Origin of the sequence: Mesorhizobium sp. M0159, assembly GCF_040322295.1 — a bacterium.
Classification (GTDB): domain Bacteria; phylum Pseudomonadota; class Alphaproteobacteria; order Rhizobiales; family Rhizobiaceae; genus Mesorhizobium.
Window position 1 is genome coordinate 1 of sequence record NZ_JAMYTF010000006.1, and the last position, 113,716, is coordinate 113,716.

Here is a 113,716-nt window from a genome sequence, read left to right on the forward strand (position 1 = left end):
CCTGCTCCAGGAGATGTGTGGCGAAGGAATGCCTCAGGGTGTGCGGCGTTACCCGCTTTTTGATCTCGGCGGCCTCCGCCGCGGCATGAACGGCGCGGTTCATCTGCCGCGTGGAGAGCGGCGTGATCGGGCTGCGACCCGGAAATAGCCAGCCTTGCGGCAGCATCACGCCGCGGCGTTTGCCCTCGCGCCACCAGGCGCGCAGAAGCCCGAGCAGCTGCGGCGACAGCATGGCGTGGCGGTCCTTGCGGCCCTTGCCCTGCTCGACGCGGATCAGCATGCGCGTCGAATCGATGTCGCTCACCTTGAGCGCCACGATCTCCGACACCCGCAACCCCGCCCCGTAGCCCGTGCCAAGCGCCGCCTTGTACTTCGGTCCCGGTGCGGCTTCGAGCAGCCGCGCCACCTCCTCGACGCTCAGCACCAGCGGCAGCTTGCGTGGCTGGCGGATGACGGTGAGACGGCGCGAGAGATCGGGCCGGTCGAGCGTCACGGTGAAGAAGAAGCGCAGCGCCGAGACCGCGCTGTTGATCCCCGGCGGCCGCATGCCGCTCTCGGTCTGGTGTAATTGGAAACGCCGCAGATCCTCAGCCGTCGCGGTATCAGGCGAGCGCCCGATGAAGGCTGCAAACGCCTTCACGCAACGGATATAGTCTCGGCGCGTATCCTCGGTGAAGCCGCGCATGGACATGTCTTCGATCATGCGCTCGCGAAGTGCGCTGCCGGATGGATGCGTAGGGACGGTCATCGGATGCTCCTCTCAAGCTGAAGGTTGACACTTCATGCTCGGAGGCCGATGGCCGTCCGTCACCCCTGATCGATTAAAGCCTCACCGACGCTGCCAACAAAGCTCACGCCTCAAACCCCGCGCCCCTCCCGCGAGCGGGTTCGTTCCCTGACACAGAAGCAGTCATCGAAAAGGAGCCAAACTCGCAGGCTGAACTGGCCAAGAATTCTCGTGGATAGCCGAGGTTTTTCTCGAGCCTAGGCCATGTCTTGGTCGTCAATGGGTAGGACAGGGTTGTCCAGTTATCCCCCGGCAAGACGCGGCAGCAGGAAAATCTCCGCCCCTTCCGGCAGCTCCTTCGACCACGTATCGCGATAGATCGTCCCGTCGATGGCGACGGCGATGCCGCGATCGATGTAGGGCTCGAGGCCGGGATACTGTTCAGCCAGTTTCCTGAACAGCTCCCTTATGTCCTTCGCCTCGATCTCGACCTTGCTCTTGCCTCCGGCGATCGCGCCGAGCGATCCCCAGAGCGTTACTTCGACCATCAGCCTTCCCGTTCTGCCTCGAGCGCCGCCAGGATGCGCGGCGGCGACATCGGGATGTGCGTCATGCGCACGCCCGCGGCGTTCGACACCGCATTGGCGATCGCCGCCAGCGGCGGCACGATCGAGGTCTCGCCGACGCCGCGCACCCCGTAGGGATGGTTGGGATTGGGGATCTCGAGGATCTGCGTGTCGATCATCGGCAGGTCCGAGCAGACCGGGATGCGGTAATCGAGGAAGCCAGGGTTCTGCAGCCGCCCGTCCTTGCCGTAGATATACTCCTCGTTAAGCGCCCAGCCGATGCCTTGCGCGGCACCGCCCTGGTACTGCCCCTCGACATAAGTCGGATGCACCGCCTTGCCGGCGTCCTGAACGACGGTGTAGCGCAGCACCCTGGTCGAGCCTGTCTCGGGATCCACCTCGATATCGCAGATATGGGTGGCGAAGGAGACGCCGGCGCCGTCGGCGACGAGCTCACTGTGCCCTGCAATGGGTCCGCCCGTCTTTCCGGAAGCGGCCGCGATCTCCTTCATCGACAGCGGCGAAAGGTTGCCGTGCGTCGCGCCTTTGGCAATCGCGTGACCCTCTTCCCAGACCACGTCGTCGACGGGTATGTCCCACATCTGCGCGGCGCGCTGCCTGAGGACCTTGATGGCGTTGCGAGCGGCGGAGATCGTCGCCATCGAAGACGAGAAGGTGCCGCGGCTGCCGTCCGTCATATCGTTATAGCCGAGGCTGGAGGTATCGGCGACCACCGCCTTGATTTGCTCATAGGGGATACCGAGCTCCTCCGCCGCCACCAGCGACAGCGAGGCGCGGGAACCACCCACGTCGACAGTGCCGACGGCAAGCGAGACCGAACCGTCCATGCCGATGTTGAGGTCGGTGCAGGTCTGGCCACCGAAATTGAACCAGAAGCCGCAGGCCATTCCGCGGCCCTGATTCTTGCCGAGCGGCGCCTTCATATGCGGGTGGTTCTTCACCGCCTCCAGCGTCGGCCCGATGCCGATCGGGCCGTATACCGGGCCGTAGGAGGATCTGGTGCCTTCCTGCGCCGCGTTCCTGATCCGGAACTCGACCGGGTCCATGCCGATCTCCTTGGCCAGCTCGTCGACCGCGCTTTCCACCGCAAACGCCGCCATCGGAGCCGACGGCGCGCGATAGGCCGCGGTCTTGGGCCGGTTGACCAGCACTTCGTAGCCGACCGTCTTGACGTTCTCGAGCTTGTAGCAGGCAAAGGCCGTCATGGCGCCGATCTCGGCCCACATGCCGGCATAGGGGCCGCAGGAATAGCGCAGCGTCGCCTCGGCCGCCGTGATCGTGCCGTCCTTGCGGGCGCCGATCCTGACGTCGATCGAGGTGGCGCTGGTCGGGCCAGACGCGCGGAACACCTCGTCGCGCGTCATGACCAGCTTGACCGGCCGGCCGGCCTTGCGCGACAGCGCCAGCGCCACCGGCTCGGCCCAGACATGGGTCTTGCCACCGAAACCGCCGCCGATCTCCGACGAGGTGACGCGCAGCTTCGAGGCTTCCATGCCAAGCAGCTGGGCGCAGTGTTGGCGGTAGACAAAATGGCCTTGCGTACAGACCCACAGGTCGGCGGTGCCGTCGGAGCTGACATTGGCCACGCAGGCATGCGGCTCGATATAGCCCTGGTGCGTCTGCTCGGTCTTGAAGGAGCGTTCGACGACGAAATCGGCCTGGCCGAAACCTTCATGGATGTCGCCATGGCCGTACTGGGTGCGCTTGGTGACGTTTGAAGGCTTGACGGGCTTTTGCTCGATGCCCTCGGTGAAGATGGCGTCGTTGATCAGGGGTGCGGAGTGCTTCATCGCCTCGTCGACGTCGGTGACATGCGGCAGCACCTCGTAGTCGACCTCGATCAGCTTCAGTGCCTGCCTCGCCGTGCGAGCATCGACCGCCGCGACCGCGGCCACGGCATGGCCGTCGTAGAGCGCTTTCTTGCGCGCCATGCAGTTGTCGAGGATGTCGTACATGGCGGAATCGCCGTCGGTAAGGTCGGGCAGGTCGGCCGCGGTGATCACGGCCTTGACGCCGGCGAGCTTCTCCGCCTTCGACGTGTCGATCTTCCTGATCGTGGCATGCGCATGGGGGCTTCTGAGAACGCGCCCGACCAGTTGCCCGGCCATGTTGAAGTCGGCGCCATAGCGTGCGCGGCCCGTCACCTTGTCGACGCCGTCGGGACGGATGGGACGCGTGCCGACAGCGGTGAAATTGCGTCCGGAGTAACGCGGATCGAAATTCATCGTCATGCTCCCTTCATCACGCTGGCGGCGTCCTGAACGGCACGCACGATCTTGTCATAGCCGGTGCAGCGGCAGAGGTTCCCGGCGAGGCCGAAGCGGATCTCCTCCTCGGTCGGATCGGGATTCTTGGCCAAAAGGTCCTTAGCAGCCATGAGGAAGCCCGGCGTGCAGACGCCGCATTGGAGTGCGGCGTGTTCCAGAAATTTCTGCTGCAGCGGATGCAGCCTGTCGCCATGCGCCATGCCCTCGATGGTCTCGACGTGCCGGCCCTCGGCCTCCGCGCCGAGCACCAGGCACGAGCACACCAGCCGATCGTCGAGGATGATGCTGCAGGCCCCGCAGTCGCCGGTGCCGCAGCCTTCCTTGGCGCCCGTCAGCCCCAGGCGATCGCGCAGGACATCAAGCAGCGTCTCGTCCGGCTGGCAAAGGAACTCGACATTGTCGCCGTTGATTGTCGTTGATACTGCCACACCAGCCATCATTTGCCTCCTGCGCGTGCATAGGCGGTCGTGGCGGCCCGCTTGGCCAGCACACCCGCGACTTTCCGTCTGAATTCGATAGTGCCGCGCTTGTCGTCGATCGGACGGCAGGCGCCCGAGCAGACCTTGGCGAGCCTCTCCAGCGTGGCTTCGTCCAGCTTGGAGCCGATGAGAACCTCGGCGGCCTCCTCGACCAGAATCACCGTCGGCGCCACGGCGCCCAATGCCAGACGGGCGGATTTGACGCGACCTTGCTCATCGAGCATCAAGTTCACGCCGGCGCTTACCACCGCGATGTCCATCTCCGTGCGCGGAATGAAACGCAGATAGGCATCGCTCGAATGCGGCAGACGTTGGTCGAGCAGGATTGCCTCGACGATCTCGCCCTTGGCCAGCGACGTCTTGCCCGGCCCGGTCGGCACCGCTTCGACGGCAATCGTGCGCCTGGTTCCCGGGCCGACGACCACCGCCTTGGCGCCAGCAGCCACCAGCGCCGGCACGCTGTCAGCGGCCGGCGAGGCGTTGCACAGATTGCCGACGATGGTGCAGCGTCCCTGCACCTGCTTCGAGCCGATCAGCTTGGCCGCTTCGACGACGCCAGGCCATGCCTTCTGCAGGGCCGTGTTCTCGCCCAGCAATGCGCAGGAGACCGCCGCGCCGATGCTGAAGCCCTCGGCTGTTTCCCTGATCTCGCCAAGCCCGTCGATCGCCTTGATGTCGACGATCAGGTCGGGTTCGATAAACCCGCCTTTCATTCGCACCAAGAGGTCGCTGCCTCCGGCGAGGATGGCGGCCGTGCCGACTGATCCGGCCAACTGGCCAACGGCATCTTCCATTGAAAGCGGACGTATGTAGCGCATCGTCTCCCCTTAGTGGTCATAGTCACATCAACTGATATAACCGTCTCTTCACAATGGCCATCCTGTTCGTGCATTCGCGGATTAGGCCAGGCGCCGCAATTTCATTTTGCTCGTCCACTGGACGCACCGCCAGCCACTAATGCTCGATCGGTCCCTTCGGCATGACCAGCGCCGTGCCAGCAGTCGTCGGGCGCTCGATCATGCGGCGGACGCGCGCGCAGTCCAGCACCGCGCCGACCCATCCGTAAGTCATCCGTAAGTGCGCTCCCTCTATGTCCTGTTTCGAACCAGGCGACATGTCTGCGCCGTACAGAGAGGGAAACGAACATGAGCACGCTCCTTGCACCAATTGTGATTGGCCCCGTATCGGTCTTGAGTACCTCGGTCCGTATCGATGGGCCGCTTCCCGGCTCGAGCATTTCCCTCCTGGTAAATGGCGTACCCGTCCCTGCGGTAAATGCCGGCGCCACAACCAGTACCTTTGTGCCGGTCGCCGCAGGCTCCCTCAACGTGGGGGATGCATTGACCGCACGCTGGACGCTCGGCGCCGAAACCAGTGATCCAAGCCCGGTCCCGATCGTCGTGCTCGGGTATCCCTCGACGCTAAGCCCATTGGTGTATTTGAGTCAGGTGCACGAGTGCGTCGACTGGGTGCTGATAGGCGCAGCCTATCCTGGCGCCACGGTCGAGATTTTCAACGGCGGCGCATTGATTGGCAGCGATACTGCACGCGGAAATGTCGTACCAGTGCGCATTCGCGGGGCGATCCAGGCCAACGATGTGCTTAGCGCAGTGCAGTCCGTTCAGACGCCTGCCGGACAGGTGAAGAGCAGTCAGACCCCGAGCTTGCCCGCCGAACAGACGCCGTATCGGGAAAATACCATGCCGGCACCAGCAGTCGGCCCGGTTCCTGGGTGCGCGCAAGCAGTACCCGTCAGGGGGTTGGCTCAAGGCGCCACCACGAAGGTCCACTTCAATGGCGACGTGCTGGAATATCCTTTCGTCGGTGCCAACCTCCTGGCGCTGCTTGGCCGTGCCGCGCACAATCCGGATGTCTTCAGCGCCACGCAGCACTTCGAGCGCTGCAATGCATCAAGTCCGTCATCTGCCCCTCCGGTGATCGTCGACGAAACCTTGCCGGTTAGAAAGCCCGTAATCGACGCCTCACAGTACTCCTGCCCGGCAGCCCGTGCTTTGCCTATCTCCAATCTCGAGCCCGGCGCGACATTGACGATCCAACTTGTCGATCCGACTTCGGGTGCAGCTACCGTGCTCGGGAGAATCGGAGTCGGCGAGGATGTGAGTTCCGGCCAATACTGGATTCCCGACGTGTCGGCCCTGATCCCGGCCTCGCCGCCGTTTCCATCGCTCGTCGTCATCCAGGAGCTATGCGGCAAGACAGCCACATCGGATAAGTTGCTGGTGGTAGGGTCTTACCAGGGCAGCGTATTTCCGCCGACCGTCATGGAGCCTGCATTTGAATGTGCAAGCGGCGCTTTCGTCAACAGCGTCGACAACGCGGTCGTACGTTTGTACTCGGATGCGCCAGATTCTCCTGTAATCAGCAAGCCCGTATTCAGTTTTGGCGGCCTCGTCTGGGTCGAGACATTTCGGCCGTTGCGCGCCGGCGAGCACATTCACGCCGAGCTGGAGCTTACTTGTCAGCCCCTCGCGCTTCGGGTCGGGGGTCCGATCAAAGTGTCCGACCTGACCCCACTCAAGACCCCGGATATTCAACAGCCCGTCCGGGTCTTCCAGCGGTTAATTTACGTATCAGGCGTGATTCCCGGGGCGCGCGTGCATGTATTCGTGAACGGGAAGTGGCGCGCCAGCGATACGCCACTTGGTTGGACGACGCTCTTCTTCGGGATTTACGTGGGCGAGCTCAAGGTAGAAGACCAAATTACGGTGATGCAGACATTGTGCACGAAGATGTCTCCGCTCACCAGAGTTCCCGTCAATGTCACCCTCGGGGAAATGCTGCTCTCCGCGGCTCCCCCGTCCCTGATAGCGGGCCAGCCGGCGACGATAACCATCAAAGCAGTCGACGCCGATAACAAGTCCCAATCGGTTGGAGGGACCATATCGCAAGGGGGCGCGGTGGTCGGGGCCACCAACACAGCGTTCACGCTATCTCCGCCGACCGGCCAAGCATCGGTCAGCTTGCAAGTTGCAGCCGTTGGCTACAAGACCGAGACCATCAGTATTCCCCTTACTGCGGCGCCGGTCGTCAAGCCGGCGATGCTGACGATAGCAACGGGTCTCTGGTTCAACGCCACCAAGAAAGAAATCACTGAAATCACCTGGCACCTGCAGGGGCCATCCGGCAGCTTTTCAAAGACCGAAAAGCCGAACGCAGAGCCGGCGTTGGTTCAGTTCGCGTTGCCCAAGCCGGCCGGCGGCGGGTTCACGCCGTTCACTCTCAGCTGCGAGGTCACATTCCAGTTCCAGGATTTCAATTTCATCTCAGGCGTATCTGGGACGAGGTCGAGTGACTTTATCGAGGGAGGCCTCATAAAGCCGTCTCCATCAACCGTCGAGATGTATTGGAGCGGTACCGACCTGACGATCAACTTCCTGGTAAAGTGGATACAGCAGGGCGATTATTTCGTCATAGAGCTCATGTAGTCGAATCGCCAGCGGAAGGGCGTCAGGGTGGCTGGAGCGGTTCATCGTTTCACGGAAACGGCGAACCGCTCTGTCTCTTCCGGACGGAAAACCGTTTCACACTTTTCCTGAAATTGCGCTGGAGCGGGATGCGTTCAAATTGAACGGTGCATCCCGCTTTATCTATTTGTTTTAACCACATTTCTGCGACGTCAAGTGATTCCCTTGGCTGCAAAATGCTTTAATGCTCGATCGGTCCCTTCGGCATGACCAGCGCCGTGCCGGCAGTCGTCGGGCGCTCGATCATGCGGCGGACGCGCGGTGGCTCGTTGCCGCTGTGCAGCGCCCTTATACGCTCGCCGATGACCGCGTCGGCGTAGGTGGCGCGCCGATTGTGGCGGATATATTCTACCCAGGTCGGCGTGTGGTAGTGCTCGATCCATATCGACGGATTTTCGAGATCGCGCGCCAATGTCCAGTTGCGGGCGCCGTCACGGCGGCGGACGCGGCCGCGCTCGGCCATGGTGGCGAGGAATTCCGGTACGTCCTCGTTGCGGATGACATATTCGATCATGATGGCGATGGGACCGCTGCGCGGCTTGAGATCAAGCGCCAGATGCGGCTCCTGAAAACGGTTGAGCGGGTCGAGGTTGAGCACCGCCTGCTGCGGCAGCGGCAGCAGCAGGCCGATTGCGCCTCCCGCCAGCATGGCGACGCTGGCCGCCATCAGGGCGACTTCGGCGCCATGCGCGTCGGCAACGACACCCCAGACCCAGCTGCCGAGCGCGATGCCGCCGAAGGTCGCGGTCTGATAGACCGAAAGCACGCGGCCGACCACCCAGCGCGGCGTCGACATCTGCACGGTGACGTTGAAGTGCGAAAGCGCCGTCACCCAGCAGGCGCCGCCGAGCAGCAGGCCGAGCGACGTCTGCCAGGCATGATTGCTGACGGCGGCGTTGAAGGCGCAGACGGCGAAGCCGGCGAATGCCATGCGCACCATGGTTTCGCTGGACAGCAGCTGCCGCAGCCTGACGCTGATCAGCGCGCCGCCGACGGCCCCGATGCCGAAGGCGCCGAGCATGATGCCGTAGCTCAAGGCATCACCCTTGACGACGTCGCGCGCGACCAGCGGCAGCAATGCCAGGACCGCGCCGGCGCTGAAGCCGAAAGCCGAGCTCCTGACCAGCACCTTGCCGATGTTGGGCGACATGGCGACGTAGCGCAGGCCGGCGCCCATTGCGGCGCCCAGCGTCTCGCGCGGCAAGGTCGATGCCGGCAGTTCCGGCTTCCAGCGGGCCAGCACGACGATGAGGCCGACATAGCTCAGCGTGTTGACGGCGAAGGCCGCGGCGGCACCTGCTGCGGCAACGATGATGCCACCGATCGCCGGGCCGACGCTGCGCGTCAGGTTGAAGCCCATCGAGTTGAGCGCGATCGCCGCCGGCACCTTGGTGCGAGGCACCATGTCGCCGACCGAAGCCTGCCAGGACGGGCTGTTGAGCGCGGTGCCGCTGTCGATCAGGAAGGTGAAGGCGAGCAGCGTCCACGGTGTCATCAGGTCGAGATAGGTGAAGACGGTGAGAAGAGCCGAAACAACCAGCATGAAGATCTGCGCGATCAGCATGATTTTGCGCCGGTTGAAGCTGTCGGCGATGGCGCCGGCCAGCAGCGCGAAGAGCATGATTGGCAAGGTGGTCGAGGCCTGGACCAATGCCACCTGGTAGGACGAGGTGGCGATCGTCGTCATCATCCAGGCGGCGCCAACGCCCTGGATGAGGCCACCGAAATTGGAGACGAGGCTGGCGGACCACACCGCCCGGAAGATGCCGTGCCGGAACGGCGCCAGCGCCGAGGCGCTTTCGCTTTCCGGTGTGTCGTCGTTCATAAATGCTTTCCCGGGCTCAAATGCGTTTGTTCTTCCGATCCATCGGCCCCGCAAGCCGTGGGTTCAAAAAATAGAACATCATTTCGCAAAGGGCGAACGCATTCTGGAAAAACATCATGGTCCAACAACAAGATAGCGATCGCGGAGCCGGTCAGCGCACGCCACTGCGTGCGCCGATTCAGATGCTGGCATGAAGGTAATTCGGCCCTTCAGGCTCCACAGCTCGGACTTGACTGCGGTCCGTACGTAGGAAAATTGCCAGAAGGAAATTACCGAGGGACTGAAATGAAAGCGCGAGCTCTCAAGGTGATGTCGATTGCCATTCTCATAGTGGCTATACCTCACGTATTTTTTAGACCGCTTGCGAGCATGAGCGACCTGGCTTTAATACAAATATTTACATGTGCTATTTTGTACACATATCTTGTGTTGAACATACTTGGTGACAAATTGTACGAAAAGAACGTAGTATTGTATATTATCGCTTGTCTAATAACTACATTTTACCCATATGAGAACGTATTTTTGATAGCCGGCAGCATATATGGATTTATTGTCCTATTTATTTTTCCTATATCTCTCCTTTTTATACTGAGATCCGTCCGAATCGAACTACGATGATGGTGCACTTTTTGCTGCCCAACCGACAGGCTCTGCGTTCGGATTGATCGCATGCCTCGCCTTGCCCGCATTGTCGTTCGCCGTCTGCCGCACCACGTCACGCAACGGGGTTACGGGCGCACCAAGGTGTTTTCGCGTACGAAGACTACGCACTCTGCAAGAGCCTGCTGGTGGAGCATTGCCCACTAGCCGATCTGATTCCGGAATAGTGGCGGACCATCAAGCTTTGGTGATTGCCGCGCCCCCCAAGGAACGGCTGATTCGGCTACAATCCAACTGCAGACGAATCTGACATCAACGCGATTTGACGGAAACGAATTCAATGAATTGGCGGTGAGCGATGGGCTTTACGGCCGCGAAACCGGGTCGGATCGCAACTGTGCCGTATCGGCGGCTCGCCGATTGCGATAAGCTCCCGGTGCCGGGACGGATGGGCGTCCGCCGGTTTGGGGTGACGCCGGTTGCTTGCCACTGCGCGGCAGAGCGCGGATTTCGCGAGACTGGTTTCGGGGGATGGGGAAATAGTGAGCGATTCATTTCAGGAAGTGACGTCCGTCTCGTGGTTCGGGCGGATCAAACGCGCGGTCGGCGGGGTCGTCTTCGGGCTGCTCCTGATCGTGCTGATGGTGATCGGCCTGTTCTGGAACGAGGGCCGGGCCGTGCAGACGGCGCGCTCGCTGGCCGAGGGATCGGGCGCGGTGGTCTCGGTCGGCGCCGACAGCGTCGATGCCGCCAATGACGGCAAGCTCGTCCATGTCACCGGGGCGGTGACGGCGAGCAGCGGCCTTGCCGATCCGGACTTCGGTATTTCGGCGCAGGGGTTGCGGCTGTCGCGCGGCGCCGAGATGTACCAGTGGAAAGAAGAGGAGAAATCCGAGACGACGAAGAAGCTGGGCGGCGGCGAGGAGACGGTGACGACCTACAGCTATTCGAAGGTGTGGGACGACAGCCAGATCAATTCGTCGGAGTTCAAGAAGCCGGACGGCCACGAGAATCCGCCGATGGAGATCCACAGCAAGCAATTCCAGATTCCGGACGGCAAGCTCGGTGCTTTCACGCTCGACCGGCCCGTGCTGGACCTGATCGGCGGCGACAAGATGTTCTCACTGTCTGCCGATCAGTCGGCCGCCATAGACGCCGCCTATACCGGCACCAAGCGGGTCAACATCGTCGACGGAAAAATCTATCTCGGTTTCAACACCACGTCGCCGGCGCTGGGCGACTACCGCATCGGCTACGAACTGGCGCCGCTCGGCGTGGTCAGCGTCGTCGCGCGCCAGACGGGGGGCGGCTTCGAGCCATACCAGACAATCGCCGGCGACCAGTTGCTGATGGTCGACACCGGCAATGTTCCGGCGGAAAAGATGTTCGCCGAAGCGGTCAGCGCGAACACGCTGATCACCTGACTGCTGCGCGCCGCCGGCGTGCTGCTCCTGGCCATCGGCTTTGCCCTGCTGCTCGGGCCGATCGGCGTCATCCTCGACGTCATTCCTTTGCTCGGCAGCATGGCGCGGATGGGTACCGGCATCATCGCGTTCTTCCTGGCGATCCTGGTCGGGGCGACGACGATGGCCATCGCCTGGTTCTGGTACCGGCCGGTGCTGGCGGCGGGCATCCTGGCAGCGGGCGTCATCGCAGCGGCGGCGGTCTATTACCTCGGCCGCTCGCGCAGGCCGGCTCCGCCGGTTGCGGCGCCGAGCGCGGCCACATGAGTTGCAGGCGCCGGCGGTTCTAGCGGTTCATCGTTTCACGGAAACGACGAACCGCCCTGTTTCCTGGAATTGCTTCTAGCGGTCTTCGAAGCCGGTCAGCACGCCGACGGCGTTGATGCCGATCTCCTCGACGGCGTAGCCGCCTTCCATGACGAACAGCGTCGGCAGGCCGAGCCTGGCGATGCGGCGGCCGATCCGGGGATAGTCGGGGGTCTTCAGCTTGAACTGGCTGATCGGGTCCTTCTCGAAAGTGTCGACGCCGAGTGAAACCACGACGACGTCAGGAGCATAAGCCGAAAGCCTCGTGCAAGCGTCCTCGAGTGAGGCGTTCCACACGTCCCAGCCGGTGCCGAAGGGCATCGGGTAATTGTCGTTGAAGCCTTCGCCGTCGCCCTCGCCGCGTTCGTCGGCATGGCCGAGGAAAAAGGGATATTCGGTCATCGGATCGCCATGCAGGTTCAGCACCTGAACGTCACCGCGGCGATAGAATATCTCCTGGGTGCCGTTGCCGTGGTGATAATCGATGTCGAGGATCGAAACGCGCCCGGCGCCATGGTCGCGGAACCATTGCGCGGCGACGGCGGCGTTGTTGATGAAGCAATAGCCGCCCATGAAGGCCGCCCCTGCATGGTGCCCTGGCGGGCGGCAGAGGGCGAAGGCGGAAGGCTCACCGGCCTTGACCAGCGCCGCGGCGGTCAGCGCGACGTCATAGGACGACTTGATCGCATCCCATGTGCCTTTGACGAACGTCGCGCCACCGTCGAAGGAGTAGAAGCCGAGCAGCGCATCGATGCCTTTCGGGCGCACGTCGCCGCGAAGGCCGCGCGTCGGCCAGGTGAAGGGAATGGCCGAACCGCTGCGGCCCGACGCTTCCCAGAGCGGCCACACGGTCGGCAGGAAATCGATGTAGTCGCTGGCATGCACCTTCCTGGCGGCGGCAAGGTCGTGGCTTTCCGGCGGCAGGATCGGACCGAGCTTCTCGCTCTCCACCCGCGCCCTGATGAACTCGGCGCGCGAAGGCGTTTCAAAAGCCGGCACGATGGCGCCGGCGATCAATTCGACATTGCCGGAATGGCCGGCATGGAAAGGCGAAAAAACAGTCTTCATGAAATTGTTCCGTGGTGAGACGCGGCGACCCTAACCGTCCTGCACTGCCTTTCACAAGGCGCTGGGCCAACCAGCCATGGCTTGCTGGCCCGGCAGCCGGTCGTCTAGCCTGCCGGCAGCGCAACCGAACTGCGGGTAATCATGAGTTCAAATGCCGACCTGATCGTCACCAATGCCCGTGTGCTGACCATGGACGAAGGCAATCCGACGGCCGAGGCGGTGGCGATAAAGGACGGCAACATCATGGCGGTTGGCGATCGCCGGACGATCGAGGCGCTGAAAGGGCCGGCCACGAAGATCATCGATGCGCAAGGCGGTTCGGTGGTGCCGGGCTTCATCGAAGCGCACATGCATCTTTTCGGCGGCGCGGCCGAACTCGACAATCTGCATCTTCAGGGCGTGCATGGCTTCGATGCGCTGAGCGACGCGATCCGCGCCTACGCTGCGGCACGGCCGAACGCCAAATTGCTGCTTGGGGCCGGCGTCGACTACACCATCCTTTCCAAGGAAGAGCCGGTCACCCGCCATCATCTCGACCGCATCATCGCCGACCGGCCGTTCGCCATGTCTGCTTCCGATCACCACACGATGTGGGCCAACACCAAGGCGCTGGAACTGGCAGGCATCCTGCACGGCAAGCAACTCGGCCCCGGCAACGAGATCGTCATGGGCGCCGACGGCCTTGCGGCGGGCGAATTGCGCGAGGGCGAGGCGTTCGGGCCGATCCTCGAGCTTTCCGGGCAGAATCGCGTTCGGCTCGGCCTCGCGACAGGCGGTGAGCCCGACCCATACCCTTCCGCCGCTGAAATCGCGGCCGACCGCGACCTGATGCATCGCGGGCTGGAATGGTGCGCCCGCCACGGCATCACCTCAATCCAGAACATGGACGGCAATCTCTACCAGCTCGAACTGCTTGCCGGGTTGGAGCAGGAAGGCCGGCTGCTCTGCCGCACCAAGATACCGTTCCACTTCAAAAATTTCATGTCGCTCGACAGGCTGGAAAAGGCATCGAGCATGGCCAGCTCCTACCAATCGGAATGGCTGTCGTCCGGCATGGTCAAGGTGTTTTATGACGGCGTGCTGGAAGGCTGGACCGCGGTCATGGTCGACGACTATGCCGACCGGCCGGGCTGGCGCGGTGAGCCGCTGTTTACGCCGGAGCATCTCGCCGAGGTGGCGGTGGAGGCCGACCGGCGCGGGCTGCAGGTCGCCGTGCATTCGATCGGCGACGGCGCGGTGCGCGCGGTTCTGGACGGTTACGAGGCGGCGCAGCGGAAGAACGGCAAACGCGACAGCCGGCACCGGGTCGAGCACATCGAGGTCACCACTGCCGCCGACGTGCCGCGCTTCGCCGAACTCGGCGTCGTCGCCTCGATGCAGCCGCCGCACCCGCCCGGCGCCATGGACTTCCCGCTGGAGCCGACGCTCTCGCGCATCGGCCGCGAAAGATGGCCGCTCAGCTATGCCTGGCGGACGCTGAAGCAGGCGGGTGCGCATGTCGTCTTCGCTTCCGACTGGCCGGTGTCGCGGATCGAGCCGATCCTGGGCATTCAGGCGGCGATGCTGCGCAAACCTTGGGCAGACGGCGTTCCCGACCAGAGCTTCTCGCTGTTGGAAGCGCTTGCGGGCTATACAGTCGAAGGCGCTTATGCCGAATTCATGGAGCACCGCAAGGGCCGGCTGAAAACCGGCTATCTGGCCGATCTGGTGGTGCTGTCGGCCGATATCGAGACAACTGAACCGGGTTTGTTACACAAGGTGCATCCGGTGACTACCATCTGCGGCGGCAAGATCAGTCATCAGGTTGATGATGGGGCTGACGATGGCACGGAGCTTGCGTTCTGAACCGAGATTCAGATGCATGGTTGCCAAGCCGACCGGCATATGCTGACAATCGAATGGGAACTGGATCCGCCAACAAGAGCGGACATGAAAATGGGGAAGTGCGTGCCGGATCAGCCGGGTAAGAGTGCAATCGAAGTCCGCGGCGTCCGCAAGGTGTTCGGTACCGGGGACGCACAAGTCGCCGCTCTCGACACGGTTTCGGTGTCGATCCGCGAGAACGAGTTCTTCACGCTGCTGGGGCCGTCGGGCTGCGGAAAGACGACGCTGCTGCGGCTGATCGCCGGCTTCGACTTCCCCAGCGAAGGCGAAATCCTGCTGCACGGCCACGACATCGCGCCGCTGCCGCCGTTCAAGCGGCCGGTCAACACCGTCTTCCAGTCCTATGCGCTGTTCCCGCACATGACGGTCGCCGAGAATATCGGCTTCGGGCTGGAGATGCTGGGCAAGCCGAAAGCCGAAATCAAGGCGCGCGTTGCCGAGATGCTGAAGCTGGTCAAAATGGAGGCGCTCAGCGGCCGCCGCACCAGCCAGATCTCCGGCGGCCAGCAGCAGCGCGTGGCACTGGCCCGCGCGCTGGCGCCGCAGCCAAAAGTGCTGTTGCTCGACGAGCCGTTGTCGGCGCTCGACTACAAGCTGCGCAAGGAGATGCAGATCGAACTGAAACGGCTGCAGCACCAGACCGGCATCACCTTCATCTTCGTCACCCACGACCAGGAGGAAGCGCTGACCATGTCGGACCGCATCGCTGTGATGTCGGCCGGTAAGATCCTGCAGGTCGGCACGCCTTGGGACATCTACGACAAGCCGGCGGAGCGCTTCGTTGCCGACTTCATCGGCGAAACCAATTTCCTGACCGCAGCCATCACCGACATCGGCAACGGCAAGGCTCGCGCGACCCTCAAATCCGGCGCAACGATCGACGCGACCGTGGCTGAAGGCTTCCAGCCGAAGGATAATGCTACCGTGGTGGTCAGGCCGGAACACGCCAAGCTGACCAGCGGCAAGGGCGACCTTTCGGGAACCATCGAAAACATCGTCTATTTCGGTACCGACACGCATATTCATGTCCAACTGGACAGTGGCGAAGCCTTCACCGTGCGCCAGCAGAACACGCGCAGCGCAGGCTGCGGTTTCGAGCGAGGCGACAAGGTCGGCGTCTCGATCGGCAACGACGCCGCGCAAGTGCTGAGGGATTGATGGCGAGCGCGTTTTCCCAAGCTGCATTGTTCGAAGCAGAGGCGGAGAAGGCCAGCGCCAGGCGCCACCGCCTGCTTTCGTTGCCAGCTTTGATAATCATCGGCATTTTCGGCGTGCTGCCGCTTCTCATCATCGTCATCTATTCATTTCTTGCCGCAGCACCCTATGGCGGCGTGCAGTGGCAATTCTCGACCGACGCCTATCTGAACTTCCTGTTCCAGCGCGACATCTTCGACGACACGCTGCAGTTCACGCCGGATTTCCTGATCATCTATCTGCGCTCGTTCGTCTTCGCCGTGGTGACGACGGTCATCTGCCTGCTGCTCGGCTTTCCGACAGCCTATTTCATGGCCACGCGACCGCCGGCGCAGCGCAACTGGTGGGTGCTGCTGATCACCATCCCGTTCTGGTCGAACCTGCTGGTGCGCACTCTTGCCATCATGTTCATCATCCGCGACGAGGGCCTCATCAACAACGCACTGATGACTCTGGGGGTGATCGAGAAACCGATCACCATGCTCTACACCAACTTCGCCATCCAGCTCGGCCTGTTATACTCGTTCCTGCCGTTCATGGTGCTGCCGCTCTATTCCAGCCTGGAGAAGCTGGATTTCCGGCTGGTCGAGGCCGCCTACGATCTCTATGCGACCCGTCGGCAGGTGCTATGGCGGGTGATCATCCCGCTGTCGCTGCCCGGCATCATCGCCGGCTGCCTGCTTGTGTTCATTCCGGCCCTCGGCGCCTATGTGACGCCGCTGATCCTCGGCGGCGGTATCCACCTGATGATCGGCGATCTCATCGCCCAGCAATTCGGCTCCGGGCGCAACTGGCCGCTCGGCTGCGCGCAGGCGCTGATCCTGATGGCAGCGGTGCTGGTGGCGCTCTACTTCTATGTCCGTAACACGTCGGGGAAGATGAGGCATGGCTGACCCCCGCAGCGCCGATATCAAGGACCAACCGGGCTTCCGCTCGATCGCCATCATCTGCCTCTGCGTGCTCTACGCGCCGATCCTGATCCTGATGATCTTCTCGCTGAACACCGGGTCTCTGGTCACGCGTTGGGAAGGCATCGGGCTCGGTTGGTATGGCAGTGCGCTGCTCAACCAGGAATTCCACAACGCCGCCAAGAACACGCTGATCATCTCTGTCACCGCCACGATCATTTCGACGATCGCCGCGACGCTGGCGGCGATCGGCATGACCCGGGTCAAGCCGTGGCGCGGGCTGTCGGCCGCCTTCATGGTCATCAACCTGCCGCTGATGGTTCCGGAGATCATCACGGCGGTGGCGACGCTCTCGTTCTTTGCGCTGATCGCGGGCACTCTCGGGCTCAATTTCGGCATCGGCAATCTGATCCTCGCCCACACCGTCTTTTGCATTCCTTTCGCCTATATGCCCATCCGGGCGCGTCTCGAGGACATGGATCTGACGCTCGAAGCTGCCGCGGCCGATCTCTATGCCACGCCCTGGCATGCTTTCCGGCGCATAACGCTGCCATTGCTGGTTCCCGGCATCCTGTCGGGTGGGGCGCTCGCCTTCATCGTCTCCTTCGACGATTTCACCATCACGCAGCTGGTCGCCGGCCCCGGGCAGACGACGCTGCCCCTCTACATCTGGAACCAGATCAGGCGGCCGATGACGCCGGAGATCAATGCCATCTCCACCATCCTGCTGCTGGTGTCGATCCTGTTCGTCTCGATATCGTTCCTGATCGCGCGCCGCCGCGCCAAGTGAGTCAATGGGAAGGCAAAGGAGACTGTGATGTCTAGGAAACTGACGGCTGCCGTTTCGACGGCAGCACTTTTATGGGCAGTACCTGCACTCGCCGATGGTGAGCTGCACATCTACAATTGGGGTGATTACACCAACCCCAAGCTGATCGAGAAATTCGAAAAACAATACAACGTCAAGGTGACGCTGGACGACTACGATTCCAACGAGACCATGCTGTCGAAGGTGCGCGCCGGCAATTCCGGCTACGACATCGTCGTCCCATCCGACTACACCGTGAAGATCATGATCGATGAGGGCCTGCTCGAAAAGACCGAGCCCAATGCGATGCCGAACGGCAAGAACCTCGACCCGCGCTTCGTCGACATCTACTGGGACAAAGGCCGTCACTACACCGTGCCGTGGCAGTTCGGCACCACCGCGTTCGAAGTCAACACCGACAAATACAAGGGCGACATCGACACGCTGGCAATCCTGTTCGACCCGCCGGACGAGTTGAAAGGCCAGATCAACATGCTCGACGATGTCAACACCGTGATGCACGCGGCCGAGCGCTATGCCGGTGTGCCGCGTTGCGGCGCCGACAAGGCCAATCTGAAGAAGGTCAACGACATTCTCATGGCCGCCAAGCCGTCATGGAAGACCTTCAGCTACGACACCATCACCAAGATCACCTCGGGCGATGTGATCGTCACGGAGGCGTGGAACGGCGCAACCTATCGTGCGCGCCAGAAAATTCCGGCGATCAAATACGCCTATCCCAAGGAAGGCATCGAAGGCTGGATGGACAATGTGGCCGTGCTGAAAGGCGCGAAGAACCTTGAAAATGCGAAGCTGTTTCAGGATTTCGTCATGGCCCCGGAAAACGCCGCGCTGATTTCGGAATTCGCCGGTTACGACAACGGCATTACCGGGAGCCACAAATTCCTGCCGCCGGACTTCGCCAGCGCGCCGGAAATCAATCCGCCGGCCGGTGCGCCGACTGCGGAATTTGTGCCACCTTGCCCACCGGAAGTGGTCGAGATCTACAACAAGATCTGGACCAATCTGCGCAAATAGGCTCGACGTGGGATCGATCGAAGGGAGGCTTCGGCCTCCCTTCTTTGCGACAAGGGGATTGGATGAAATCTTATCGCAACAGCGAACCGGCGCCGCCGATCATGCAGGGTTCGCCGCCGCGGATGGTGCCGCCGAAGCTCGACTGGGACCGGCCGCCATGGAACCGCTGGGCGTTTCAGCACATCCGCGAATTTCTGCCGACCGTCGAAGTCTGGCGCGGCAATGGCCATCGGCATCGCTTCGAGCGCGCCGAGGTCGATCTCGACGCGCTGCCGGTGAGCGACAGCATGGGGCAGCCGACGACGCTCGCCGGGCTGCTCGACGAGACCTATACCGACGGGTTTCTCGTGCTCAAGGACAGCAAGGTCGCCTATGAGCGCTACTTCAACGGCATGACCGAGCGCACGCTGCATTTGTCGCAGTCAATGGCGAAGTCGGTCACGGGCTCGGTGTTCGGCATATTGGTCGGGCACGGGGTGATCGATCCCGACTTGCCGGTGACGGCCTATCTGCCGGAGCTGGAAGCGACCGGCTGGGCAGGCGCCAGCGTGCAGCATGTGCTCGACATGACGAGCGGGGTGCGCTTTTCCGAGGAATACACCGACCCCTATTCCGACATCGGCCAGGTCGATGTCGCCACCGGCTGGAAGCCGGTGCCGCCGGGCAGCGATCCGGCCTTCCGCTGGCCATCGCATATGTTCGAACTGATCCTGGGGCTCAAGGAAAAGAGCCGGCCGCACGGCGCTGCCTTCGAATACCGCTCGATCGAGACCGACGTGCTTGCCTTCATCATGGAGCGGGTGAGCGGCAAAAGGCTGGCGCAGCTGATTTCGGAAGAGCTCTGGCAAAAGCTCGGCGCCGATGAAAGCGCCTGCTTCACTGTCGACAGCGCCGGTTATGCGGTCGCCGACGGCGGCTTCAACGCCACGCTGCGCGATTATGGCCGCTTCGGCCAGCTGATCCTCGACAATGGAGGCGGCATCGTGCCGGCCGACTGGATCGAGGCGACGCGCAATGGCAGGCATGGACCGGATTTCAGTCCCAGCCTGCCGGAAGGCAGCTACCGCAACCAGTTCTGGATCGAGGACCCGCGCTCGCGCGCGTTGATGTGCCGGGGCGTGTTCGGGCAGCTGATCCATATCGACTGGGATACGAAAATGGTCGTGGTGAAGCTTTCGAGCTATCCGGATTTCACCAACATCGGCTATTCGGTGGCGACCTTGAAAGCCGTGCATGCCATTGCCGCTGCGCTCGCCTGAACCTCAAAGAAAATCCGCAGGACCACCATGACCGGCAAGACCGCGTTCGAGACCAGATACGGCTTTCGCCGCAATGAGGTTCTGCTCGGCAACTGGCGGGAAAGCCCGTTCAGCCGGTGGTCGTTCCAGAATGTCGGCGAGCTGGTGCCGAGCGCTGCCGTGGCGGCACAGCCGGGCAGCAGCGAGGCGCCGGCGCAGGATTTCGGCGGGCTACTTGGCGAAAAGGTCGCTCTTGCAGGCGGCGCGGAGACGGTCGCGGCGTTTCTCGCGCGCTCCGATACCGACGCGCTGACGATCATGAAACGCGGCAAATTCGTCGGCGACTGGTTCGCGCCGCATATGGAGTTTGGGGCGCGCCACATCGTCTTTTCGATCAGCAAGTCGCTGACCGCCATTGTTGCCGGCACATTGGAAGGCGAGGGGATTTTCGATCCGCAGGCACCGGTAAGCCTCTATCTGCCCGAAGCCGCCGGCTCGGCCTATGGCGATGCGCGTGTGCGGCACGTGCTCGACATGAGTGTCAGCCTCGATTTCGAAGAGGCCTATCTCGATCCGGAAAGCGCCTTCGCCCGCTACCGCCGCGCCATGCTGTGGAATCCAGGCGGGGGCATCGAGAGCCTGGCCACTTTCCTCATGACGCTGCAGGGCCTGGCCGAGCCGCATGGCCGGACTTTCCGCTACCGCTCGCCCAATTCCGACCTGCTCGGCATCCTGCTCGAACGCGCGTCGGGCCGGCGCTTCGCCGATCTGATGCGCGAAAAATTATGGGCGCCGCTCGGCGCCGTCGGCGATGCCTCGGTGACAGTCGACATGGAAGGAACGGCGCGCACCGCCGGCGGCATTTCGGTGACACCGCGCGACCTCGCACGCGTCGGCGAGATGATGCGGCAAGGCGGCACGGCCAATGGCCGCCGCGTCGTGCCGGAAGCCTGGGTGCGCGACACGGCCGAAACTGGCGGTGACGCCGAGGCCTGGCGGCGCGGCACGATGGCGTTCCTGTTTCAGCGTGGCCGCTACCGCAACAAATGGTACCAGACGGGCGCCGCAAGCGGCGCCTTCTGCGGCATCGGCATCCACGGCCAGTGGCTTTACGTCAATCCGAAGGCCGAAATGGTAATCGCAAAAATGTCGTCGCAGCCGGTACCGGTCGACGATCCGCTCGATCTGGATATGACTTCTTTCTTCGAGGCGCTGAGCCGGATGGTCTGATCCATCCAGACAGCCCGACCTTTCCTGTGGACCTCTCGCCGGGTTGAAAATGGCGCAGTTGGCGCGGCAGTGCTCTGCGCCTATGGTCGCTGCTCGTTTCGACTAGCGACAGGTACGACATGGCAGCCGACATCAAGCGCATCGCAACCATCATAGCCGCCGAAATCGGCGCGCGGCCCGAACAGGCTGCGGCGGCGATCGGCTTGCTCGACGACGGCGCGACCGTGCCGTTCGTGGCGCGCTACCGCAAGGAGGTCACCGGCGGCCTCGACGACACGCAGCTGCGCGACCTTGCCGAGCGGCTGGCCTACCTGCGCGAACTCGACGCGCGCCGCGACACCATCCTTGGTTCGATCCGCGAGCAGGGCAAGCTGACCGACGAGCTCGAGGCAAAGATCGCTGCGGCCGGCACCAAGGCCGAACTCGAAGACATCTATCTGCCTTACAAGCCGAAGCGCCGGACCAAGGCCGAGATCGCACGCGAGCGCGGGCTCGGGCCTCTGGCGGAAGCTATTCTCGCCGACCGTACGGCTGTACCCGCCGAGCTGGCGCTGGCCTACATCAGCGAAGACGTGGTCGATACCAAGGCGGCGCTCGAGGGTGCGCGCGACATCCTGTCCGAACAGTTCGCCGAGAATGCCGATCTGGTCGGCAGATTGCGGACCTACATGAAGGAACGCGCCTTCCTGCGGTCGCGCGTCGTCGACGGCAAGCAGGAGGCGGGCGCGAAATTCTCCGACTATTTCGACCATGTCGAGCGCTGGGCCAACGTGCCGAGCCATCGCGCGCTGGCCATGCTGCGCGGCCGCAACGAGGAGGTTCTGTCGCTCGACGTCGAAGTCGATGCCGATGACGCCTCTCCGGTGAAACCGGTTGAGCGGATGATCGCCGACGCCTACGCCATCGGCCGCCAGTTGCCGGGAGACCGCTGGCTGATGGAGGTCGCCGGCTGGACCTGGCGCATAAAGCTGTCGCTGCACCTGACGCTCGATCTGATGCGCGATCTGCGCGAGCGGGCCGAAGAAGAAGCCATCCATGTCTTCGCCCGCAATCTCAAGGATTTGCTGCTTGCCGCGCCTGCCGGCTCGCGGCCGACGATGGGGCTCGATCCGGGCATTCGCACCGGCGTCAAGGTGGCGGTGGTGGACGGCACCGGCAAGCTGCTGGCGACGACAACGGTCTATCCGTTCCCGCCGAAGAACGATGTCCGCGGCACGCAGGCCGAACTGGCCAAGCTCATCCGGCTGCACAAGGTCGAGCTGATTTCGATCGGCAACGGCACCGGCAGCCGCGAGACCGAAAGGCTGGTGGCCGACATGCTGGCTGACATGCCTGCCGGGTCCGGGCCGAAGCCGCTCAAGGTGATCGTCAGTGAAGCCGGCGCCTCGGTCTATTCCGCCTCGGCAACGGCGGCGGCGGAATTTCCCGGCCTTGACGTGTCGCTGCGCGGGGCAGTGTCGATCGCGCGGCGCCTGCAGGATCCGCTCGCCGAACTGGTCAAGATCGAGCCGAAGTCGATCGGCGTCGGCCAGTACCAGCACGACGTCGATCAGTACCGCCTCGGCCGCTCGCTGGAAGCGGTGGTCGAGGATGCGGTCAACGCCGTCGGCGTCGATCTCAACACGGCCTCAGCGCCGCTTCTGGGGCGGGTTTCGGGTCTCGGCGCATCGCTGGCCGAGGCGATCGTTGCGCATCGCGATGCCTCCGGCCCGTTCGCCAGCCGTCGCGAACTGTTGAAGGTCTCCCGCCTTGGACCCCGCGCGTTCGAGCAATGCGCCGGCTTCCTGCGCATTCCAAACGGCAGCGAACCGCTCGATGCGTCAGCGGTGCATCCGGAAGCCTATGGCGTGGCCAAGAAGATTGTTGCGGCCTGCGGGCGCGACGTCCGCTCGCTGATGGGCGACAGCGCCGCACTCAAGGCGCTCGATCCGCGCGTCTTCGTCGATGAGCGCTTCGGCCTGCCGACGGTGCGCGACATCCTGGCGGAGCTGGAAAAGCCCGGCCGCGACCCGCGCCCCGGCTTCAAGACCGCGACTTTTGCCGATGGCATCGACGACATCAAAGATCTGAAGCCCGGCATGCAGCTTGAAGGCACTGTCACCAATGTCGCCGCCTTCGGCGCCTTCGTCGATATCGGCGTGCACCAGGACGGACTGGTGCACGTCTCGCAACTAGCCGACCGTTTCGTCAAGGACGCGCATGAGGTGGTCAAGGCCGGCGACGTGGTCAAGGTGCGTGTCGTCGACGTCGATATCAAGCGCAAGCGCATCGGTCTGTCGATGCGCAAGGATGGCGACGCTGGCGCACCGAAGCCGCGCGACAATGGCAGCAGGCCGGTGCCGCGCGCGCCCGCGCCCCAACGCCAGCCGGAGCGGCCGGTGCAGCAGGGCGCGTTCGGCGCCGCTTTGGCCGATGCGTTGAAGCGGAAGTAATTTCGCGAGCCGGGCTGCGCCGCCAGGTCAGACGGCGGCGCTCGACATTGATCATCCATCACCAATGCTCATGGATCGGCGAAGCTATTTCGTTTGATTTTTTCAGGACGGGAGCCGATAAGCCGCGCGTTTCAAGATTTCTGTTTCGATGCATGTCGTTATCTCCAAGCTGCCGAACACCCTCGGGTCAGGCCCGCGGGCAAGCTTTGGGCGACATGCATGAGTTTGGGAGACCGAGAGCCATGGCCGCCGACAAGAACGCATTCGTCTGGGATGATCCTTTCCTGATCGAGGACCAGCTTTCGGAGGACGAGCGCATGGTGCGCGATGGCGCCGCGGCGTTTGCCGCCGACAAGCTCGCTCCGAAGATCGAGGAAGCCTATCTCGAGGAGAAGACCGACGCCGGGATCTTTCGCGAAATGGGCGAGGCCGGTCTGCTCGGCATCACCATCCCAGAAGAATATGGCGGGCTCGGCGCCAACTACGTCACCTACGGGCTGGTCGCGCGGGAAGTGGAGCGGATCGACTCGGGCTATCGCTCGATGATGAGCGTGCAGTCGTCGCTGGTAATGTATCCGATCCACGCCTATGGCTCGGAAGAACAGCGCAAGAAATACCTGCCGAAGCTGGCGTCGGGCGAATGGATCGGCTGCTTTGGCCTGACCGAACCTGACGCCGGTTCCGACCCGGGCGGCATGAAGACGCGGGCCGAGAAGACCGCGAGCGGCTACAGGATCTCCGGCTCGAAGATGTGGATTTCCAACGCGCCGATCGCCGACGTGTTCGTCGTCTGGGCAAAATCGGCCGCGCATGACAACGAGATTCGCGGCTTTGTCCTGGAAAAGGGCATGAACGGGCTGTCGGCGCCGAAGATCGGCGGCAAGCTGTCGCTGCGAGCCTCGATCACCGGCGAAGTGGTGATGGAGGGCGTCGAGGTCGGCGAGGACGCGCTGCTGCCCAACGTCTCGGGTCTCAAGGGACCGTTCGGCTGCCTCAACCGGGCGCGCTACGGAATTTCCTGGGGCGCCATGGGCGCGGCTGAGGATTGCTGGCACCGCGCCCGCCAGTATGGCCTCGACCGTAAGCAGTTCGGCAAGCCGCTGGCCGGCACGCAGCTTTTCCAGAAGAAGCTCGCCGACATGCAGACCGAGATCGCGCTCGGCCTGCAGGGCAGCCTGCGCGTCGGGCGGCTGATGGATGAAGGCAAGATGGCGCCGGAGATGATCTCGCTCGTCAAGCGCAACAATTGCGGCAAGGCGCTCGACATCGCCCGCCAGGCCCGCGACATGCATGGCGGCAATGGCATCCAGATAGGCTACCACGTCATGCGCCACGCCCAGAACCTGGAAACCGTCAACACCTATGAGGGCACGCATGACGTGCATGCGCTGATCCTCGGGCGGGCGCAGACCGGGTTGCAGGCGTTCTTTTAGCATTGGCAGGTGTCCTCCGCTTCCAGCGCCACTGCTTGGCATCTCCCCTCGCAAGGCGGGAGATCGGCAATTTTCGCCAACGGCGCCACATTTTGTTCTTGCTTTGTGCCGGCAGCTATGCTACTAATTTCGCTATGGTGCTAATTCGCACCGACGACCCGCTCACCGAGGCGGGTTTTTCTTTTCAGCTCTTTTCGACCAAGCATCGCGGGTGCTGCTGACATCAATGTCGGCGGGAAGCGCCCGGTGCTGACCCGCCGGCCTTCGGCTCTGCACCGTTGCAACGTCTTGCCGCCACGCCACGGAATCCCAGGTCGGCGCTCCGTTTCGTGAAGCTGTGAAAGCTGCTTAATTTAGGTGCAGCGCAACATCTCTGCTTGGAGAATGGTCAGCATTCGTGTCAGGGTTCAGCGAACTCCTTTTGAAACGCCGACTTCAGGGGCACCATGGCAATTCTGGCAGCCGTCTATCACCTGACCCACTACAAATACGACCGGCCGGTCGTCTTGGGCCCGCAAGTCATAAGGTTGCAGCCTGCGCCGCATTCCCGCACCAAAGTGCTCAGCCATTCGCTGAAGGTCGGGCCGGCAAACCACTTCGTCAATTTGCAGCAGGACCCCTACGGCAATTTCCTTGCCCGTTTCGTCTTTCCCGAGCCGGTGACGGAGTTGAAGATCGAGGTCGATCTCGTTGCCGACATGACGGTCTACAATCCGTTCGATTTCTTCGTCGAACCGTCGGCCGAGACGTTTCCGTTCGAATACCCCGAAGAGATCCGGGACGATCTGACCATCTACCGAACGCCGGAACCGGCGGGGCCGCTGTTGGAGGCATTCCTGAAAACCCTCGCGCGCCACCCGACCAACACCGTCAATTTTGTCGTCGACCTCAATGCGCGGCTGCAGCGCGAGATCGCCTATATCGTGCGCATGGAAACCGGCGTCTTCTCGCCCGAGGAAACGCTGGCCGCCGGCAAGGGGTCGTGCCGCGATTCCAGCTGGCTCCTGGTGCAGATACTGAGGAACCTCGGCATCGCCGCGCGTTTCGTCTCCGGCTACCTGATCCAGCTCAAACCCGACCTCGTTGCGCTCGACGGGCCGCCCGGCACGGCGACCGATTTCACCGACCTCCATGCCTGGTGCGAGGTGTATCTGCCGGGCGCCGGCTGGATCGGCTTCGACCCGACCTCCGGCCTGCTCACCGGCGAAAGCCATGTGCCGCTCGCGGCAACGCCGCATTTCCGCAATGCCGCGCCGATCTCCGGCATGGCGAGCTTCGCCAATGTCGAATTCGGCTTCGACATGCGGGTAGACCGCATCGCCGAGCATCCGCGCATCACCAAGCCGTTCTCCGACGAGAGCTGGCAGGCGCTGGACGCGCTGGGGGTCCAGGTCGATGCTGCGCTCCAGGCCGGCGACGTGCGGCTGACCATGGGCGGCGAGCCGACCTTCGTCTCGATCGACGATTTCGAGGCTGCAGAGTGGAACACCGCCGCCGTCGGGCCGACCAAACGCGAAAAGGCCGACGCGCTGATCCGCCGGCTGCGCGAACGCTTCGCGCCGGGCGGCTTCCTGCATTACGGGCAAGGCAAATGGTACCCCGGCGAAAGCCTGCCGCGCTGGACCTTCTCGCTCTACTGGCGCACCGACGGCGAGCCGGTGTGGAGCGACCCGTCGCTGATCGCGCATGAAAAGAGCGAGGCGGATGTCGGACCGAAGCAGGCCGAAGGCCTGCTGACGGCGATCGCCGACGAACTCGGCATCGACAAGACCATGGTCAGCGAAGCCTATGAGGATCCGGCCGAGTGGCTGCTCAAGGAAGGCAAGCTGCCTGACAACGTCGATCCTTCCAATTCGAAGCTGGAGGATCCGGAGGAGCGCAGCCGCATGGCGCGGGTGTTCGAACGCGGGCTGACCAAGCCGTCGGGCTATGTGCTGCCCGTCCAGCGCTGGAACAGCCAGGCTTCCGGACCGCGCTGGCGCTCGGAAAAATGGAAGACGCGGCGCGGCAGGCTGTTCCTGGTGCCCGGCGATTCGCCGGTCGGCTACCGCCTGCCGCTCGGCACGCTGCCCTATGTGCCGCCGGCGCAGTTCCCCTACATAGTCCCGGTCGATCCATCGCTGCCGCGCGGACCACTGCCGGCGCGTGAGGCGATCTTGCCCGGTTCTGCTTCGTCGCCCGCTGCGGCCGAACTGGAGGGCGCCGACGAGATGGCGCGACGCCAGCAGGCGGTCTCCTTTACGGCCGTTACTGGCCAGCAGGACCGCGTTGAACAGGAGATTACCGAGATCGGCGGCGCCGTGCGCACGGCCCTTTCGGTCGAGCCGCGCGACGGACGGCTTTGTGTGTTCATGCCGCCGGTCGAGGCGCTGGAGGACTATCTCGAACTGGTGGCGGCGGCGGAGAAGGCGGCAAGGGCGATCGGCCTGCCGGTGCACATCGAGGGCTACGGCCCGCCGCACGATCCGCGCCTCAATGTCATCCGTGTCGCACCCGATCCCGGCGTCATCGAGGTCAATATCCACCCCGCCGCGAATTGGCAGGATTGCGTGGCGACGACCACGGCGATCTACGAAGAGGCGCGGCAGACGCGGCTTGGCGCCGACAAGTTCATGATCGACGGCCGCCACACCGGCACCGGCGGCGGCAACCACGTCGTCGTCGGCGGCGCCACGCCCAATGACAGTCCGTTCCTGCGCCGCCCCGACCTGTTGAAGAGCCTGGTGCTGCAATGGCAGCGACATCCGTCGCTGTCCTACCTTTTCTCCGGCCTGTTCATCGGCCCGACCAGCCAGGCGCCGCGCTTCGACGAGGCACGCCACGATTCGCTCTACGAACTCGAAATCGCGATGGCGCAGGTGCCACATCCGGACAAGGGCGCGGCACCCCTGCCGTGGCTGGTCGACCGGCTGTTCCGCAACCTTCTGACCGACGTGACGGGCAATACGCATCGCTCGGAAATCTGCATCGACAAATTGTTTTCGCCGGACGGGCCGACCGGCCGGCTCGGGCTGGTCGAATTCCGCGGCTTCGAGATGCCGCCCAACGCGCGCATGAGCCTGGCGCAGCAATTGCTGGTGCGCGCCATCATCGCCCGGGCCTGGAAGAACCCGCTCGACGGCCGCTTCGTGCGCTGGGGCACCTCGCTGCACGACCGTTTCATGCTGCCGCATTATGTCTGGGGGGATTTTCTCGACGTGCTGGACGACCTCAAGCTGAACGGCTTTGCGTTCCGTCCGGAATGGTTCGACGCCCAGCTCGAATTCCGCTTCCCGTTCTGCGGCGAGGTCCAGCATGCCGGCGTCAAGCTGGAGCTCAGGCAGGCGCTCGAGCCGTGGCACGTGATGGGCGAGCAAGGCGCGATCGGCGGCACCGTACGCTTTGTCGATTCCTCCGTCGAAAGGCTGCAGGTGAAGACCGATGGGCTCAACCCGGAGCGTCACGCCGTCGTCTGCAACGGCCGCGTAGTGCCGATGAAGGTGACCGACAACCGCGAGATCGCAGTGGCCGGCGTGCGCTTCAAGGCCTGGCAGCCGGCGTCGGGCCTGCATCCGGCGCTACCGGTCAACACCCCGCTGGTCTTCGACATCTATGACCGCTGGTCGGGCCGCGCGGTCGGCGGCTGCGTCTACCATGTGGCACATCCCGGCGGGCGCAGCTACGACACCTTCCCGGTCAACGGCAACGAAGCGGAGGCGCGGCGGCTCGCCCGCTTCGAACCACGTGGCCATACGCCGTCCAGCTATGTGCTGTGCAACGAAGAAGCCTCTGAAGATTTCCCGATGACCCTTGACCTTCGGCGGCCGCAAAGACTCTGATCAGCCATGGCGAAGGGGAATCACAAAAGGCTGCGCAGCAAGCCGCAAACCCACAGTCTGCTGGAGCACTATCAGCCGATCGAAGGCGTCGTCGACGAGATGGTCGATGCGTCGGGCAATCCGCGGCCGGCGTGGCGGCACTTCATCGAGGCGCTGGAGGACCTGGGTCCGGAAAAGCTTGCCCAGCGCTTCGCCCGCGCCGACCAGTACCTGCGCGATGCCGGCGTCTATTACCGCGTCTACGACAAGGCCGGCGCCAACGAGCGGGAATGGCCGCTGGCGCATGTGCCGCTGCTGATCGAGGAGCAGGAATGGGCTGGTATCAGCGCCGGCCTGGTCCAGCGCGCCGATCTGTTCGAGGAGACCATCGCCGACATTTACGGTCCGAACCGGCTGGTCGAGAAAGGCATTCTACCGGCCGGATTGATCGCGGCCAGCCCCGAATATTTGCGGCCGGTCGTCGGCACCAGGCCGGCCAGCGGCCATTTCCTGCATTTCTGCGCCTTCGAGCTCGGTCGTGGCCCGGACGGCCGCTGGTGGGTGCTTGGCGACCGCACACAGGCGCCGTCGGGCGCCGGCTTCGCGCTGGAGAACCGCGTCGCCACTACGAGGGCGCTGTCCGACATCTACGGCGAGATGCATGTGCACCGCCTGGCCGGCTTCTTCCGTCGCTTCCGCGACGCGCTGATCGGCATGGCCAAGCAAGCCGGCGGCCGTGTCGCCATCCTGACGCCGGGACCGCTGAACGAAACCTATTACGAACATGCCTATATCGCCCGCTATCTCGGCATCATGCTGCTCGAGGGCGAGGACCTGACCGTCTCGGGCGGCAGGCTGATGGTGCGCACGGTTTCGGGGCTGATGCCGGTGAGCGTCTTGTGGCGGCGGCTCGACGCCGCCTTTGCCGATCCGCTTGAATTGCGGCCGGACTCGCAGATCGGCACGCCGGGGCTGGTCGAAGCGGTCCGGCAAGGGGCGGTTTCGGCCGTCAATGCACTGGGTTCCGGCCTGATGGAGACGCGCGCGCTGCTCGCCTTCCTGCCGAAGATTTCGCGCGCCCTGCGCAATGAGGAACTGCTGCTGCCGACGGTCGCGACATGGTGGTGCGGGCAGGAGACGGAGCGTGAGCATGTGCTCGCCAATATCGATAGCATGGTGATCGGCCCGGCGCTGTCGACGCGGCTTGCCTTCGAGGACGACGGCTCGACCAAGCTCGGGTCAGCGCTGTCGGTCGAGGAACGGGCCGAACTCGTCGCCAGGATCGAACGGGACGGCGGCGACTTCGTCGGCCAGGAAGCGGTGACGCTGTCGACCACGCCTGTCTATGTCGGCGGCTGGCTGGAGCCGCGGCCGGCAAGCCTGCGCGTCTATCTGGCGCGGACGCCGGAAGGCTGGACGGTGATGCCGGGCGGCTTTGCCCGTGTCGGCTTCTCGCTCGACCCGACCGCCATCGCCATGCAGCGCGGCGGCCAGGCGGCGGATGTCTGGGTGGTCAGCGACAGGCCGGTCGAGCGCGAGACGCTGCTGCCGCAGGAGCACGACAGCTTCACCCGAACCTTGCCCGGCAGCCTGCCCAGCCGCGCGGCTGAGAACCTGACATGGCTCGGCCGCTATATCGAGCGGTCGGAAGACACGGTGCGCATCCTGCGCGCCTACCATGTGCGGCTGGCCGAGACATCCGATCCCGAGATGCCGCTGCTCGCCGATATCAGCGACTATCTCGCGCCGTTCGGCATCGACGTCGAGACGGCAATCCCATTGGGGCTCATCGGCACGCTGGACAGCGCCGTTTACAGCGCCGGGCAGATCCGTGACCGCTTCTCGCCCGATGGCTGGCTGGCATTGAAGGATCTGTCGAAGACCATCCATCAATTTGCCGCGACAGTGGCGCCGGGCGACGACGCGACAAGGGCAATGACGGTCATCCTGCGCAAGCTGGCCGGGTTTTCCGGCCTGCTGCACGAGAACATGTACCGCTTTGCCGGCTGGCGTTTCCTGGAAATCGGCCGCAGGCTCGAACGCGGCATCCAGATCGCCCGCACGCTCGCCCGGCTGACCGGAGCCCAGGCGCCGGAAGGCGCGCTCGACATGATGCTGGAGATCGGCGACAGCGTCATGACGCACCGTCGGCAATATCCGGTGCAGGCGGGGCGGCGCACGGTGGTCGACCTTCTGGCGCTCGATCCGCTCAACCCGCGCTCAATCCTTTTCCAGCTCGAACGGCTGAAAGCCGAAATCGCGCTGCTGCCCGCTGTCGGCGCTGAAGGCCATATGTCGCCGGCGGCCAAGGAAATCCTGCAGCTCAACACGTCGATCGCCATCAAGGAGCCCTCGGACATGACGGCCAAGGCCCTCGGCGATCTCGCCAATGAAATCGGCGGGCTCTACAACAGCCTCGCCAAAGCCTATTTCGGGTAGAGACAGCATGCTCTACGACATCAGGCTTCACCTGCGTTACGACTATGATGCGGCGGCCGGCGGCGGCCGCCATCAAGTGCGCGTGCTGCCGCCGACCATCCCTGGCGTGCAGCGCGTCATCGCCGCTTCACTGTCTTTTGTGCCGGCGCCCAGCGAACGTTCCGACTTTTCCGACTTTTTCGGCAACAGTGTCACCTCGATCGCCTTTCGTGACGCGCATGATGCGCTCGACATCAGGATGAGCGCGCGTGTTTCAGTGTCGCGGCCCGAACCCGGGCTCGACGTATCGCCGGACATACGCCGGCTGAGGGAAGAACTCGGCGCAGTGCACTCGCTGGCGCCGGCTTCGCCGCATCACTTTCTGGCCGCCAGCGATCATGCCGGCATCGACGCGGCAATCACTGCCTATGCGAAAGGCAGTGCCGGCAGTTCGACAGTCGGCACGGCCATGGCTCTGTGCAACCGCATTCACCGCGATTTCACCTATGACGGCGAGGCGACCACCGTGCAGACGCGGGCCAGCGACGCCTTTGGCCTGAAGCGCGGCGTCTGCCAGGATTTTTCCCACATCATGATCGCCGGCCTGCGCGGCCTCGGTATTCCCGCGGGCTATGTCAGCGGGTTCCTGCGCACCATCCCGCCGCGCGGGAAGCCGCGGCTCGAAGGCGCCGACGCCATGCACGCCTGGGTCAAGGTGTGGTGCGGGCGCGATGCCGGCTGGCAGGAATTCGATCCGACCAATGGCATGCGGGCAAGCAACGACCATATCACGGTCGGCTACGGCCGCGATTACTCCGATGTGGCGCCGATCGTCGGCGTGCTGAAAACCACTGGTGGACAGGTCGGCGAGCAGGCGGTCGACGTCATTCCGGTCGTGCTCGAAAAGGCGTGACGACGCACGTCTTCGTTGCACGGCGACGTCGATAGGCTGTTCTGGAACCAAGAGATCAAGAGGCGTTGGAACCCGCAGCCGGCAAGCGGCTTATCTACGGAAATTCCGTGGAGAGGACATGCTGGACAAATCCGGGTCGTCGTCTGGCCAATCGGCTGTGAGGAAAGCTGCACCAAAAAACGGGGTGCCGCAGAACGGAGCGCTGGAGAACGGCGCGCAAGCCTCGGCCGTTCGGGCCTCGCTCAACTATGTCACCGACACTGAACCCGGTATTCGCCGGCTGCGTTCGGGCAAAGGGTTCTCGTACAAAGGACCCGACGGGCGGATTGTCGACGGGGAGGCGCTGGCACGCATCAAGGCGCTCGCCATTCCACCGGCCTGGACGGATGTGTGGATCTCGCCAGACCCCGATGGTCATATCCAGGCGACCGGTCGGGACCAGCGCGGACGCAAACAATACCGCTATCACCCGCACTGGGCGGAGGAGCGTGACGGCGTCAAATATTCGAGCCTGATCGCCTTCGCCGAAAGCCTGCCCGAACTGCGGCGGCAGATCGACGTCGATTTGCGCCGTCACGGCCTACCGCTGGAACGCGTCGTTGCGGCTATCGTCTGGCTGCTCGACAACACGATGATCCGTGTCGGCAATGCCGCCTATGCCCGCGACAACAAGAGTTTTGGGCTGACCACGCTGCGTGACCGCCATGTCGACATCAAGGGCTCGAGCCTGCGCTTTGCCTTCATCGGTAAATCCGGCAAGGAATGGAGATTGAAGCTTGTCGATCGCCGGATTGCCAAGGTCGTGCGTGGAGCGCAGGACCTGCCGGGCCAAAAACTGTTCCAGTATCTCGACGAGGACCGAAACAGGCATCCGGTGCGCTCAGACGACGTCAACCGCTATATCAGGGAGAACGCCGGAGCGGAGTTCAGCTCCAAGCACTTCAGAACCTGGGGCGGCACCATCCATGCGGCGTCGCTGTTTGCGCAAACCGAACGTCCGGAAAGCCAGGCGCAGCAAAAGAGGGTGATGAACAGTGTCATCGACAAGGTTGCCGATCGGCTCGGCAACACACGCGCGGTTTGTCGCCAATGCTACATCCATCCGGAAGTGTTCCGCGCCTGGTCCGAAGGACGGCTGCTGGACGAAATGGCGGATGCCAACAAAGGCAAGCGCTCGATCGCCGGGCTCGACGACGAGGAGGCCTTGGTCTTGAGATGGCTGAAGGCGAGGGACTGACGCCAGACCGGGGGCGTATTTTTTTGTCGACGCCATGTCGGCATCGGTCCTAGTGTTTCGTCCTTTGATAGAGAAAAGGACGACCCATGCTCTACGCGATCCTCTGCTATGCCTCGGAAGACGTCGTCTGCTCCTGGAGCAAGGAGCAGGACGACGCAGTCATGGAAAAGCTTATCGGTGTGCAGGAAAAATATGCCCAGGCGGGCCGGCTTGGCCCGGTGGCGCGGCTCTTGCCGACGACCGCGGCGACGACGCTGAGGAAGGTCAAGGGCGAATCGATCGTCATCGACGGCCCGTTTGCCGAAACCAAGGAACAGTTCCTCGGCTTCTACACGCTCGAATGCGCCGACCTCGATGAGGCCGTCGACTTCGCGCGCGAGCTTTCCGAGGTCAACCCGAGCGGCGGCTCCTATGAAATCCGGCCGGTCTCGCTCTTCAATCCCGCCAAGGTTTCCGCATGACCGAACTCGCCTGGATCAGCACGGCAATCAGCACCGCTCGCCCGCAGGTGATGGGGGCATTGCTGCGCTACTTCCGCGACCTCGACGCGGCGGAGGAAGCATTCCAGGACGCCTGCCTGAGGGCACTGAACAACTGGCCGAAAAACGGTCCTCCGCGCGATCCGGCAGCTTGGCTGATTTTCGTCGGCCGCAACAGCGGCATCGATGCGGTGCGCAAGCGGGCCAAGCAGGCGCCGCTGCCGGAGGAGGACCAGATCTCCGATCTGGAGGATGCCGAGAGCGACGTCGCCGAGCGGCTGGACGGGGCGCATTACCGCGACGATATTTTGCGGCTGCTGTTTATCTGCTGCCATCCCGACCTGCCGGCCACACAGCAGATCGCGGTGGCGTTGCGCATCGTCTCCGGCCTGACGGTCAAGCAGATCGCCCGCGCCTTCCTCGTCGGTGAAAGCGCCATGGAGCAGCGTATCACGCGCGCCAAGGCGCGTATCGCCGACGCCGGGGTGCCGTTCGAGACGCCGGGAGCGGTCGAGCGCTCCGAACGGCTCGCCGCCGTCGCCGCCATGGTCTACTTGATCTTCAACGAAGGCTATTCCAGCAACAGCGGCGAGGCTTCGGCGCGTGCGCCGCTTTGCGAAGAGGCGATCCGGCTGGCCCGGCTGCTGCTCAGGCTGTTCCAGACCGAGCCGGAGATCATGGGGCTGACGGCGCTGTTGCTGCTGCAGCATGCACGCTCGCCGGCTCGCTTCGACGAGAACGGCGAGATCGTGCTGCTCGAAGACCAGGACCGCAGCCTGTGGAGCCGCAAGATGATCGATGAAGGCCTGGCGCTGGTCGATAAGGCGTTGCGCCATCGCAAGCCCGGTCCCTACCAGGTGCAAGCGGCGATCGCCGCACTGCATGCGCGGGCGGAAAAGCCCGAGGACACGGACTGGAACGAGATCGACCTGCTCTACGGCCTGCTTGAGCAGATGCAGCCGTCGCCGGTGGTGACGCTCAACCGCGCCGTCGCGGTCTCCAAGGTGCGTGGACCGGAAGCCGCACTCGCCATGATCGAGCCGCTGGAGGGAAGGCTTTCCGGCTATTTCCATTTCTTCGGCCTCGAGGGCGGACTGCTGATGCAGCTTGGCCGCGGCGAGGAGGCGCGCGTCGCTTTCGACCGCGCCATCGCGCTTGCCAATACGGCCGCCGAGGCAGCGCATATCCGCATGCATATCGACCGGCTGATGAAAGAAAGCGCCGTGCCGGAAACCGCCAAGACGGCACGCTAGTTCGCTCTATCTGGCTGGTTCAACAGTCGGACACCGGCTTGGACCATGCCGGGGTGGCGATTTCTCCCTGAAACGCGTAATGCCACGCCATGACAGCGCCTGGTGTGCCGACCGGCAGGGAGCGGGTATGGCGCAAGGCTTGGACCGACGCCATATGAGCGACGGGATCTGAAAGGGATGAAAATGACGATTGCGAAGGAAACGGCCGGGCTTCTGGCGAAACTGGGCGTTGCCGAGCGCGCGCTTACGGGCGGCGATCTTATCGTGCGCAGCCCGGTGACTGGCGAGCAGATCGCCGCGCTGAAGACCATCTCGCCGGCCGATGCGGCAACGACCATCGACAATGCCCACAAAGCTTTCCTGGCGTGGCGGCAGGTACCAGCTCCCAAGCGTGGCGAGCTGGTACGGCTGCTCGGCGAGGAATTGCGCACACACAAGGCCGAGCTTGGCCGGTTGGTATCGATCGAAGTTGGCAAGATCCCATCCGAGGGTCTTGGCGAAGTGCAGGAGATGATCGACATCTGCGATTTCGCCGTCGGTCTTTCTCGGCAATTGTACGGCCTGACCATCGCCACCGAGCGTCCCGGCCATCGCATGATGGAAACCTGGCATCCGCTCGGCGTGGTCGGCGTCATTTCGGCCTTCAACTTTCCGGTGGCGGTATGGTCGTGGAACGCGGCACTCGCGCTGGTCTGCGGCGACGCGGTTGTGTGGAAGCCGTCTGAGAAGACGCCGCTGACGGCGCTCGCCTGCGAAGCAATCTTCAAGCGCGCGGCAAAGCGTTTCGGCGATGCCCCGGAAGGGCTGGCGCCGGTGCTGATCGGTGATCGCGCGGTCGGAGAGATCATGGTGGACCATCCGAAGGTGCCGCTGGTTTCGGCCACCGGCTCGACCCGCATGGGCCGGGATGTCGGTCCGCGCCTGGCGAAGCGCTTCGCGCGTGCCGTGCTGGAGCTCGGCGGCAACAATGCCGGCATCGTCTGCCCAACGGCCGATCTCGACATGGCGCTGCGTGCCATCGCCTTCGGCGCCATGGGCACGGCCGGTCAGCGCTGCACGACGCTCAGGCGCCTGTTCGTGCATGAGAGCGTCTATGACCAGCTCGTTCCGCGCCTGAAGAAGGCTTATGAGAGCGTCTCGGTCGGCAATCCGCTGGAGACAAGCGCTCTGGTTGGCCCGCTGATCGACAAGGCTGCCTACGAGAACATGCAGAAGGCGCTGGAGGAGGCGGCTTCGCATGGCGGCACGGCAACCGGCGGAATGCGGGTCGAGAACGGCCAGCCTGAGGCTTACTACGTGCGTCCGGCGCTGGTCGAAATGCCGCGGCAGGTTTCGCCGGTGACGGAGGAGACCTTCGCGCCGATCCTCTATGTGATGAAATATTCTGACTTCGACGCCGTGCTCGCCGAGCACAACGCGGTGGGAGCGGGGCTGTCATCCTCGATCTTTACCCGCGACCTGCAGGAATCCGAGCGCTTTCTTAGCGTCGACGGATCGGACTGCGGCATCGCCAACGTCAATATAGGCACGTCAGGGGCCGAGATCGGCGGTGCCTTCGGTGGCGAGAAGGAAACCGGCGGCGGCCGCGAGAGCGGCTCCGATGCCTGGAAGGCCTATATGCGGCGCGCTACCAATACGGTGAATTATTCCAAGGCGCTGCCGCTTGCGCAGGGCGTGTCGTTCGACATCGATTGAAATGCCAGACCTCCGTCGCGGCGGCGCCAAGGCTGCCACGACGGCGGTCGGCTCGCGGTTCAGCTGGTTTCGGAAGTTACAACACAATTGTCGAAGGCTGCATCGATGATGGCGAGCTTGACCGCCTGGGCGGTCATGTATTCCTGGTAGAACTCGCTCGACACCCACATGACCGAATGACCACGCTGGCCCAGCCAGCCGATGCTGCCGAGTTCCTCGGCATCGCGCAATTTGCGTGACAGGTGAGTGCGGGAAAGCTTGAGCCAGTTCGCGAAATCCCCGATTGAGACGACACCGGTCGGGATTCGGTCCAGGTCGGCATGATCGGGGTCGACGCCGGACATCAGCCAATCCATGACGATGCCGCCATTGTCGAGCCAGGTGAACAAGGAAAAAGTCTGTTTTGGCTGCCGCACGGCATGCGACGAAAGCAGGCCGTCGGCCACCAGCGGCTGCAGTTTGGCGAGTACGTCCGGTTGTGCGACGAATGCAGCCAGTCGAGATCCACCATCCAGGCTGTCCAGCGTTTTCAGATGAGCCATGACCCAGCCGGCAACCGTCTCCAGAGTGCCCGCGGTCGGCTCAAAGGGGCGGATGCGCCCATATTTAATCGGCAGATGCCGGATGAAACCGTAATGCAGCATCTCCTTCAGGAAGGCATCGGCGGTGTTGCGGCTGGCCACCGAATGCCGGCAGATGTCGTCCATGAACCGTGCGGACGTAAGTCCCTTGCGATGATCGTCCGGCTCTCGATTGAAATACAAGCCAAGGCCGATATGGGCCATCAGCCAACGCTGTTGCGTGGCGAATACGGAAGCCAGCCGCGGGTTCGCTTCATAGGTCTGGAGAAGCGTCCGCGACTGAGCCTGGACATGGCGACGCAGTGCCGGATGGCTGGCAATGTCTTCAGAAACCAGCGCCATCCCCGCCGAGCCCAACCAAATTTGCAACTGGAAAATGCCGATCACAATTTCAGCCTTCGCGGGTCGTGTCCAGAGCCGGCGCATCAGGATACGAGCTGAATCCCGCCGGCTAGTGGGCTGAATTCCGCGACTTGATCGCCGAGGCCACTGATTTCGCTGCAGAGGGCCAGCCCGCTCGAACCCACCAATGATGACTTCGCCTGTCCAGCCCGTGCTCCCGCCGATGGCGACGCGGAACCAACACAAGCTTTGCTCGTTGAAGAACGCTGATTGGACTGAGACAGTGAGGGACTACAAAATGGAGAATGGCCTTTTCGCCACGCCGCCTGCAGCTTTCCGGCAAACAGAGTCGGTCTGGCCACGGGCGCTCAAGTGGCTGTTGCGCCGAGTGCGCAGCGCCTCCGACAGCTCGGGAACCATGTTGAAGCCAATCCTTTCCGGACCCGAGGACGATAGCGGGCCCACTCCGCCTCGACGTGCTTGAGGCTGACCGCGCTGCGATCTTGACGTCAAAAATGACCGCTCACATATCATTTTAGGGCCGCGCCGCAGCCGACAACCATGACCGCTTCGAAGGCCTGCCACGGCGGCGTGTCCGCCTGATGCAGCAGGCGAGAGCGGCAGTGCCGCGTAACGGCGGGAACCATCGGGCATGCTTGGCTATTAGATACAGGCGGCTGCTGGTCTGCCGGGCCAGGAGCCATTGCTATGATCATCGATCCTCCACCGAAAAGTGCTATCCCGGCATCCGTTCCGTCGGTCGATCCAAAAGCCGCCCCGACGCTTCGCAATGCCGAAGCGGAGGTCTTTTATATCGAAGCGATCCGCGAACTTGTCGCGACCGGCATCCCCTTTCTCGTCGCCGGCACCTATGCCGTAAGCGCCTATACCGGGATCATCCGCCAGACCAAGGATCTCGACATTTTCTGCAAGGCCGGCGACTGCCCGCGCATCCTCGCCCATTTTAAGCAGATCGGCTACGCCGTCGTGGTCGAGGACGACCGGTGGCTCGGCAAAGTGTTCAAGGGCACCCATTTTTTCGACGTCATTTTCGCCTCGATGAACGGCACAATGCCTGTCGACGACCAGTGGCTGGAGCACGCCCGTCAGGGCGAATTGCTGGGCAGCCAGGTGCGGATCATCGGGCCCACCGAGCTTATCTGGTCCAAAAGTTTCATCCAGGACCGCGGTCGCCACGATGGTGCCGACATCTCGCATACCATCCTCAAGGCCCACGACCAGATCGACTGGCAAAGGCTGCTTTCCTACATGGAAGTCCATTGGGAAGTTCTGCTGATGCATCTCTTGAACTTCCGATGGATCTATCCGACGGAGCGGGGCCGCGTGCCCGCCTGGCTGCTCGACGAGCTGCTTGACCGGCTGGCCAAGCAGCGCGAATTGCCACCTTCCCGGATGAAAATCTGCCGTGGGCGCATGCTTTCACGAACTGACTATGAGATCGACGTCAACGACTGGGGTTTTGCCGACGTCGGCGGTGAAGGAGAACATAGCAATGGCTGACGAGCTCGAAACTGCTTCGCCGAAGGCGGAAAACGGCAGCGCACTCAAAGTCGCCGCCATTGGCGATCTGCATGTCGGCAAGGAGGACCAGGCCTCGTACCGCGATCTTTTCGGCGAGATGTCGCGTGCAGCCCAGGTTCTCGTGCTGACGGGCGACCTTACCAATCTCGGCAAGCCTCGGGAGGCCGAAATCCTTGCCGAGGAACTGCGTGCCTGCACGATCCCGGTCGTCGCCGTACTTGGCAACCACGACTATGAGTCAGGCGCCGTCGAGCAGGTCACCGACATTCTGCGCCAGGCGGGCGTTCACCTGCTCGACGGCGAGGCGACGGAGATTCACGAGGTCGGGTTCGTCGGGGTCAAGGGTTTCGTTGGCGGTTTTGGATCGCGCATGCTCGGCTCCTTCGGCGAACCGGCGATCAAGTCAATGGTGGCGGAAAGCGTGAACGAAGCGATGCGGCTTGAAAACGCGATGAGGCAGGTCCGCGCCAAACGCACGCTTGTCGTTCTGCACTACGCGCCTGTCGTCGAGACGGTCGAAGGCGAGCCGCTGGAGATCTTCCCGTTTCTCGGTTCGTCACGCCTGGCCGAGACAATAGACCGGTTCCAGGTCAGCGCGGTGGTGCATGGCCATGCGCATCGCGGCGCCTACGAGGGCCGCACACCGGGCGGGGCGTCGGTCTATAACGTTGCCATGCATGTCGCCAAGCCGACCGGCCGCCCCTACGCTGTGCTCGAAATCTAATAGGCTAGATGTTGAACGCCCGCTTCGGCGGAATATCGTTTTCATCCGGATTGGGAATGGGGTCCTCGTCGGGAAGCCTGTCGGGGTCCGGCTCACGCACGGGCTTGGGATCGGGGATGGGAGGCGGCGGCACCGGGGTCGGGGTTGGCTCGGGTGTGGGAATAGTGGCCATCGTGATCATCTCCTCTTGGCGCAGAACAACGCAATGGGTCAGCTGGTTCCCGCCTTCTGGTCAGCCCATCTCCGGATTCGCCTGTCTGCTGCCCGACTTGCTTGATCGCAGCAGCAGAGCAAGCGGAACGAGCAGGGCGGTTGCAACCGCGCAGTAGCGGAAGACATCGACATAGGCGAGCAGCGTGGCCTGGCGGGCGATCAACTGGCCAAGCCAGCCGATCGCCTGCTGCTTCGCCTCGACCATCGGCGAACCCTGGGCGACGAAATGCTCGGTCGCCTGCCGAAGCGCCTGCTGATAGGCGGGCGACGACTGCACGGTGTGGGCGACCAGATTCGATTGATGGATCTGGGAGCTTTGCGCAATGACGGTGTTGGACAGCGAGACGCCGATGCTGCCGCCGATATTGCGTGCAACGTTGATCAGCGCCGATGCCTGGTTGGTCTTCTGCGGGGGCAGGCCGACATAGGCCGCGGTCGAGATGGGAATGAACAGGAACGGCAGCCCGACCATCAGGAAAACACGGGCAAAGGCAAAGAAGCGGAAGCTGGCGTCCGGGGTGAGCGAGGTCATATGCCAGAGGGCCACTGCGACCACCGACATGCCCATCATGATCAGGTATTTGGGTTGCACGATGCTGCCTACAAATCCGGACACCGGCATCAAGATCAGCATGGCGATGCCGCCCGGCATCATCGAAAGGCCCGAGAGCGTCGCGGTGTAGGCAAATGTCGTCTGCTGCAGCTGCGGCACGATCTGGGTGGTGCTGAACAGGATAGCACCGACCGCCATCATGACCAGGAAGGCCGTGCCGAATTGGCGCGTGAACAATAGGCGCATGTCGACGACCGGATCGCTGCGACTGAGTTCCCATGGGATAAGCAGCAGGAACGCGATCGCCGAAATCACTGCGAAAGTGGTGATGAAATCCGAGGCGAACCAATCGTAGCGCTGGCCCCGGTCGAGAAAAATCTCCAGGCACCCCAAGGCAATCGCCACCAGGACGAACCCGATCCCGTCGATCTTCAGGCCGCCCTTCAGCCGTTCCTTGCGTTCGCGTTCGAGTACGTCCGGTTCGACCAACAGCCATTGCACCAGGGCCAGCGACAGGATGCCGAACGGCACGTTGATGAAAAAGATCCAGTGCCAGGAGAAATGGTCCGTCAGCCAGCCGCCGATCGTCGGCCCGACCGTCGGTGCGATGATGACGGCAATGCCGTAAAGCGCGAAGGCCTGCGAGCGCTTTTCAGGCGGAAAGGTGTCGGCAAGGATCGATTGCTCGCTTGGCGCCATGCCGCCGCCGCCGAGGCCCTGAAGGACCCTGAACAGGATGAGCAGTTCCAGGTTGGGCGCCAGTCCGCACAGCAGCGACGCGAGGGTGAAGGTCGCAACGCAGAGCATGTAGTAGCGCTTGCGGCCGATGACGCTTGCCAGCCAGCCGCTGACCGGGATGATCACCGAGTTGGCAACGAGATAGGTGGTAATCACCCAGGTGCTTTCATCCATTCCGGCCGCCAGGCTGCCGGCGATGTTGCGCAGGGCGACATTGGCGATCGAGGTGTCCAGCACCAGCATGAAAGTGGCGATGGAGACGACAACGGCGATGAGCCACGGATTGTGTGTCCCGGCGGCGGATCGGCTTTCATCCTGATTTCTGGCGGTTTCGCCGCTCATCGCACCTTGACCGTCGGCACCACCGACAGGCCCGGGCCGAGAAGCACATCCGGCGGCTTGTCGAAGACGATCTTGACCGGCACGCGCTGCACCACCTTGACGTAATTGCCCGTGGCATTTTCGGCCGGCAGGAGGCTGAAGGCGGTGCCGCTGCCGGCCTGAATACTGTCGACGCGGCCATGGAAGGACTTGTCCGGGTAGGCGTCGATGTCGATGTCGACCGGCTGTCCCTGCCGCATCAGATCGAGCTGCGTCTCCTTGAAATTGGCCTTCACCCAGACCTCGTCGGGAACGAACATCATCAATACCTGGCCGGGTTGGGCGTAGGTGCCCTTAGCGGCGGAAATGCTCGTTGCGCGCCCGGCTGCGGGTGCTGTGATAGTCGTGCGCGACAGCGTCGTGCGGGCTTGCTCCTGGCTGGCCTTTGCCTGCTCGAGCTGCGCCTCGGCGCTCCTGGCCTGTGCCTGCAAGACCGAAACCTGGCTTTTTGCGGAGGCGACATTGGCCTCGGCGCTGTCCAGCGCGGCCTGGTCCTGACGCAGCGTCGATGCCGCCTGCTGCGCCTGCTGCTGCGTTGCTGTGCCCCTGGCCAGGAGTTCGCGATTGCGTTGATCCTCGGCCTTGGCGAAATCCAGCGCTGCCTTGGCCTGTGCAACCTGCCTCTGGGCAGCGTTTACCTTTGCGTTTTGAGCCTCGATCTGGGCGGCGACATTGACGATTTCGGCCTCGGCCGCGGTGACGCCGGCGTCGGCCTGCTTCAGGTTTGCCTGATAGTCGCTGTCGTCGACACGCAGGAGGACATCGCCCGCCTGTACATGCTGATTGTCGGTAACCGCCAGCTCGGTAAGGCGGCCGGCTATTTGCGCACCGATCGTCACTGTGCGCGCATCTATGAAGGCGTCGTCGGTCGATTCGTACTGGCGAGCGTTCAGCCACCAGATCGCGATGCCTGCCGCGACGAGCAACAGCGCAAGCGCGATGGCTGCGGCCGCATAGGGATGGCGCCTGGGAAAGCCGAGCAGACCGGCCTTTCGTTGCGAGGCATTCCCGTCGGGTTTTTCCTGCCGGGGCTCTGCCGATCGCTCACGAGATTCTCGAACCGGGGCCGGTTGCTCCCGGGTTTCATTTACAGGCTCGACGTCTTGCTCGACGCGTTGAGGCTTCGTGTCCAACGGAATTGCTTTCAAGACTGATATTGCAGCCGCCGAAGCGGACGCAAAGCCAAACGGCAAGCTTCCGCAAAAGTTCCTGTCCGGAAACGGGTTCGGTTAACGGGTCGACATCGAACACAGGCGGGGGCGCGTCGGAATTCGAGCGCCGCTTCACCGGGCAGGTGATCCGTACGCCTCATGTTGCGATGGTCCGGCCTTGTCAGCGCTCCATGGCGCGATAATTGCTCATGTAGGCGTGGGCGAATTCACCTGTCGACAGGAGCCGACCATGAAACATCAAACACTCGACCAACTGCAGGCCGTCGCGGAAGTTGAGTCCTTCGCGGCGTATCCGGCGATGACTCGAACCCAGCGGATTGAACGTTGGGCGGAACTTCTCGAACAAAACCCGACGCGATGCCTTGGGGCGCTTCCAGGCACCGAATATATGAACAGGGAAGCGCGTGACAGATCGCGTGGCGCTGGGACGCCGCTCACTGTCGCCTTTGAGGATCCGGTTCTGCGTGCCATGGGCCTCAGCGATGATACCTATGGTGAGGCAAAGCGCTTCTTCGAACTGAGCGACCGGCAGTTGCACCAAATCGTCTGCCATTGCCATGTCGGCGCTACGATGCAAGCGAGATGGGCCGCTGCCAGGGTGCGCGGGATAGTTCGCGGCAACAGATTTGTTGCCTGGATGAAGGGCTTGATCGTGCATTGAGGCGGTACGAGGAACGGCGGAACACGCGTTCTTTCCGCGCCGTGGAGAGCGCTTCCGAACTTGGAAGGGCTCGTGCCCCGTCGGGCCGCGCAGATTGTGAAACTCCTCGACGCTTGGCTGCGCCTTGTCGCGGCCATGCGTCCGTCTTTGATGTGAGAATTTGAGCTGGCCCGCCGCAGGTGAGGGCCTTCGTCTGACCGGCGGTCGAGCGCCGTCCAGGCCTGCCTGCGCGGCTACTAACGACGAATGATCCTGCGATCGGGGAAGATCCTGCGACCTGGCTAAACTAGCGATCGATTTCTCCGAACACGATGTCGAGCGAGCCGATGATCGCGGCAACATCGGCGATCATATGGCCTCGGGACAGGAAATCCATCGCTTGCAGGTGGGCGAAGGAAGGTGCGCGGATCTTGCATCGGTAGGGAACGTTGCCCCCGTCCGACACGAGGTAGACGCCGAATTCACCCTTCGGCGCCTCGACGGCGGCATAGACTTCGCCGCTCGGCACGCGAATGCCTTCGGTATAAAGTTTGAAGTGGTGGATCGTCGCTTCCATCGAGCGCTTCATCGTGGCACGCGGCGGCGGCGTGATCTTGCGGTTCGGGATCGCGACCGGTCCCTGGCCTTCGGGTGAGCGCAACTTTTCCAGACATTGCCGCATGATCCGGACCGACTGGCGCATTTCCTCCATGCGGACGAGATAGCGGTCGTAGCAGTCGCCATGCTTGCCGACCGGGATATCGAAATCCATCTCCGAATAGCATTCGTATGGCTGCGCCTTGCGCAGGTCCCAGGACGCGCCCGATCCGCGCACCATCACGCCGGAAAAGCCCCAGGCCCAGGCATCGTCGAGGCCGATCACGCCGACATCGACATTGCGCTGCTTGAAAATGCGGTTCTCGGTCAACAGCTCTTCGAGATTGTCGCAGACCTTGAGGAACGGATCGCAGAACTTCCAGATGTCGTCGAGGAGTTCCGGCGGCAGATCCTGATGCACGCCGCCGACCCTGAAATAATTCGCGTGCATGCGGGCGCCGGACGCGCGCTCATAAAAGACCATCAGCTTCTCGCGCTCGGCGAAACCCCAGAGCGGCGGCGTCAGCGCGCCGATGTCCATGGCTTGCGTGGTGACGTTGAGGAGGTGCGATAACAGCCGGCCTACTTCGCAGAAAAGCACGCGGATGAGCTGTCCGCGTTTCGGAACCGATATTTCGAGGAGCTTCTCGGCGGCGAGACAGAATGCATGCTCCTGGTTCATCGGCGCGACGTAGTCGAGCCGGTCGAAATAGGGCAAGGCCTGCAGGTAGTTCTTGTACTCGATGAGCTTTTCGGTGCCGCGATGCAGCAGGCCGATGTGGGGATCGGCGCGTTCCACGATCTCGCCGTCGAGTTCGAGCACCAGCCGCAGGACGCCGTGAGCGGAGGGATGTTGTGGCCCGAAATTGATGGTGAAGTTGCGAACTGCAGCCTCGGCCATGACAGTCCTCCGCGATCGGGCGGCCTTCGTTTCCGTGCCGGAGCCGGCTTGTCCGCTTTCAGCCGCTCACGTCGTCGTCTGGATGATCAGCGTCAGCGTGCCGTCGCCGTCGATATTGGCCGCCACGACCTGCGTGGAATTAAGCCCGTTCGCCGCCAGCGCCGATGCCGCCTGCGGCGATGCGTCGATCGAACTTTGCAGGATGCGCAAATCCTCGGCGCTGGTCTGGGTGACGACGGCCTCCGCCTGTGCCTTGATGTCAGGAGGCAGATCCTCCATCGCCACGATTGTCACTGCGGTGAAATTCTGGGCGGAGAAGGCTTGGTCAGGTGTAGTCTGGTCGGGAGTGGTCCCTTCGGGCGTGGCTTGCTCTGGCAGGGTTTGCGGGGCCGTCGGCGGGACAGGGGCAAGCTCTGGTCCCACGGATTGCGCATAGACCGGCGAGGCAAGGGCCAGCGCCGAAAGTGTGGCAATTGTCGTCGATAGGCGCATGGCCGTTCCTTCCGTTTGCTCAGCGGACGATCAATTCGGTGACGACAAAACCATCGTGTCGAAATATGGTTCCGTGACCGAGGTGATGTCTTGCCGAAAGCCGTGATTGTCGCGGAAAGCAGGGCGCGAAATCCGGCGTTGCCTGTCTCAGGCAGCGGTGTGGCTGCGATCGGGCTGCGGCCAGCGCTGCAACGCCTCACGGCCCTGAGCGGTCAGTTCGTAGATCCCGCGATCGGTGCGTGCGAACCAGCGATACACATTGTGCAGCAGGATCTTAGGCGCGTTCGGCAGGTTGGGCTTCAAGTCACGCGGCCGCTTTGGGCCGTCGGCGAGGGCTGCGGCGCATGCCAGCGCCTGCTGGCGATAAGCGGTCATGATCGGCGCACGCGAGCCGCCGCCGGCGACAGGATCGCCCTGCCGACGCCGATGTTCGTCAATTAGCTTCGAGCGGCGCCGGGGATCGCGACGCGGAGCCAATGCCGTCGGGCTGAGCAGCACCTGAACCTCGCCGTTCGGTCGCACGCCAAGCAGGCCAAAGCCGAGCCGACGGCAGAGATTGCGGTATCTCACATCGCTCTCACGGCCCTTGCCACGGGCCGACATGCATGCCGCTAGCCAGACCTCGTCGCTTGCCGCCATACGGTCGACGCCCTGGAGGATGAGCTCGAGATTGAACTTCAGCTTCAGCTCGCAGATGACGACGATCGGTGGAGAGTCGGCACTCAGCGCCAGCAGATCGCAGCCGCCGATCTCGCCCTTGACCATAAATCCCAAGCCTTCCAGGAAGGCCTTGACCGGGCTGTAGAGTGACGTTTCGAGCATGCGCCTTTGTCGGCTGCGAATCATCCCGCCGATCGGCGGTTCAGCGCGATGATCGCTCCTTGCCGTTGAACAGGAGGTAAACGACGGCCAAACAAGTGGTCGGAGCCGTGCCATGGCCGCTTGCCAATTTGGTATGCTGGTATAATGTGTACCTAAGGTAGCATGCTCCGCGTAGCTGCGCTGTGCTGGACATCCGGGCGCCCGAGACATCGTCCACGGCATCGTCATTTGAGCGGCGGCTCTCCTGCGTTCTCTAATCCGCCAACCGGCGGCAATGTGCGTACAAGTCAATGGGATGACGATCGGCAGGGCCGTCGTTGGAATTCAGGAGTAACGGACACATGACAACGATTGCGCTGTTTGGTGCGGGCGGCAAAATGGGTTACCGCCTGTCGACCAATTTTCGCGGATCTCCCTATACGATACGCCATGTCGAGGTCAGCGACGCCGGCCGCGAGCGGCTTAAGTCGGGCCTCGGCATCGATGCCGTCAGCGCCGATGAGGCGCTTGATGGCGCCGATGTGGTGATCCTGGCGGTTCCGGACACGCATATCGGCAAGGTTGCGGCGAGTATCGAGAGCAAGCTTGCGTCAGGCACCATGGTCGTCGTGCTCGACGCCGCAGCACCTTTCGCCGGCCACCTGCCGAAGCGGCCGGACCTGACCTATTTCGTCACCCACCCGTGCCATCCGCCGATCTTCAACGACGAGACCGACATGGCGGCCAAGAAGGATTATTTCGGCGGCGTCAAGGCCAAGCAGCACATGGTCAGCGCCTTGATGCAGGGACCGGAGGAAGATTTCGCCAAGGGTGAGGCGATCGCAAAGATCATCTGGGCGCCGGTCATGCGCTCGCATCGCGTCACGGTCGATCAGATGGCGCTGCTCGAGCCCGGCCTTTCTGAAACGGTGTGCGCCTCGCTGCTCGTCATCATGAAAGAGGCCGTCGACGAGGTGGTGGCGCGCGGGGTCGACAAGCAGGCGGCGCTCGACTTCCTGCTTGGGCATATGAACGTGCTTGGCGCCGTCATCTTCGGCGAAACCAAAGGCGTGTTCTCCGACGCCTGCAACAAGGCGATAGAGTTCGGCAAGCCGGTACTGATGCGCGACGACTGGAAACGGGTGTTCGAACCGGAGGAGATTGCCGCGAGCATTCAGCGCATCACTTGAGGGCAGCGACGCGTTCTCCGGAACATGTCACCTGAAATTGTCATTGACTCATTATACCAGTTGGCTTAGCTGTTCGATGGATCGGACCGTCAAGCTTCGCAGCAGGATCAGGCGCTGGATGAGTGGAGGATAGGGGGAGCGATCCGTCGAGGTGAAGCCGGCCAAGGGCTTGTGAATCTGACGCACCCCGCCGCCTACGGCCGGCTGACGAAATCGAACACATACAGCCTTGGCCAATCAAGGCGCAGGTTTTCAACGGGAGGAATACATGAAACTGACACGCAGAATGACGCTTGCGGCTTTTGCCGGCATGCTGGCGCTTGGCACCGCCGCACCCGCCTATGCGGCGGATTTGATCGCCATCATCACGCCCTCGCATGACAATCCGTTCTTCAAGGCGGAAGCTGTCGGCGCGGAGGCCAAGGCCAAGGAACTCGGTTACGAGGCGTTGGTGCTCGTCCATGACGACGACGCCAACAAGCAGTCCGAATTGATCGACACGGCGATCGGCCGCGGCGCCAAGGCGATCATCCTCGATAATGCCGGCGCCGACGCCACCGTCGCCGCGGTGCAGAAGGCCAAGGACGCGGGCGTTCCTTCCTTCCTGATCGATCGCGAGATCAATGCCACCGGCGTTGCCGTCGCGCAGATCGTGTCCAACAATTATCAGGGCGCCCAGCTCGGCGCACAGGAATTCGTCAAGCTGATGGGCGAGAAGGGTAATTTCGTCGAGCTCGTCGGCAAGGAATCCGACACCAATGCCGGCATCCGCTCCAAGGGTTACCACGACGTCATCGACGACTATCCGGACCTGAAGATGGTGGCGCAGCAGTCGGCCAATTGGAGCCAGACCGAGGCCTATTCAAAGATGGAATCGATCCTCCAGGCCAATCCCGATATCAAGGGCGTGATCTCCGGCAACGACACGATGGCGATGGGCGCTTATGCGGCACTTGCCGCTGCCGGCCGCAAGGACGTCATCGTCGTCGGCTTCGACGGGTCGAACGACGTGCGCGACTCGATCACCTCCGGCGGCATCAAGGCGACAGTCCTGCAGCCGGCCTTCGCGCAGGCGCAGATGGCGGTCGAGCAGGCCAACGACTTCATCAAGAACAAGAAGTCTCCGGCCGAGGAAAAGCAATTGATGGATTGCGTCCTGGTCAATGGCGACAATGCCGCCAAGCTGGAGACGTTCGCGCTCACCAACTGAGCCGGCGTAACATCAAGCAGCAAGGGACGAGCCTCCGGTTCGTCCCTTGCTTCCATTTCGCCCTTGCCTCCATTTCTCTGGGTGCTCCTGACCGCCATGCCGAACGAGCCGACATGTTCAACACGCTGACCCGGCCGATCTTTGTCGCGTTGTTCCTCGCAGCAATAGGCAGCCTGACCGCCTGCAAGATCCTGCCGACGCCGTCAGCGGAAAACGGCGGCACTGGCTCCGCATTCAATCCCGACAAGATGGTCGAGGACATCTGGGCGGCGAAAGTCATACCCTATCTGCAGCAGAAGGCCGGGCGGTTTGCCGAGGTTCACACCTTGGCCAAGACCGATCCCGCCGCTGCCGGCGCCAAATACGGCAACCCGAAGAAGCAGGCGAATTCGCCATGGACCTTCGCGGTTCGGCTCGAGGGCAAGGTCGTTGCAGCCAATACACAGTCACGCGCGGCGACGATGGACGTCGATGCCGACGGCGACGGCAAGGCGGACGCGCGGGTGCAGATCGGACCCGCCATGCGCGGAACCGCGCTGCGCGACAGCCTCGACTTCATCCAGTTCAACGATTTCACCAACCAGATCGACTTCGCCCAGTTCGGCAAGGCTTTCAACGCCTATGCCGACAAGACCGTGCTTTCCAAGCTGCCGCGCGAGGCACTCGAGGGCCGCAGCGTCGAGGTACTTGGCGCCTATACGCCGGGCAGTGGCCAGGACCTGCCGCTGGTGACGCCGGCGGAGGCAAAGATCGGGCCGAAGCCATGAGCGGCTATCAAGATGTCATCCTGAAGCTGGAGGACGTCTCGAAAGTCTATTCCGGCACCGTCGCGGTCAAACGGGCGAATTTCGAGGTGCGCAAAGGCGCGGTCAACGTGCTGGTCGGCGAAAACGGAGCCGGCAAATCGACGCTGATGAAGATCATCGCCGGCGTCGAGCAACCGACGCTCGGGCGCATCTTGCTGGACGGCGAGGAGGTTTCATTCTCGTCTTCCGGTGATGCCGTGAGCCGCGGCATCGGCATGGTTTTCCAGGAGCTGAATCTGTTCGGCAATCTGACTGTCGCCGAAAATATTTTCGCCACCCGCGAGATCACCAACCGCTTCCGCAAGATCGACCGCAAGGAGCAGGAGCGCCGCGCGGCGGAGTTCCTTGAACGCCTGGAAACCGGCATCCGGCCCGACATGCTGGTCGAGGATCTGCGCATCGGCCAGCAGCAGCTGGTCGAGATCGCCAAGGCGGTTTCGCTCGATGCGCGCATCCTGATCATGGATGAACCGACCTCGGCGCTGAGCGCGGCGGAAGTCGAGATCCTGTTCAAGGTGATTGCCGACCTCAAGGCACGCGGCGTGGCAATCGTCTACATCTCGCACCGGCTCGAGGAACTGATCCGCATCGGCGACACCATCACGGTGCTGCGCGACGGCCGCATCACCGGCCAGGCGGAGATGAAAGACGTCGACACCCAGTGGATCGTGCGGCAGATGATCGGCTCGGACGCCAAGGACTTCGCCAAGGCCGACGGCCATGTGCCGGGCGAGGAAATATTCCGCGCCGAGGACATCTGCCTGCCGCGCGTCACCGGCGGGCTTGCGGTCGATCACGTCTCGCTATCGCTGCGCGCCGGCGAAATTCTCGGCATCTATGGCCTGATGGGCGCAGGACGCAGCGAGCTGTTCGACTGCATCATGGGCCGCCACGGCCATTCGACGGGCACGATATTCATTGCCGGCAAAAAAGTGCACGAGCGCGACACGACGCGGCGCATCCGGCGCGGCCTGGCGCTGATCCCCGAAGACCGCCAGCGCGAAGGGCTGGTGTCGATCCTCTCCGTCGCCAGCAATCTGACGCTGGCCAGCCTGTCGCGGTTCGTGCGCCTGTTCCACATTCGCGGTGCCGCCGAAAGACAGGCGGTGGCCCGGACGGTGCGCGAACTGGCGATCAAGGTCGCCGATCCGGCGCAGGAAGTCTCGTCGCTGTCAGGCGGCAACCAGCAGAAGGTGGTGATCGGCAAGGCGCTGCTCACCGGCCCGAAGGTGCTGTTGATGGACGAGCCCAGCCGCGGCATCGACGTCGGCGCCAAGGCCGACGTGTTCCGCACCATGCGCAAGCTGTCGCGCGACGGCCTGGGGATACTGTTTGCCACCTCCGATCTCGACGAAGTGATGGCGTTGTCCGACCGTATCGCAGTGATGAGCAATGGAAAATTGACCGGCATGTTCGATCGCGCAGAGGCGACGGAGGCCGCACTCGTCGCTGCCTCGGCCTTCGGCCACGGACCGGTCCCGCACGGAGAGCAAGGCGCATGACTGACATCCCAGCCAAGGCGGCGGTCAACTCCATGTCGGGCGGCTCGGTCCTGCTGACGCTGATGAAGGCGAGGACGTTCATCGCGCTAATCGCCGTGCTGTTATTCTTCTCGATAGCCGCCCCCAATTTCCTATCGGCCGCCAATCTTATCCTGATGTCGAAGCACGTGGCGCTGAACGCATTCCTCGCAATGGGCATGACCTTCGTCATCATCACCGGCGGCATCGACCTGTCGGTCGGCTCGATCGTCGGCCTGTGCGGCATGGTGGCCGGCTACCTCGTGCTCAACGGCATCGACCTGCAGGTCGGCTACACCATCTATTTCAACGTCTTCGAGATCGCGCTGATCACGCTTGCCGTCGGCATATTGATCGGCGCCGTCAACGGCTTGCTGATCACCAGGCTTAACGTTGCGCCTTTCATTGCCACGCTCGGCGTGCTCTATGTCGCGCGCGGCCTGGCGCTGCTGTCGTCGGACGGCCGTACTTTCCCCAATCTCGTCGGCAAGCCCGAGCTCGGCACCACAGGGTTCGGCTACCTCGGCGCCGGCCGGCTGCTCGGCCTGCCGGTCGCGCTCTGGATTCTGCTCGTCGTTGCGCTAGGGGCGGCCTATCTCGCCAAATACACCCCGCTCGGCCGCCACATCTTCGCCGTCGGCGGCAATGAGCGGGCGGCGCGGATTTCAGGCGTCCGCGTCAACATGGTGAAGATGTTCGTCTACATGTTCTCCGGCTTCTGCGCGGCGATCGTCGGGCTGATCATCTCGTCCGAACTGATGGCCTCGCATCCGGCGACCGGAGAGAGCTTCGAGCTCAACGCCATTGCCGCGGCAGTGCTCGGCGGCACCTCGATGTCGGGCGGACGCGGTACCATCGGCGGTACCATTGTCGGCGCCTTCGTAATCGGCATCCTTTCGGACGGGCTGGTGATGATGGGAGTGAGCTCGTTCTGGCAGATGGTGATCAAGGGCCTCGTCATCATCGTCGCCGTCGTCGTCGACCAGGCACAGCGCCGGCTGCAGAGCCGTGTCACGCTGATGCAGATGGCAAAGGCCGGCTGACATGGCGGAACTGCGTGGAGCGCTGATCGGCTGCGGCTTCTTTGCCGTCAACCAGTTGCATGCCTGGCGCGACATAGAGGGCGCCTCGATCGCCGCCATCTGCGACCGTGATCCGGACCGGCTGCGGATCGTCGGCGACCAGTTCGGGGTCGCGCGGCGCTATACCGACGCGGCGGCGCTGTTTGCCGGCGAAAGGCTGGATTTCGTCGACATCGCCACCACCGCACCAAGCCACAGAATGCTCGTGGAGATGGCGGCGCAGCACGGCGTTCCGGCAATCTGCCAAAAACCGTTTGCGCCGACGCTTGCCGACGCCAAGGCGATGGTAAAGGCCTGTGCTGACGCCGGCGTGCCGCTGATGGTGCATGAGAATTTTCGCTGGCAGTCGCCGATCCAGGCGGTGCGTACCATGCTCGACAGCGGCGAAATCGGCACCCCCTTTTTCGGACGGATCTCGTTCCGCTCTGCCTATGACGTGTTTTCCGGCCAGCCCTATCTGGCGACCGGAAAGCGCTTCATTATCGAGGATCTCGGCATCCATATCCTCGACATCGCCCGCTTTCTGCTGGGCGACGTCTCGACGGTCACTGCGCGAACGGCGCGCATCAATCCCGGCATTGCCGGCGAAGATGTTGCGACGATGCTGATGGACCACACGAGCGGCGCCACTTCCATGGTCGACTGCAGCTACGCGAGCAAGCTCGCGACAGAGCCGTTCCCCGAGACGCTGATCGAGATCGACGGCAGCGACGGCACGATCCGGCTGGCGCAGGGCTACCGGCTCACCGTCACCGGAAGAAGCGGGACAGTCGTCAGCGATGTCTCGCCACCGCTGCTGGCCTGGGCATCGCGGCCGTGGCACAACATCCAGGAAAGCGTCGTCGCCATTCAAAAGCACTGGGTCGATTGCCTGACCAAGGGAACCGAGCCCGCGACCTCGGGCGCGGACAACCTCAAGACATTAGCGCTGGTCGAGGCAGCCTATGCCGGCGCCGCAGGCCGGGAGCCGGTGCAGCTCGACGCCTTGCTGAAATGACAGCCGATGCCTTCCTCCTCTACGGTACACGTGCAGTTGAAGCCGAACCGGTCAGGCTGCGCGCCGGCGCGCTGACGGCGGACTTCGTCAACGGCAATCTGTGCACCATCCGGCATGGCGGCACCGAGGTTCTGCGCGCCGTCGCCTTCATCGTCAGGGATCGCGACTGGGGCACCTACGAGCCAGCGCTCACCGATTTAATCATCGACCAGGGCGATGACGCTTTCTTCGTCAGCTATTCGGCAGGTTGTTTCGGACCAGAGGGAAGCCGGCTCGACTTCCGTGCGACCATCAAGGGCTCGGCTGACGGCCAGCTGATCTTCGACGTGAGCGCTCTTCCCGACAACGATTTCGAAACCAATCGCTGCGGCTTCTGCATCCTGCATCCGATTGCCGGCCTAGCCGGCAGCCCGGTCACGGTCGAGCATACCGATGGCAGCGTGGTCGCGACGCGGCTTCCAGAGCTGATCGATCCCTGGCAACCTTTCAAGGATTTGCGCGCCATCACTCATGAAGTCCGGCCCGACGTCACCGCCGAATGCCGGATGGAAGGCGACACTTTCGAGATGGAGGACCAGCGCAACTGGTCGGATGCCTCCTACAAGACCTATGTTCGGCCGCTGGCGCTGCCATGGCCCTATGTGCTGCCCGCCGGCAAGACCTTCCGCCAGACCATCAGCTTGCGGATAGAGGGTCGCGGGAAAGTGCCGGCGGCTGCGGCAACCGTCGAACCAATTCGCGTCACGCTCGGCAAAGCCGGACCGGCGCTGCCGGATATCGGCGTGATCATCTACCCGGATGAGGTCGAGGCGGCGCTGGACAAGCTATCGGTGCTGTCCGAGCTTGGTCCGCAGCAATTGATGTTCCATTACGACCCGACGCGTGGCCATGGGCTCGACGCCTTGCGGGCTTACGCCCAGCTCGCCGCCGCCTATCCGGTCCGGACAACGCTCGAATGTGTCATTGCCGGCGACGGCGATCTCGACGTCGAGCTTTCAGACGTCGCCGACAGGGTGCGCAAGGCCGGGCTCAAGCTCTCGGCCATTGCCGTTTCGCCCTCGGTCGACCGGCAGTCGACGCCGCCGGGCAGTGCATGGCCGCAATGCCCACCGCTCGAAGACGTCTATGCCGCGGCGCGGCGCGCCTTTCCCGACACCCGCCTCGGCGGCGGTATGTTCAGTTATTTCACCGAACTCAATCGCAAGCGTGTGCCGGCTGACCCGCTCGATTTCGTCACGCATTGCACCTGCCCGATCGTGCACGCCGCCGACGATCTCAGCGTCATGCAATCGCTGGAGGCACTGCCTTTCATCACGGCGTCAGTACGAACGATCTTCGGAACAATACCTTATCGGATCGGGCCCTCGACCATTGCCATGCGCCAGAACCCTTATGGCGGCGCGACCAAGGCCAATCCCGACAATCAGCGCATTGCAATGGCTGACCGCGACCCTCGCCATGCCGGGCTGTTCGGGGCCGCATGGACGATCGGCTATGCCGCGCGCGTTGCGCCGGCCGGGCTCGAAATGCTGACGCTCTGCAGCTTCACCGGACCATTCGGCGTACTGGCCTCGTCGGGCGAACCTGTCGAAGAAGGTGCACCCCGGCCGATTTTCCACGCGGTGAAAGGACTTTGCGATCTGGCCGGCCATGCGCATGTGGCGGCGACAACGACCGATGAGACGCGGGTATTGGCACTGGCCGGCCGCTCCCAGACAGGCAAGATCATCGTCTGGCTGGCGAACCTTACCCCGGACGATTTTCCGGTCGATGTTTCCGGGCTCGGCTCCGATCGGGGTCCTCTGAAGATCTGGGATGGGCGAATGTCGCGCAAGATTCCGCAAGACACGTCGGGCCGAGACCATCTTGTGATGACACCCTACGCAATCGTCCGGATCGGCTGAAGTCATTTGCCGAGGCTCTTGGATAGCCGCACTTCGGCAGCGGTTGCCCGTAGCGGCAGCACTTCCGTTGCCGACTTGTCACCGGATCTGCTTTCGAAACTCGCCTGGTGCCATTCCAGTTGTCCTGGAAAAAAGACGGCTGAACGAGGCGACGTCCTGATATCCCACCCGATAGCAAATTTCTGAAACGCTCAGTTTCGTTTCCTCAAGCATGGATTTTGCCAACTCCAGCCGCCTTTCCTGGATCCATTTTCCCGGCGTTGTCTGGAGTTCGTCGAAAAATCTGCGAGACAGGGTTCGCGAAGACATGCCCAATTCGGTTGCCAGAAATTTCAGATCGATTTCCGACATCTTGTCGTTCGAGAGCTCGCGCAGCTTGTTCTCGAATGGGCTGGCCTCGTTCGAAATTTCGTCGAGAGAAAATTCGTAGGGACTCTGGAATTTGCGCGGCGGAGGAAGAACCAGAAGTTTTCGAATGATCCGCTCCTCCTTCGAGAAGCCCAGATCGATCAGCAAAGCCCTGGCGAGTTCGAGTCCGGAAAACCCGCCTCCGCATGTGTAAAGGCGGTCCTGGCGAATGAGCAGGCGGGAAGCGTCCCATCGCACTTGCGGAAACCGGCGGCTTGCCTCGGCTTTCAGCCACCAGGATATCGTTGCGCGTTTACCGTCCAATAATCCCGAATTGGCGAGCAGATAACACGCGCCGCAATGTGCTGCGATGATTGCGTCCTGCTGCTGCGCAAGCGCGATCAGCGGTTTTGAATGTTCACTCTCCTCGTCGAGCGAGCGCAGAAGCTCCGGAATCTCGACGCCCGGCATCGCAATGAGAATCAGGACATCCATTTTTCGCGATGGTTGAGCCTTTGTCGGGAAGGAAATTCCGGTGCTTGATGTCGACGGCGCGCCCCTTGAAACGAATTCACAGGAGAGAACCTGTGAACGGCAGACGTCATTCACAAGCTGAAACATTTCCACGAGCGTCGAGACGACGGCCGAATAGAAATTCGACGGCAGCCAGATCACGACGTGGAGGCTCCTGTCAGCCATTGCGGTTCTCCCGGTGTCGTTCTCGCCGACTGGCAAATCTAGCATAGTCTTTGCAAGAATTGCCAATTCAAGAAGAAGCCAGGCGCCTCCAAGACGGGCCTATGCGGGCCTGCTGACGAAAGCGGGCGGCGGAAATCCACGGCTGGGAAGATGCAAATGCTGAAATCGCTGAATGAAAACAACGCGGCACATACACCGGATTCAGACGGCAACATAAAACTGCGTCGGTCCGGGCTCAGGCTGATCTGTGGTCAGCCAGTAGGCCGAGAACAAGGTCCGACCGCGACGCCGGTCGGGACCTGCACTTGATTTTCAGTTGCCGGAATTCATCACGTAGAGCGCGCGCGAGCGTTCGAGGTGCTTGATCATCGCCTTCTCGGCGCCATCCGCATCCTTGGCTTCGATGCGTCCGACGATCTCTTCATGCTCGGTCAGCGTGAACTTTTCCTTGCCGGTCCAGATCAGCATTTCGGTGTGGTATTCCTTTAGCCAGCCTAGCATTGCCTCGCTGACAGCGACATAGATCGGGTTACCGGATATTGCCGCGATCTGTGTGTGGAATTTCATGTCGGCAGATATGAAGGCTTCCGAGTTGCCACGATGGCTGCGCTGCTCGGCGACCGTTTCCCGCAGCCGCTGCACGTCCTCGGCTGTGGCCTTTTCTGCAGCTTCCTTGACCATGCCGCGCTCGAAGAAGATGCGCGCGTTCTTGAGGTGCTCGAGCGTGTCCTTCGATGACGACAGGATGATCTTGGCTGCGCCGTCGACCTGCTTGATGATCGACTTGGCGGTGAGCTGCAGCACCTTGGCACGCTCACCATGCGAGATCGCGACCAGCCCCATATTGCTCAACGCCTGCATCGCCTCGCGGATCGCCGGCCTGCCGACCTCGAAACGCTCCATCAATTCGCGCTCCGACGGCATGTCGTCACCCGGCAGCAATTCGCCGCCGGTGATCAGGCGCTTCAGTCTCAAGAATACTTCGTCGGAAAGCTTGCGCCGGACGATCGGCTCCGAACGGTTCATCGTCGCGAATCACTCCTTTGACCGGCCTATACCTAGCATTTCCGCCGTGAATTCCGGAACGCCTGTTGCCGACTCGCCCTTACCGCCAAGCCGGATAGGGCTTGCAATGCTTATGTACTCATTATACCAGATTTCGAGGGCCAAGGAACCTTTTTCGAAACCTCCCCGGCAGGCCGCGCGAATATGATTGTTCTTACCTATCGCATCGAAACGCCCGGCAATATCGAGGCGCTGGCGGCCAAGATTGCAAGCGACCAGTCGACCGGGACCTTCGTCGCGCTGGCCGGCGAGACGGAAGAGCTCAAGGCTAGGGTCGCAGCGCGAGTCCTGGCGATACGGCATCTGCCGGACGCGGACCGGCCGTCCCTTCCCGAAACCGGTTCCGGAGCAAGCCCCGAAGCACGCAACGGCCCGGTCAAGCGCGCCGACATCGATATCGCCTTTCCGCTGGACGCCATCGGCACCGACCTGTCGGCGCTGATGACCATCGCCATCGGCGGTGCCTTTTCGATCAAGGGCCTGTCCGGCATCCGTGTCGTCGACATGAAGCTACCCGAGGAGTACCGGGGCGCGCATCCGGGCCCGCAATTCGGCGTCACGGGCAGCCGCAGGCTGACCGGTGTCGCGGATCGTCCGATCATCGGGACCATCGTCAAGCCGGCGCTGGGACTCCGCCCGTACGAGACGGCCGCAATGGTGCAAGAGCTGATTGCCGCCGGCGTCGACTTCATCAAGGACGACGAGAAGCTGATGAGCCCGGCCTATTCACCGCTGTCGGAGCGAGTGAGGGCAATCATGCCGCTGATCCTCGACCACGAGCAGAAGACCGGTAAGAAGGTCATGTATGCCTTCGGCATTTCACATGCCGATCCCGACGAGATGATGCGAAACCACGATCTGGTGGCAAAGGCCGGTGGCAATTGCGCGGTGGTCAACATCAATTCGATCGGCTTTGGTGGCATGGCTTACCTCCGAAAGCGCTCTAGCCTGGTGCTCCATGCCCACCGCAATGGCTGGGACATTCTCACCCGCCATCCCGGCCTCGGCATGGATTTCAAGGTCTGGCAGCAGTTCTGGCGGTTGCTCGGCGTCGACCAGTTCCAGATCAACGGCATCGCCTCGAAATACTGGGAACCCGACTGGTCCTTCGTCGAATCCTTCAAGGCGGTGACCACGCCGATCTTTTCGCCGGCCGATTGCGCATTGCCGGTCGCCGGCTCCGGCCAGTGGGGCGGGCAGGCGCCTGAAACCTTCCAGCGAACCGGCCGGACGGTCGATCTTCTCTATCTCTGCGGCGGTGGCATCGTCAGCCACCCGGACGGGCCGGGCGCCGGCGTGCGCGCCGTGCAGCAGGCCTGGCAGGCGGCGGTCCAGGACATTCCGTTGGCGGATTATGCCTTGAGCCATGTCGAGCTGGCGCGGTCGATCGAGAAGTTCGGCGGCGGCGAGGCGGCCTGACGCCATGCAAAACCTGCTTCTGAGTTACTATGGCGACGACCTGACCGGCTCGACCGACGTTATGGAGGCGCTCGAGCTCGGCGGCGTGCCGACCGTCCTGTTCATGCGCCAGCCGGACGAGGCGCTGCTTTCGCAATTTGCGCATTGCCGCGCCCTTGGGCTGGCCGGCACCAGCCGCAGCGAGACGCCGCAGTGGATGGACACGCATCTGCGAGATGCCTTCGCCTGGCTGAAGACCGTCAACGCCGAGATCTGCCACTACAAGGTCTGCTCGACCTTCGATTCCAGCCCGGCAATCGGCAGCATCGGCCGGGCGATCGAAATCGGCCGCTCGGTTTTCCGGCAAGACGGCGTGCCGCTGGTGGTCGGCGCGCCGCAGCTGAAGCGCTACACCGCCTTCGGTCATCTGTTCGCGGCCTATCGCGAAAAATATTTCCGCATCGACCGCCATCCCGTGATGAGCCGCCATCCGACCACGCCGATGGACGAATCCGACCTACTGATCCATCTGTCGCGCCAGACCAGCCTCGCCTCGGGCCTGGTCGACCTGGCGACGCTGCAGTCTGCGTCGCGGTCGAAAGCATTCGACCGGCTTGTGGAGAATGGCTCAGGTATCGTGCTTGTCGATGTCGATAGCCTGGAAACCCAGGCACTTGCCGGCAAGGAGATTTGGCGCGCTCGCAAGCCGGGCGGTTATTTCGTCGTCGGCTCTTCAGGCATCGAATATGCCTTGCTGGTCGAATGGGCATCGAACCGGATCGTGCATACCAAATCCGCCTTTTCGCCGCCGGGGGCTGCCGACAGGATCGCCGTGGTCTCGGGGAGCTGCTCGCCGACGACGGAACGACAGATCCGTCATGCTCTGGCCGACGGCTTCGACGGGATCGAGCTCGACCCCGTCGAACTGGTTTCTGAGGCTTCGAACGATGCGATTGCGCGCGCGGTGGCGACCGGCCGCTCCAGCCTACGGGCCGGGCGCAGCGTCATCCTCTACACCGCGCTCGGACCTGCGGCCGACCGCGGTGCAGAAATCGATCTCCGGGAAGGCGCCCGCCATAAGCTCGGCCGCGGCCTTGGCGAGGTTCTCCGCGAACTGACGCTTCAAGAGAAGCTACTGCGCGTGGTCATTGCCGGCGGCGACACGTCGAGCCATGCACTTGGCCAGATGGGCGTCGACGCGCTGACTGTGCGAATGCCGCTGCCGGCATCGCCGGGCTCGCCACTTTGTGTGGCGCATTCAAGCATTAAGGCGATCGATGGGCTGGAAATTGCCCTCAAGGGCGGGCAGGTCGGAACCGACCGCTATTTCTCCACTATTCGCGATGGGGTCGGCGGTTGAGAGCGGGGAATGTCAGGTCAAATCGGTGATGCTCGATCGGGATCGAGGATAGTCACTAGCCGGCAAACCAGAAATCTCAGGCGTTCAGATCAGCGGCAATGCCACTCATCCCGCTATCTGCCCATTGTCCTGCCTGGATGATACTGACGGGCGTAGGCGACACAGGCGTCTACCGTGCTGACACAGAGCGCATCGCGGTTATTCGGCAGGTTGTTGTCGCCGGCGTAGGCAACCTCGGCAACATGACCGTCAACCATTCGAATTTGCGTGTTGCAATAGCCGCCGGGGGCGACGTTGACGGAACCTCCCAGCGCCGGGACGGGGCCAATGGCCACGGTCGGAACGACAATGTTGAGATTGCCGCGTTGAACGACGCGCTGATAGGTCCAGATCTGGCCGGATTTGCCGACATCGGCAGTGGCGGTCGGAAAGCCGGCGCACATTCGAACGTCCGCCTCGCTAAGGCCGACCATCTCCCTGCGGGCTGCCGCCGCCGTGGCGTCTTCCTTCGCAGTGCTCGACGTGTCATCGGGCATGACGCAGGAAGACAGGATGGCGGCGCTTGCCGATAGAAGGAGAAGGGCAAGCTTTCGGGTGTGGAAAGATGTCATACCAACTTCGGATTGCACGGGAGCCCCGAATGCCAACCTAGGAAGTGGGCCAATCGAGTCAACCGGCAGAAAATTCACGAAGTCGTTTGGTCCGCCATTCCGCCGCACGCATCTGCTGGAAGAGGTTGAGGCTGCCGCCGTGACCCTCGCGCCCTATCTTCCGCCTGGGCATCGGATTTCCCAAACCGATCCCTTCTTGTCAGACGTACTGGCGCACGGTGCTGTGACTTTGGTTCGGCCGACGGTGTGCTAGTTTCAGCCAATTGCTCCGGAGACGTCATGCCTATCAAGCTGCAAGAAATCGCCCTCGCTCTTCTGCTGTTGGTTGCCGGAACTGGGGTGGGTCACGCGGAGACGGCCCAGCGGCCGCCGCCCACAGGCGGGGTTCTCTCGCTCCTGCCACCGCCGCAGACTTCCGATCATTCGATCGTCATTGCCGGACGCACGCTCGATTACGAGGCCAAGGCCGGCACGCTGTCATTGCCGTCCGGCAAAGGCGATATCACCGCCGAGATTTTCTACGTCGCCTATGCACTGCATTCCGGGAAAGAAACGGGACCGGATCCGCGGCGCCCGATCACCTTCGTGTTCAATGGCGGTCCGGGAGCAGCTTCCGCTTATCTTCATCTCGGCGCGCTCGGTCCGCGGGTCCTGGCGACGGCGGCCGATGGAAGTTTCTTGCCGCCGCCGCAGAGGCTGTTCGACAACCCCGACACTTGGCTCGACATGACCGACTTGGTCTTTGTGGACCCTGTTGGAACCGGTTACAGCCGTGAAGCGCCCGGCACGGAAGCACACAGCTTCTGGGGCGTCAGCCAGGACGCCGCGTCGATAGGCGCGTTTATCCGGCTCTATCTGGCGCAGACGAACCGTACGGTATCGCCTGTCTTCCTGGCTGGCGAAAGCTATGGCGGCTTTCGAGCAGCATTGCTCGCCAGGAAGCTTCAGGAAGACATCGGCATCAGCCCGAGTGGCGTCGTGCTGATTTCGCCGGCGCTCGAATTCACGCTGGTGCGCCCGGACGAGTTCCAGCCGCTCCACTGGGCGCTGGAACTGCCGTCGCTGGCGGCAGTGCGCCTACACAGCGAAGGCGTTTCCGGCCCGGCCCTGCAGGAGCGGCTGGCGGAAGTCGAACGCTATGCGCTCGGCGATTATCTGGCCGCGCTGGCAGGTGGGCTGGAGCAGGGTGGGCGCCTGGCGAGCCAGCGTGTCGCCGCAATCACCGGTCTGCCACTCGATCTCGTCCAGCGGCACTTTGCACGCATTCCCATAGGGCTGTTCGCCAAGGAGTTTGCACGGGCAAAGGGCAATGTTCTCAGCGCCTATGACGGCAACATCGCGACAGCGGACGTGGCGCCAGAGAGCCTGGGAGTCGAGGGTCCCGATCCGGTGCTCGACCGAAGCGTGCCGGCGCTCACCTCCGCTTTCGTCGGCTATGTGCGTGATGAATTGAACTTCCGCACGGATATCAGCTATCGGCTTCTCAACCGTGAAGTCAGCGGCAATTGGGACTATGGGACGAGCGCGACGCGTCAGGGCTATGCGGGTGTCATGGACGACCTTCAACAGGCGCGCGTGCTAAACCCCAGCCTCGGCGTGCTGATCGTCAACGGCTACAGCGACCTAGTGACGCCGTACATGGGCTCGCGCTACCTGCTTGGTCAAATTCCTTCGCTTGCCGGCGCAAAGCCCATTCGCACCGAGGTGCTGGAGGGCGGGCACATGATGTATCTGAGGCCGGATGGACGGGCGGCACTGAAGCAGGCCGCGTCCGAGCTTTACCGAACGACGCAATGAGACGGTTTGCCCAAAAAAGCGCCGGATACGCTGTTCGCCCTCTCATCAGGCCCTAGTTCCATCGCGATTGATCGGTTACACACCTAGGATGGCGTCTTTCAGCGACGTTCGACAACGGATTAGCCGGCTCTCCAGAATCGCGCCACTGGTGCGGCGTGCTGCCGAGCGGGCCATTCGGAACACCAAGCCACACAGGCTGACAAGCCTTGTTGACCGTTGGAATGCGCTGTCGCTGGCAACGCAGTTCCTGCTCGCGGGCGGTCTATTTTCCCTGTCAGCCATGGTGGTGGTGGGGATTTCCGTCACGAACCATATAGAAACCGTGGTCACGCAGAATTCGGCTTCCGCGACGGCTCTTTACGTGGACAGCGTTATCGCGCCGCTGCTTCCGGATATGCGCAAGAGCGAAGTGCTCGACGAGAGCGTCGCCCATGCGCTCGATGAAACGCTGGGACAAGGGGCACTCGGCACAAGGCTCGAATCCTTCAAGCTCTGGCGTCGCGACGGAACCATCCTGTATTCGACCGACAAGACATTGATCGGCAAGCGCTTCGAACCCAGCGACAATCTCCGGGCGGCATTCGCAGGCCAAATGGTCTCGGAGTTCGACAAGCTCGACGATCCGGACAGCGAGGCCGAAAGAGCCAGCGGCTTGCATCTCCTCGAGATCTACAATCCGGTGCTGCAGCCATGGTCGGGGGAAGTGGTGGCCGTTTCGGAATTCTACGAGGTCGCCACTGATTTTGAAAGAAACCTGCATCAGGCGCTCATTCGAACCTGGCTGGACGTTGCCGCCGTCACAGCGGCCTTCTTTCTCGGGCTGTCGGCAATCGTGTTCCGTGGCAGCCGCATGATCAGTTCGCAGAGCCGCTCGTTGAAGCAGCGCATTGCCGAGCTTTCCGATCTGCTTGCGCAAAACAGACTGTTGAGGCTGCGGGTGCAGCGTGCCTCGCAGCGTGCCACCGCACTTAACGAACGCTATCTCAGGCGCATCGGTGCGGACTTGCACGATGGCCCCGCGCAATTGGTTGCTCTCGCGGCGCTGGGGATCGACAGCCCCGTCATTGCCGATCCCGCTACGCCGCAATCGAAGCGCGCACAGGAATTGCTGGCCATCAAAGCACATCTGGACGATGCCATGCGCGAGATCAGGAGCATCAGCAAGGGCCTTGTCCTGCCGCATATCGAGCATGCCGAACTGGGTGAAATTCTCCAGCTAGCCGTACAGGCGCACGAAGAACGAACCGGCGTCAAAGTGAGATTATCGATGACCGGCGGCCATGCGCCGTTGTCGCCGGCGGCCAAGATTTGCATCTTCCGCTTCGTCCAGGAGGCGCTGAACAATGGATTCCGTCATGCCGGAGGTGAAGGTCAGTCGGTCGAGAAACATTTCGACGGCGAGCGCGTTTGTATCGAAGTGGCCGACGCCGGCGCTGGCTTTGACCCGCAAATCGTGCGTCCCGAGAGGCTGGGACTCGTTGGGCTGCGCGAGCGGGTGGAAAGCCTCGGGGGCCAGTTTACCGTGACTTCCTCACAGAGTGGCACAGTCGTAAGAATGGCCCTCAACATCGTTGAAATGGGGCAGACATGACAGTAGCCATCAAGCTCGCCATCGTCGACGACCACCCGCTGTTCAGGGAAGGCGTTGTGCGCACGCTCGATCAGATCGGCGGGTTCGAGATCGTCGGTGAAGGAAGCAGCAGAGACGATGCCCTGCGGATAATCGAAGACCAGCGGCCCGACATTCTGCTGATGGACATCTCGGTTCCTGGAGGTGGCCTTGGCGTGATCGGACCGGCCCTTGAGCGGCATCCGGCACTGAAAATTGTGATGCTGACCGTTTCGGAAGAAAACCAGCACGTGATGACCGCGTTGCAGAGCGGGGCAAGGGGCTATGTTCTGAAGGGGGTCGGGTCGAGGACGTTGGCTGCGATCCTGCGCACGGTAGCGTCGGGCGAACGATATGTCTGTCCACAATTGTCGGCGCGCCTGTTGGCCGATCTCTCGGCTCAATCAAAAGAGCCGGCGAAAGCTGACGGACTTGCCGACCTCACCAGCCGCGAAAGGGAGATCCTGACGCTGGTTGCCGCGGGACTGAGCAACAAGCGGATCGGGCTTCGGCTGAACCTGCATGAAAAGACGATAAAGCACCACATGACGCGAATCCTGGCCAAGCTCAACGTCAGCAACAGGACCGAAGCCGCCATGACCTTGCGCGACGCGACTGAGCGCCGCCATCCGCCTGTTCGCGATCATGCTTGAGCCGAAATTGCCGCACTGCGCGGCCATGTGAACTGGCCCTCAGTTGATCATTCCAAGCAACCTGTCCCGATCGGAACGCGTCGCCAGGCGCCGAATGATGATGCGGCCCTCGGCATCCCGCATTTCATATTGGTCGCTGTCGATGCGCTCACTGAGTCCGTTCGAATGCACCACGCCAATGCTCGGGCCGCTCACCTCGACCCGGTCTCCTGTGGATGCGTTGACAAAGAGTTTTGGCTTGCTATCGGGGTTTACCGCAGGGGCGGGATCAGGGAGATTGTCGTCCTGCGACTTTGCTTTGCCCTTGCCGGCACCAGCGTTCGAGTTCGAATTGCCGGAGTTTCCACCCGAATTGCCCGAATTGCCGTTCCCATTCCCGTTCCCGTTCCCGCCATTGCCGTTCCCGCCATCTTTGGCCCAGGCAGCCTGCGGGCCGAGCGGCTGCGATGATCCATCGACCACGACGCGATAGGGGCTCACGACGAGAATGAAGGTCAAGACGACTACAGAAATGCCGACATGACGTCCTCGTGAAGATCCGGTCCTTCGTTTCCGGGTCGTCATCAATGAACTTGCCAGTCGCATGTCGGAACTCCCCTTAATCATACGGCTCTGTCGTACTGCCTCCTGTTCGAATTCGTGTGATGCTTAAAACAATGGTTTGCGTCCGGAACGTCAAGACCCACCAGTCCCACGATGGTAACTGGTGGGTCTCGCTAGCGCAGGAAGGGACTATTTACTGCGCAAGTCTTTTGCCTTCCCGTGGTTGCGTCTCTCCGCGGTAGCGCCGACTTCCACCGTCAGCCAACAATAAATCCAATGGCCGCGACCCCGAAGCACAGGCCAAATAACGGAAAAAGCAGCCAACGTGCCTGGTGAATGCTCGGGTCCATGGCGGCCTCCTGTAACAGTCGGCATCGCAACGGGGCTCCTCGGAACTCAGTTCCTGAAACTCTCGCATTTCGGGCTTTTGCGATAGCAGCCTCGGACCAAAGTTTGGCCGTGCGGGTCCTTGGTCGATAGGCCTACAGACTGAAGTCCCTATGCCAGGAGCCGCCCTGCATTCGGCGACCTTTGTGTCCAACTGGCAGCTGCGATCCACCGCCCTCTTCGAATGCTTTGCGTTTCTGGCTCTATGGCAGCAACGCCGTTGGTCTACTGCCGCATCGTTGAAACGCCACCAATACAGACCCATATGCGAATTGCGTCGGATGTCTCCTCCCATTGCGTCCGGCGCGTTCCCCTCTGGAGGTTATAGACCTTCACACTTGGCCGGGCTTAACAACCCGGCCTTTTCTTTTGGCATTTGTGTAATCCGCCTGACGGCCCTAATTTGCGAGACATTGGTAAAATCGATTTGCAAATGCATTCATGTGCCCATAACTTGTCACCATGAGCACGATTTCCAAAGTTGCCACGCGAGCGGGCGTGTCGCGCACGACCGTGTCGCATGTCATCAACCATGCGGACCGGGTATCGAAATCGCTACGTGAGCGCGTACAAGCGGCGATCGACGAACTCGGCTACACGCCGAACCCGCAGGCGCAAAGCCTGCGCACCGGCCGCACCAACATCATCGCGATGCTGATCCCGGACATCCGCAACCCGTTCTATCCGGAGCTGGTGAAAACGGCGCAGTCGACGCTCGAAGTGGTCGGCCTCGACATGCTGATCTTCAACACCGACGTGCCGGGCGGACATTCACAGGATCACGGCCGCGAGTATTTGCGCCAGATAGGGCGCAAGCGGGTCGACGGCGTCATCGTTGCCGACTTCGCGCTGCACGGCATGCACAGCGAACTGCTCAGCCTCGATCTGCCCGCCGTCTTCATCGGCCATCTGCCGAACCATGCTGTCGACAGCGTCCAGCTGGACGATTTCGGCGGCGGCTATCTGATGGGCGAGTATCTGGCGAAGAGGGGCCATCGCCGCGTCGCCCATGTCACCGGGCCAGCCTTTTTCAAGGAGGCGATGGCGCGTGCCGCCGGCTTCGAAAAAGGGCTCGCCGACAATGGCGTGCCAATCTCCGCCGATCTGCGGTTCGAGGGAAGCTATCTTGCCCCGTCAGGGCGGGAAGCGGTCACCTGGCTCAGGGAGAAGCACGGCGGAAACCTGCCGTCGGCGATGTTCTTCGCCAATTATCTGATGGCCTCCGGTGCGCTGACCGAATTCTACGACCATGGGATCAATATCCCTCAGGATATCGCCATCGCAGTCTTCGATGACCTGCCTCAACTGGAATATGTCAGGCCGAAGCTGACCCGTGTCGGCAACAGTCCGACAATGCTTGCCAAGCGCGCCACGCAAATGCTGCTCGAACGGCTGGGTGGCAAAGTCGAGGGCGCGCCGCGCACCGAAGTGATCCCATGCGTGTTGAGCCCATTCGACAGCGCGTGACGCCAGGTGCCGGCAAAGGGAACGGAGGTCCCTTCGCCAACGTTCGACCGAACAACATCCAAGGGAGGAATTGATGACTGACAAAACGACCCGCGACCGGCCATTGGCCAGCCTGAACCGCCGTCGGCTGATCCAGGGCGGCGCCACTTTCGCTGCCGCCGGCCTCACAGGCTTCCCGTTCATCAACAGGATGGCCGTGCGCGCTCAGGAAGCGCCGCTGAAATTCTGGCAGTTCTATGCGCCTGGGGGAGACGTGAAGCCGCAGGTCCAGTGGTTCGAGAAGCTGGTGGCCGACTGGAACGACGGCCACGACCAGAAGGTCGAGCTCGAATATGTCGTCAACAGCGAATACATCTCCGGTTCCAAGCTGGCAACGGCCTTCGCGTCGGGCGAGGGCCCTGACATCTTCCTCATCAGCCCCGGCGATTTCCTGCGTTATTACAATGGCGGCGTACTTGCCGACCTGACGCCGCATATCGAGGATGCCGCCAAAGCCGATTTCCCGGAAAGCGTCATCGCCAACCGCATGGTGGACGGCAAGATCTACGGTGTGCCGATGGAAGTCGAGCCGATGGCCTTCTACTATTCGGTCAAAGCGTTCGAGGATGCAAAGCTCAACGAGAACGACGTGCCGAAGACCTGGGACGAGCTGTTGGCGGTCGCCAAAAAGCTGACGACGCCCAGTCGCTACGGCGTGCTGTTCGAAACGACTCCCGGCTATTACCAGAACTTCACCTGGTATCCGTTCCTGTGGCAGGGCGGCGGCGAATTCCAGGGCAAGGACGGCAAGAGCGCCTTCGATTCGCCGGCCACCGTCCAGGCGCTGAAACTCTGGCAGGATGCCATCAATACCGGCGTGGCGCCGCGTCAGGTGGTCGGCGGCGGCTTCGACATAGTCGCCAATCTCGGGGCAGGGCTGTGCGCCATGCAGAACTGCGGCATCTGGGGCATTTCGGCGATGGACAACAACGCCAAGGACGTGCCCTACGGCATCTTCAAATTGCCGACACCGGCCAATGGCAAATACGTCACCGTCGGCGGTGGCTGGGCCTTTGTCGCCAATGCCGGAGGCAAGAACCCGGATGCTTCCGCCCAGTTCTGCGCCTGGGCGCTGGCCTCAATGGATCCGGCATCGATCGACCGGGTCGTCAACTGGTGCACTGTCGCCAAGAGCGACATGCCGCCGCGCAACAGCGCGCTGAAGGCCGGCGCCGATGTCTTCAGCACCGGCAAGTTCGGCACCTTCGCCAAGGAGATCCATCCGGGGACGCGCGCCGAGCCGCGGGTTCCGCCGGAGGCCTACAAGATCATCTCCGACGCCATCCAGTCGGCACAGCTTGGCGGGGTTGATGCCCAGCAGGCGGCGACGACGGCCAGTCAGCAACTCGATGCGTTCCTCGCTTCCTATTCCGGCGCGCCGATCCTTTAGGCCCTTTCCAGCATGGATCAGATGAAACCGCCAGCCGCGGGCGCGAATTCCGCCCGCGGCCTCACCGCCAAGCAAAGGGAGCGCTACGCCGCATGGCTGTTCGTCCTGCCCGATGCGCTCGGCTTGCTGGTGTTCGTCGGCGTGCCGATGCTGCTGTCGCTCGCCGTCGGGTTTTTCGAGGTCAACGGCTTCGGCGGCTACAGGTTCGTCGGGTTCGTCAATTACAGGCGCATGTGGGGCGACCCGCTGTTCTGGTCGTCGGTGAAGGTGACGGTAGCCTATGCCGTCATGCTGGTGCCGGCGCTCTACGTCGCCGGACTGGGACTGGCGCTTCTGGTGCAGAAGACCAACCGCTTCAACGCGGTCATGCGCTCGATGTTCTTTGCGCCGCAGATGGTCAGCCTGGTCGTGGTGGCGCTCGTGTGGCAGCTCATGCTGGTCGAAAAGGTCGGCATCGTCAGCCGGCTGGCGCCGCTCGTCGGCCTCGGCGGAATTTCGCTGCTCGGCGATCCAAATCTGGCGCTGTTCACGCTGGTGCTGGTCAGCGTCTGGTTCCTGATGGGTTTCTACATGCTGATCTTCCTCGGCGGGCTCCAGGACATCCCGGCAGAGTACTACGAAGCTGCAAAGATCGACGGTGCCGGGCCGGTGACGAGCTTCTGGTACATTACTTTGCCCTTGCTCAAGCCGACCAGCTTCTTCGTCCTCCTGGTCTCGCTCGTCGCGGCTGTCGCCGGCGGCCAGGTCTTCGACCTGATCTATGTGATGACCAAAGGCGGTCCGGTCAATTCGACCTCGGTGCTGATCATCTATATCTACAAGCAGGCATTCCAGTTCGGCGCGTTCGGCTATGCATCGGCAATGGCATCGCTGCTGGTGCTGGCGCTGATGCTGGTCACGGTCTTCTTCTTCGTGCTGACGCGCGGCGGACGCTTCGAGCATGACTGACGGCCGAACTCCTTCCGGCCGTTCGCAGATACGAGCGGCGAGACTTGCCTGGATGCTGGCAACCGCCGCACTTGGCCTGATGACGGTATTCCCGCTTGTCTGGATGCTGATCATCTCGCTCAAGCCGGCGAGCGACGTCTTCACGCCGAGCCTCATTCCGGAACGCCCGACGCTCGGCAATTTCCTCTATGTGCTGACCGAGGTGCCGTTCCTGCGCTATCTCTTCAATTCGTTCTTCGTGTCGGCGACGGTGACGGTCGCCGCGCTGTTCTTCCATTCGATGGCCGGCTATTCGCTCGCACGGCTCCGTTTTCCGGGCCGCGACACGCTGTTCCTTGCCATGTTCTCGACCTTCCTGGTGTCGCTGCCGGTCATCATCGTGCCGCTGTTCATCCTGACGCGGATGCTGCACATGCTGGACAGCTATGCCGGGCTGATCATTCCGGCGATCTTCAACGCGTTCGGCATCTTTCTGCTCAGGCAATACTACCTGTCGCTGCCCAGGGAACTGGAAGAAGCGGCGATCATGGATGGTGCCGGCTACTGGCGCATCTATTGGAGCATCATCCTGCCGCTCAGCCGGCCGATCCTGTCGGCACTGGCGATCCTGTTCTTCCTCGCCAACTGGAATGCTTTCCTGTGGCCGTTGACGATCACATCGGACCTCGATCTCTGGGTGGTGCAGGTAGCCATTGCGAACTTCAAGAGCCAGTACGCCGCCGCCTGGAACTACGTCATGGCCGCTTCGACCATCGTAGCCGTGCCGATGCTGGTTCTTTTCGTGATCTTCCAACGCCAGATCATGGAATCGATCAAGACAAGCGGCCTGAAATAACCGCTGAAGCAAGAGGAGAAACACATGGATAATGCCGGCTTGTCGCCGCTTCGCGGGCTCGCCAAATTGCGCGACGCCAAAACCCGCCGGTTCTCAAGCTACGACCGCACCGGCGGCAATGACGACCGGCTGCACATTGAACCCGGCCAGACGGTGGTGATTGCCGAGCATGACGGTGCCGGCATCGTCACGCATATCTGGGCGACGCTCGCCTGCGAGAGCGAGGCGTTCCTGCGCAAGATCGTATTGCGCGCCTATTGGGATGGTGAGGCACATCCGAGCATCGAAACGCCGATCGGCGATTTCTTCGGCATGGGCCACGCCCGCACGCGCAATTTTGCCAGCCTGCCGGTGCAGGCAAGTCCCGAGGATGGCAAGGCCTTCAACTGCTACTTTCCGATGCCGTTTGCCAGCCACATGCGCTTCACCGTCACCAATGAGGCTGAGGACGACCTGCTTTTCTATTACTATGTCGATCTCGAACTGCATGAGGAACTCGAGGAAGCCCTGGGCCGCTTCCACGCCCAATACAGGCAGCAGCGACCTGATGGCATAGACGAGACGGGGCTGGCCAACGAGCAGGTCCTGTTTGGCGGGGAAAACACCGACGGGAACGGCAACTACACCATCCTGGAGGCGGAAGGTCATGGCCACTATGTCGGCGTGCTCTATTCCGTCTATTCGCGGCGGCGTTCCGCACTATGGGACTGGTATGGCGAGGGCGACGACATGATCTTCGTCGATGGCGAGCCGGGCATTTCCGTGCCGGATACAGTGCGCAAGCCCGATCCGCGCATCGGACCGAAGGCCGAACTGATCGACGATCGCGGCGAGACCGGCCCCGGCGCCAACGATGCCTGGCCGCCGACGCTGCACGGCACCGGCACGGAAGATTATTTCAATACGGCATGGTGCCCGACACAGGACTACAGCGCGCCCTATCACGGCATCATCGCCGCCGGCGGGCCGAACTGGACCGAGCCGGTTACGCTCTATCGCTGGCACATAGAGGACCCGGTCATCTTCCACAAACGGATCCGGGTGACCATCGAGCACGGTCACGCCAATCGCCGCTCGGACGACATTTCGTCGGTCGCCTTCTGGTATCAGGCCGAACCGCACAAGCCGTTCGAAGCGCTTGCCGATGTCGAGGACCGCATCCCCACCTATCGCGCGCCTTATCACAATTGGAATGCCGCCTTCGACGAGAAGAGGCGTTAGGCCGGGATGCGTTCGAATTGAACCGTGCATCCCGCGCTATCTGCGTCGGGGCACGACACTGCCGCAGCGCGCCACCTCAGCTGCGAGGTGGAAGTTGCTGGACAGACCAGGTGTTGCCGTCGGGATCCTCAAAGAAGACAAATCTGCCCCAGGGAAAATCCTTGATATCGCTGACCTCGATACCTTGAGCGGCCAGGTACCGGTGTGCCTCATCGACATCGGGCACGACCAGTTGCAGGCCCCTTATGGATCCCGCGGGGCTGTCGACGAGGCCCTTGCCCATGGCAATCGAACAGGCCGAACCGGGCGGCGTCAATTGCACGAAACGTATCTCGTCGCTTACGGTGTGGTCGTGATCGAGATGAAAGCCGACCTTCCCAACATAAAAGGCAATTGCTCTATCGACGTCCGATACGGGGACCGGGACTAGTTCCAGCTTCCAATCCATGACAGCCCTTTCGCAGCTTGATCGCCAAGTGGTGCCGAACACCGTGGCGCCATCCCGCCATCTTCCCAATGCCATTGTCGGCGCGGGCCGCTCAGTCAGTCAAGAGATACCCGGGCTCGGGCAACGTGAGGACTGGTCTCATTGCTGAGACGGCGTTCGGAACCGATGAGCACAAGCTCAGTTAGGCGGAGGACAACCACCTTTCGGATCAGCAAGGACGACTTTAATGATCGGAACGCAGGGCGCCGAATACAACTGTGGGAAGGTTGAACGGGCGTCGTTGACGCGCGAAGGGATTGCTTGGAAGCGACGCTCGCCGAAGCTGGCGAGGCGAAGCCGAAGCGCAATTATGCCGTGAATGCCTACGATTCGGCCTGCCTTCTCCTTGCCGCGATCAAAGACGCCAGCACTGTATCCAAGGGATATCCGAGCCGGCGCGACGTTCTGGCGGCGGTGCGCGATATCCGTTTCAAGGGAATCGCCTATCGCGAGCCGGTGCGGTGGGATGAAAAGGGCGACAATCTGGCCGCTGTGACTGCACTCAACGGGGTGGAAAACGGCCGCTTCCGACAGATCGCCGAAATCCAGCAGATGCAGAGTGTAGAGCAGACCTGACGCCGACAGGCTCTTCGACCGAACCGGTTTCCGCCGCTTTGCCAGGACGATTTTCACAGGACCACGAAACAATAATCTCCGGTCGCCGTTTCGCCCGCAGAACCTTTCGAGGAGGCGACGATGAGCGCAACCGGCTTGGACGTTTTTGACAAAACGCTGCAAATAACAAACATCTGGCTTGACGAGATCATGGCGGATCTTGGTCCGGATCGACACGTCGCCTGGCATACATTGGGCGCCGTTCTGCGAACCCTTCGCGACAGGCTGCAGATCGGACTGGGGCCAACTTGGGAGCGGAACTGCCGCTGCTAGTGCGCGGCGCCTACTATGATCGCTATCGGCCCGCCGACATGCCCGACAAGACACGCTCGCTCGAGAAGTTCCTGCAACACATCGCCGATGAATTGAAATCGACTCGTCCTGTCGATCCCGAGGATGCGGCACGCTCAGTGCTGCGTGTGCTTGCACGGCATATCGACCTTGGCCAGTCGGCAAAGGTGCGGGATGCGCTGCCAAAGGAAATCCAGGTCCTCTGGCCTGAAAGCGTGGGCGTCAAATAGCGGCGATCCTGCTCATGCGGACGCGCGACGGACCAACTGCCACGAAACGCTGAAAAGGGTAGGTATTGCGCCCGGTGTTGCTGAGATCAATGAGATCAGATGATCGGCAAGATGGTCGTAGTGGGCAGTTTCGGGGCCGATTGTCGTCAATGCCGGATGACTGAATTCGCCCTCGTCGATATTGCCGCAGCCGATGACGGCAATGTCGCCGGGCACGGAGAGGCCGGCCTCCTCGAATGCGTGCAGGGCGGTCACGGCGGCAAAATCGGATTCGACGAAAAGCGCGGTCGGCCGATCCTTGCGGGCGGCCAGCGCCGTAGCATTGGCAAACGCAGCCTTGCGCGCCTCTGCACCGCCGATCACCAGGTCGTCTCGCAGCGGAAGGGCGCGTGCTTGCAGGAAGCTGCGATAGGCGGCGAGACGGCTCGCGTCCACCGCTTGCTCATGCACCATATAGGCGATGCAGCGATGGCCGGCTCCGTAGAGGTAGTCGAGAGCCTCGAAGACGGCCCTGCCGGTATGCTGGCGCACAACCGAGAAGCCTGCCGGCTCGATGGTCGGATGGAAGATCACCGCTGGCCGGCCCGCGGCCGCCAGGCGCGCGGCCAAGAGCATCACCTCGGGCTCGGAGAGATGCTGCCAGTCGGCGATAATGCCGTCTGCCAGCCCGCTCTCGATTTCCCTCACGATCCGGTCGGTTCGCTCGAAGGCGTCTCCCGCGGTGATAATTGTCGAAAATCCCCTCAGCGCCGCTGCAGATTGGATATCCTGCGCGATCCGGTCGCTGAACGGCACGCCGAGACGAGGCAGTACAAGGCAGATTCGCTCGGCCTGCTGGCGGCGCAGCTGCCGCGCGGTGCGGTTTTGCACGTAGTTGAGCTCAGCGACGGCCTCGAGGATGCGCTGCCGCGCCTCCTTGCCGACGAACTTCAGGCGCGTGCTGTCGCCGCTGAGCAGGTACGACACGGCAGCGGTCGATACATTGGCGCGCCGGGCGACATCGGCCATGGTCGGCGCCTTTCTGCGATCGGAACTTCTCTCGTGCATTGTTGGATCCGCTGCGCGACGTGACATGATCAGCTGTCGCTCAGCCGGATTTCATTCCAGCTTCCATACCCGGCGGCAAGGATCTCGGGCCTTGCCTCGCCGGCCTCCTCCATCAGGGCCACGATGCGGCCTCGCAGCCATGCACGCGTCTCTGCGTGATCGGGCGAAGCTATGAGATTGGTTAGCTCGTTCGGATCGCCATCGAGGTCGTAGAGCCTCGCCTCGACATAGAAATCGCTGCCGGAATCCCGCCAGCCGTCTTTTCCCGGCGCCTCGACCTCATATTTCCACCGTCTGGTGCGCAACGCGCGGCCGACATGGTGCTCGCTGATTTGAATGAATATCTCGTCGCGCGACGGCCGTTCGCCCTGCAGTGCGTCGAGCAGCGAGACGCCCTGCATCGAATTGGGCACTTTCAGGCCGGCCGCGGCGAGCAGGGTCGGCGCGAGATCGACGAGGCTGACCAGGCCTTCATATGTGCCGATGCGCTGGAAGCCGGGGCCGTGGAATAGCGTCGGCACGCGGATCGACGCCTCATGACAGGAACGCTTGTATTCGTTGTTGCGGGTCTTGAAGTGACAGCCATGGTCGGAGGTGAAGAGGATGATCGTGTCGTCAAGCCGGCCAAGGCTGTAGAGCGCCTCGACCAGCCGTCCAAACGCCTCGTCGAGGCGTGCGACCATGCCCAGATAGCCGGGGAAATGTTCCGCTGTCGTGCCGCCAAGTGCGGCGAGATCGCCGGGAATGGCGAGCTTCTTGCGGATCCTGTCCTCGTATCCGAGCGGGGCAGGGTAGTTGTCCGTCTGGTTCTGGTGATGCGGCTCGAGGAAGGACAGGAATAGGAAGAACGGCTCGTCTTCCCTCGATGCGACATAGCGGATTGCAGCGTCGGTGAGGGCATCGACGCGGTATCCCGGCAGCTTCACCGCCTTGCCGTCATTGTCGTGGACGACGGTGTCGAAGGGGCCGGAAGTGAACTCCAGGATGTTGGAGGCCAGCCAGTAGCGATAGCCGCCGCGTTCTTCCTGGGTGACCGGCTCGGCGGACCCCAGGTGCCATTTGCCGATATAGGCGGTGTCATAACCTGCTGCGGCGAAATGGTGCGCGAGCGTGCGCTCGCTCTTCGGCAGTGGGATGTCGTTGCGGTAGCAGCCGGTGATGGTCGGGTACCGCCCCGTCTGGAAGACGGAGCGGGCGGGGCCGCAAACGGGCTGGCAGGTAAACGAATTCGCCACGAACGTGCCGGTCCCGGCGAGGCGATCGAAATTTGGCGTAAGCTCGAGCGGATTGCCATGGACGCCAACGGTGTCCCAACGCTGCTGGTCGGTGAAGAAGACGATCACGTTCGGTCGGCGAGACGTCATGGGATGCAATAACTCCGAATGGTCATTTCATGCCTGCCAGCATCACGCTGCGGACGAAGTAGCGCTGCGTGAAGAGGAACAGCAGCAGGCTCGGGATGAAGAGAATGATCCCGCCCGTCGCCGTCAGGTTCCACTGGGTGAAGAATTCCTGGTTGAAAAGCGTCAGTCCCGTCGTGATCGGCCGCATTTCGGTGGTGTTGACGGCGACCAGCGGCCAGAGGAATTCGTTCCACTGGAACACGAAGGTGAGGAGGGCCAGCGTCGCCAGTGCCGGACGGACCTGCGGCAGCACGATGCGCCAGTAAAGGCCGAGTTCCGAGCAGCCGTCCATCCGTGCAGCGTCAAGCAACTCGTCGGGAATCGGACGGATGAACTGCCGCATCAGGAAGATTCCGTAGGCGCTCATGGCGAATGGAAGGATAAGGCCCCGATAGGTGTTGAGCCATCCCATCCGCGCGGTGAGCACATAGAGCGGGATCATGCGGATGAAGAATGGGATCATCAGCGTCGACAGCACCGCGACAAACATGACGCGCTTACCGGCGAATTCCATTTTCGCGAAGACGTAGCCGATCAACGGATCGAAGATCAGATGGAGGAAGGTAATCCCGCCGGCGATGATGAAGCTGTTGAGCGTGAAACGCGCGAACGGCGCCTTTTGCCAGATGTCGATGTAATTCGTGAATTGCCACGTCTCGGGGATCAGAATCGGAATGCCGCTGAAGACGTCGGCATCGCTCTGCAGCGACAGCGAAAGCATGTAAAGGAACGGAAAGATCGACAGCGCCACGCAGAAGAGCAGCAGTAGGTAGGACGGGAGCGTTTTTGCGAATGTCATGCCAATCTCAATAGGTGGTTTCGCGGTTGAGCAGGCGGAACTGAACGAAGGTGATGGCCAGGATCAGCAGGAACATCAGGAAAGACAGCGCCGAGGCGTAGCCGATGTTGAGCTCGAAGAAGGCTGCCTCGAACACGTGCAGGCTGAAGAACCGCGTCGCGTCGGCCGGTCCGCCCTTGGTTATCAGGTAGGCCGGCGCCAGCTCCTGTAGCTGGCTGATCGTGCTGACGACCGCGATGAACAGCGTGGTCGGCGTCAACAACGGCCAGGTCAGATAGCGGAATTGCTGCGTCGGCGTGGCGCCGTCGATGGATGCGGCATCGTAGAAGTCGGACGGGATCGACTGCAACGCGGAGAGGTAGATCAGCATGGCATAGCCGACATCCTTCCACACCGTGATGGCGATGAGGGTCGGCAGCGCGGTCGAGGTGTCGCCGAGCCAATTCTGGGTCGGCAGCCCAAGCTCGGCAAGGAAGCTGTTCAAGATGCCAGTGTAGGGATCGAGAATTGCCTGCCACATCAACGCGACGATCACGAAGGAGGTGATGTAGGGAAAGAAGATGATTGCGCGGATCAGAGTGCGCCCCGGGATCGGCCGGTTGAGCACGACCGCCAGTCCGAGGCCAATGGCGATGCTGGCCGCGGTGACGCCTATCGCGAAGGCCAGCGTCACGAAGAGCGACTGCCGAACGCGCGCGTCGCCGAGGGCAGCAACGTAGTTGTCCAGTCCGGCGAATCGGCTCTCGCCGATCAGCGGCTGGCCGCTGTACAGGCTCGCCCAAAACTCCAGTCCTATCGGATAGAAGAAATAGACCGAGAAATAGAGGATTGCTGGCGACAGCAGCAGGTAAGCGAGAAGCGTTTGTCTGGTGCGCCGGCTGAAGCGGGCAGCTCGCCGGGTCGGCATCGCGCCGACGCGAATGTCCGTATCGGCCGTATCGGTGCTGCCGCTGATAAACATCGGCCTAGTTGTTGGCCAGGATGACGTTGGCCTCGGCCGCGAATTTCGGCATAATCTCGGCTGCTGGCTTCTGATTGTAGATGATATCCTCGAGCGCACTTTGCAGAAGCTTCTCGATTCGCGCGTGCTTGCCGGTGAGGCGCAGCTCGGCGGTGACGTCTTGCGCGTAAGGCAGGCATTTGCTGAAGCTGCCGATGACCGGATCGGCCTGAACCTCGGCGTTTTCGGCCCAGGATTTGCGCGGCATCGTCATGCCCGCTTCCTTGGTAGCCGCCAGTTCCGTGTCGAGCGCGACGAGCCGCTTCAACAACTCCCAGGCCTCCTTCGGGTGCTTGGCGTCCTTAGGGATCATCACGCTGACGCCGCCCGCGAACGTCGCCTGCACCTTGTGCTTGAGTGATGGCGCAACCGCCCAGTTGAGCTTCGGGTTGCCCGAGCGGATCGGCTTCACGTCCCACGGACCGGTTATGATCATTGCGACCCGGTTGGCCGTGAACAGCTTTTGCGGACCCTCATAGTCAGCACCCGCCGCCGGCTTGGTCGCTGCTTTTTCCTTGTGGATCAGGTCGGCGAGGAACTGGATCGCTTCGATCGCCTCAGGACTGTCGAGATTGACCTTGTTTGTCTTGGGATCGTAATAGCTTACGCCGTTCTGCAGTAGCCACGACGAATAATATCCGATGCTGGGGTTGGGAGCGAAGCCGAAGCGGGCGCCGGTCGTCGTCGCCTTGGCAACCTTCAGGAACTCCTCCCAGGTCGCAGGCGGCGCGTCGAAGCCCGCCTGCTTAAGCATATCGACGTTGTACACGAGGGTGGCGCAGGTGAGGTGGATCTGGACGCCATAGTACTGGTCGCCGAGTTTGTTGCGCTCGACGGAATAGGCTTGCCAGTCGTCGGGATAGCCGATCGCCTTGCCGTCTTGTTGGATGAAGTCGTTCAGCGGCCGCAGCAGATTCCGCTGGCCAAATTCCTGCACCCAGCCGCCGGGTTCGGCGACGAGATCGGGCGCGTTCTTCGCCGCAAAATCCGCCACCAGCTTGGTGCGCATATCCGGCCACTGGAATTTCTCCCACTGCACCGACCATCCGGTATGATCGGCCTCGAACTTCGCTATTGCATCGGCATAAGCTTGATAGGCGTGGCCGGCGTTCCAATAGAGCGTCAAGGTCTCGGCATGGGCCGCAGTCGCGGTCGTCAGGGCCACGCCCAAAACCATGCCGTGCAGGAATCCGACTGACTTGTAGCGGCTCATCTTGGTCTCCTCCCTGGTTTGCCACCCGCCTTCCTCACAATGGCTGGCGTCATATTATTCGATTAATATACCCGCTATACCGCAGTTTTTGTCAAGCTCCGACTGTAATGCAGTGCATAGTTCTGGCCGAACTCGGGCGGAGCTATCTACAGCGCGCGATGGCGAAGTTGCTTCCGGTACCCGGTATGGACGATCGCGGCCTAACCTGGAAAGATCGTGAAACCGCCATCGACGCGGATTACCTGCCCGTTGATGAAGCGCGCGCGCGGACCGGCGAGGAAGGCCACCGCTTCGGCGATCTCTTCAGGCTCCGCATACCGGTTCAGCGATTTCTTGCTCGAATCCATGCGCTGCGGATCGACCACACGGCTCGCCTGGAACCGTGCCGTCTTGGTGGCGCCGGGGCTCACCGCATTGACGCGTACGCCATCGTCGATCAGTTCCTTGGCGAGGCAGCGCGTATAATGGACGACAGCCGCCTTGAGCGTCGAGTAGACCACCTCGGGCGAGCATCCGATATGCGCTGCCGCCGAGGCGATGTTGATCACCGAGCCTGAGCCACGCTTGACCATCGGCGGAACGAACGCCTGGCAGACCAGCATCGTGCCGATGAGGTTGTTCTCGGTTAGAACCTTGATGTCTTCGTAGTCGATGTCCAGTGCGTTGTTGGGATTGGGCTTGACGCCCTTGGCGCCGATGTCGCCGCCGGCGCAGTTTACCAAGACGTGCACGTCGCCGAGCTCCGCCTCGATCTTCCTCTTCATTTCCGCGACAGCTTGCTTGTCGCCGATGTTGCCGGTGACCGCGGTGATGCGCGTCCCATGCTTCTCCAAGCCCCTGGCAGAGTCGCCGAGGTCCGCGAATTCGCCATATTGAGATGGCCGGGCCCAATCGAGGTCGTGGACCGCGACGTTTGCGCCAAGTTCGGCCAAGCGGTCGGCCATCACGCGGCCGAGGCCGCGTCCCGAGCCGGTGACGAAGGCGGTCAGGCCGCTGAGTTCTCGGGCAGTCATGCTGATTTCTCCATTGCAATGAAATCGAATTTCATCATGTTGGCGGCGCTGCGCCGGATCATGTCGAGCTCGTACGAAACGAGCGCACCGTCATCATCGCGCTCCCATGGCGTGCGGTAGTCGGCGTCGTCCGCAAGGCGGTTCAGGCGCGCAGCACTCAGGCAGGCCGCGAATTCGCGGGCGGTCTTCGGCGCATATCCGTTCCACCAGTCGTCGGTGAGACAGCGAACGTGACGGGCCTCCAGCGCGCCGGGCTCAAGCACCGCCGTCAGCGTGTCGTGGTGCTCGCCAAGGATGGCTGCCAGTTCGGCGAAAGGCGCGGCGCCGTCGCCGATCGCGCAGCGGACCAGGCGGTAGCCCTCATCCGTGAACTGGACGCGATAGTCCTTGAGGTGAACGTGGCGGACATGGGGCGCGATCCGGCGCGTGAAGGCAAGCGGCGCCTCGCCGACAGGAAAGGTGTTGCCGGTGTCGTAGGTGATGCCGACACCCGGCCCGCCGAGTTCGCAGAACGCAACCAGTTCGTCGCTGCCGAAGTCCTGATGGTTCTCGATGCCGAGCACGCGTCCCTCGGCCGCCGCACGCGGCCCCCATTCCGTCAAGGCAGCGCGAATCGTTGCGTTGAACTCGCTCCATTTCGGACCCCACGCATTGCGGTCGCCGCACAGGACAGGCGTCAGTGCGATACGGATCGTCGTCGCCTCGAGCAGGCGCGCAGCCCGAAAGGCGTTGTCCAGCGGACCTGCCACTAGAAGTCCGCCGCTCACCACCGGGACGATGTCCAGCGCGGCAAGACGCCTGCGCAGGGCGACGATTTCGGCGTCAGTCAAGTCGGTCAACCAGGGTTCGTAGATCTCGAGCGTGCGTGCGCCCAGTTCCTGCGCCAGCGTGATGAAGCCTTCCAGCCCCACGCCGTCCGGATTGTGCCGCGGCGTGCCGCGGCCCTGCAGGCCGAGATAGTAGGTCAGTCCGTAAGGGTTGAGGCCGAGACGAAACATCAGCTTGGCGGTTCCAATGGAGAGCGGAGAGGCGTCACTAGCGCAGACCGGCATCGACGGTTATGGACTGTTTGGTGATCATGCGGCTGTCGTCGGCCGCCAGGAAGAGCACGGTGCGTGCAATCTCCTCGCCCAGCAGGACGCGGCGAATCAATTGCCGCTGCACCGTCTGGTCGACTGCCTCCTGCGTCTTGAACCACAGCTCGCGCTGCCGCTCGGTCATGACGGCGCCGGGTTCGATCGCATTGACGCGGATGTTATCCGGTCCGAACGACCGCGCCAACGCACGCGTCAGCGCCACCACGGCCCCCTTGGCGGTGGCATAGGCCACCATCTGGTCCGCTCCGAACCGCCAGGCAATGGAGGAGAAGTTTATGATCGAGCCGAAGCCGAGTTCCTTCATATGCGGATGCACTGCCTGCGCGGCGAAGAAGTGATGCCTCAGATTGACGTCGAAGCTGCGGTCCCAATAGTCGGCCGTTACCGCGTCGATGGGATGGCGCTGATCATTGGCTGCGTTATTCACCAGGACGGCGACCGGACCAAGCCGCGCGCGCACGCCTGCTACCGACGCCTTTAGCGCATCGACGTCGGTCACATCGCAATGGAGATATAACGGAGCCTGCCCGGCGGCACCAGCGAGCTCGCGCACCAACGCCTCCGCTGGTTCGTCCTGCACATCGAGAAAGGCTATCCGGGCGCCGTTCGCCACGAAGGCGCGGACCATATCGGCGCCAATGCCGGAGGCGCCGCCGGAGATCAGCACGACCCGATCGGTCAAGCTCGGATAAGTCGCGAATTGTACGGACATCAAACTACAGAAGCGCCTTGGTTGTTGGATCGAACAGACAGGCACGCGACATGTCGATGCCGAGCGTTATCGTCTCGCCCATGACGGGAGCGTCATCCGGCTCGAAACGGCCGGTGATCTCCAGGTCACCCAGCCTGAGCACGGCAAGCGTCTCGGCCCCGGTAGGCTCGACCAATTCGACCGGCGCCTGCATGGACGCCACAGCAGGTTTGCGCGACTTCAGATCGGTCGTGAAACGGTAGATGTGTTCCGGCCGGATACCGAGCACGACGTCCTGTGGCGCACCGGCGGGCATCGGCGCGGCAAGGGCGAGGCTGGCGTCGCTGCCGTCAGCGGCGCGTACCGAGATGCTGGTCGAGCCCGTAAGCCGGGCGGGAATGAAATTCATCGCCGGCGATCCCATGAAACCGGCAACGAACATGTTGGTCGGCCGGTCGTAGATCCGCTTCGGCGTGTCGAACTGCTGTACCGAGCCCTGGTTCATCACCGCAATGCGGGATGCAAGCGTCATCGCCTCGACCTGATCGTGGGTGACATACACCGTGGTCTTGCCGACGCGATGGTGAAGCTTCTTGATTTCGGTACGCATGTCGACGCGCAGCTTGGCGTCGAGGTTGGACAAGGGCTCGTCGAACAAAAACAGCTTCGGGTCGCGCACGAGGGCACGCCCCATCGCAACGCGCTGCCGCTGGCCCCCCGAGAGCTGGCCGGGCTTGCGTTTAAGCAGCTGTTCGATCTGCAGGAGTGCGGCAACCCGCTGGACAGCTTCCGCCTGCGCCGCTTTTGGCACGCCGCGGCTCTCCATGCCGAAGGTGATGTTCTGGCGCACCGTCATGGTGGGATAGAGGGCGTATGACTGGAACACCATCGCAATATCGCGGTCCTTGGGTTGCACCGAGTTCACCAGCCGGTCGCCGATCCATATCTCGCCCGACGTGACGGTTTCCAGTCCGGCGATCATGGCGAGCAAGGTTGACTTGCCGCAACCCGACGGGCCGACAAGGGCGACGAATTCTCCGGTCTTAGCCTCGAGATCGATGCCGGCAAGAATCTCGAGCGAGCCGTAGCTCTTGTGAAGGTTGCGGATCATCAACGCGGACATCGGCGACGCCTCATTTTATGGCGCCCTGGGTGAGGCCGCGCACGAAGTATTTTCCACCAAACAGATAGATCAGCAGCGGAGGCAACGCGCCGATCAGCACGGCTGCGCTCATCACATCGTAAGCACGCGCGGTCGTGCCGCCGGCCGTGAGCGCGACCAACGCCGCCGTAATCGGCTGCTGCTGGCCCGATGTGAAGACGACGCCGAACAAATACTCGTTCCAGATGCCGGTGAACTGCCAGATGACGGTGACAATCAGAATCGGCGGCGACAGGGGCAGGATGATCTTGCGGAAGATCCGCCAGAAGCCGGCGCCGTCGATGCGTGCCGCCTTGATCAGGTCGTCCGGTATGCTGACGTAGAAATTGCGGCAGAACAGGGTGGTGAACGAGATGCCCTGGACGACGTGGATCAACACCAGCCCGTATGTGGAATTGGTCAGGCCGAGCTTGCCGAGCAGGAACGCCCACGGCATCAACGAAATCTGGCCGGGCATGAATACGCCGAGCAGCATCAGATTGAAGATCAGTTCGGAACCCCTGAAGCGCCATTTGGAGAGGATGTAGCCGTTCATGGCGCCGAGAATGGTCGAGATGATGGTGGCGGGGATCGTCATCGCCAGCGAGTTGAAGAAATTGCGCTTCATGCCCTCGCAGGTACCGCTGACGCAGTAGGATCCCCAGGCCTGCGCCCACGCATCGAACCGGAAGCTGCGCGGTACGGAGATGAGGCCGTTGCGGGCAATCTCCGACTGCTCGCGCAATGAGTTGAAGATCACCACCAGCAATGGCACGAGATAGACGACCGCGAAAAGCGTCAGCACGGCATAGACAAGGAAGCGACTCCAGAAATGCCGGCGCGTGGCAGCGGCTTCTTCCGGATCAAAACGGGCATTAGGGGCAATTTCAGCCATTGCGGCCCTCCGCCCGCCGGCGCCAGACGATCCACAAGGAGTACGGCACCAGCACCACCGCGACCGCCGCGAGCATCATCATCGCCGCGGCGGCACCCTCGCCGATTTGGCCGCGCTGGAACATCAGGTCGTAGACATAGATGGCGGGGAAGGTGGTGGACACACCTGGGCCGCCTCGCGTCAACGCCGCCACCAGGTCGAAGGTCTTGATGGCGAATTGTATCTGAATGACCGCCACCGCCAGGAATATCGGAGCGATGGTTGGCAGGATGACCCTCCGATAGGTCCGGAAAACCGACGCGCCGTCGATTTGCGCGGCTTTGACGAGATCCGGATCGACCGACCGCAGACCGGCCAGGAAAAGTGCCATTGCGAAGCCGGACGACTGCCAGATACCGGTTATGATCACCGCATAGATCGCAGTGTTGCGGTTGGCCGTCAGGGCGAAGCTGAAGTCGGTCCAGCCAAGCCCGCGAACGAAGGCCTGGATACCGTCGACAGGATTATAGAGCCAACTCCACACCGTACCGGTGACGATGAAGGACACCGCCAACGGGTAGAGAAAGATGGTGCGCCAAACCGCCTCGCCGCGGACGCGCTGGTCGATCGCGATCGCGAGCAGCAGGCCAACGGCCATCGAGCCAACGATATAGAAGCCGCTGAACAGGAAGAGATTGGTATAGGCGATGTTCCAGCGCCGGTTTGCCCAGAGCGAAGCGTAATTGTCCAGGCCGACGAACCCATAGGTCGGCAACAGCGACGAATTGGACAGCGAGATGTAGAGCGTCCAGAGCGTGAAGACGAAAACATAGATGAAACTCGCCGCTATCGACGGCGCCAGCACCAGAATGGGCACCATCGTGCCCAGGCGCTCGCGCCACGGAGGGGCCGCGGCAGCTGCGGCTGGTACAATCAGATCATGGGTGGACATCGGGCTGCTCCGGCGAGGTCTGGCCGGGAGCTTCGCCCCCGGCCATCATCGGCAGCGTCACTTCTGCGCTTCGGCCGCATCCGCCATCGCATTGGCCGCGTCCTGCGCACTCATATCCGGCGTTGCTACAAACTCCGTGATGCTATCCATTATTGCGCCGCGGACCTTTTGCGGAACCGTCATGTTGTGCGCCATCGAACGCACGAGCGTGCCGGCGGCGATCGAGGCTTGCAGATCCTTTTGCGAGAGCTGCTGGCAGGGATTGAAGCCGTTCGAAAGATCGACGTCGAGGCGGGCCGGAATGGACCCTTTGGTCTGATTGAAAATGGTCTGGAATTCGGGCGACAGGATGATGCTGGCAAGCAGCTTCTGTCCCTCGATATAGTCCGGATCCTTCTGCTTGAAGAACACGACCGAGTCTGAATTCAAGATGAAACCGGGCTTGCCCCAATCGGTCGGCGCCTGGGCGCAGACATAGTCGGTGCCCTCCTTGAAGCCGCCGGCCGTCAGCAGGCCGATCGTCCAGTCGCCCATGATGTGGAAGGCGGCCTCGCCGCGGCCGACGAGATGCGACATGGTATCCCAGTCACGCCCGTTCATGCCGGGGTCCATGTACTTCGAGGTCATGGTGCGAAACTGCTCGAAGGCCTTGACCATGCCGTCGCTGCGCATGGCATCGACGTCGCCCTCGACGAAAGCTTTCTTGTAGAGATCGAGGTCCTGACCGTACACGACCACTTCGAAGACGGTCGAGTCGGTCCAGTCGGCGGTCGAGTGCGAAATGCAGATCTTGCCGCTGGCCACGATCTTGTCGCAGGCGGCGTTGAATTCCGCCCATGTCTTCGGCATCTCGGTGACGCCCGCGTCCTTCATGACCTTCGGCGATGCCCACAGCCAGTTGATGCGGTGGATGTTCATCGGCGCGGCCACCCAATTCCCGGTCGGCTTCATCACCGGCAGCAATTCGGGAGCGACGACCTTCTCCCAATTTTCCGCCTTCGCCAGGTCGTCGAGATTGGCTGTCATGCCCGTCTCGTTCCATTCGGCGATCTCGGGGCCTTTGAGCTGCACAGCGGGAGGTGCGTTGCCGGCGATCACATCAGCACGCAGTTTGGCCAGGGTATTGGCCGTATGGCCTGCGATGGAGGTCTGCTGCCAGGTGCCACCCTTGGCGGTAAACATCTCGCCGAGCTTGGCGATAGCCTGGGCGTCCGATCCGGTGGCCCATTGATGCAAGAGGTTGGTCTTCGGCTCCGCGAGGGCTGTTCCGGTAATCAAGGTGAAGGCGGTAGCGGCCGCAAAGGCCGTCCTCAGGTATTTCATCGTTTCACTCCCATATGTGATGCACGGTTCGTATCGACCGCTTGTGGCCCGCGATTTGAGGTCGTGGCCGGCGAGATTCAGTAATCTCCGTTCTTTCCAAGATGACATATTTGGGCTATCAGTCAACGTGCTTTGTGCCCATCATGAACAAACCTTCGCTTAGAAATTGGCTGATCGACAGGCCGTCCGCGTCGCCGGAGAGCCTGATCGTCCGATGCTTGCGCGAGCGCGGCGTGCTTTCTGCGTCGCAAATTACCCGCATTACCGGTTTGGCGCGGTCGACGGTTTCAACCGCGCTCAACGGCTTGAGAAAATCTGGGATGGTGATCGAATCCTCGGCCCATCATGACGCGGCGAGGGGTATCGGCAGGCCTGCCACGACATTGACGCTCAATCCCGCTGCGGGCACCTGCGTCGGCATCCATCTGGGCCTCGACGAGATGCGGTGTGTCGTCGCTGACGTCTCGCATTCTTTCGTTGCCGAACAAACTATCCCCATGGGTCTGGACTACCAGCCGCAACAGGCGGCCCAGCTCGCCAAGTCAGTAATTGCCCGATGCTACGAAGAGAACGGTCTGCCGATGGCGGGGCTCCTGGGGGTTGGGGTCTCCGTCTCGGGCCCAGTCAGCCGCGAAGGAGTGGTGCTGCGCGCGAGTATCGTTCCGACCTGGGCCGGGGTCAACATCCGCGATGTGTTCGGGCCGGTCCTTGAACAGCCGATCTTCGCCGACAATGAGAGCAACTGCTCGGCCATTGCCGAGCTGATGTGGGGTGCTGCCGTCGGCCAGGACGATTTCGTGCTGTTCAAGGTCGATCTGGGCGTCGGCGGGGCCATTGTCCAGCACGGTCGGCTGGTGAGCGGCATCGCCGGCGGCGCCGGCGAATTCGGGCACATTAGCATCGATCCCGGCGGCGACCTTTGCCGGTGCGGCAATCGAGGATGCCTGGAGCTCTATGCCAGCTTTGCCGGACCGCTCGAGCAGATTTCGCGCATCGTGCGGCGGCCGGTCACGATGGACGACGTGATCATGATGGCCGAGGAGGGCGACGTGAGGGCGCTGCGGATGATCGAGGACACCGCCGAGTTCGCCGGCCGTGGCCTTGGCCTGATCGGTTCGGTTCTCAATCCGCCGCTCATCATCATCAGCGGCCGCATGGCCTTGGCGGGCGACATTCTCCTGGCGCCACTGATCGCATCATATGAACGCCACACGCTCATCAAGTCCCGCGATGTGGCGCCTGCGCTGCGCACGCGGATAATCGTTGGCAAGCACACGGAGAACGATGCATTGCTCGGCGCGGTCGGCCTCGTGCTGCGCCACAACAGCCGGCTTCAGTGACCCGGCTTGCTTCGGGTGGCGCTCTGATTTTGCGAGCTGCTCGCCGAAGCAGCGGAACTGATGTTTGCGTACGCGACACGCACCGTGCGCTGCCTCGGCTTGATCGCGGTGGCGAGCAGCAGGCCGGCGATGATAAAGGCGGCGCCGGCGAGATCGTAGTCGTGCAAGCTTTCGCCAAGGACCAGATAAGCGAGAACGGCGACGAAGGCGGTCTGGAGATAGAGCAGCATGCTGGCGCGCCCCGCACCAAGCGTCTCGACGCTACGGTTGTAGAGATAGTACATCAGAGCGCCGCCGGGGCCGGCAACATAGGCGAGAGCCAGAAGGCCGTTCGCATGCAGCGCCGAACGATCCCCGGAAAACAATTCCCAGAGATAGAAGGGCAGTGCGGCCAGCGCGCCGGCTCCCAGCAGCAGGACCACCATCGGCAGAAGCTCGATAGCGAATTTGGCGCGACGCAGCAGCACGGTGTAGAGGCCCCAACAAAACGCGCTGCCGACGATCCACAACTCGCCGGGATTGAACTGCAGCTGCATCAGCGCGGCAAGGTCGCCGCGCGCCACGATCACCACCATCCCGGCCAGAGCGACCAGCGCTCCAAGCGCTTTCCAGATACCGAGGGGCTCGCCGAGCACGAAGCGGGCAAGCACCATGGTCATGATCGGCGACAGCGCCATGATGATGCCGGCGGTTGTCGCGTTGGTGTAGTTGAGGCCCGTGTAGATCATGCCCTGACACAAGGTTAGCCCGATAGTGCCGATGACCAGCACCTCGATCACCCGGGATTGGATCAGCACGAGCATCGCCCCGTGATGACGATGGACGATAGGCAGCAGGATCGCGCACGCGAGCGTCAGCCGCCAGAAGCAGAGCGCCCAAGGCGGCATCTCGGGGGCAACCCACTTGGCGGCGATATAGACGCCGGCCGACAGGAGCCAGCAGAGCGTCGCGAGGGAATAGGCGAGCGGAAGTGATGCGCCGGGTGTCGCCTTCGCTACACTTGGATGTGCTATCGGCAGCGATTGGATATCCGTCTCCTCCCACCGCAGACTTTAGCAGATTTGCGGCGTCTTGCTAAGCAGCAACAACAGCTGTTTCACCAGCTGGTGCAATCGGTGGGTCATTGTGGGTCCCGCCGTTCACGGTCTCCTTCCATTCGAACGCATGTTGGCCCATGAGCAACTCGATACCGAAAAGCGCAAGCCGTACCGATTTCGCGCGATACAAATGTGAGATTTATATTGCGCGACAGATATTCGCGCGGTTGCCACAATCTTCTCGCGCCATATTTCTACCGAGCGCAGATCTGTCGCGAATTCCTGGCCCTCGGATTACGAGCGCCGCTGTTTCGAAGCAATTGGAAGAATAAGCCACTGACTTCCGTTTGCACAAAGAGCGCGACACAAATCCATGCGGAGGACGTCCGATGCATGCCGGCTTCCCAGGAAGCGTACTCGTAGCGGTGTTGGGCACCGTCATGGCAAGCTGCGCTGGCATTCCGGCGCAAAAAACCGGGGCAATATCCGGCTATGGCCCCAACCCCACTTTACCGAAACCAAGACCGACGCTGATCCCGACTGTTAACATCGCCGAGGCGAAAGGCTGGCAGAAAGAAGGTATGCCGACCCCGGCGAAGGGGCTGACAGTGAACGCCTTCGCCACCGGCCTCGACCATCCGCGCTGGCTACATGTGCTTCCGAACGGCGATGTGCTGGTTGCTGAAACCAATGCCCCTGCCAAGCATGACGAAGGCTTCAGTCTTAGAAAGGTCTTCATGGACCTAGCTATGAAGCGGGCTGGCGCCGCGACCAAAAGCGCCAACCGCATCACGCTCCTGCGCGACACCGATGGCGACGGCATTGCGGATGTGCGCACGACGTTCGCGGAAGGCCTCAATTCGCCCTTCGGCATGACGCTGTCCAAAGGCAAACTCTTTGTCGCGAATACCGACGCGCTCGTCGCTTTCCCCTACTCCAATGGCCAGACCCGAGTCAGCACGTCGCCGGAAAAGATCATCGACTTGCCGGCCGGGGACCTCAACCATCATTGGACCAAGGACGTGATCGCAACTCCGGATGGACGCAAGCTCTATGTCACCGTTGGTTCCAACAGCAACGTTGGAGAAAACGGCATAGCCGCGGAGAAGAACCGCGCTGCTGTCCTTGAAGTGGATCGGTCTACCCGCCGCACTCGGGTCTTCGCCTCGGGCCTGCGCAACCCGAACGGGCTCTCCTGGAATCCTGAGACTGGCCAGCTTTGGGTCGCCGTGAACGAGCGTGACGAGATCGGCGACGACCTTGTGCCGGATTACATGACCTCGGTTCGTGACGGCGCTTTCTACGGCTGGCCCTACAGCTACTACGGACAGAACGTCGACGAACGTGCCAAGCCGCAGCGCCCCGATCTCGTGGCGGCAGCGATCAAGCCCGATTACGCCCTGGGCTCTCATACCGCCTCGCTGGGACTGACCTTCTCCAAAGGCGCGCGGCTCGGTTCGGCCTACGGCAACGGCGCCTTCGTCGGCCAGCACGGCTCGTGGAATAGAAGCGTGCACAGCGGCTACAAGGTCATCTTCGTGCCGTTCCATGGTGGCAAACCGAGCGGTCCTCCGGAAGATGTGCTCACTGGCTTCATCGGGCGTAATGGCGAGGCGATGGGCCGGCCGGTCGGCGTCGCTATCGATCAGACTGGCGCACTGCTCGTCGCCGACGACGTCGGTAATGTCATCTGGCGGGTCCGCCGAGCGAATGGCCGTTGAGCGCAGGTGGCCTTTCTGATTCCGACCTCACAGCCTTCGGCTACAGCGCCACGCCCGATATGGCTGCATTCGGCTGCGATTTCGATGCAAATGCCAGGTGACGACATCGCGCCTGCCGCATGTCGGTCGCTATGGCGACGTCTATTTTGCGCATGGCTATTCGGGCAAGGGGGTGATCCTGTCGACGCTGTCGGGCAAGCTGCTCGCTGAGGCGATCACCGGTGATGCTTCGCGGCTCGATCTGTTTTCGACCCTAAGCCCGCTGCCGTTCCCCGGCGGCACGGCGCTGCGCGGCCCGCTCTATGTGCTCGGCATGCTTTGGTACGCAATGCGTGACCGCATCAAACATTGAGCGCAGGCATGCGCAATGAGGCCGAGCGCCGCCACCAAGCGATTAACGGCTGATTTCGCGGCGGCGTCCGACTTGATCGATCTTGAATATGTTCCGTAGGCAATGGCCGCGAGTCGGTCCATGCCCTGCTCCCGAAGCCTGAGCGCCGATAGACCTGCCTGCTATTTCCTCAGCTAATAGATCGATATGATTGCAGGATTGACCGTTTCATATCCCAGGCGCGGCTCCGATTTGTCTTTCGAAATCGCGTTGGAGACAGTTCCGGTTGAACTGCTATCCAATTTTGTTTCCCTGTTTTTCTTGATCGTGCTGCCCGACAGGTCGGCGCAGGCCGACGTTACTTCTGTACTGACCACTCTCTTTTTCTCGTGCGCAACGGCGGCGGTGGATACGGCCATCACAATTGCCGCGCAAACAATCGTCAATCTCATTGATTCCCCCTTAGAGCACCGCAAACGTGTGGTCGGCTGCTTTGAGACGCCGGCGAAGGCGGTATTCGCGCCTGGCCGGCCCATGCAGCTTCCGACTGCACAAGATTGTAACTACATTAGCTGCAGCGCAAGTAACCATTTCGGACTAGGGAACGGGTTCCCCTTCGATCGAAAGCGCTGGGCTGCCGGCGAAAAAGCAGGCGTTTTAGCCGTTCTCGCCGCCGAGCGCCTTCCAGTTTTGGGACAGAGGTTGGCTGATGCCCTTAAACTCACGGCTACGCATTGGTTGGATCTATGCAGCGACAAGGCCAACCTTGGCAAAGCCTCTACATAGTCACCTTCGGGCAGCACCAGTCTTGGAATTCACGCCCTCAAGCAAGGCGAGCAGGCCTTTCAGAATTTCGATTGGCGGCGGCGGACAACCTGGAATGTGCAGATCGACAGGCAAGGCCTCGGACACTCCGCGCACCACCGCATAGCTGCCGGCGAAACAGCCGCCATTGCCTGCGCAATCTCCCAGTGCGACCACCCATTTTGGGTTGGGTGTTGCGTCGTAGGTCAGCTTCAATGCCTCGCGCATGTTTTTTGTGACCGGCCCGGTGACGAGCAGTACATCGGCATGGCGCGGTGATGCGACGAACCGGATCCCAAAACGCTCGATGTCATAGAAGGCGTTGTTCAGCGCGTGCATCTCAAGTTCGCAGCCGTTGCAGGAACCGGCATCGACCGCCCGGATCGACAGGCTTCGCCCCAATCGTTTGTGAGCAGCCCCATCGAGCGCGCGTGCGAGTTCGTCGACTGCCGTGCTGCTTGCCAACGGCGGACGCTCGGTGAGAGGGGGGCGTATCAGGCTTTCAAAAAGAAGCTTGCGCATGACAGCGTGCCTTCAGAGATCATGGCCCGAATAAGAGCAGTTGAACGATTTGTTGCACAGCGGAAAGTCGGCAACGATGTTTCCTTCGATCGCCGCTTCAAGGAGCGGCCATTGAAACCATGACGGATCACGGAGGTGACAGCGCTCGACCAAGCCGCCCTTGCCAATGCGCAGCCAGGCCAGAATGTCGCCGCGGAAACCTTCGACGAGCGCCATGCCTTCATGCGATCGGTTTGTCTGCGCGAAATAGACGCGGATCGGCCCGTCTGGCAGTTGTCGCAGGACTTGTTCGATCAGGGACAGGCTCTGTTCGACCTCGTGGATACGAATCCATACACGGGCGTTCACATCGCCTTCCTGGAGGAGAGGTACATCGAAGGCGAGTTCGCCATAGGGTGGATAAGCGAGATTGCGTCGGGCATCGAAGTCCCGACCGGAGGCCCGGCCAACGTAGCCTCCGGCGCGATATTGACGAGCGAGTTCCACCTTCAGCCGGCCAGTCGCGACAGTCCGATCCTGCAGCGACGCCGTGTTGTCGTAGAGCTCGACCAGCGCGGGAAACCGCTGCCTGATCTCTGCGATCAGGGACCTGAGCGCTGTCGTGCCCTCATCGCTCAGGAAGCTTGCCACGCCTCCGGGCACGATGCAGTCGCGCATCAAACGATGACCGAAGGCAGCATCGCTTGCCCGCAATACGCGCTCACGCAGCACCCCACAGTGGGCATGCATGAGCGCGAAGGCGGCATCATTGCAGATAGCGCCGATGTCGCCCAGATGATTGGCCAGGCGCTCCAACTCGGCCATGAGCGCTCGCAGCCAGACCGCGCGTGGGGGAACCTGGACACCCAGCGCCGCCTCGACCGCGCGGGCAAAAGCGAGGGAGTATGCCACGGTACTGTCGCCAGAGGTTCTGCCCGCCAATTTGGCCGCACGGTCGATGTCGGACCCCGCCATCAGGCCTTCTATACCTTTGTGCGCGTATCCGAGGCGCTGCTCCAGCCGGACGACCGTTTCACCGCTCGCCGTGAACCGGAAATGGCCCGGCTCGATGATGCCGGCATGCACGGGCCCGACCGGGATCTGATGCAGGCTCTCCCCCTCTGCAGGCAGGAAACTGTACGGGAAGGCAGTCGCAGCAGACGTCCGGACGCGGGTACTCAACGGATAGCTGACACCCCAGTGGCCATGATCAAGCCACTGTCGTGTATCAGGCGCACCTTGTGGTAGGAGCCCGAACAGGTCAGCGGCCGCACGTTCCAGGCGCAATGCGGGCGGATGCAGCCGGCCGACCGATGGGTAGCGGCCACTGGGGCATTCCAGGCTGACGACGCCAATGTCCCCGGCGCTTTCATCGAGAAGTGCCATGTGGACGGCGCCTGGCTCACCCCATAGGCCGAGCAAGCTCCAGTGGCCCTCGGCCAGTTGCTCGACGGCAAAGCCCCATTTTTTCGGAGTCACCACGGCGCGCGACCACGGGAAATGATTTTCGACACGTTGGCCAGCAAGGATGAGGTCGATCAGCCCGGGCATGCTCTTTCTCTCCTCTGCTCACCCCAGGATACTTGCGACGTGCTGGAACCATGTGACCAGCGGTGGCGGCAGATAGATGCCGGCGGCAAACACCAACGCCAAGTGGGAATACATCGGAATGTAGGACGCCTCGGCGGGTGCAGTGCTGCCGCGCGGTTCGCCGAAAGCGACGCCGGTCAGTCGAAGCAGCAGGGCGCCGAAAGCGAGCAGAATCCCGAAAACCAACGGCATCGCCAAAAGAGGGTGTCTTGCAAATGTCGAACTCACGACCAGGAATTCGCTCATGAAGATACCGAGCGGAGGGAGGCCGGCAATGGCAACGACGCCGATGACGAGCGCCCAGCCAAGGGCAGGATGTGTTTCCGTCAGTCCCCGGATTTCGGCGATGTTCTGTGTCCCCTTGACCTGGGCAATGTGGCCGACCGTGAAAAAGATCGCCGACTTGGTCAGGCTGTGCATGACCATGTGCAGCAGCCCGGCAAAATTGGCGAGCGGGCCTCCTATGCCGAAGGCGAACACGATGATGCCCATGTGCTCGATCGAGGAGTACGCGAACAGGCGTTTGATGTCGCGGCGGCGGTAGAGCATGAAGGCCGCGAAGACAAGCGACGTCAGTCCCATCGTGATCATCAATGGCCCAGGTGCGATCGCTTCCGGGCTTGCCGCGAGCAATAGCTTGAAGCGCAGCACGGCATAGAGCGCGACGTTTAACAGCAAGCCCGACAGCACTGCGGAAATCGGCGTTGGACCCTCAGCATGCGCGTCTGGCAGCCAGGCATGTAAGGGCGCAAGGCCGACCTTTGTCCCGTAGCCGAGCAGCAGAAAGATGAAGGCGACATTGAGCAGAGCCGGATCGAAGCGCGCGGCGTGAGCGATGAGCACCGTCCAGACCATCGCATTGGTCCCCTCGCCAACAACCGGCTGTGCAGCCATGTAGACGAGGATGGTGCCGAACAGTGCGAGCGCGATGCCGACGCTGCCCAGAATGAAATATTTCCAGGCTGCCTCCAGCGCTTCGTGCGTGCGGTAGATGCCGACCATGAGCACGGTGGTCAGTGTGGCAAGCTCCACCGCCACCCACATCAAGCCAATATTGTTCGACACGAACGCCAGGTTCATGCCGAACATCATGACCTGGTACATTGCGTGATAAAACCGCAAGTTCGGGACTGTCAGCCGCCCGCTCTCCAGTTCGTGGGCAATGTAGGAAGCGCTGAAGACGCTGGTGGTGAAGCCGACGAATGTGTTGAGCACGATGAAGACGATATTGAGATCGTCGACGAGCAGATACTGCCCAGGCTGCGGGCGGTCGGTGACAAGAAGCGACAGGGCGGCGAGCAAGGTCAGCAAGCTCGCAGCGACATTGACGCCCGCCGATATCCGGTATTTCGGCAGCGCCGCCAGAAGTGCGGCCGCGAAGACCGGTATCAGCAAAATGGCGGCCACCGCATCGAGGGAAAACGCGGTCAACGGTGTTCTCCCCTGTAGTCGTCGAGCGCGCCGACATCCACCGAGTCGAACCTCTCGCGGATGCGGAACAGGAAGACTCCGATGACGATGAAGGCGATAAGGATCGAGAAGGCGACACTGATCTCGACGACCAGAGGCATGCCCTTGGCCCCCGTGGCGGCGAGGACCAGACCGTTCTCGAGCGACATGAATCCGACAACTTGGCTGACGGCGTTGCGGCGGGTGACCATCACCAGCAGCCCCAGCAAAATGATGGACAGCGCGAAAGCCAGGTCCTCGCGGGCGAGGGGATCAGCCTCGGGAGTGACGCGCAGCATCAGGACCATGGACAGGGTCACCAGGCCTATCCCCGCAAGCATCGTCGTACCGATGCCGACGGCGGTCTCGACGTCACGATGGATGCCGAGCCGCTGAATGATGCGATGAAGCCCGACAGGAATGACGATCGCCTTGAAGACGAGGGCGATCGCCGCCGTGACGTAGAGATGATGCGCGTCCTGAATGTATGCCTGCCAAGCTACGGACAGGGCCAGCACGATTGCATGAAGCGCAAAAACGTTGATCAGAGCAAAGAGGCGATCCTGATACAGCATCATGAAACTGACCAGCACTAGGCCGCCGGCGAGCAGGTGAGCGATGTCGAAGGTGAGGCCGTTCATCAGAGGCTCCGCGAGACGAACAGCAGGAGCGTGCCAAGCAGGGCCAGCATCAGCGCTGCCCCGAGGAAATCCGGGACGCGGAAGACGCGCATCTTGGCGATGGCAGTCTCAAACACGGCGAGGAGAACGCCACATACGGCAAGCTTGCCAAAATAGGCGACGACACCCGGAGCAAGGGATTCCAGTCCTGCCCCGGCGCTCGCCAGGCCCCAAGGTAGGAAGACGCAGGAAATCAGCGACACATAGAGCAGAAGCTTGAGGAAGGCGGCAAACTCGATCATCGCCAGATGGCGACCGGAATATTCCAGCACCATCGCCTCATGAACCATGGTGAGTTCCAGATGGGTCGATGGGTTGTCCACGGGTATGCGGGCGTTTTCGGCGATCGCCACCATCACGAGGGCGATGAGCGACATCCCGAGCGACACCCGCAAGCCAACCTCCGGTGACCCCATGAAGGCGGCGACCGTTGAGAGTTGCGTAGCACCCGCGACGAGCGCCAGGCTGAACACGATGAGCAGCATGGCGGGTTCGGCCAGCGAAGCGATCATCACCTCGCGGCTCGAGCCGATGCCGCCGAAGCTCGTGCCGACGTCCATGCCTGCCAGCGCCAGGAAGAACCGGGCGCTTCCCAGCAGTGCGACAATGGCTATGAGATCGGCGGTCCAACTGAATGTAAGGCCGGCGGCGAATGTCGGGATGAGCGCCGCGCCGACCCAGGTGGTGGCAAAGATCAGATAGGGCGTCACGCGAAACAGCCAGGATGCGTTGTCCGCCAGAACGACTTCCTTGCGCATCAGCCGCAAGAGATCGCGGTAAGGTTGGATCAGGGAAGGACCCTGGCGGCGCAAGAGCCGTGCCTTCACCTTGCGCACGAATCCGGTCAGGAGCGGCGCCAGCAAAAGCACCAGCGCCATCTGCGCGCCTTGAACGGCCAACTCGAGAATCACGGCCATAGTGCGAGCACCAGGAGCAGGACAATGAGAAAGAGAAAGACGAGGGTCAGGTAGCGCCTGATCGTCAGGAACTGCAGATGGTTGAGGTGGTCGGTCGCAAAGTCGAGGGCCCGGCCGATAGGCAGGTACAGCGTCTCCCAGATCACATCATGCATTTCGACATTCAGACGAGCCGGACCGGTCTCGCCAGGTGCCGGCATTTCGACGGTTTCCCTTGCACGGAATACGAACGTGCCGAAGACGCGGCGGATAGGCTGCGCGAAGCTGACGGCCGTGTACTGCGAGCTCGGGACCACATCCGGGAAGCCACAACCCCAGGCGGGACCCCGACGGAGTGCATGTGATGCAAAGCGATGGATCACATATGCCGCAGCGGATGCGGAAAAGGCGATGAACAGGAACACCAACAGGCCGTTGTAGGAACTGCGGCTCGCTGCAATCGGCACGATAGACAGCCAGGGCTGGGCCATCTGCACAGGCATCCGACTGCCGATCAGTGGCAGTGTCACCGATGAGAGGCCGTCTATCACAAGACCGGGCAGAATGCCGGCCAGGAGACAAAGGGCAGCGAGAATGAACAATGCCGCCAGCGAGTAGCGGTCGACCTCATGCGCCAGTTCCACCGCGGCCGAGCGTGGCCGGCCGAGGAATGTAATCCCGAACGCCTTTACAAAGCAGGCCGCGGCCAGTGCCGCTGACAGCGCCAGCAGACCGCCAACGGCGGGCACCATGACCTTCAGTCCCCATTGTGGCAGATCGGGGCTCTGCAATATGGCCTGAAAGGCCAGCCATTCGGAGACGAAGCCGTTGAAGGGTGGAAGTGCCGAGATCGCGACGCAACCGACGAGAAAGGCAAAACTTGTAAAGGGCATGCGGTGGATGAGACCGCCCAGCTTCTCCATATCCCGCTCTCCGGTTGCCGTCAGAACGGCGCCCGCGCCGAAAAACAGCAGGCTCTTGAAAAAGGAATGGTTGAGGACGTGGAACAGCGCGGCGGTGAGGGCCAGCGCTGCAGCCGATGGCATGGCGTTCGCCTTGAAAGCGAGCGCGAGACCAAGGCTTACGAAGATGACGCCGATGTTTTCAATGGTGCTATAGGCAAGCAGTCGCTTCAGGTCCTTTTCCATCAGCGCGTAGAGGATGCCGAGAACCGCCGTCAGGCCGCCAAGGAAAAGCACGGCAACGCCCGACCACCATGCCGGCTCACCGAGCAGATCGAAAATAACGCGTATGAAGCCATAGACTGCGACCTTGGTCATCACGCCGCTCATGAGAGCCGAGACGTGGCTTGGCGCGGCCGGATGAGCGAGTGGCAGCCAAACGTGAAGCGGGACGAGTCCAGCCTTGGAGCCGGCGCCCAGCAGCATGAGAACCAGGACGAAAGCAGCGGCGAACGGGGTCGGGTCGGCGGCTCGCATCGCGTCGAATGTGTAGGTTCCATCGGATCCGGCGAGCAGGCCGAACGCAAGCAGCAGCGCGAGTGTGCCGAAGCTCGCCATCACGAGATAGATGTAGCCCGCCCGCGCATTGTCCTGCTCGCGATGGTGCGCCATGACGAGCGCCCAGGAGGCGAGCGACATGAATTCCCAAGAAAGCAGGAAAGTGAAGGCGTCGTCGGCCACCACGACAAGGTTCATTCCGGCTAGGAAAGCCGGGAAGAACGGCAGCACCCGATGCGGCGCAGACTCATGCCTGCCGTAGCCGAGGCCATAAAGGCTGGCCATGGAGCCGCCGAAGTTGACGACGATGAGGAAGAAAGTCGAGAGCGCATCCAAACGGAAATGAGCGCCAATCCATGGCAATCCAAGAGGCAACACCACAGTCGACGGGGTGACGGGATTGTCGGCGATGCGGCTCGCGAGAACCATGAGCACGGCCGCCGATATACCTAGCGTCAAGCCGTAGATCAGGCGTGTTCCCGAGTCGGATCTGCGGCTTTCCGCAATCGCAAGCACCGCAGTCCCCAGGAGCGCAGCGACGCCCCACAGGAGGACCGCGGCCCCCGAAATCACGCCACGCTCCTCACGGGGAGTTTGGCATCCGTATCGACCCCGCCAAGGATTTTGGCGGGGTCAAAATCCGCTTTCAGTCGCACGCCGCGCCCGCCGATTTGGCTGGAGGCGCCTTCAGCGATCAATTCCACGCCGGCGAGGTCAAGTGCCCCGATCAGCTTCATGAGAGAATCGACGTTACCCCGAATAATCGACTCGCTGGCTTCCATGCGTTGAATTGTCGGCACGGAAAGACCGGACAATTCGGCAAGCCTGCGCTGGTCGATGCCAAGGAGCGCCCTCGCGGCACGCAACTGTGGAGCAGTTATCACGGTCGCATCCCCCTTTTTGATCAGCTTTGAGATATTATCTCTACGTCTTGCAGCATATATTAAAATGCGGCGCATTCAATTAGTGATGCGTGGCGCATCTGTCTTGAGGCTGTAGAAAACCGGGCGATACGCCCTGCGCCTCGAACCAAAGCCATGCGGCCGTTCCCGTCACTGCCAGTCTTGTCGCCAGCCGTCTCGGATTGCGCGTGATGGCGCCGGCGATGGGCCTTATCTCGGCCGGCCACTCGATTGGAGCCGCCGCGGGCTACAGGCCTTTTCAGGATCCGACCGGCACCTGGACCGTCAATGATGCTCGTACCGGGCGGCCCGCCGAGATGGGCAGCCGAACCATCGTTGGAATGAACCAGCACGATCCCGAGGAACTCGCCGATCTCCTCAACGGGCTGAATGCACAAAGGCAATCTGGTTCTGCGGACGGAATTTCTGAAGAAAGCGTAGGAGAGCCACCGCTGCGATGGGATGTTGTCTCGAGGCTTGTACGGGAGTGCAATCTAGAGCACCGAAACGTCATGGCCCTCGCAGCTATCGGATCGCCCTGTCTTGAGAGAAGCGCCCTGCTGCAAAACCGGGTGTCAAAATTGCAAAATCGCGCGACCCGCTACATGAGACGACTGGCACCGTACATCTCTATGTATCTGATTTTTCTTGGAATTTGGTAGCGGGAGAGGGACTTGAACCCCCGACCCCAGGATTATGATTCCCGTGCTCTAACCAACTGAGCTACCCCGCCAAGGCGGCGAAGGCCCGAAATCCAGCTTAAATCGGCAGGCATATCGGCGCGTTCGCCAAGGTCGCGCGGATATAAGGTTGCGAGGCCAAGCCTGTCAAGCATCGAAGTGGCTGCCGCGCCGGCATATTGCTGGCGCCTAAAGCTTTGCCGGGCAGACATTTGGGCGCACAGGCCGGGGTTGAGTTCAGCGAGGCACGTCGCTATGTCTCGGCCACGAAAGCCATGGTCATGAATTGATGAAACCGCGCATTGCAGTCCTCGGTTGCGGATACTGGGGCAGCAACCACATCCGCACCCTAAAGGCGCTCGGCGCGCTGCATGCGGTTTCGGACGTCAACCCCGCGCGTGCGGAGGGTTTTGCCAGCGAGCAGGATTGCCTGGCGATAGAGCCGGAGGCGCTGTTTGCCCGCGACGATGTCGACGCCATTGTCATGGCGCTGCCGCCGCAGTTCCATGCCGACATGGCGGTGCGCGCCGTGCTCGGCGGCAAGGACGTGCTGGTGGAGAAGCCGATCGCGCTGACGGTGGCCGATGCCGAACGCTCGGTGCAGGCGGCCGCCGATAATGGCCGTGTCTTCATGGTCGGCCACGTGCTGCGCTTTCATCCCGCCTTCGAGACGCTGAAGGCGCTGATCGACAATGGCGAACTCGGCGAAGTCCGCTACATCCATTCGCATCGGCTCGGCCTCGGCAAGTTCCACACCGAAAACGACGCGCTATGGGATCTGGCGCCGCACGATCTGTCGATGATCCTGGCCATCACCGGCACCGAACCGGTCGAAGTGCGCGGCGAAGGCGCTGCTCTTCTCGACAATCTCAGCGACTTTGCGCATCTGCACATGCGCTTTCCCAACGGCCTGCGCGGCCATCTGTTCGCCTCGCGGCTCAACCCTTACCGCGAACGGCGGCTGACCGTTGTCGGCACCAAGGCGATGGCGGTGTTCGACGATGTCGAGCCGTGGGAGCGCAAGCTTGCCGTCTATCGCCACGCGGTGTGGCAGGACAGCGGCCAATGGGCGTTCACCGCCAACGAGCCGTCCTATGTCGCGGTCGGTGAGGGCATGCCGCTGACGCGCGAGCTGGAGCATTTCATCCACTGCATCGAGACGCGGGCCGAACCGCGCACCAGCGGCGAGGAGGCCATCCGCGTGCTGCGCATCCTGACCGCCGGCACCGTCGCCCATACAAGGCCCGCCCATACAAGGCCCTAAAAGAAAACGCCGTCTATTCGGCGGGAACCCGCGCCGGCTGGACGGCAAGCCGCGTCAGCATCGCCTCGGCCTCGGCGCCGCGCTCGGAGCGCTCGATGAAGCCGCCGCCGAACACGCGCGCCTCGTTGCCATCGTCGGAATAGAGCACGCAAGCCTGACCGGGCGCGATGCCGGATTCGCCGTCGACCAGTTCCACCGAAGTGACACCGGCGCGGTGATGCAGCACGGCCGGGCGCGGCGGCCGCGTCGAGCGCACCTTGGCGAAAAGCTCAAGCCCGGCCGCCGGGATAGCGGTCAGCGGGCCATCGCCCAGCCAGTTCATGTTGCGCAAGAAGATCTTGTGGGTCTCCAGCGCCTCGCGCGGGCCGACGACGACGCGGGCCCGGTCGGCGTCGAGATGAACGACGTAGAGCGGCTCGCCCGAGGCGATGCCGATGCCGCGGCGCTGACCGACGGTGTAGCGCAAAATGCCCTCGTGGCGGCCAAGCACGCGCCCGTCTATATGGACGATGTCGCCCGGATTGGCGGCAGCCGGCTTCAGCTTGGCGATGATGTCGGAATATTTGCCCTGCGGCACGAAGCAGATGTCCTGGCTGTCCTGCTTGGCCGCAACCGTCAGTCCCATCTCCTCGGCGATGGCGCGAACCTCAGGCTTCGACAGGCCGCCGAGCGGAAAACGCAGATAGTCGATCTGCGCCTGGGTGGTGGCGAACAGGAAGTAGCTCTGGTCGCGGTCGGCGTCGACCGGCCGGTAAAGCGCGCGGTGGGCGCCATTGGCGCCGGAACGGATGTAGTGGCCGGTCGCCAGCGCGTCGGCGCCGAGTTCCTTGGCGGTCGCAAGAAGGTCGGCGAATTTCACCGTCTGATTGCAGGAAACGCAAGGGATCGGCGTTTCGCCGGCGACATAGCTCTCGGCGAACGGGTCGATCACCGCCTTGCGGAAGCGCTCCTCGTAATCGAGGACGTAATGCGGGATGCCGAGCGTCTCGGAGACGCGGCGGGCATCGTCGATGTCCTGGCCGGCGCAGCATGAGCCGGCCCGGTGCGTCGCCGCGCCGTGGTCATAAAGCTGCAGCGTGACGCCGACGACGTCGTAGCCCTCGCGCTTCAGGAGGCCGGCAACGACCGACGAATCGACACCGCCCGACATGGCGACGACGACGCGGGTGTTTTCGGGGCGTCCGGGAAGATCGAGGCTGTTCATGGTTCTTTCGTTCTGCGCGGCGCTTCAATGCCAATGGCCGGAATATAGGTCAAGCGTCTCGGCTGCGCCAGCTTTGCCGGACCGGCTCATTTTTCCTGCCGGGTTCAATGCGCTTGCCGGCAGATGTTTCAAATGCCGATGAAAAGGCTAACGCCGCGTTCATGATCCTTACCTAACCATTAGGGTCTGCTTAGGCAAATTTTAAAGCTGTGGCGGTAATGTGGTGGGGATTGGGTCTTTGAGTTTTTTGTAGAGAGTACGATGACCGATCTAATTAGACCGCGAGTCAAATATGTTATCGGGCCAGACGGCAGCCCACTTACCATCGCCGATCTGCCGCCGACAAACACACGTCGCTGGGTTATCCGGCGCAAGGCGGAAGTGGTGGCGGCGGTGCGTGGCGGGCTTTTGAGCCTCGAAGAGGCATGCCAGCGCTACAAGCTCACCACCGAGGAATTCCTGTCCTGGCAAGCGTCGATCGACGAATACGGCCTTGCCGGCCTGCGCACCACGCGCATCCAGCAATACCGGCATTAGGCCGATAAGGGCGCTGATCAGCGCCCTTACGTTTGCGAGGGGCGACGATCTGCAATTTCAGACCGTCAGCACCACCTTGCCGATCGGCCTGGTGGCGAGAAAGGCATGGGCGGCACCGGCCTGTTCGAGCGGAAACGCCTTTGCCACGTGGACGGCCAGCTTTTTCGCGTCGATCAATTTGCCGAGCTCCACCAGAGCGGCACGGTCGGGCACTACGGACATGCGCTCGACGCGGATGCCTCGCGTCGTGGCCTTTGCCTTGGTGGCATCGCTGACATCGAGCAGCGACACCAGAACGCCGCCGGCCGTGAGCACTTTCAGTGATTGCTCCGCATGCACGCCGCCGAACGGGTCCAGAACCAGATCGATGTCGCGGGCCTTCCCGGTGAAATCATCCCTTGTGTAGTCGATCACCTCGTCGGCGCCGAGCGAGCGGACGAAATCGAGCTTTTCCGGGCTGGCGGTCGCGACGACGTAAGCGTCGTGCGCCTTGGCGATCTGCACCGCCAGATGGCCGACGCCGCCGGCTCCGGCGTGGATCAGCACGCGCTTGCCAGAATCGAGCCGGCCATGGGGGACAAGGCCTTGCCAGGCCGTCAGGCCGGCCAGCGGCAGCGCGGCGGCTTGCGCGTGATCTATGCCTTCAGGTTTCGGCGCAAGCTCATCAGCCGGGACAGCGGCGAGTTCGGCGTAGGCTGCCGCCTGTTTGGGAAAGCGCGTCATGCCGAACACGGCATCGCCGACCTTGAGGCCGGAGACGCCGGAGCCCAGCGCCTCGACAACTCCCGAAACGTCCCAGCCAAGGACAAAAGGCGGCTCGCCGAGCAGCGGATAGTGGCCGCCGCGCACCGCACCATCGACCGGATTGATGCCGGCCGCCTCGATGCGGACGAGCACTTCGCCGGCCTCGGGTGATGGCGCGGGGCGATCGGCAATGACGAGGACGTCGGGTCCGCCGAAGGAATTCTGGATAATGGCACGCATGGAAGGCTCTCCTGCTGGTTTTGATGTACCACTATCATTTGGATAGTTACATTCTCTTGTCTAGTATGTACCTTTTTGATATATACGCACCTCATGGATAGTGAAGATGTTTCCCCTTTCGGCTATGACGCCTTTCGGCGGTCGTGCCCGTCACACGCCGTGCTCGAGACGCTCGCCAGCAAATGGGTCCACCTGGTGATCTGTGCGCTGCGCCGGGGCCGGCTCCGCAACGGCGAATTGGCGCGCAAGCTCGAAGGCATCACGCCGAAAATGCTGACGCAGACGCTGCGTATCCTGGAACGCGACGGGCTTGTGCGGCGCGAGGTTTTCCCGGTCATTCCGCCGCGTGTCGAATATGAGCTGACCGAACTTGGCCAGAACCTGGCAGGACTGCTCAATCAGATCAGAGCCTGGTCGGAGCAGCATGTGCCCGACATCAAAAATGCGCGCGCACGGGCGGCGGAACAGCAAGAAGATCTGGATGCCTGAGGCGGGCACAGTTCGGTGCGCAGCAATAGCGCGCAAGCGCGACGCGCGTTAAAGTCTTGTTTTCAGCCGATCATGGCGCTGCGGCCGCCGGCTTCCGTGTCGCGCGCCTTGGTGTCCCGCGATTCCAGCATCTCGGCCTTGGAAAGCTCGGCTTCGGCTTCGCTCAGCAATGATTCGGCGACATTTCGCTGCTGGGCGAGGTCGCTTTGCGAATTCCTGAGGTTGTCGCGGCGCAGGCGTGCCGCCTTGGCGAAGGTCGGATAAGCAAAGTGATTGATGTCGGTGATGCCGGCCTTCTTCTCTTCGGCAGCGATCTGAAGTTCCAGCTCGACGGCCATGCGCTCGAATTCGGCGATCATCATGTCGAGCTGCAGCAGCTGCCGCCGCTTCTCGCTCACCTGAAATTGCTTCAGCCGAACGAGGTTTTCACGTGACTTCATGATTCGGTACTCCCGGAAACGCACACCTGCACATATCGTCCAATTCACCCGGCAAGGCCCAGGCCTGACCCGTTTCCACCGGCTTTCCCCGAACTATGGGAAACAAACTCCTAAAGTTTTTTGCCGGCGGTAACCATTCGTTTACGGGCATTGTTAATCATACGGCTCAGGACTTAAGGGCGGGTAAAAATTCTGCTTCTCATCGCGAAACCTGGCCAACGAGTCCGAAGAGTCACTTAGTCTGGCTTATTAATGTGCCGCATTAACGGTTTGGGTCTGTGATTCGTTATTGGATTCAACAAGGTGTAGAAAGGGGTTAAAAAATCTGATACCGTCACGGACGGGGAATTAGGTTTTATTAACCATTCGATGGCAGCCTCTGCTCAGGGCAATCACTGCTCCGGTCCTGGACGGGTCGTGAAATGGTCCGGCAGCAGAAAAGGGGAATGAAATGCGCGTTCTGCTGATAGAAGACGACAGTGCAACCGCACAAAGCATCGAGCTGATGCTGAAATCAGAAAGTTTCAATGTCTATACGACCGACCTTGGTGAAGAGGGTGTCGATCTAGGCAAGCTTTATGATTACGACATCATTCTCCTCGACCTCAATCTCCCCGACATGTCGGGCTACGAAGTGTTGAGAACACTCCGCCTTTCCAAGGTGAAGACGCCGATCCTCATCCTCTCCGGCATGGCCGGCATCGAGGACAAGGTGCGCGGCCTCGGCTTCGGCGCCGACGATTACATGACCAAGCCCTTCCACAAGGACGAACTGGTCGCCCGCATCCATGCCATCGTGCGGCGTTCCAAGGGCCATGCCCAGTCGGTCATCACCACCGGCGACCTGGTGGTCAATCTCGACGCAAAGACCGTTGAAGTCGGTGGCCAGCGCGTCCATCTGACCGGCAAGGAATATCAGATGCTGGAACTGCTCTCGCTGCGCAAGGGCACCACGCTGACCAAGGAAATGTTCCTCAACCATCTCTATGGCGGCATGGATGAGCCGGAGCTGAAGATCATCGACGTCTTCATCTGCAAGCTGCGCAAGAAGCTCGACGCCGCGTCTGGCGGGCAGAATTACATCGAGACCGTCTGGGGCCGCGGCTATGTGCTGCGTGAGCCTGAAGATATCCGGGTCAGCGCCTGAACTGAGGGCATGATCCCAAAGTGGGCGCCGTTTTTCGGAAAACAACGCAGTAAAACAATAAGATAGAGCTCATCCCGATTTCATCGAGATTGAACAGGCTCTGATCAGGCGGCAATCTTCAAGGCGCGGAAGCACTCGAGCAGTTGCGGCCGGTTGAACGGCTTCAGCAGGTAGCCCTGGGCGCCGGCGCGCTTTGCCCGCATGATCGCCCCGACGTCGACCTCGACCAGCGAAATCAAAACCTGCGGCACTACCGGGCTTTCCATGGCGCGCACGTGGCGGATGAGGTCCTGCGCCTGCATGTCCGGCAAGGCGCCGTCGACGACGATGATATCAGGCATGTCGACCGCGCACATCTCGATCGCCTCATGGCCGCTGGCGGCTTCGATCACCATCATGCCGGAACCGCCCAGGATACGCCTTGCAACCTTCCTGATGACGCTCGAATTGTCGACGAACATGCAGCGTTTCATTCCCGGACCCTCTTTGCCATGCGGCAAACCGACAGCGTCGTGGCATCTGCCGGGGAACATAGGCCGATCTGGTAAAGAAGCCGAAAAGCCGTTAGGTAAAATTTTCCTGAAGGTGTTTTAAGCGAAATCTTCTTTCGCAATGCTTCACGCAATTAATCTGCAAGCCGGTCTCACAGATGTTAAGACGACGCCGCAAATATGATTTGGAGAAAATACTTTTCCGGCTCTTAGCAGAACTTCAGACTGCAGAAAGGACGATCTCGTCGGCGGTCGCATGGATCGAAATCGTCATGTTGGCTTCGCGGGCCAGGAGCAGCGTGTAATAGGGCTGCACCGAATGCGCGTCGATCGGCTCTTCCGGCCTGTGGCCGGAATGCAATTCCAGGAATTTGGGCGGCACGCGGAGCATCGGGCCGCTCGCCGCGAGCGCAAAGCGCGGCTCGGTCTCGAGGTTCTCCAGCGTGACCACCAGCCTGCCGCCGCGCGGAATGGCGGCGTTAGCGACGAGGATGAGATTGAGCAGCAGCTTGACCTTGTTCTTGGGCAACAGTGCGCGGGTTCCGTTCCAGATCAGTTCCGGCTTCTCGTTCTTCAGGAAGGCGATGGCCACGGCCTCGGCGTCCCCGGTGTCGATCAGCATGCCGGCGGAACCGGCGGCGCCGAAGGCGATGCGGGCGAATTGCAGGCGGGCGGAGGCGTTTTTGGCGCTTTGGCGGATCAGCTTCATGGCGTCTTCGTCGGCGCCGCCTTCGTCGAGCAGCTCAAGCCCGTTGTTTATGGCGCCGACCGGCGAAATGATGTCGTGGCAGACCCGGCTGCACAGCAGCGCTGCCAGATCGGGTGCGGAAAGGGTGAAAAGCTCGGCCATCGGCAAAAATCCCTGCAAATTTCACAACACAATGACCGGGCGATCATGATCACGCCTGTCCACACGAATCACGCTCTCTCCCAAGCATTCTGAATACACAGCGCTTGTGCGTGCAGCAACAAATCCGAAATCATGATTGTCGAAAATGGCGTGTTCACGCAGCAGGGTGCTGCGCGGGCGATGTGAAACAGCCTTCGAACCGCCATCTTCATGTGGGAGTTTAATGGTTGAAAAAGGATTACGGCATAGTTTGCCCCTAACAGTCATCCTTAACGGCCGCCAAAGAGCCGTACGGGTGCGAGGCGTCGGCGAAAGTGCTCCCTGACGGAGATTGGAAGCATGGTTTCCCGATTCTACGACCGGACTTTTTTCCGTGTCATCTCAATGACGATCGCCCTCATCGGCCTTGTCGCCTTTTCGGCATCGGCCGCGCGGGCGCAGGAATACACCGCGCAGGAGATCGTCGATTCCGGTCATAAATTCTTCGGCGCTACATCGGGCGGGCTCGCCACCGTCGTCGAGAAGATTTTCGCCACCTATGGCCTGCCGAACGGCTATCTGCTCGGCGAAGAGGGGTCCGGGGCGCTGATCGGTGGCCTGACCTATGGCGAAGGCACGCTCTACACCAAGAATGCCGGCGACCACAAAGTGTTCTGGCAAGGCCCGTCGCTCGGCTGGGATTTCGGCGGCGAGGGCTCGCGCGTCATGATGCTGGTCTACAATCTCGACGATGTGAGCAGCCTCTATAATCGTTTTGGCGGCGTCGCCGGCTCCGCCTATGTCGTCGCCGGCGTCGGCTTCAACGTGCTGAAGAACAACAATGTGCTGCTCGTGCCGATCCGTACCGGCGTCGGCGCTCGTCTCGGCGTCAATCTCGGCTACCTCAAGCTCACCCAGCGCGCGACCTGGAATCCGTTCTGACCTGCATGATGGCGCCACTGCGATTGGCCCTGTGATCCCACGGTCTGAGCTTTGCCGCGGCATACTCTTGCCGTGGCGCCGGATTTCCGTCATGCGAAGATGGCAAAGTCGACCTTTGGCGGTTGCCATGCACAACGGATAGTCATCTTGGTCCAGTCGATCCTGTTCTTTGTCCTCGGCTTTCTCTGCGCGGGCTTTCTGGCGCTGATGATTGCTCCGGCCGTGTGGCGGCGGGCGGTGGCGCTGACGCGCAAGCGCGTCGAGGGCTCGATGCCGTTGACGCTGGCCGAGATCCAGGCGGACAAGGATCGCATTCGCGCCGAGTTCGCCGTTTCGGTGCGCCGGCTTGAAATGACCGTCAAATCATTGCGCGAGAAAGCCGCCGAACAGCTGGTCGAGATCGGCCGCGACCGCGAAGCCCTGAAGGAATTGGCGGCCGAGCGACAGGACAAGAACCGGGTCGTCGCCGATCTTACAGCCAGCGGCGAGGAGCTTCGCAAGCGCGATGAGCAGCTGCAGCAGCTGTCGGAACGGCTTGCGGAGACCGAGCGCGCCCTCGAAAAGCGCGGGCTCGAACTGCGGAAACTGGAGCACATGTATGACGACGCCAGTTTTTCATCCAGCAGCCGGCAGATCGAACTGGTGGCGCGCGAGTCCGAGCTGCAGAAGTTGGCGAGCGACATTTCGCTGCTGCGTGGCCAGCGCAAGGAGGCGGACAGGCGCAGCCAGGAATTGGCAGCCGAAAGCAAGGTTTTGCGGGACGCGTTGAAGGCCGAGAAGAAAAGAACCGGCGACCTGGAAAAGAAGGTCGAACGCCTGCTCGCCTCGCTGGCCGATCGCGAGGACAGGCTGGAGCGCCGCGAGAAGGAACTGGTGCGCCTTCGCGAAAAGCCGAAAGGCGCTGAAAGGACGCCTGCGGTGGGTCTTGCCGGCGTGTCAGGCAGTCAGGTCAATGTGGCCGCCAACGGCGACATCGAACAGACAACCGCCAAGCTCGATGCCGACCGCGAGCGGCTGGAGGCCAGGCTGACGTCGCTGGCACGCGAGAACAGGCGGCTGAAGACAGATCTTGCTGCCGTCGAAACATCGAAATCGCGGACCGGAGACGATACCGGCAGCGCCAGCGCCGCATTGCGCGAAGAGATGAACGATCTGGCGGCGCAAGTCGTGGCCTTGACGGCAAAGCTCGACGGGCCGGATTCACCGATCGCCCGGGCGCTTGCAGCGCCTGAGGATCCGCGGCCGGGGAGCGGCGGACGCAGCCTTGCCGATCGGGTGCGGGCGCTGCAGAAGGCCGCTTCGACCGACTGAGATGCCGCCACTTGGCCGCAAAATGCCCGACTCTCAAATTCCGGAAAAATGATGAAGTGCGATGGCTGACGCGGCGGCGACGTTCAGGCTGTCGAAACCTTGCGCCATGCCGATCCGCAGCGTCTGCAGGCGGGCAAGCAGGCTTTCCGGCAGCCCTTCGCCCTCGGTGCCGAGATAGAGCGCCAGCCGGCCGTTTCTCTTGGCGTCGCGAATGTCGGTCTGCCCGCGCGGCGACAAGGCGAATTGGCTGAAGCCTTGCCGGTCGAGCATTGCGGTGCAGCCGGCGGCGTCGGCAAACGAGGCGAAGGGAATTTTCAAGGCGGCGCCGACCGAGACGCGGATTGCCTTGCGGTACAGCGGATCGCAGCAGGTTGGATCGAGAAGCACGGCATCCGCGCCAAAGGCGGCGGCATTGCGGAAGATTGAGCCGATATTGTCATGATTGGCGATGCCGACCAGCACCACGATCAGCGCGCGGGCGGGCAGTGCGCCGAGCAAAGCTTCAGCGGAGACGGCCGCGCCCTTGCGGCCGATCGCCAATATGCCGCGATGCATGTGGAATCCGGCAATCCTGTCGATGACTTCGCCGGATGCGACATAGATCGGAAGCCCGGCAGGCGCCTTGCGCAGGACGTCATCGAGGCCGGCCAGCCGGTTCTCGAGCACCAGCACCGATTCTGCCTCGAAGCGACGGGCGGCAAGCAGCGTGTCGAGCACCACCTTGCCTTCGGCGACGAAACGGCCCTGCCGGCCGGCAAGATCGCGTTCCCGGATGTCGAGATAGGCGGCGACGCGAGGATCCTGCGGGTCGTCTATGCGGATCGGATTCATGGCTTCCTCGGCGGACCCTGGCGTCGGCCGCGAATCGGGATTCGGATTCGGAAGGCACGATGCCGGATCCGAAGCTCTGATATATCTCAGCGTCCAAATGGATGCACGCCGTTCTAACGGTCAAATCCAATCACTAGGCGCCGGGCGGAGACGCCCTGCCTGGCCTCCTGGCGGCACGGCGATATTTGATTTCCGCGGCACGGCTCTTTGGCCAAGCCGCTTCAATGCAGAATTTCGATGGGCGAAGGAACCACACAGCGCCATGCCGCGTCATAGAGGCGGGCTCCTGCTGCGGTCCTGGGAGGACATCGATGATCAGGCTCCTCCTCGTCTTTGCCGCCACGCTTGCCCTCGCATGCGGCGTGGCTCGCGCGGCCAAGCTTGATCCAGCCACCGTCAATCAGGCCCAATTCACTATCGGCGAACCGAAGGGTGTCGATCCGATGCTGCTGAAGGCGCAGATCCTTCTGGATCGCGCCCGCTTCTCGCCGGGCCTCATCGACGGTCGCCTTTCCCAGAACTTCGCCAAAGCCGTCGCCGCGTTTCAGGCGGCAAACGGACTTCCGCCCGATGGCAAGCTCAGTCCACAAACCTGGAGCAAACTCATCGCAACCTCCGCCAAGCCGGTGCTGGTGACCTATGAGGTGATGCGCAAGGATGTGCGCGGACCTTTCACCAGGCGTATTCCGGCTCGCTTGGAGAGGATGGCCCGCTTGCGGCGGCTCGGCTATCGCAATGCGGTGGAGAGGTTGGCTGAGCGCTTCCACGTCAGCGAACAATTGCTGCGAATGCTCAATCCGGGCACCAGCCTCAGGAAACCAGGCAGGACGTTGGTGGTGCCTGATGTCAGCAGGGGCGACCCTCCCGCCGGCGTTGCCGTCGTCGAGGTCGACAAGGGCGCCCGCCTGGTGCGTGTGCTCGACCGTGCCGGCAAATGGCTGGCGGTCTACCCCGCCTCGATTGGGAGCGAGGAGAAGCCGGCGCCAAGCGGCATGGCGGAGGTCAGGCGCGTGGTGCACAACCCTACCTATCACTACGATCCGGACTTCGCTTTCAAGGGGGTCAAGACCAAGCGGCCCTTCACCATCGCTGCCGGGCCGAACAATCCCGTGGGATCGGTCTGGATCGATCTCTCCATCGAAAGCTACGGCATCCACGGCACGCCCGAACCGGGCAAGATCGGCACGACCTTTTCGCATGGCTGCATCCGGTTGACCAATTGGGATGCCGAAGACCTTGCCTCCATGGTGCAACCGGGCACGAATGTCGAGTTCAAGGACGAGATTGCGCAGGCCGCCGACGAGCGCGTTCAATAGCAAGGCGGACTTGGCAGCAAAGCGGACTTGGCAGCAAAGCGGATTTGGCGGGGCGTTCTCCGCGCGGCTACTCAGGTCCCGGCGCGACGCAGCCGGTGAGCCATCTGCGAGAGTTCACCTTCGCCGAAAATGCCGTCCAGCATGTGCAGCAATTCGCGCACCGCCGCGGACTTGCAGGAATAATAGATCATTTGCCGGTCGCGGCGGGTCTCGACAAGGTCGGAAGCCCTGAGCTTGGCCAGATGCTGCGACAGGGCGGACTGGCTGAGCGACACCTTCTCGGCTATGGCGCCGACCGACATTTCGCCCTCGGCCAGATAGCTCATGATCAACAAACGTTTTTCGTTGCCCATCAGCGTCAGAAACGCAGCCGCGGTTCCGGCGTTGGCGACTAGCTTGTTCGAGACCATAGATCCCCCGTGCCTTCTTGCTCATCCGCCGCTATGGGGGCAATAGCGTCGGATTCCATAGACTTTCCCTATAGATGCACGCCAGCGATTCAGCGTCACTCGCAAAGGTAGAACATTTCGCTCAAATCTCAAGGCTTGCTTTCCATGCAAGCCGATTAACTGTGCGGCTGTGATTAATTTGCCGATCGGGCAGCCTTTGCCATGTCAATCAGGACAGGCCTGAGGTCGCGCGCCGCTCTCAGCGGCTCGGGGAAGAAAACCCGACAGACATTGTCGCCCGATACGAGATCCATCCCGTCGGCGTCGAACCCGGTGACGATCCAGCCGTCACTCTCGGCCCCGCCGAAATGACTTGCGTAGAGGGCAATCGCATCGAGATGGTCGGCGTTCATGTGGTCGAGCGCCGATTGCTCGCCGGCGGCAAGCTCTTCGACGATCGCTCCCGTCGCGACCAGATCGGTGCGGTCGAGCAGATAGGCCTTGCCGAAGCCGCCGTTCAGGCTGGCGCGCTCCGGTTCGAGCCGGAAGATCGAGAAGTCGCCGAGCCCGGCATAGAGTTTTGCCTTGGGATTGCGGTTGAGGTAGCGCCGCTCGGCGCGGGCGTGCTCGTTCGAGCCGCGTTCGAGCCGCAGGGCGCGGCAGACGAGCGTCAATCGCGGATGCGCCAGCGGATCGCCCTTGCCGGGTTCGCCGACGAGCAACGAGCAGCGCGGGTCGGCAAGGATGGCGCCGGTATGGGCGGACAGCATCGATACCAGGATCAACGGCGTGCCGTCGATGTCTGTGGCGACGCCGACCCGGCTGGCCAGCGGCGAACCGGTTCCCGGTTCGAGCACTGCCAACGCGCCGAAACGGGCGCTGCGGATCAGCGTCTTTGCCAGCCTGATCGCCTCGGTATCGGTCGCGCGGATCACGTCTTTCCTGGGTTCGTCCAAGGCATCACCGTCGCATTTATTTCGGCGCCATGCGGATGGCGCCGTCGAGGCGAATGGTCTCGCCGTTGAGCATCTGGTTCTCGATGATGTGCAAGGCAAGTGCCGCGTATTCCGAAGGCTCGCCCAAACGGGAAGGGAAGGGCACAGCGGCGCCGAGCGAATCCTGCACCTCCTGCGGCATGCCGGCCATCATCGGCGTCCTGAAGATGCCGGGCGCGATGGTGCAGACGCGAATGCCGGAGCGGGCGAGATCGCGCGCCACCGGCAGCGTCATGCCGACGACGCCGGCCTTGGAGGCGGAATAGGCGGCCTGGCCGATCTGGCCGTCATAGGCTGCGACCGACGCGGTGTTGACGATGACGCCGCGCTCGCCGCCCTGCAGCGGCTCGAGCCTGGCGATCCGGTCGGCAACCAGGCGAATCATGTTGAAGGTGCCGACCAGATTGACCTCGATCACCTTGCGGTATTGATCGAGCGGATGCGGTCCGTCCTTGCCGATCGTCTTCATGCCGATAACGATGCCGGCGCAATTGACCAGGATGCGCGGTGCGCCGAGCGTCTCTGCCGCTTCCGCGACTGCGGCGGCACCGCTCTCGGCGTCGCTCACATCGCATCGGACGGCGATGCCGCCGATGTCAGCCGCCACCTTGGCCGCACGCTCGATACCGAGATCGAGGACGGCAACCCTGGCGCCGCCGGCGGCAAGTGCGCGCGCCGTCGCCTCGCCAAGGCCGGAGCCGCCACCGGTGACGATCACAATCTGGCCGTTCGGGTTCATCTCGACGTCCTCCTCCGTGCCCAGACTATGCCGCCAAGCCACCGTGCGACAGCACCGGCATGGTCACGCCATCGCGGCGATGTGCGCGGCAATCCTTGCCTGGTCGGCGTGGCAAACCTCGCCCGCCAGCCTCGCCACCGCGCCCGGCACGATCTCGTGCGCCAAAAGCCGGTCGGGGTCGACCGGACGCGGCATCGAGATCTGCCCGCGCGGGAGCCTTTTGAAGCCGAGCGGGCCGTAATAGGGTTCGTCGCCGACCAGCGTCACGGCCGGCGCGCCGGCCTTGGCGGCGGCTTCCAGCGCGATTGCCACCAGCCGGCGGCCGATGCCGAGATTTTTGAAGGCCGGCCGCACAGCGAGCGGCCCGAGCATCAGCGCGCGGCCGGCACCGGCGGCGATGCGCGTCATCCGTACCGAGGCGACGACGATTGCGCCGTCGACAGCCACGAAGGACAAAGCCCGCTCATGCGGGCCACCTTGGCGGATCTTGTAGGCGGCAAGCACGAAACGGCCCGGCCCGAAGGCCTCGTCATTGATGGCTTCGATTTCAGGATCGTGCGCCGGAGTTTCCGGCAGGTATTTCACGTCGGCCAGGTATTTCAAGTCGGCAAGGCTCATGCTCTTTGCGTTCCGGTATGCGAGGAAAGGTTTGCTGCAAGCGGCAGCGTTCGCCAGTCAGCGCTTCATCAAGCGCGGGCGCTCTTTCGTCGTCGGTCGA

General features: G+C 62.4%; 98 protein-coding genes, 1 tRNA gene and 4 pseudogenes. 52 read left to right on the forward strand and 51 right to left on the reverse strand.

Annotated features, from left to right (window positions below; genetic code table 11):
• The 5 genes from NKJ32_RS08000 to NKJ32_RS08020 form a co-directional block, all read right to left on the reverse strand.
• Positions 1-748 (reverse strand): tyrosine-type recombinase/integrase (locus NKJ32_RS08000; RefSeq protein ID WP_352827301.1); only part of this gene is annotated, 748 nt, incomplete at its 3' end.
• Positions 749-1,029: 281 nt separating this feature from the next.
• Positions 1,030-1,275: a MoaD/ThiS family protein gene (locus NKJ32_RS08005; protein ID WP_023675441.1), complete on the reverse strand. Its 246-nt coding sequence runs from the start codon at positions 1,273-1,275 to the stop codon at positions 1,030-1,032.
• On the reverse strand, positions 1,275-3,539 hold the full coding sequence (locus tag NKJ32_RS08010; RefSeq protein ID WP_352827408.1) for a xanthine dehydrogenase family protein molybdopterin-binding subunit: 2,265 nt from the start codon (positions 3,537-3,539) through the stop codon (positions 1,275-1,277). The genes NKJ32_RS08005 and NKJ32_RS08010 overlap by 1 nt, the downstream gene beginning before the upstream one ends.
• Positions 3,540-3,541: 2 nt before the next feature.
• Positions 3,542-4,018, reverse strand: coding sequence for a (2Fe-2S)-binding protein (locus NKJ32_RS08015; RefSeq protein WP_023675443.1), 477 nt, complete (start codon positions 4,016-4,018; stop codon positions 3,542-3,544).
• A complete protein-coding gene (locus NKJ32_RS08020) occupies positions 4,018-4,878 on the reverse strand; it encodes an FAD binding domain-containing protein (protein WP_352827303.1) in 861 nt (286 codons plus the stop codon). Before NKJ32_RS08020 ends, NKJ32_RS08015 begins: the two co-directional genes overlap by 1 nt.
• 327 nt (positions 4,879-5,205) lie before the next feature.
• On the opposite strand from NKJ32_RS08020, the gene NKJ32_RS08025 reads away from it, so the two are divergent.
• Positions 5,206-7,506, forward strand: a complete 2,301-nt coding sequence (locus NKJ32_RS08025; RefSeq protein WP_352702822.1) for a hypothetical protein — start codon at positions 5,206-5,208, stop codon at positions 7,504-7,506.
• Positions 7,507-7,726: 220 nt separating this feature from the next.
• Here the strand turns inward: NKJ32_RS08025 and NKJ32_RS08030 are convergent, their stop codons facing one another.
• Positions 7,727-9,370: an MFS transporter gene (locus tag NKJ32_RS08030; protein ID WP_352742003.1), complete on the reverse strand. Its 1,644-nt coding sequence runs from the start codon at positions 9,368-9,370 to the stop codon at positions 7,727-7,729.
• Positions 9,371-10,836: 1,466 nt separating this feature from the next.
• Between NKJ32_RS08030 and NKJ32_RS08035 the strand changes: the two are divergent.
• Positions 10,837-11,703 (forward strand): annotated as a pseudogene (locus NKJ32_RS08035) (TMEM43 family protein).
• A 75-nt stretch (positions 11,704-11,778) separates the two neighbouring features.
• Here the strand turns inward: NKJ32_RS08035 and NKJ32_RS08040 are convergent.
• Entirely contained in the window at positions 11,779-12,810 is a 1,032-nt protein-coding gene (locus NKJ32_RS08040) for a histone deacetylase family protein (protein WP_352586595.1), read from the reverse strand.
• Positions 12,811-12,951: 141 nt separating this feature from the next.
• On the opposite strand from NKJ32_RS08040, the gene NKJ32_RS08045 reads away from it, so the two are divergent.
• The 16 genes from NKJ32_RS08045 to amaB all read left to right on the forward strand — a co-directional run bounded on the left by NKJ32_RS08045 (position 12,952) and on the right by amaB (position 36,767).
• Positions 12,952-14,655: an amidohydrolase gene (locus NKJ32_RS08045; RefSeq protein ID WP_352620430.1), complete on the forward strand. Its 1,704-nt coding sequence runs from the start codon at positions 12,952-12,954 to the stop codon at positions 14,653-14,655.
• 102 nt (positions 14,656-14,757) lie between these two features.
• Positions 14,758-15,852: an ABC transporter ATP-binding protein gene (locus NKJ32_RS08050; protein WP_352586923.1), complete on the forward strand. Its 1,095-nt coding sequence runs from the start codon at positions 14,758-14,760 to the stop codon at positions 15,850-15,852.
• Positions 15,852-16,781 (forward strand): ABC transporter permease, encoded by a 930-nt coding sequence (locus NKJ32_RS08055; RefSeq protein WP_352827306.1) that lies wholly within the window; start codon positions 15,852-15,854, stop codon positions 16,779-16,781. The genes NKJ32_RS08050 and NKJ32_RS08055 overlap by 1 nt, the downstream gene beginning before the upstream one ends.
• Entirely contained in the window at positions 16,774-17,586 is an 813-nt protein-coding gene (locus tag NKJ32_RS08060) for an ABC transporter permease (RefSeq protein WP_023675453.1), read from the forward strand. The genes NKJ32_RS08055 and NKJ32_RS08060 overlap by 8 nt, the downstream gene beginning before the upstream one ends.
• A gap of 27 nt (positions 17,587-17,613) precedes the next feature.
• Entirely contained in the window at positions 17,614-18,642 is a 1,029-nt protein-coding gene (locus NKJ32_RS08065; RefSeq protein WP_352827309.1) for an extracellular solute-binding protein, read from the forward strand.
• A 62-nt stretch (positions 18,643-18,704) separates the two neighbouring features.
• A complete protein-coding gene (locus NKJ32_RS08070; RefSeq protein WP_352633613.1) occupies positions 18,705-19,901 on the forward strand; it encodes a serine hydrolase domain-containing protein in 1,197 nt (398 codons plus the stop codon).
• A 27-nt stretch (positions 19,902-19,928) separates the two neighbouring features.
• On the forward strand, positions 19,929-21,110 hold the full coding sequence (locus tag NKJ32_RS08075) for a serine hydrolase domain-containing protein (protein ID WP_023675456.1): 1,182 nt from the start codon (positions 19,929-19,931) through the stop codon (positions 21,108-21,110).
• 119 nt (positions 21,111-21,229) lie between these two features.
• Positions 21,230-23,542 (forward strand): Tex family protein, encoded by a 2,313-nt coding sequence (locus NKJ32_RS08080; protein WP_023675457.1) that lies wholly within the window; start codon positions 21,230-21,232, stop codon positions 23,540-23,542.
• A gap of 242 nt (positions 23,543-23,784) precedes the next feature.
• A complete protein-coding gene (locus NKJ32_RS08085) occupies positions 23,785-24,975 on the forward strand; it encodes an acyl-CoA dehydrogenase (protein ID WP_352454106.1) in 1,191 nt (396 codons plus the stop codon).
• Between the two features lie 446 nt (positions 24,976-25,421).
• Positions 25,422-28,793, forward strand: coding sequence for a transglutaminase family protein (locus NKJ32_RS08090; RefSeq protein ID WP_352827311.1), 3,372 nt, complete (start codon positions 25,422-25,424; stop codon positions 28,791-28,793).
• A gap of 6 nt (positions 28,794-28,799) precedes the next feature.
• Positions 28,800-31,211, forward strand: a complete 2,412-nt coding sequence (locus NKJ32_RS08095) for a circularly permuted type 2 ATP-grasp protein (RefSeq protein ID WP_352454108.1) — start codon at positions 28,800-28,802, stop codon at positions 31,209-31,211.
• A gap of 7 nt (positions 31,212-31,218) precedes the next feature.
• Positions 31,219-32,103 (forward strand): transglutaminase family protein, encoded by an 885-nt coding sequence (locus NKJ32_RS08100; RefSeq protein ID WP_352448166.1) that lies wholly within the window; start codon positions 31,219-31,221, stop codon positions 32,101-32,103.
• Between the two features lie 118 nt (positions 32,104-32,221).
• On the forward strand, positions 32,222-33,340 hold the full coding sequence (locus tag NKJ32_RS08105) for a DNA topoisomerase IB (RefSeq protein WP_352690513.1): 1,119 nt from the start codon (positions 32,222-32,224) through the stop codon (positions 33,338-33,340).
• Between the two features lie 86 nt (positions 33,341-33,426).
• Positions 33,427-33,801 (forward strand): YciI family protein, encoded by a 375-nt coding sequence (locus NKJ32_RS08110; RefSeq protein ID WP_292663532.1) that lies wholly within the window; start codon positions 33,427-33,429, stop codon positions 33,799-33,801.
• Positions 33,798-35,072: an RNA polymerase sigma factor gene (locus NKJ32_RS08115; protein WP_352690515.1), complete on the forward strand. Its 1,275-nt coding sequence runs from the start codon at positions 33,798-33,800 to the stop codon at positions 35,070-35,072. Before NKJ32_RS08110 ends, NKJ32_RS08115 begins: the two co-directional genes overlap by 4 nt.
• A gap of 183 nt (positions 35,073-35,255) precedes the next feature.
• Positions 35,256-36,767, forward strand: a complete 1,512-nt coding sequence (amaB, locus tag NKJ32_RS08120) for an L-piperidine-6-carboxylate dehydrogenase (protein ID WP_352690689.1) — start codon at positions 35,256-35,258, stop codon at positions 36,765-36,767.
• 59 nt (positions 36,768-36,826) lie between these two features.
• On the opposite strand, the gene NKJ32_RS08125 is transcribed toward amaB, so the two are convergent.
• Entirely contained in the window at positions 36,827-37,690 is an 864-nt protein-coding gene (locus NKJ32_RS08125; protein ID WP_352577780.1) for a hypothetical protein, read from the reverse strand.
• 708 nt (positions 37,691-38,398) lie between these two features.
• Here NKJ32_RS08125 and NKJ32_RS08130 point away from each other — a divergent pair.
• Together NKJ32_RS08130 and NKJ32_RS08135 are read left to right on the forward strand one after the other, a co-directional pair.
• Positions 38,399-39,211, forward strand: coding sequence for a nucleotidyltransferase family protein (locus NKJ32_RS08130; RefSeq protein WP_023675465.1), 813 nt, complete (start codon positions 38,399-38,401; stop codon positions 39,209-39,211).
• A complete protein-coding gene (locus NKJ32_RS08135; protein ID WP_023675466.1) occupies positions 39,204-39,956 on the forward strand; it encodes a metallophosphoesterase family protein in 753 nt (250 codons plus the stop codon). The genes NKJ32_RS08130 and NKJ32_RS08135 overlap by 8 nt, the downstream gene beginning before the upstream one ends.
• A gap of 4 nt (positions 39,957-39,960) precedes the next feature.
• Here the strand turns inward: NKJ32_RS08135 and NKJ32_RS08140 are convergent, their stop codons facing one another.
• Genes NKJ32_RS08140 through NKJ32_RS08150 form a run of 3 tightly spaced genes read right to left on the reverse strand, consistent with a single transcriptional unit; the run spans position 39,961 to position 42,767 of the window.
• Positions 39,961-40,128: a hypothetical protein gene (locus NKJ32_RS08140; RefSeq protein WP_084640998.1), complete on the reverse strand. Its 168-nt coding sequence runs from the start codon at positions 40,126-40,128 to the stop codon at positions 39,961-39,963.
• Positions 40,129-40,188: 60 nt separating this feature from the next.
• Complete coding sequence (locus tag NKJ32_RS08145; protein WP_352827315.1) at positions 40,189-41,802, reverse strand: DHA2 family efflux MFS transporter permease subunit; 1,614 nt, start codon at positions 41,800-41,802, stop codon at positions 40,189-40,191.
• Positions 41,799-42,767 carry an HlyD family secretion protein gene (locus NKJ32_RS08150; protein WP_352644166.1) on the reverse strand — a complete coding sequence of 323 codons (969 nt, stop codon included), beginning with the start codon at positions 42,765-42,767 and terminating at the stop codon, positions 41,799-41,801. Before NKJ32_RS08150 ends, NKJ32_RS08145 begins: the two co-directional genes overlap by 4 nt.
• Positions 42,768-43,242: 475 nt before the next feature.
• Here NKJ32_RS08150 and NKJ32_RS08155 point away from each other — a divergent pair, with 475 nt between their 5' ends.
• Positions 43,243-43,674, forward strand: a complete 432-nt coding sequence (locus NKJ32_RS08155; RefSeq protein ID WP_023675469.1) for a hypothetical protein — start codon at positions 43,243-43,245, stop codon at positions 43,672-43,674.
• Between the two features lie 286 nt (positions 43,675-43,960).
• On the opposite strand, the gene NKJ32_RS08160 is transcribed toward NKJ32_RS08155, so the two are convergent.
• The 3 genes from NKJ32_RS08160 to NKJ32_RS08170 form a co-directional block, all read right to left on the reverse strand.
• Positions 43,961-45,151 carry an NADH-quinone oxidoreductase subunit D gene (locus NKJ32_RS08160; protein ID WP_352568086.1) on the reverse strand — a complete coding sequence of 397 codons (1,191 nt, stop codon included), beginning with the start codon at positions 45,149-45,151 and terminating at the stop codon, positions 43,961-43,963.
• A gap of 66 nt (positions 45,152-45,217) precedes the next feature.
• A complete protein-coding gene (locus NKJ32_RS08165; protein WP_023675471.1) occupies positions 45,218-45,643 on the reverse strand; it encodes a hypothetical protein in 426 nt (141 codons plus the stop codon).
• Between the two features lie 147 nt (positions 45,644-45,790).
• On the reverse strand, positions 45,791-46,465 hold the full coding sequence (locus NKJ32_RS08170) for a DUF2161 domain-containing phosphodiesterase (protein ID WP_352577760.1): 675 nt from the start codon (positions 46,463-46,465) through the stop codon (positions 45,791-45,793).
• Positions 46,466-46,806: 341 nt separating this feature from the next.
• Here NKJ32_RS08170 and NKJ32_RS08175 point away from each other — a divergent pair, with 341 nt between their 5' ends.
• The 7 genes from NKJ32_RS08175 (at position 46,807) to apnL (ending at position 55,153) form a co-directional block, all read left to right on the forward strand.
• Positions 46,807-47,634 (forward strand): phosphogluconate dehydrogenase C-terminal domain-containing protein, encoded by an 828-nt coding sequence (locus tag NKJ32_RS08175; RefSeq protein WP_352586635.1) that lies wholly within the window; start codon positions 46,807-46,809, stop codon positions 47,632-47,634.
• A 268-nt stretch (positions 47,635-47,902) separates the two neighbouring features.
• Positions 47,903-48,844 (forward strand): D-ribose ABC transporter substrate-binding protein, encoded by a 942-nt coding sequence (locus tag NKJ32_RS08180; RefSeq protein WP_023675475.1) that lies wholly within the window; start codon positions 47,903-47,905, stop codon positions 48,842-48,844.
• 113 nt (positions 48,845-48,957) lie between these two features.
• Positions 48,958-49,611: a DUF2291 family protein gene (locus NKJ32_RS08185; RefSeq protein WP_352827318.1), complete on the forward strand. Its 654-nt coding sequence runs from the start codon at positions 48,958-48,960 to the stop codon at positions 49,609-49,611.
• Positions 49,608-51,152 (forward strand): sugar ABC transporter ATP-binding protein, encoded by a 1,545-nt coding sequence (locus NKJ32_RS08190; RefSeq protein ID WP_352754973.1) that lies wholly within the window; start codon positions 49,608-49,610, stop codon positions 51,150-51,152. The genes NKJ32_RS08185 and NKJ32_RS08190 overlap by 4 nt, the downstream gene beginning before the upstream one ends.
• Positions 51,149-52,213 (forward strand): ABC transporter permease, encoded by a 1,065-nt coding sequence (locus NKJ32_RS08195; protein WP_352577757.1) that lies wholly within the window; start codon positions 51,149-51,151, stop codon positions 52,211-52,213. Before NKJ32_RS08190 ends, NKJ32_RS08195 begins: the two co-directional genes overlap by 4 nt.
• A gap of 1 nt (position 52,214) precedes the next feature.
• Positions 52,215-53,249: a Gfo/Idh/MocA family protein gene (locus NKJ32_RS08200; RefSeq protein WP_352827321.1), complete on the forward strand. Its 1,035-nt coding sequence runs from the start codon at positions 52,215-52,217 to the stop codon at positions 53,247-53,249.
• Complete coding sequence (apnL, locus tag NKJ32_RS08205; RefSeq protein ID WP_352577755.1) at positions 53,246-55,153, forward strand: D-apionate lactonase; 1,908 nt, start codon at positions 53,246-53,248, stop codon at positions 55,151-55,153. The genes NKJ32_RS08200 and apnL overlap by 4 nt, the downstream gene beginning before the upstream one ends.
• Before the next feature lie 78 nt (positions 55,154-55,231).
• On the opposite strand, the gene NKJ32_RS08210 is transcribed toward apnL, so the two are convergent.
• Positions 55,232-56,200 (reverse strand): GlxA family transcriptional regulator, encoded by a 969-nt coding sequence (locus tag NKJ32_RS08210; RefSeq protein WP_352690521.1) that lies wholly within the window; start codon positions 56,198-56,200, stop codon positions 55,232-55,234.
• 312 nt (positions 56,201-56,512) lie between these two features.
• On the reverse strand, positions 56,513-57,226 hold the full coding sequence (locus NKJ32_RS08215; RefSeq protein ID WP_352577753.1) for a transcriptional regulator NanR: 714 nt from the start codon (positions 57,224-57,226) through the stop codon (positions 56,513-56,515).
• Between the two features lie 183 nt (positions 57,227-57,409).
• On the opposite strand from NKJ32_RS08215, the gene oiaX reads away from it, so the two are divergent.
• Positions 57,410-58,684 (forward strand): 3-oxo-isoapionate-4-phosphate decarboxylase OiaX, encoded by a 1,275-nt coding sequence (gene oiaX, locus NKJ32_RS08220; protein WP_352644177.1) that lies wholly within the window; start codon positions 57,410-57,412, stop codon positions 58,682-58,684.
• 4 nt (positions 58,685-58,688) lie between these two features.
• Positions 58,689-60,023: a four-carbon acid sugar kinase family protein gene (locus NKJ32_RS08225; RefSeq protein ID WP_352568076.1), complete on the forward strand. Its 1,335-nt coding sequence runs from the start codon at positions 58,689-58,691 to the stop codon at positions 60,021-60,023.
• 113 nt (positions 60,024-60,136) lie between these two features.
• On the opposite strand, the gene NKJ32_RS08230 is transcribed toward NKJ32_RS08225, so the two are convergent.
• Positions 60,137-60,634, reverse strand: a complete 498-nt coding sequence (locus tag NKJ32_RS08230) for a hypothetical protein (RefSeq protein ID WP_352469597.1) — start codon at positions 60,632-60,634, stop codon at positions 60,137-60,139.
• A 279-nt stretch (positions 60,635-60,913) separates the two neighbouring features.
• On the opposite strand from NKJ32_RS08230, the gene NKJ32_RS08235 reads away from it, so the two are divergent.
• From NKJ32_RS08235 to NKJ32_RS08245, 3 genes are all read left to right on the forward strand, one after another.
• Positions 60,914-62,431, forward strand: coding sequence for a S10 family peptidase (locus tag NKJ32_RS08235; protein ID WP_352568075.1), 1,518 nt, complete (start codon positions 60,914-60,916; stop codon positions 62,429-62,431).
• A gap of 148 nt (positions 62,432-62,579) precedes the next feature.
• Positions 62,580-64,022: a sensor histidine kinase gene (locus NKJ32_RS08240; protein WP_352644183.1), complete on the forward strand. Its 1,443-nt coding sequence runs from the start codon at positions 62,580-62,582 to the stop codon at positions 64,020-64,022.
• Positions 64,019-64,693: a LuxR C-terminal-related transcriptional regulator gene (locus tag NKJ32_RS08245; RefSeq protein ID WP_352448141.1), complete on the forward strand. Its 675-nt coding sequence runs from the start codon at positions 64,019-64,021 to the stop codon at positions 64,691-64,693. The genes NKJ32_RS08240 and NKJ32_RS08245 overlap by 4 nt, the downstream gene beginning before the upstream one ends.
• A 39-nt stretch (positions 64,694-64,732) precedes the next feature.
• On the opposite strand, the gene NKJ32_RS08250 is transcribed toward NKJ32_RS08245, so the two are convergent.
• A complete protein-coding gene (locus tag NKJ32_RS08250; protein WP_352586652.1) occupies positions 64,733-65,191 on the reverse strand; it encodes a hypothetical protein in 459 nt (152 codons plus the stop codon).
• Positions 65,192-66,085: 894 nt separating this feature from the next.
• Between NKJ32_RS08250 and NKJ32_RS08255 the strand changes: the two genes are divergently transcribed.
• From NKJ32_RS08255 to NKJ32_RS08275, 5 genes are all read left to right on the forward strand, one after another.
• Positions 66,086-67,090, forward strand: coding sequence for a LacI family DNA-binding transcriptional regulator (locus NKJ32_RS08255; RefSeq protein ID WP_352690525.1), 1,005 nt, complete (start codon positions 66,086-66,088; stop codon positions 67,088-67,090).
• Between the two features lie 73 nt (positions 67,091-67,163).
• Positions 67,164-68,519, forward strand: coding sequence for an ABC transporter substrate-binding protein (locus tag NKJ32_RS08260; RefSeq protein ID WP_352539309.1), 1,356 nt, complete (start codon positions 67,164-67,166; stop codon positions 68,517-68,519).
• 21 nt (positions 68,520-68,540) lie between these two features.
• Positions 68,541-69,467 carry a carbohydrate ABC transporter permease gene (locus NKJ32_RS08265; RefSeq protein WP_352568071.1) on the forward strand — a complete coding sequence of 309 codons (927 nt, stop codon included), beginning with the start codon at positions 68,541-68,543 and terminating at the stop codon, positions 69,465-69,467.
• Positions 69,460-70,302 (forward strand): carbohydrate ABC transporter permease, encoded by an 843-nt coding sequence (locus NKJ32_RS08270; RefSeq protein WP_352568070.1) that lies wholly within the window; start codon positions 69,460-69,462, stop codon positions 70,300-70,302. The genes NKJ32_RS08265 and NKJ32_RS08270 overlap by 8 nt, the downstream gene beginning before the upstream one ends.
• A gap of 24 nt (positions 70,303-70,326) precedes the next feature.
• Positions 70,327-71,523, forward strand: a complete 1,197-nt coding sequence (locus NKJ32_RS08275) for a glycoside hydrolase family 172 protein (protein WP_352827325.1) — start codon at positions 70,327-70,329, stop codon at positions 71,521-71,523.
• A 76-nt stretch (positions 71,524-71,599) separates the two neighbouring features.
• On the opposite strand, the gene NKJ32_RS08280 is transcribed toward NKJ32_RS08275, so the two are convergent.
• Entirely contained in the window at positions 71,600-71,971 is a 372-nt protein-coding gene (locus NKJ32_RS08280; RefSeq protein WP_352568068.1) for a VOC family protein, read from the reverse strand.
• A gap of 300 nt (positions 71,972-72,271) precedes the next feature.
• Between NKJ32_RS08280 and NKJ32_RS08285 the strand changes: the two genes are divergently transcribed.
• Together NKJ32_RS08285 and NKJ32_RS08290 are read left to right on the forward strand one after the other, a co-directional pair.
• Positions 72,272-72,586, forward strand: a complete 315-nt coding sequence (locus NKJ32_RS08285) for a hypothetical protein (protein ID WP_352697484.1) — start codon at positions 72,272-72,274, stop codon at positions 72,584-72,586.
• 120 nt (positions 72,587-72,706) lie between these two features.
• Positions 72,707-73,146 (forward strand): annotated as a pseudogene (locus tag NKJ32_RS08290) (DUF2267 domain-containing protein).
• A 12-nt stretch (positions 73,147-73,158) separates the two neighbouring features.
• Here NKJ32_RS08290 and NKJ32_RS08295 read toward each other — a convergent pair.
• From NKJ32_RS08295 to NKJ32_RS08355, 13 genes are all read right to left on the reverse strand, one after another.
• Complete coding sequence (locus NKJ32_RS08295; RefSeq protein ID WP_352568066.1) at positions 73,159-74,154, reverse strand: LacI family DNA-binding transcriptional regulator; 996 nt, start codon at positions 74,152-74,154, stop codon at positions 73,159-73,161.
• Between the two features lie 68 nt (positions 74,155-74,222).
• Positions 74,223-75,557 (reverse strand): sulfatase family protein, encoded by a 1,335-nt coding sequence (locus NKJ32_RS08300; protein WP_352697486.1) that lies wholly within the window; start codon positions 75,555-75,557, stop codon positions 74,223-74,225.
• A 22-nt stretch (positions 75,558-75,579) separates the two neighbouring features.
• On the reverse strand, positions 75,580-76,395 hold the full coding sequence (locus NKJ32_RS08305; protein ID WP_352568064.1) for a carbohydrate ABC transporter permease: 816 nt from the start codon (positions 76,393-76,395) through the stop codon (positions 75,580-75,582).
• 7 nt (positions 76,396-76,402) lie between these two features.
• A complete protein-coding gene (locus tag NKJ32_RS08310; protein ID WP_023675501.1) occupies positions 76,403-77,356 on the reverse strand; it encodes a carbohydrate ABC transporter permease in 954 nt (317 codons plus the stop codon).
• Positions 77,357-77,360: 4 nt separating this feature from the next.
• Positions 77,361-78,608 (reverse strand): ABC transporter substrate-binding protein, encoded by a 1,248-nt coding sequence (locus NKJ32_RS08315; protein ID WP_352827328.1) that lies wholly within the window; start codon positions 78,606-78,608, stop codon positions 77,361-77,363.
• 200 nt (positions 78,609-78,808) lie between these two features.
• Positions 78,809-79,621, reverse strand: a complete 813-nt coding sequence (locus tag NKJ32_RS08320; RefSeq protein ID WP_352448128.1) for an SDR family NAD(P)-dependent oxidoreductase — start codon at positions 79,619-79,621, stop codon at positions 78,809-78,811.
• Complete coding sequence (locus tag NKJ32_RS08325; protein WP_352827331.1) at positions 79,618-80,619, reverse strand: sugar phosphate isomerase/epimerase family protein; 1,002 nt, start codon at positions 80,617-80,619, stop codon at positions 79,618-79,620. The genes NKJ32_RS08320 and NKJ32_RS08325 overlap by 4 nt, the downstream gene beginning before the upstream one ends.
• Before the next feature lie 37 nt (positions 80,620-80,656).
• Positions 80,657-81,430 carry an SDR family NAD(P)-dependent oxidoreductase gene (locus tag NKJ32_RS08330; RefSeq protein WP_352454144.1) on the reverse strand — a complete coding sequence of 258 codons (774 nt, stop codon included), beginning with the start codon at positions 81,428-81,430 and terminating at the stop codon, positions 80,657-80,659.
• Positions 81,431-81,434: 4 nt separating this feature from the next.
• Positions 81,435-82,532 (reverse strand): ABC transporter ATP-binding protein, encoded by a 1,098-nt coding sequence (locus NKJ32_RS08335; protein ID WP_352454145.1) that lies wholly within the window; start codon positions 82,530-82,532, stop codon positions 81,435-81,437.
• A gap of 10 nt (positions 82,533-82,542) precedes the next feature.
• On the reverse strand, positions 82,543-83,445 hold the full coding sequence (locus tag NKJ32_RS08340) for a carbohydrate ABC transporter permease (protein ID WP_292660005.1): 903 nt from the start codon (positions 83,443-83,445) through the stop codon (positions 82,543-82,545).
• Positions 83,438-84,376 (reverse strand): carbohydrate ABC transporter permease, encoded by a 939-nt coding sequence (locus NKJ32_RS08345; protein ID WP_352586669.1) that lies wholly within the window; start codon positions 84,374-84,376, stop codon positions 83,438-83,440. The genes NKJ32_RS08340 and NKJ32_RS08345 overlap by 8 nt, the downstream gene beginning before the upstream one ends.
• A gap of 57 nt (positions 84,377-84,433) precedes the next feature.
• Positions 84,434-85,699, reverse strand: a complete 1,266-nt coding sequence (locus NKJ32_RS08350; protein WP_023675509.1) for an ABC transporter substrate-binding protein — start codon at positions 85,697-85,699, stop codon at positions 84,434-84,436.
• Between the two features lie 118 nt (positions 85,700-85,817).
• A complete protein-coding gene (locus NKJ32_RS08355) occupies positions 85,818-86,000 on the reverse strand; it encodes a hypothetical protein (protein WP_352827413.1) in 183 nt (60 codons plus the stop codon).
• Here NKJ32_RS08355 and NKJ32_RS08360 point away from each other — a divergent pair.
• Positions 85,933-87,039, forward strand: coding sequence for an ROK family protein (locus NKJ32_RS08360; RefSeq protein WP_352827410.1), 1,107 nt, complete (start codon positions 85,933-85,935; stop codon positions 87,037-87,039). The genes NKJ32_RS08355 and NKJ32_RS08360 overlap by 68 nt on opposite strands.
• Before the next feature lie 86 nt (positions 87,040-87,125).
• On the opposite strand, the pseudogene NKJ32_RS08365 reads toward NKJ32_RS08360, so the two are convergent.
• A pseudogene (locus NKJ32_RS08365) lies at positions 87,126-88,067 on the reverse strand (DMT family transporter); the annotation flags it as partial.
• A 398-nt stretch (positions 88,068-88,465) separates the two neighbouring features.
• On the opposite strand from NKJ32_RS08365, the gene NKJ32_RS08370 reads away from it, so the two are divergent.
• From NKJ32_RS08370 to NKJ32_RS08380, 3 genes and pseudogenes are all read left to right on the forward strand, one after another.
• The gene (locus NKJ32_RS08370; RefSeq protein WP_352568060.1) at positions 88,466-89,797 is read left to right on the forward strand and encodes a PQQ-dependent sugar dehydrogenase; all 1,332 of its coding nucleotides are present in this window, start codon (positions 88,466-88,468) and stop codon (positions 89,795-89,797) included.
• Positions 89,798-89,894: 97 nt separating this feature from the next.
• Positions 89,895-90,149 (forward strand): annotated as a pseudogene (locus NKJ32_RS08375) (FAD-dependent oxidoreductase); the annotation flags it as partial.
• Between the two features lie 231 nt (positions 90,150-90,380).
• Positions 90,381-90,914 carry a hypothetical protein gene (locus NKJ32_RS08380; protein WP_352787018.1) on the forward strand — a complete coding sequence of 178 codons (534 nt, stop codon included), beginning with the start codon at positions 90,381-90,383 and terminating at the stop codon, positions 90,912-90,914.
• Here NKJ32_RS08380 and NKJ32_RS08385 read toward each other — a convergent pair whose 3' ends face one another.
• From NKJ32_RS08385 to NKJ32_RS08415, 7 genes are read right to left on the reverse strand one after another with little or no spacing between them, the layout of a single operon-like run.
• On the reverse strand, positions 90,915-91,454 hold the full coding sequence (locus tag NKJ32_RS08385) for an NADH-quinone oxidoreductase subunit B family protein (protein WP_023675516.1): 540 nt from the start codon (positions 91,452-91,454) through the stop codon (positions 90,915-90,917).
• A gap of 12 nt (positions 91,455-91,466) precedes the next feature.
• Positions 91,467-92,984: a hydrogenase large subunit gene (locus NKJ32_RS08390; protein ID WP_352827333.1), complete on the reverse strand. Its 1,518-nt coding sequence runs from the start codon at positions 92,982-92,984 to the stop codon at positions 91,467-91,469.
• 18 nt (positions 92,985-93,002) lie between these two features.
• Positions 93,003-94,454 (reverse strand): hydrogenase 4 subunit F, encoded by a 1,452-nt coding sequence (locus NKJ32_RS08395; RefSeq protein WP_023675518.1) that lies wholly within the window; start codon positions 94,452-94,454, stop codon positions 93,003-93,005.
• Positions 94,451-95,113, reverse strand: a complete 663-nt coding sequence (locus NKJ32_RS08400) for a hydrogenase-4 component E (protein WP_023675519.1) — start codon at positions 95,111-95,113, stop codon at positions 94,451-94,453. The genes NKJ32_RS08395 and NKJ32_RS08400 overlap by 4 nt, the downstream gene beginning before the upstream one ends.
• Positions 95,113-96,069: a respiratory chain complex I subunit 1 family protein gene (locus tag NKJ32_RS08405; protein WP_352568057.1), complete on the reverse strand. Its 957-nt coding sequence runs from the start codon at positions 96,067-96,069 to the stop codon at positions 95,113-95,115. Before NKJ32_RS08405 ends, NKJ32_RS08400 begins: the two co-directional genes overlap by 1 nt.
• On the reverse strand, positions 96,060-98,081 hold the full coding sequence (hyfB, locus tag NKJ32_RS08410) for a hydrogenase 4 subunit B (RefSeq protein WP_502896717.1): 2,022 nt from the start codon (positions 98,079-98,081) through the stop codon (positions 96,060-96,062). Before hyfB ends, NKJ32_RS08405 begins: the two co-directional genes overlap by 10 nt.
• Positions 98,078-98,392 carry a helix-turn-helix domain-containing protein gene (locus tag NKJ32_RS08415; RefSeq protein ID WP_023675522.1) on the reverse strand — a complete coding sequence of 105 codons (315 nt, stop codon included), beginning with the start codon at positions 98,390-98,392 and terminating at the stop codon, positions 98,078-98,080. The genes hyfB and NKJ32_RS08415 overlap by 4 nt, the downstream gene beginning before the upstream one ends.
• A 209-nt stretch (positions 98,393-98,601) precedes the next feature.
• Here NKJ32_RS08415 and NKJ32_RS08420 point away from each other — a divergent pair, with 209 nt between their 5' ends.
• Positions 98,602-99,072, forward strand: a complete 471-nt coding sequence (locus NKJ32_RS08420) for a hypothetical protein (protein WP_352568056.1) — start codon at positions 98,602-98,604, stop codon at positions 99,070-99,072.
• Here NKJ32_RS08420 and NKJ32_RS08425 read toward each other — a convergent pair.
• Positions 99,067-99,143, reverse strand: a tRNA-Met gene (locus tag NKJ32_RS08425). The genes NKJ32_RS08420 and NKJ32_RS08425 overlap by 6 nt on opposite strands.
• Before the next feature lie 236 nt (positions 99,144-99,379).
• On the opposite strand from NKJ32_RS08425, the gene NKJ32_RS08430 reads away from it, so the two are divergent.
• Positions 99,380-100,354, forward strand: coding sequence for a Gfo/Idh/MocA family protein (locus tag NKJ32_RS08430; RefSeq protein ID WP_352452922.1), 975 nt, complete (start codon positions 99,380-99,382; stop codon positions 100,352-100,354).
• 13 nt (positions 100,355-100,367) lie between these two features.
• On the opposite strand, the gene mnmA is transcribed toward NKJ32_RS08430, so the two are convergent.
• Positions 100,368-101,558 carry a tRNA 2-thiouridine(34) synthase MnmA gene (gene mnmA / locus NKJ32_RS08435; RefSeq protein WP_023679564.1) on the reverse strand — a complete coding sequence of 397 codons (1,191 nt, stop codon included), beginning with the start codon at positions 101,556-101,558 and terminating at the stop codon, positions 100,368-100,370.
• 261 nt (positions 101,559-101,819) lie between these two features.
• Between mnmA and sciP the strand changes: the two genes are divergently transcribed.
• The gene (gene sciP / locus NKJ32_RS08440; protein ID WP_023679563.1) at positions 101,820-102,095 is read left to right on the forward strand and encodes a CtrA inhibitor SciP; all 276 of its coding nucleotides are present in this window, start codon (positions 101,820-101,822) and stop codon (positions 102,093-102,095) included.
• Positions 102,096-102,152: 57 nt separating this feature from the next.
• On the opposite strand, the gene NKJ32_RS08445 is transcribed toward sciP, so the two are convergent.
• Positions 102,153-103,079, reverse strand: coding sequence for an NADP-dependent oxidoreductase (locus NKJ32_RS08445; RefSeq protein ID WP_352724889.1), 927 nt, complete (start codon positions 103,077-103,079; stop codon positions 102,153-102,155).
• 93 nt (positions 103,080-103,172) lie between these two features.
• Here NKJ32_RS08445 and NKJ32_RS08450 point away from each other — a divergent pair, with 93 nt between their 5' ends.
• The gene (locus NKJ32_RS08450; RefSeq protein ID WP_352757400.1) at positions 103,173-103,568 is read left to right on the forward strand and encodes a winged helix-turn-helix transcriptional regulator; all 396 of its coding nucleotides are present in this window, start codon (positions 103,173-103,175) and stop codon (positions 103,566-103,568) included.
• 62 nt (positions 103,569-103,630) lie between these two features.
• On the opposite strand, the gene NKJ32_RS08455 is transcribed toward NKJ32_RS08450, so the two are convergent.
• Entirely contained in the window at positions 103,631-104,008 is a 378-nt protein-coding gene (locus NKJ32_RS08455; RefSeq protein WP_023719275.1) for a flagellar export protein FliJ, read from the reverse strand.
• Positions 104,009-104,459: 451 nt separating this feature from the next.
• Here NKJ32_RS08455 and ctrA point away from each other — a divergent pair, with 451 nt between their 5' ends.
• On the forward strand, positions 104,460-105,155 hold the full coding sequence (gene ctrA, locus NKJ32_RS08460) for a response regulator transcription factor CtrA (protein ID WP_006203583.1): 696 nt from the start codon (positions 104,460-104,462) through the stop codon (positions 105,153-105,155).
• A gap of 104 nt (positions 105,156-105,259) precedes the next feature.
• Here the strand turns inward: ctrA and NKJ32_RS08465 are convergent, their stop codons facing one another.
• Entirely contained in the window at positions 105,260-105,628 is a 369-nt protein-coding gene (locus tag NKJ32_RS08465) for a response regulator (protein ID WP_352757401.1), read from the reverse strand.
• Between the two features lie 238 nt (positions 105,629-105,866).
• Positions 105,867-106,496, reverse strand: a complete 630-nt coding sequence (gene chpT / locus NKJ32_RS08470) for a histidine phosphotransferase ChpT (protein WP_023679558.1) — start codon at positions 106,494-106,496, stop codon at positions 105,867-105,869.
• A 339-nt stretch (positions 106,497-106,835) separates the two neighbouring features.
• On the opposite strand from chpT, the gene NKJ32_RS08475 reads away from it, so the two are divergent.
• Positions 106,836-107,417 (forward strand): DUF1134 domain-containing protein, encoded by a 582-nt coding sequence (locus NKJ32_RS08475; RefSeq protein ID WP_023679557.1) that lies wholly within the window; start codon positions 106,836-106,838, stop codon positions 107,415-107,417.
• A 147-nt stretch (positions 107,418-107,564) separates the two neighbouring features.
• Positions 107,565-108,728, forward strand: coding sequence for a coiled-coil domain-containing protein (locus tag NKJ32_RS08480; protein WP_352757402.1), 1,164 nt, complete (start codon positions 107,565-107,567; stop codon positions 108,726-108,728).
• 33 nt (positions 108,729-108,761) lie between these two features.
• On the opposite strand, the gene NKJ32_RS08485 is transcribed toward NKJ32_RS08480, so the two are convergent.
• The gene (locus NKJ32_RS08485) at positions 108,762-109,559 is read right to left on the reverse strand and encodes a TrmH family RNA methyltransferase (protein ID WP_352568052.1); all 798 of its coding nucleotides are present in this window, start codon (positions 109,557-109,559) and stop codon (positions 108,762-108,764) included.
• Between the two features lie 311 nt (positions 109,560-109,870).
• Between NKJ32_RS08485 and NKJ32_RS08490 the strand changes: the two genes are divergently transcribed.
• Positions 109,871-110,875, forward strand: coding sequence for a L,D-transpeptidase (locus NKJ32_RS08490; protein ID WP_352645111.1), 1,005 nt, complete (start codon positions 109,871-109,873; stop codon positions 110,873-110,875).
• A 71-nt stretch (positions 110,876-110,946) separates the two neighbouring features.
• On the opposite strand, the gene NKJ32_RS08495 is transcribed toward NKJ32_RS08490, so the two are convergent.
• From NKJ32_RS08495 to NKJ32_RS08510, 4 genes are all read right to left on the reverse strand, one after another.
• Positions 110,947-111,285, reverse strand: a complete 339-nt coding sequence (locus NKJ32_RS08495; protein ID WP_023679553.1) for an ArsR/SmtB family transcription factor — start codon at positions 111,283-111,285, stop codon at positions 110,947-110,949.
• A gap of 173 nt (positions 111,286-111,458) precedes the next feature.
• Positions 111,459-112,220 carry a HugZ family pyridoxamine 5'-phosphate oxidase gene (locus tag NKJ32_RS08500; RefSeq protein ID WP_352645109.1) on the reverse strand — a complete coding sequence of 254 codons (762 nt, stop codon included), beginning with the start codon at positions 112,218-112,220 and terminating at the stop codon, positions 111,459-111,461.
• A gap of 16 nt (positions 112,221-112,236) precedes the next feature.
• Entirely contained in the window at positions 112,237-112,998 is a 762-nt protein-coding gene (locus NKJ32_RS08505; RefSeq protein ID WP_352645107.1) for an SDR family NAD(P)-dependent oxidoreductase, read from the reverse strand.
• A 63-nt stretch (positions 112,999-113,061) separates the two neighbouring features.
• Positions 113,062-113,616, reverse strand: coding sequence for a GNAT family N-acetyltransferase (locus tag NKJ32_RS08510; RefSeq protein ID WP_352575718.1), 555 nt, complete (start codon positions 113,614-113,616; stop codon positions 113,062-113,064).
• Between the last annotated feature and the right edge of the window lie 100 nt (positions 113,617-113,716).

What these genes read in the sequence shown, in the direction of transcription:
- NKJ32_RS08040 (WP_352586595.1), bottom strand. Translation starts at nt 12,810, where the DNA reads ATGAAGACTGTTTTTTCGCCTTTCCATGCCGGCCATTCCGGCAATGTC.
- NKJ32_RS08025 (WP_352702822.1), top strand. Translation starts at nt 5,206, where the DNA reads ATGAGCACGCTCCTTGCACCAATTGTGATTGGCCCCGTATCGGTCTTG.
- NKJ32_RS08270 (WP_352568070.1), top strand. Translation starts at nt 69,460, where the DNA reads ATGACTGACGGCCGAACTCCTTCCGGCCGTTCGCAGATACGAGCGGCG.
- NKJ32_RS08195 (WP_352577757.1), top strand. Translation starts at nt 51,149, where the DNA reads ATGACTGACATCCCAGCCAAGGCGGCGGTCAACTCCATGTCGGGCGGC.
- NKJ32_RS08450 (WP_352757400.1), top strand. Translation starts at nt 103,173, where the DNA reads ATGGATAGTGAAGATGTTTCCCCTTTCGGCTATGACGCCTTTCGGCGG.
- NKJ32_RS08485 (WP_352568052.1), bottom strand. Translation starts at nt 109,559, where the DNA reads ATGAATCCGATCCGCATAGACGACCCGCAGGATCCTCGCGTCGCCGCC.
- NKJ32_RS08345 (WP_352586669.1), bottom strand. Translation starts at nt 84,376, where the DNA reads ATGTCCACCCATGATCTGATTGTACCAGCCGCAGCTGCCGCGGCCCCT.
- NKJ32_RS08095 (WP_352454108.1), top strand. Translation starts at nt 28,800, where the DNA reads ATGGCGAAGGGGAATCACAAAAGGCTGCGCAGCAAGCCGCAAACCCAC.
- NKJ32_RS08200 (WP_352827321.1), top strand. Translation starts at nt 52,215, where the DNA reads ATGGCGGAACTGCGTGGAGCGCTGATCGGCTGCGGCTTCTTTGCCGTC.
- NKJ32_RS08430 (WP_352452922.1), top strand. Translation starts at nt 99,380, where the DNA reads ATGAAACCGCGCATTGCAGTCCTCGGTTGCGGATACTGGGGCAGCAAC.
- NKJ32_RS08140 (WP_084640998.1), bottom strand. Translation starts at nt 40,128, where the DNA reads ATGGCCACTATTCCCACACCCGAGCCAACCCCGACCCCGGTGCCGCCG.
- NKJ32_RS08030 (WP_352742003.1), bottom strand. Translation starts at nt 9,370, where the DNA reads ATGAACGACGACACACCGGAAAGCGAAAGCGCCTCGGCGCTGGCGCCG.
- NKJ32_RS08160 (WP_352568086.1), bottom strand. Translation starts at nt 45,151, where the DNA reads ATGGCCGAGGCTGCAGTTCGCAACTTCACCATCAATTTCGGGCCACAA.
- NKJ32_RS08495 (WP_023679553.1), bottom strand. Translation starts at nt 111,285, where the DNA reads ATGGTCTCGAACAAGCTAGTCGCCAACGCCGGAACCGCGGCTGCGTTT.
- NKJ32_RS08465 (WP_352757401.1), bottom strand. Translation starts at nt 105,628, where the DNA reads ATGAAACGCTGCATGTTCGTCGACAATTCGAGCGTCATCAGGAAGGTT.
- NKJ32_RS08070 (WP_352633613.1), top strand. Translation starts at nt 18,705, where the DNA reads ATGAAATCTTATCGCAACAGCGAACCGGCGCCGCCGATCATGCAGGGT.
- NKJ32_RS08405 (WP_352568057.1), bottom strand. Translation starts at nt 96,069, where the DNA reads ATGGCCGTGATTCTCGAGTTGGCCGTTCAAGGCGCGCAGATGGCGCTG.
- NKJ32_RS08100 (WP_352448166.1), top strand. Translation starts at nt 31,219, where the DNA reads ATGCTCTACGACATCAGGCTTCACCTGCGTTACGACTATGATGCGGCG.
- oiaX (WP_352644177.1), top strand. Translation starts at nt 57,410, where the DNA reads ATGATTGTTCTTACCTATCGCATCGAAACGCCCGGCAATATCGAGGCG.
- NKJ32_RS08170 (WP_352577760.1), bottom strand. Translation starts at nt 46,465, where the DNA reads ATGCTCGAAACGTCACTCTACAGCCCGGTCAAGGCCTTCCTGGAAGGC.
- NKJ32_RS08295 (WP_352568066.1), bottom strand. Translation starts at nt 74,154, where the DNA reads ATGGCCGATGTCGCCCGGCGCGCCAATGTATCGACCGCTGCCGTGTCG.
- NKJ32_RS08230 (WP_352469597.1), bottom strand. Translation starts at nt 60,634, where the DNA reads ATGACATCTTTCCACACCCGAAAGCTTGCCCTTCTCCTTCTATCGGCA.
- NKJ32_RS08235 (WP_352568075.1), top strand. Translation starts at nt 60,914, where the DNA reads ATGCCTATCAAGCTGCAAGAAATCGCCCTCGCTCTTCTGCTGTTGGTT.
- NKJ32_RS08265 (WP_352568071.1), top strand. Translation starts at nt 68,541, where the DNA reads ATGAAACCGCCAGCCGCGGGCGCGAATTCCGCCCGCGGCCTCACCGCC.
- NKJ32_RS08350 (WP_023675509.1), bottom strand. Translation starts at nt 85,699, where the DNA reads ATGAAATACCTGAGGACGGCCTTTGCGGCCGCTACCGCCTTCACCTTG.
- amaB (WP_352690689.1), top strand. Translation starts at nt 35,256, where the DNA reads ATGACGATTGCGAAGGAAACGGCCGGGCTTCTGGCGAAACTGGGCGTT.
- NKJ32_RS08390 (WP_352827333.1), bottom strand. Translation starts at nt 92,984, where the DNA reads ATGCCCGGGCTGATCGACCTCATCCTTGCTGGCCAACGTGTCGAAAAT.
- NKJ32_RS08010 (WP_352827408.1), bottom strand. Translation starts at nt 3,539, where the DNA reads ATGAATTTCGATCCGCGTTACTCCGGACGCAATTTCACCGCTGTCGGC.
- NKJ32_RS08305 (WP_352568064.1), bottom strand. Translation starts at nt 76,395, where the DNA reads ATGACATTCGCAAAAACGCTCCCGTCCTACCTACTGCTGCTCTTCTGC.
- NKJ32_RS08225 (WP_352568076.1), top strand. Translation starts at nt 58,689, where the DNA reads ATGCAAAACCTGCTTCTGAGTTACTATGGCGACGACCTGACCGGCTCG.
- NKJ32_RS08340 (WP_292660005.1), bottom strand. Translation starts at nt 83,445, where the DNA reads ATGGCTGAAATTGCCCCTAATGCCCGTTTTGATCCGGAAGAAGCCGCT.
- NKJ32_RS08370 (WP_352568060.1), top strand. Translation starts at nt 88,466, where the DNA reads ATGCATGCCGGCTTCCCAGGAAGCGTACTCGTAGCGGTGTTGGGCACC.
- NKJ32_RS08055 (WP_352827306.1), top strand. Translation starts at nt 15,852, where the DNA reads ATGGCGAGCGCGTTTTCCCAAGCTGCATTGTTCGAAGCAGAGGCGGAG.
- NKJ32_RS08080 (WP_023675457.1), top strand. Translation starts at nt 21,230, where the DNA reads ATGGCAGCCGACATCAAGCGCATCGCAACCATCATAGCCGCCGAAATC.
- NKJ32_RS08490 (WP_352645111.1), top strand. Translation starts at nt 109,871, where the DNA reads ATGATCAGGCTCCTCCTCGTCTTTGCCGCCACGCTTGCCCTCGCATGC.
- NKJ32_RS08275 (WP_352827325.1), top strand. Translation starts at nt 70,327, where the DNA reads ATGGATAATGCCGGCTTGTCGCCGCTTCGCGGGCTCGCCAAATTGCGC.
- NKJ32_RS08385 (WP_023675516.1), bottom strand. Translation starts at nt 91,454, where the DNA reads ATGCGCAAGCTTCTTTTTGAAAGCCTGATACGCCCCCCTCTCACCGAG.
- sciP (WP_023679563.1), top strand. Translation starts at nt 101,820, where the DNA reads ATGACCGATCTAATTAGACCGCGAGTCAAATATGTTATCGGGCCAGAC.
- NKJ32_RS08400 (WP_023675519.1), bottom strand. Translation starts at nt 95,113, where the DNA reads ATGAACGGCCTCACCTTCGACATCGCTCACCTGCTCGCCGGCGGCCTA.
- NKJ32_RS08185 (WP_352827318.1), top strand. Translation starts at nt 48,958, where the DNA reads ATGTTCAACACGCTGACCCGGCCGATCTTTGTCGCGTTGTTCCTCGCA.
- NKJ32_RS08155 (WP_023675469.1), top strand. Translation starts at nt 43,243, where the DNA reads ATGAAACATCAAACACTCGACCAACTGCAGGCCGTCGCGGAAGTTGAG.
- NKJ32_RS08020 (WP_352827303.1), bottom strand. Translation starts at nt 4,878, where the DNA reads ATGCGCTACATACGTCCGCTTTCAATGGAAGATGCCGTTGGCCAGTTG.
- NKJ32_RS08075 (WP_023675456.1), top strand. Translation starts at nt 19,929, where the DNA reads ATGACCGGCAAGACCGCGTTCGAGACCAGATACGGCTTTCGCCGCAAT.
- NKJ32_RS08255 (WP_352690525.1), top strand. Translation starts at nt 66,086, where the DNA reads ATGAGCACGATTTCCAAAGTTGCCACGCGAGCGGGCGTGTCGCGCACG.
- chpT (WP_023679558.1), bottom strand. Translation starts at nt 106,496, where the DNA reads ATGGCCGAGCTTTTCACCCTTTCCGCACCCGATCTGGCAGCGCTGCTG.
- NKJ32_RS08085 (WP_352454106.1), top strand. Translation starts at nt 23,785, where the DNA reads ATGGCCGCCGACAAGAACGCATTCGTCTGGGATGATCCTTTCCTGATC.
- ctrA (WP_006203583.1), top strand. Translation starts at nt 104,460, where the DNA reads ATGCGCGTTCTGCTGATAGAAGACGACAGTGCAACCGCACAAAGCATC.
- NKJ32_RS08310 (WP_023675501.1), bottom strand. Translation starts at nt 77,356, where the DNA reads ATGTTTATCAGCGGCAGCACCGATACGGCCGATACGGACATTCGCGTC.
- NKJ32_RS08330 (WP_352454144.1), bottom strand. Translation starts at nt 81,430, where the DNA reads ATGTCCGTACAATTCGCGACTTATCCGAGCTTGACCGATCGGGTCGTG.
- NKJ32_RS08210 (WP_352690521.1), bottom strand. Translation starts at nt 56,200, where the DNA reads ATGGCTGACAGGAGCCTCCACGTCGTGATCTGGCTGCCGTCGAATTTC.
- NKJ32_RS08280 (WP_352568068.1), bottom strand. Translation starts at nt 71,971, where the DNA reads ATGGATTGGAAGCTGGAACTAGTCCCGGTCCCCGTATCGGACGTCGAT.
- NKJ32_RS08445 (WP_352724889.1), bottom strand. Translation starts at nt 103,079, where the DNA reads ATGCGTGCCATTATCCAGAATTCCTTCGGCGGACCCGACGTCCTCGTC.
- NKJ32_RS08320 (WP_352448128.1), bottom strand. Translation starts at nt 79,621, where the DNA reads ATGACTGCCCGAGAACTCAGCGGCCTGACCGCCTTCGTCACCGGCTCG.
- NKJ32_RS08015 (WP_023675443.1), bottom strand. Translation starts at nt 4,018, where the DNA reads ATGGCTGGTGTGGCAGTATCAACGACAATCAACGGCGACAATGTCGAG.
- NKJ32_RS08325 (WP_352827331.1), bottom strand. Translation starts at nt 80,619, where the DNA reads ATGTTTCGTCTCGGCCTCAACCCTTACGGACTGACCTACTATCTCGGC.
- NKJ32_RS08105 (WP_352690513.1), top strand. Translation starts at nt 32,222, where the DNA reads ATGCTGGACAAATCCGGGTCGTCGTCTGGCCAATCGGCTGTGAGGAAA.
- NKJ32_RS08090 (WP_352827311.1), top strand. Translation starts at nt 25,422, where the DNA reads ATGGCAATTCTGGCAGCCGTCTATCACCTGACCCACTACAAATACGAC.
- NKJ32_RS08005 (WP_023675441.1), bottom strand. Translation starts at nt 1,275, where the DNA reads ATGGTCGAAGTAACGCTCTGGGGATCGCTCGGCGCGATCGCCGGAGGC.
- NKJ32_RS08060 (WP_023675453.1), top strand. Translation starts at nt 16,774, where the DNA reads ATGGCTGACCCCCGCAGCGCCGATATCAAGGACCAACCGGGCTTCCGC.
- NKJ32_RS08475 (WP_023679557.1), top strand. Translation starts at nt 106,836, where the DNA reads ATGGTTTCCCGATTCTACGACCGGACTTTTTTCCGTGTCATCTCAATG.
- NKJ32_RS08180 (WP_023675475.1), top strand. Translation starts at nt 47,903, where the DNA reads ATGAAACTGACACGCAGAATGACGCTTGCGGCTTTTGCCGGCATGCTG.
- NKJ32_RS08065 (WP_352827309.1), top strand. Translation starts at nt 17,614, where the DNA reads ATGTCTAGGAAACTGACGGCTGCCGTTTCGACGGCAGCACTTTTATGG.
- NKJ32_RS08125 (WP_352577780.1), bottom strand. Translation starts at nt 37,690, where the DNA reads ATGGCGCTGGTTTCTGAAGACATTGCCAGCCATCCGGCACTGCGTCGC.
- NKJ32_RS08145 (WP_352827315.1), bottom strand. Translation starts at nt 41,802, where the DNA reads ATGAGCGGCGAAACCGCCAGAAATCAGGATGAAAGCCGATCCGCCGCC.
- NKJ32_RS08175 (WP_352586635.1), top strand. Translation starts at nt 46,807, where the DNA reads ATGACAACGATTGCGCTGTTTGGTGCGGGCGGCAAAATGGGTTACCGC.
- apnL (WP_352577755.1), top strand. Translation starts at nt 53,246, where the DNA reads ATGACAGCCGATGCCTTCCTCCTCTACGGTACACGTGCAGTTGAAGCC.
- NKJ32_RS08110 (WP_292663532.1), top strand. Translation starts at nt 33,427, where the DNA reads ATGCTCTACGCGATCCTCTGCTATGCCTCGGAAGACGTCGTCTGCTCC.
- NKJ32_RS08045 (WP_352620430.1), top strand. Translation starts at nt 12,952, where the DNA reads ATGAGTTCAAATGCCGACCTGATCGTCACCAATGCCCGTGTGCTGACC.
- NKJ32_RS08130 (WP_023675465.1), top strand. Translation starts at nt 38,399, where the DNA reads ATGATCATCGATCCTCCACCGAAAAGTGCTATCCCGGCATCCGTTCCG.
- NKJ32_RS08135 (WP_023675466.1), top strand. Translation starts at nt 39,204, where the DNA reads ATGGCTGACGAGCTCGAAACTGCTTCGCCGAAGGCGGAAAACGGCAGC.
- NKJ32_RS08455 (WP_023719275.1), bottom strand. Translation starts at nt 104,008, where the DNA reads ATGAAGTCACGTGAAAACCTCGTTCGGCTGAAGCAATTTCAGGTGAGC.
- NKJ32_RS08505 (WP_352645107.1), bottom strand. Translation starts at nt 112,998, where the DNA reads ATGAACCCGAACGGCCAGATTGTGATCGTCACCGGTGGCGGCTCCGGC.
- NKJ32_RS08245 (WP_352448141.1), top strand. Translation starts at nt 64,019, where the DNA reads ATGACAGTAGCCATCAAGCTCGCCATCGTCGACGACCACCCGCTGTTC.
- NKJ32_RS08190 (WP_352754973.1), top strand. Translation starts at nt 49,608, where the DNA reads ATGAGCGGCTATCAAGATGTCATCCTGAAGCTGGAGGACGTCTCGAAA.
- NKJ32_RS08165 (WP_023675471.1), bottom strand. Translation starts at nt 45,643, where the DNA reads ATGCGCCTATCGACGACAATTGCCACACTTTCGGCGCTGGCCCTTGCC.
- NKJ32_RS08260 (WP_352539309.1), top strand. Translation starts at nt 67,164, where the DNA reads ATGACTGACAAAACGACCCGCGACCGGCCATTGGCCAGCCTGAACCGC.
- NKJ32_RS08420 (WP_352568056.1), top strand. Translation starts at nt 98,602, where the DNA reads ATGGCGCCGGCGATGGGCCTTATCTCGGCCGGCCACTCGATTGGAGCC.
- NKJ32_RS08510 (WP_352575718.1), bottom strand. Translation starts at nt 113,616, where the DNA reads ATGAGCCTTGCCGACTTGAAATACCTGGCCGACGTGAAATACCTGCCG.
- mnmA (WP_023679564.1), bottom strand. Translation starts at nt 101,558, where the DNA reads ATGAACAGCCTCGATCTTCCCGGACGCCCCGAAAACACCCGCGTCGTC.
- NKJ32_RS08335 (WP_352454145.1), bottom strand. Translation starts at nt 82,532, where the DNA reads ATGTCCGCGTTGATGATCCGCAACCTTCACAAGAGCTACGGCTCGCTC.
- NKJ32_RS08300 (WP_352697486.1), bottom strand. Translation starts at nt 75,557, where the DNA reads ATGACGTCTCGCCGACCGAACGTGATCGTCTTCTTCACCGACCAGCAG.
- NKJ32_RS08315 (WP_352827328.1), bottom strand. Translation starts at nt 78,608, where the DNA reads ATGAGCCGCTACAAGTCAGTCGGATTCCTGCACGGCATGGTTTTGGGC.
- NKJ32_RS08215 (WP_352577753.1), bottom strand. Translation starts at nt 57,226, where the DNA reads ATGAACCGTTCGGAGCCGATCGTCCGGCGCAAGCTTTCCGACGAAGTA.
- NKJ32_RS08115 (WP_352690515.1), top strand. Translation starts at nt 33,798, where the DNA reads ATGACCGAACTCGCCTGGATCAGCACGGCAATCAGCACCGCTCGCCCG.